The sequence below is a fragment of the Oceanispirochaeta sp. M1 genome, from assembly GCF_003346715.1.
Lineage (GTDB): Bacteria > Spirochaetota > Spirochaetia > DSM-2461 > DSM-2461 > Oceanispirochaeta.
The window spans coordinates 1-115,343 of sequence record NZ_QQPQ01000014.1; the positions used below are offsets into that span (position 1 = coordinate 1).

Below are 115,343 nucleotides of genomic sequence, written 5' to 3' on the forward strand. Positions count from 1 at the left end.
TTAAAAAAATGATTCCGGAAATTGCTTAAAAAGTGGCAACTTTAAACCGGAATGGGTGGCAACTTTCGTCCGGAATCACTGGCAACTTTGAACCGGAATGGGTGGCAACTTTCATCCGGATTTTCTAGACTGGGGAGATGTCCTTTCCATTTTATTGTAAACAAGTATCGAAAAATGGCTCCACGATCATGGTTTCGCAAACAAGCAGTTTACTTAAAACAGAAATAATAACTGGTTCTACCGGTATTACCAATAAGCAAGTTAGTTATCTTCAAGATACTTATTGATAACCGGTAAGAAAAGAGGACCATAAACCTCCATTTTCTTCTCTCCAACCCCTGAAACAAGTAGAAATTCATCATTGTTTCTGGGCTTTAAGAGGGACATATCTTTAAGCGTCTTATCTGAAAAAATGATATAGGGAGGAATATGATTCTCTTGAGCAATCTCGGTTCGTTTCTCTTTCAGCAGCTTTATTAGAGCTCTATCCTTGAATCCTCCACGGTCCAAGAGGTCGTCTCTGGAAGGCCCTTCTGGTTCTTTTGAAGCAGAGGTTTCGCTAATGAAGAAATCAACCCTGCCATAGAGGATGTTCTGTCCCAATTCTGTCATACAGAGAACATTGTATCGGTCACTATCCTGAAAAATTGCTTGTTGCCCGATTAGCTCATTGATGATACCACGCCACCATTTCTTGCTTTTGTCTTTACCTACACCAAAAGTCTTTAGCTCATTATGGTTTCTGGCACGGATCTTCTCTGTATCGGCTCCCCAGACAATGTCGATGATATGATTGATACCAAACCCCTGATTGGTTCGAGCAATGGCAGAGAGAACCTTTTGAGCGTCCACAGTAGCTTCTACTTTTTCAGTGATATCATTACAGACATCACAGTTTCCACATTCTCCATTATGAACCTCTCCAAAGTATTCCAGAATCTGTTTTCTACGACATACATTGACGGTTGAAAAACGGACAAGACTGTTAAGATTTTCTTTGCATTTAACCTGTTCTTGGGGGTCTTCAATCTGGTCAATGAAGTAGTTTTGTTTCGCAATATCTCCAGTTCCAAAAAAGAGAACACAGTTAGAATCCAGGCCATCCCGTCCAGCACGTCCCGTCTCCTGGTAATAGCCTTCCATGCTCTTGGGTAGATCACCATGGACAACGTATCGGATGTTGTTCTTATTTATGCCCATTCCAAATGCAGTAGTTGCGCATATGACATCCACTTCATCATTGTTGAATAGTTCCTGATTCCTGGTTCTTTCTTCTTTATTTAAACCTGCATGATAGTGGAGAGCTTTGATGCCACGCTTTTTCAAATGGGCTGCTGTTTTTTCTACATCCTTCCTGCTAATACGATATACAATACCTGATTCTTCTGGATGATTCTTGATGAATGCAGATATCTGGGAGAGAACTTCTGTCTTTGGTCTGACTTGGTAATTAAGTTCTTTACGGTCAAAAGATGCCCGAACCGTGAGTGGTTTTTTAAGCTTCAACAAGCGGATAATATCATCCTGTACTTTGTTGGTCGCAGTCGCTGTAAAAGCAGCCATAGGTACATCAGGGAAGTTGTCTCGAATCTGGGATAAAAATAGATAGTCAGGTCGAAAATCATGTCCCCATTCAGAAAGGCAATGAGCCTCATCGATGGCAAAGAAAGCTACTTTGAGCTCATGCAATCTGTCGATATAACCTTCAACAGCCAATCGTTCAGGAGATAGGTACAACAGCTTGATTTCATTTCTATAGAGTCGAGAGTAGATCTCGGATATGTCATCCTTTTTCAGGGTACTGTTGAGGAAAGCTGCTGGAATACCTTTGGAAATGGCATCATCAACCTGGTCCTTCATTAAAGCGATAAGCGGACTGATGACGACTGTTAGTCCATCAAACATCAATCCGGGAATCTGATAACAGAGACTCTTTCCTCCACCTGTCGGCATGGAAGTAAAAACATCCTTCCCGGACATAATGGCGGTGATAACATCTATCTGGTTATCCCTGAATGAACTGTAACCGAATACAGATTTGAGTATCTTTTTTGCTTCTTTCTTCGTTTGAATATTACTTAACAATGACCTCATGTCTCCAATTAAATAGGGATGAAGGGCCATCCCAAAGTACATCTAAACACTGTATTATATCATCATAAAAACTAAACCTGACTATGTTTTGACCGTGTGCCGAATCAAGCTGTAGGGTCAGTCTTTTATGTTTTACATAACTTTCTACCCCATGCCGAATGCGATTGTGGCACAAATTACCTGGGCATCATCGTTGTTGAACTTCTCCTGGTTCTCTGCCCGAAGGGCCTGAGATAGGCCTGCGTGGTAGGGGAGGGCTTTGATCCCCTTCCCGCTGAGATGGGCTGCTGTCTTTTCCACATCCTTCCGACTTGTTCTGTATACGATTCCCGCCTGACCCTCATGGTCTTTGATAAAGCTGTATATCTGGGGAAGAGCCTTTACTTTCCGGTCCACCCGGTAGAAGAGTTCTTTCCTGTTAAAGGAGGCACGGACCTGGAACGGTGAGTTCAGTTTGAGAATTCGGACTATATCATCTTGTACTTTTTTCGTAGCCGTAGCGGTGAATGCGGCAATGGGAATATCCGGAAAGGCATCCCTCAGACGGGCCAGGCTAAGGTAGTCAGGGCGGAAGTCATGACCCCATTCGGAAAGACAATGAGCCTCATCCACAGCAAAAAAATGGATAGGGAGTTCCTTCAGCTTCTCCATGTATCCATCCAGAGCCAGTCGCTCGGGGGAAATATACAGAAGCTTGAGTTCTCCGGCATAGAGCCTGGCATAGATAGCCGCTGCCTCTTTAGCCTTTAATGTACTGTTTATAAAGGCCGCTGGAATTCCTGACTCCACAGCAGCATCCACCTGATCTTTCATAAGGGCGATAAGGGGACTGACAACAAGGGTGAGCCCTTCCATGCATAGAGCAGGTACCTGATAACAGATAGATTTACCGCCACCTGTGGGCATGGAGGCAAATACATCTTTACCATCCAGTACAGCCTCAATGATCTCTGCCTGATTCGGTCTGAAGCTGTCGTAGCCGAAGCGGCTCTGTAATATGCTGAGGGGAGTATTCATCGTTACTGATACTACCTGAATATCCGGCTTCCTGCATCAAGGATACATAAGGTTTTTGAAATTTTCAGATCAAATAATCTTCTATGGTTTCAGACAAATATTGCAGTCTCTCTGCAATGTGGCTGCTGACTGATTTAAAACGTTCTTTTTTTGATTGATTCCTATCAAAAGAGTTAAAATCAATTGGATCTCCAGGGAGAAGAAGGGCACGACGCATCTCAGGGGTATAGCGTGTTCCGATATTACCACCTCTAAAGCGATTGACCACATCCATAATATTCAGTGCATACTCACAATGCCTGTTGTTCAGGGGAGTATCAGAAATGTATGAAGTATGGATATATTCAAGGACATCAACAATTTGAGAGCAGCGGACATAGAGTGCGGCCTTCAGACTGTTATAGTCGGATCTGCTTTTATCCCATGGAGAATATACTGCAGGATTGCTATTTTCAGGGTACCAGGCATCCACTCCTTTGTAACGGAGCTTGAATATCCTATCCAGAACTGATCCCGATCTCCTGATATTGGCAATCTTTTCTGCTTCTTTAAGAATGGTTTCATTTAATGTGGCTATCCTCATATCCAGATTATCAGCTTCTGCCCTGGATGGTGGAAAACTTTCTTCTAGGAGGGTCAGAGTTTTTTCTGTCATCTCTATAAGGAGGTCATAAGGATTCTGATTTCTACCGAATTCAGGCAGTGTCAGGCCGGTCTCTTTTATCCAGCGAAGCCGAACCTTTTGTATAAGGCTCTCTTTCCTTTCTCCATAGTCATAAGCCATTGCTACCGGAAGAAGCTGAACAGATCCATGCTCAGAAGCCCATTCGGCCATATGAATAATTCCCGGCTCCAGTTCTGCAGTCTTATGAGAGTGATAAGTCACCTGTCCTTCCGGAGCTAAAGCCATGGGGAATCGGTTCTCCTCCAGAGCCTTGCGGATATCATTGATAGATTCCCGGCAGAGTCCTCTGTTTATAACCGGAATATGACCCAGCCTTGGAAATATCCAGGCCGCCAGTGCTCCGGCCCAGTTGGGGACATCCTTACCATAGAGAAAGAGGGCATGGGGTCTCTTCTGGAATTTAATGCCAAGCTTGTGACCCTCAATTTCAGCTGTTTTATTCACTGCATACATCAGACTCGGTGCATCGGCCTTTTCGGAGTGACGGAAGAGTATTATCAGCCTGTTCTTCCCTTTCTGCTGGTCTTTAAGGGCTCTGCAGAAGGGGTCAGGATTGAATAGTTTTACTCCAGATATTTTTTCTCCCGTTTTCATATAAGCTTCTCTGCTAAGGTTCATTATCCCCAATGCAATGGGGCTGAAGCGGGGAGATATATATCCTTTGCTGAGGCGGGCGCTCTTTAGTTTCAGTTTCCTCAAGCCCCTTCGGGCTCCGGGTTAAGCATATTTTCATAATACTCTCTGTTGATGGGGAAGTTCATCAAAATCAGAATTCCGGCTATGTAGAAGAGGGCCGGGAAGGGCCCGCATATCAGTTTGATTCCAAGGATGGACCTGGATGACTGTACTGCATCGGGAACATAGTCAAAAATGCTGAGGAGCCAGCCGTTTAGTGCCAGAGCCATAGCCTGTCCTATCTTACTGCCGAAGGTCCATAGACTGGAAAATACTCCTTCTCTTCTTAAACCTCCGCTGTGAACAGAATCGTATTCGACTACATCCGGAAGGATTGAATGGGGCATCACATAGTGAGTGGAGAGTCCGATGCCTGTAGCTGTTATGATAAGAATTGCTGTTAATGCAGACCAGTTTCCTCCACTGTATGAGAAGAGGAGAACTCCCGCTGTCACTATGAGCATTCCGATATTGTAACAGTTCTTTTTTCCCAGTCGATGTGAAAGCTTTACCCAGAGAGGAATGAAGATAAGGCTTGTTGAAAGAAGTCCTATGAGCGCCAACTGAAAGAGAGCTTCATTGTTGAAAATGTATTTAAAGTAGTAGACCAGTGCTCCCTGTATCATGCTGGTTCCGGCAATAAACAGTGTCCATGGTATCAATGCCTGAAGGAAGACCTTCATGCCCAGTGCTTCCACATAGGTTTTTATAAAACCCTTACCCTGAACATCCTCTTTTTTATGAACGGGTTCACGGATTGTCCAGACAGTTATGAGAGCTGTAGCCATCATAACTGCTCCCAGAGCGGAGGCAATAATACTCCATCCTTTTTGGGGGTCTGGAAAGAGTCCCAGCAGAGGCATGACTGCTCCGGCACCGACAAAGGTTCCTAATACGGCAAAGCTCATTCTATACGCTGTAAGAAGGGTCCTGTCATCATAACTTCGGCTCAATTCCGGGAGGAGGGCCGTATAGGGAATATTTACCAGAGTATAGGCAGTACTGAGAAGACAGAAGTACAGAGTTGCAAGAACAAAGAGTTTTGTCTGACTGCTTTCTCCGTCCATGGAAAAAAGCAGGTACATGCTGATAAGGGAAAGGATTGATCCTACAACCATATAGGGGCGCCGTCTTCCCCAGGGGCTGATGGTTCTGTCTGAAGCATAGCCTGTGACAGGGTCGGTAACGGCATCCCAAATCTTTCCGATCATAAGAGTTGTCCCTGCAAGAGCTGCAGAGAGTCCCAGTACATCGGTTAGAAAATAGAGTAGATAGAATCCGATAAAGGTGAAGAAAAGGTTTCCTCCGAGATCACCAACCCCGAAGCCCAGTTTAGTTTTCATTGACAGCTTTGACATAGATGTCATTGTAAATGATAAATCCGAATATTCATAATATTCTTTTTAACTGAGCCTCTTTTTGAGGAGGAGAATCCTAAGAGTCTATCTCCTCTTCCATCCAACCCTGCTCTTCGGCAAATTGAACGAGATCTCTCATGAGTTCAGGATGTTCTTCAATATATTCATTCACTATCAGCTCCAGTTCTTCCTGTTCTTCAGGAGTCAGAGAGAGAAAGAAATCAGCATAGATGGTAAAAAGCTTCAGTAGAGGAGGGGCCGAATTGTAGCCAAGAAGGCTGTCCACAGTTGCAGGGTCTGTGAAGATCTGAGTCTGTTTCAGCAGCTTTTCACGTGCCTTGTCACTAAGGGATTCAGGTTCTGGTTTTTTATTCTCTTTTGCCGATACTGTCTGGTTCTCTTTGACCAATGCCATGGATTCTTTGTTTTCAATTGCCACTGCACCTTCAAGGACTGTGAGTTCTACGACTCCATCATAGCTGACAATGAAGTCCGTTCCCCGGACTTCCATGGTTGTAAGACCAGCCTGTACGGAGAACTCATCATCCTCACTATCAAGACTGGCAACCACAGCTCTGATCTTACCGGAGGCAAGTTCAATTCTATTCTCTTCTATCATTCCTTCCTGAGCGGCAGAATGAATAATTACTTCTGAATTTTCAATAATCTTCAGTATGGATGAACCGGGAAGTACAATCTCTGCATAGGATTTTTTTGCTGTTGATAAGATGGTTCCTTCATCGAGAATGTCTCCGAAATTAAGGAGACGATCATTTCCGTTTGATGAGGCATTCACTTCACCTTCCACATAACTCAATGTTGCTCTGGATTCTCTCTTATCCTGTGCTGCCAGCTCCTGGTAAATGATAGATGCCTGTTCAAGGCTTCCTGTTTTAGGGGATGGCATTTTTTCAATGATAGCACTGTGTATGTCAGGAATTATGTCCTCTAACTCTGAGGCCAGCTTTTTTATTTCTGTATTGAGTTCAGAGCTGAGGCTGACGGACACACTTATTTTTTCATCAAGAAACTGAAAGTTCTGGATGTGGCTTCCAGGGCTGATGTCTTTCATTATGTCATCCAGGTTTACGGTGAAACTCATGGTTTCAAGATCAAATTCAGCCTCTTTTCCCTTAAGAAGGTTCTCCGTATTCAGGGATGATTTGACGGCCTGGATTTTTGTCAGCAATTTGACCGGTATGGGCATGCGTCCAATTTTTATTGACTCAAGCTGCAGTTTCAATTCTCTTGTATCGCTGAGGGATGCTGAGATTGATGCTTCAACTGCCGCTTTTATGGTTTTCCCTTTGGAGGAGAGGGGGTTAATCAGGGCGGCACCAATAAGAAATGATAACTCATTCTTTTCTAATGTCAGATCACTTCCTGCAATCTGGAAATCTGTACTCTCTTCATTAAACAGCTGAAAACCTTTGGCTATGTTTTTCTCAAGCCAGTCTTCATGAAATATTATACTGGTGCTGCTTATCTCAATCCCTTCGCTGGAGACTACCGTCTTTTCGCCGGTAATTCTATTCCATCGGGCAGTGCCGGGCTGCAGCATCATCACTATGGCTACAGGGATTCCAATAATAATAAGGAGAATGATCAGGACGACAAGTCCAGCTTTTGAACGTTTCTTTGTATTACTCATTTTTGTATTGTAATTCAATTATTAGAGTAATGGAAGTTCAGTAATATTAGAAGTGAAAGAACAGACCGAGAGAGGTCTGTCTATCTATCCTCGATAGGCAGATAAATACTGAAGGTGGTCCCCTGGTCTTTCTTCGTTGTGAACTCGACCCGGCCACCCAGAATCTTTTCTCCAAAGAGTTTCATACCGTAGGTTCCCAGTCCTCTGCCGGTTTCAGATTTTGTACTGAAATTCCTCTGAAAGACACGAAGAGCTACTTCCTCAGGGATATGCTGGCTGTTCCATACTGAAAAATTGATGCCGTCATCTTTCAACGCCGTCGATAGACATACTTTCTCTCCGGGAGCTGATGCCTCAAAGGCATTGGTCAGCATATTTGTCAGAACCCTCAGCAGGAGTGTACTGTTTGTAAATAGGGTCCGGTTTGTCCCTTGCCTGTCTATATGGAAAATCTTACCTCTGCTGCTGGGATGGGATTCAAATAAGCCTTCAAGTGAATCACATATTTCCCGAACCGTGTATTCATCACGTCGGGTAAGAGTTTCATAGCCCTTGTTTTCACAGAGTATTTTATGAACTGAGACCTCTTCCACCAGGCGCTTGATCACCTGATTTAAGAGCTGAGCCTCATGACTGCTGTCATTAACATTATTTTTAAGTTTCAGCATTTCCGAACTGCCCATTACCGAACCGATCACATTATTCAGGTCATGAAAGAAGGCCCGTTCCATCGCCTGCCAGCGTTCTTCAGCACTGATGTCCTGGAGAAAGAGGAGCAGAAAGCCCTTCCCTTCTATATCTATGGGGCAGGAACGGATAGAAAAACTGAGATCCAGTTTTTTTCCGTTATCATCTTTCTCTATATGGCACTTCTCTTCGGAAATATTTTTAGTTTCCAGACTGGAGATCATTGCGATTACTGCACCGCAGCTTGAGCAGTATTTACTTGTGCCGCAGCCGCCGGGCATCTCTCTCGCATGAGGACAGTCCAGGGCTTCACCAAGACGTTGGCCAAGAATGCACTGGATGTCAGGTACTCCCAGAGTTTTCAGGAGTGTCGCATTGGCAGTGATGATCTGTCTCTTGTTGTTGAGTACGGCCAGCAGTCCGCCCACTGACGTGAGTATGGAATCGATGACTGGATTATGGGTAATCACTTCAAGATCTGTCTGAACCTTCTCGTCACTGTCCCTCAAAGCCGGTGCGAAAAAACTAGGCAGTAATTCAGTCATTGAGGACTCCCTTTTTATATCCTTGTACTGTTTAAATAATAAGGAAAGTTATGACTATTGTAAAGAAATAATGAACAGTTAATCTCCAATATGAGCTTCTTTTTATTCAAAAGCTGACGTTTGGTTTTTTTGTGCTACAATTTATATAAGAGGTGTGCATATGCATAAAACAAAAACAGATGATCTAAGCAGTAATGCTCTGTCGATTATTTTCAGCAATCTGGCAAAGGCATCAGAAAAACAGCAGAAGTATGAACTTCAGACCGCTTATTCGGGACTCACAGATGAGTATAGAGAAAGTAAAAATGGGGCTGATCTTGCATCAATAAAAGAGGATCTGGCAAAAACTCTGGCAGAGGATTATCCAGATGTTCAGGCAGAGGCAAAAGCTCTTAATGACCGTGGTGTACAAAGAGCTTTAGTATGGGGACAGAAAGTGACAACCATACAGAAGAGTCTGATTGATCGTTATCTGTCCAAAGGGGAAGCCCTGACAGAGGGTAAGGATATTTATATATGTGAGGCCTGCGGATTTATCTATCTGGGCATAGATATACCAGCACTCTGTCCGGTCTGCAAGGCTCCGCCATCCCGGTTTTCAAAGATTTAGTGTCCCAGTCATATAAGGAAAAAAAAATGTATGCATCAAGAAATATAAGCTTATGTACCAAGGACTGTCTCTGTCTCTTTATCTGTCCCACTGGGGCCACGGATACAGAAAATGGTCAGATTGATAAAACACAATGCATTGACGGCTGCCGTATGTGTGTAGATGCCTGTCCGTCTCATGCTATTTCTCTTGTTTTTGAGGAGTACCCTGAACCAAAAGCTAAAGATACACAGCTTGTGGGTTCCATGCTCTCTTTTCTGGAGAAGAAGAGTTCTCTGGAAGCTCTTGCCGCCGGGCTTGCCGAAAGCAGCTCAGATCCGGGTGCTCAGAAACTGGCAAAGGCTCTTCAGCGTTCTTTCCGTATTCTGGGTGAGGACTGTGCAAGAGAGGGCGGATTTATGCTGCCTCAGTGTAATCCGGTTCGTGATCTGAAAAAGGATCTGGATATTATTGATATTGAAGAATAATTCAGTAAAGAATCAAGAGTGCAGCAACATTATCTCAGACCAGAGAACCGATCGGTTTCGACCGGTTTCTTTGGCTTCATATAGAGCAGAGTCTGCATTCTGAAGTAGTACTTCTGTATTCAATCCAGTAATGTCTGGAGTTGAGTGTACACCAAAGCTGGCGGTTACTTTTATTTTATCACCGCCGATATCAATCACCAGTCTTTCAATGGATGTCCTGAGACGCTCGGCAATGGAATAAGTCTCTGCTCCGTTAGACTGAGGACAAATAATACAGAACTCCTCCCCGCCATATCTACCTGAGATTTCGCTTGTACGAAGATTCTCTCTGATACAGGCCGCAACACTTATGAGTACTTTATCACCTGCAAGATGACCATATCTGTCATTCACAAGTTTGAAATAATCGAGATCAAGAATGATGATTCCTATGTCAGTGGCATTTCGCTGTGCAATCTCAATTTCCCGGTTCGCCAGGTTTATCAGTTGACGCCTATTGAACATTGATGTCAATTCATCATATATCGCCTGCCGCTCCAACTCATTCATCAATTTAACAACTTCGGTGTTTTCGTTGATTAAAAAGGCGTAACCGTGTATTTCCTCGTTTCTGTTGAGGACGTGGGATACTGTGAACTTATAGGATTTATTATTCCAGTCAAAATGATGTGTTCTTTTATGAATATCAATATCATCAAAGATAGTTTTTGACATTATAAATTGTGAAAACTCTGATTTACAGCAGAAAGGGAATCCTATTTTCAAGTCACTGAGAAGTTCACTTTTTTTCCCTGCGTTGTTTATATCCTGTACATTTTTATCCTTATCCAGGATGAGGAGAATATCATGAATACTGTCAACAGCCATCCAACGGGCAGCACGGACAAGATCCAGCATCTGAAATCTGAACAGAGCAATACTGAGAAGAATCCCCATTAAAAGCATCACAAAAGGCTGCAGATCCAGATAGGAGTTAACCGATCGTTCCGGCTGTAGTATGGCGTTGACTGTGGGCATTACGCTGGCGATAAATATCAGAATAGCCTGTTTCTGAACAGTCCCTCTGGTTCTCAGCAGGTACACCAGAAGCAATATCTCTGCTGCCAGTGATGTCCCTATAAGATAAATTTGCTGAACCGCATACCAGCTCCCACCCTCATATCTGATGAGAGGGAAATGATCGCCCTCTACCAGATAATAACTTCGATAAAGAAGTGTGTGAGAATCTATGGTCAGACCTAAGGCCGCAATAATTACAGGGATGATAAAAAGGAGGAAATAGTAAATACTTTTAATTGGTTTCTGTCTGATAAAGCGCAGTACAAACAGTAGAAATATGGGAGCCGTAAAAGTGGTCCATAAAAATTGGAAGCGTATAAAATTAAGAATCCGTTCAATTGTGACAGCATTGATTTCGAAGGCATATCCAAGGCTGTACATAGCAATGGTAAACATGAAAATACTAAACTCAATTGCTCCCGATACCTGTCTTCGAAAGAAAGAATATGCAGACAAATATAACGCAAGTACAGAAGAGGAGATGATTAGGATTGCCCAGAGAACAGATATTTCAGTAAAAAACAAAAGCCCTCTCTTTTATGAATTTTTTCGAATCAGCATCGACGTACAAATTGTAACCCATTAGGAAACGGTTGTTAATCCTTTTTTTTGGTCAGAAGTGAATTTATATTATTTATAGTAGAATTATACTATACACCTTTTTAAGTAGATCCATATAAAGATTTTAACTATATTCATTTTTCTTTTTGCCGTGTTTATTGTTTTTGCTCAGAAAAATAAAACTGCTGAGGCTGCTCCTGCCGTCAGCTGAGTCTTGAGCTTGTGTGTTTAATTTGCCGGAGGCCTTCAGGGGCTTCCGGATTTTTCATTTATAAAATTGGTATTAATTTCGAAAATCGGCCTTTTTGAATTTGACAATACTGTGCATGACACAGTATTGTGTAGGTATGAATACCGTTAGCAACGCATTACAGGGTCGATTTAAACAGGATATGAAGAGAGGAGTACTCTCTTTAGCCGTTATGAGCCGTCTGGGAGAGGAGCATTACGGATATTCCCTTATCCGTGAGCTTGAGGCAGAAGGTTTTTCCCTCTCTCAGGATACCCTCTATCCTCTGCTGCGCCGCTGGGAAGACCAGGGCATTGTGGAGAGTGAATGGAAGATGGAGGAGTCCCGCCCCCGGCGCTACTATAAGCTCAGTTCGAAGGGATTCGAGCTGTATGAAACCCTGAAGCTTGAATGGAGAGGTCTCGATTCAACCATAAGGAGTTTGATCAAATGACTATGACTGCAAAGGCCGAAGCATGGCTGTACCGTTACGAAAGAGTTCTGTCCCGCCACCTCCCCCTGAAAGGGAGACAGGATATTCAGAAAGAATTTCATTCCAATCTACTGGATGAACTTGAAGATCGTTATGAGGGCGGTGAAGTGGATGAGGAGTTGATGAAGGAATACCTTCAGTCCTTAGGTGCTCCCCGCTGCAAGGCTGCAAGCTACAAGTCTGAACCCTTTCTTTTCAATCCCGGGCTGTATCCCTTTTTCAAGATGGTCAGCAGCATTGTTCTTCTGGTTCTGGTTCTGGTCCTTGTCGTGACCAATGCAATAGATCTCGGAATGAACGGGGTCTCCTTTATGGCTGTCCTGAAAGTATTCGGGGAGTTATTCAGCGCTCTGACTTCCGCCCTTGGATCTCTTCTTATTGTCTTTTTTATTATAGGGCACTGTGTTCCCGATGAAAAATGGACGGATCCTCTGGATGAAGAGAGCTGGACCGTAGATCTCCTTCCGGAGAAGGAGTTTCCCGTTCAGATAAAACTTGCTGACCATATTGTTGAGATTGTAATGACGCTTATCGCTATAGTCCTTTTCACTTTTTTCAGGGATATCATCGGCATTCATATTTTCAGTGACGGAACCCACCGTTTTATTCCTGTTCTGGCTGAGGCCTTCTGGAGTCTGGTTCCACTTATGATGATTCGCTGGTTTCTGGGACTTATTTTTAATGGATTGATGGTTTGGAAGAGGAGCTGGTCTCTTCCTCTCAGACTTAGTGATCTACTGCTGCGGGCCTATTCCCTGGCAGTGACTATTCTTTTGTTTAAGATAGGGTTTGCCAATCTCTTCCTTATAGACGAACTTCAGGCGCAGGGATGGGATAAGATTGTGGGTGTATTCAGGGTTCTTTTCCCGATTCTCATGATCCTGGCAATATTCGGTACGGTAGTAGAGATTATTCAGAAGGTGGTTGCCCTCTATCAGGAACCAATAGAGAAGAAGGACTGAATTATGGAGAGGCTCAGAGGAGAGTATAGAATCACAGACAGCCAGGGTGAGATGAATATGGATGTCAGTACTGTAATTCCAGGAGACTGAGACAAAATTAATATATTCATGATTAAATTAATCATGGAATGAAAGAATTGCCTGACACAAGGATTTATCTGTAATATCTTCCACATTTTTGTAATTTTTTGATCCTCCTCAATCCTTTCAATCACCCTTTATGATGAATTAACTAATCGTAAAGGGAGTTCTTATGAGAAAATTATTACCTGTTCTATTACTGCTGGCTGTCATCTTTTCAGGATGTCAAAAGGCTGAATCTACATCTGCAGCCGAATCTTCAGCTGAGTCCGTTTCTACTGCCGATCAGCTTTATATTGAAGTATCTGCTTTGGGAAATCTTGACTATTTCTATGACCATAAAATGGGAATGAAAATGGTGGGAGAAGAGCTGGGTGTCCGTACTGAATATATCGGACCTGCAGAATACGATATGAATGCCATGGTTGCTGCATTTGAATCCGCAATTGCAAAAAAACCTAATGGTATTGTTGTGGTCGGTTTTGAACCTGCATTGAATTCGATTGTAAACAAAGCTATTGCAGAAGGTATCCCTGTTGTTACAGTTGATGCTGACCTGCCCGATTCTGACAGACTCGCTTTTATCGGTACCGGAAACTTCGGCGCCGGAAAACAGGGTGGCGACAAGATGGCGGAAATGATTGGTGAGAAAGGTAAAGTTGCAATCATGCTGAAACCCGGTCAGTCAAACCTGGAAGAAAGAGTTGCCGGATATAAGGCTGCCTTTGACTCTTACCCCGGAATTGAACTTGTACAGCTTGTAGATACACAGAGTGACCCTGTTATTGCTGCTCAGGCGGCTTCTGCTCTTCTTCAAAAATATCCTGACCTTGCCGGTATTGCCTGTGTTGAAGCTGCAGGAGGTTCAGGTGCAGCCACTGCTATCCGTGAAGCAGGTAAAGCAGGAGAAGTCAAAATTATTGCCATGGACAGAGGAAATGAAGTTCTTGAAGGAATTGCAGAAGGTGTTATCTCTGCAACAGTTGCACAGCAGACAGCTCTGATGCCCTACTATGCAACACAAATCCTTTTTAACTTGAATAACAGCAAGGTTGCAATTACAACTGATAACAAGGCTGCCGGAGTCCTCGGTATCCCTGCAGCAGTTGATACTGGAACCATTATCGTTGATGCATCCAATTACAAATATTTTATGAGATAAACAATTCATTTTAACAGTTGATGTAAAAAAAAGTGCAGTCCTGTTGCCTGTTGCGGGAGGACTGCTTTTTTTGAATTATGGGAGAAATTATGTCTGAATGGATATTGGAAGCACGGGGAATAGAGAAATTTTTCCCTGGTGTTCGTGCTCTTGATGGTGTGGATCTTCAAATTCGAGAAGGTGAAGTCCATGCTCTTGTGGGTGAAAACGGGGCAGGGAAGTCCACTCTGATGCTGACTTTAAGCGGAATCTATCAACCCGATGGCGGAGTGATATATATGGAAGGGGAAAAAGTTCATTTTGCATCCCCTCATGATGCCAACCATAAGGGGATCAGTATTGTCTTTCAGGAATTGAGCCTGATCTCCAGTCTCAGTATTGCTGAAAATATATTTGCCAACAGGCAGCCTGTGGGGCGGATGAATATGATTGACTGGGAGACTCTTTACAGTCAGACCACTGAGCTGCTTGCTCTTTTTGATCTTGAAGAATTACACCCGTCAACCCCTGTTCATGAGCTGTCGGTAGCTAATCAGCAGGTAATCGAGATTATAAAAGCTATTTCGTTTAATCCAAAGGTTCTTATTCTTGATGAACCTACTTCATCTCTTACGGAGCATGAAGTAAATCAGTTATTTGCCAATATCAGGAAGCTCAAAAAACAGGGGCTCTCCTTTATCTATATTTCGCACCATCTCAGTGAAATTTTTGAGATAGCCGATCGGGTTTCCATTTTGAGAGATGGAAAATATGTCTGCAGTGAGGATGTAAAAGATATTGATGAGGAATATCTGGTGACCAATATGGTGGGAAGAGCTATTTCAAATATGTATGGTCATAGAGAAGATCATCAGAAGATAGGTAATGACTTGCTTACAGTTGAGAATCTTACCAGGAAAGGTCAGTTTGAAAATGTGAGTTTTAATGTTAAAGCCGGAGAGATTGTTGGAATGGCTGGATTGGTCGGAGCCGGGCGGACTGAGTTGGGCCGTGCTATTTTCGGAGCGGAACCTGCGGACTCTGGAAACATCAGTCTTGACGGACGTTCCCTTGAAATTCGTAATCCAAAGGATGCGATTGTTCATGGAATCGGGTATCTGAGTGAAGACAGGAAATCCCAGGGGCTTATCCTTGATTTCACTGTTACTGAGAATCTTGTGGGGAACCACCTTGAAGATTTTTCATCTGCCTACGGTTTCCTAAATGATGGAAAGATCAGGAATTTTGCTCAGGAATGTAAAGATGATTTTGGTATTGCTACACCTTCTCTGAACCAGAAGGTGGCCAAACTTTCAGGTGGAAACCAGCAGAAGGTTCTAGTTGGTGCCTGGATGGGGATCAAACCCCGTCTTCTGATAGTTGATGAACCAACGAGAGGGGTTGATGTAGGTGCTAAGGCTGAAATCTATAGCCTCCTCCGTGACCTGGCGGCTAAGGGTGTCGGGATCTTGATGATCTCTTCCGACCTGTCGGAGATCCTTGGGATGAGTGATCGGATTCTGGTTATGCAGACTGGAACTTTGGTGGGAACTATCCCCGGTAATGAAGCTACTGAAGAAAATGTAATGACCCTCGCTGCAGGGACTGTGCAAGGAGAACGTATAATATGAACTGGTTGAAATCTATGATTAAACAGAGGGAATTCATGATCTTTTTGATTGTGACCCTCCTTTTTGTGGTGATGATATTTGCATCCCCTTATTTTTTAAGTACCGGCAATATTCTAGCTGTGCTGCTTGGTTTATCCCTGGAGGCAATTATTGCTGTAGCTATGGCTCATCTGATGGTGTCAGGCGGGTTTGATATGTCTGTCGGATCTATTGTTGCTTTTACCGGTGCCATCACAGCAATGACGTTGAAAGCTGGTCTGCCTATTCCTCTGGCTGTAATTATCGGTCTGCTTCTTGGAGCAGCAATCGGCCTCTTTAACGGATTTGTAATTGCAAAAATAGGAATCAATCCCTTTGTAACTACTCTTTCATCTCTGAGCCTCTTCAGGGGGCTGACTCTTATTGTTACTAGAGGACAGAATATTACAGGTCTTCCCAAGGCTTTTAAAGCTATTGGTCAGGCAAAAATAGTTGGTATACAGACTCCTATTATTATTGCAGCTGTACTGATAATTCTGGGAGATGTCTTTTTGAGAAAATCCAGATTTTTCAGGCAGAGTTATTATATTGGTGGAAATGAAAAATCCGCCCGTCTGTCCGGGATTCCTGTGGATAAAATGAAAATTCTTGCTTATGTACTGACCGGTCTGTTTGCCGCCATTTCAGGAATTGTTATGACTGCCAGGCTAGGGTCTGCGTCTGTAACAGCCGGTTCCGGGATGGAATTGAGAGTCATTACCGCAGTAATTATCGGGGGAGCAAGTCTACAGGGTGGAGAAGGATCTGTTCTTGGTGCTTTTCTGGGAACTTTTCTGATGGCTTTGATCACCAATGCACTTACCCTGCTGGGTGTGGATGTCTATTGGCAGACATTTGTAATCGGGGGAACTCTGCTAACAGCTGTTCTTATCGATACTCTGACAAAAAAATATAAAGCCCTGGGCTAGAGGAAATTATTATGACAGGTAAAGAAATACTGCTGAACTCATTAAATCATAATGACGGACCTGTGCCGCTGGACTTTGGAGCTACAAGTGTTACTGGTCTGCACTGTTCTGTTGTTGAAGGACTCAGAGAGTACTATGGGATGAAGAAAATGCCCGTTAAAATACATGAACCCTATCAAATGCTCGGCCTGGTTGAAGAAGATCTTCAGGAGGTTATAGGAGCAGATGTCACTGGTGTTTTTCCCAGAAATACTATGTTTGGATTCCCTAATGAAAACTGGAAGGAATGGAAAACTCCCTGGGGACAGGATGTACTTGTTCCGGGAGACTATCGGGTCTCCATGGAAGGTAAGGATGTTTATATCTACCCTGAAGGTGATACTTCTGTGCCACCCAGCGGCAGAATGCCTGAAAGCGGTTATTTCTACGATACAATCGTACGGCAGGGGGAGATTGATGATGATAATCTGAACCCTGAAGATAACCTGGAGGAATTCGGACCAGTTAAGGAAGAGGATCTTGCCTATTTCAAGTCTGCTTGTGATGAAGCCGAAAAAACAGGTCGGGGGATTATAGCGACCTTTGGTGGAACAGCTTTTGGTGATATTGCTATGGTTCCAGGACCATTTCTCAAGTATCCAAAAGGTATCCGCGATGTTACTGAATGGTATGTCTCCACCATGATCCGTGCAGATTATATCCATGAAGTCTTTGAAAAACAGAGTGAAATTGCCTTAGCTAATCTGGAAAAAATCTTTGCTGCTGTGGGTAATGCTCCTGATGCTGTTTTTATCTGTGGTACAGATTTCGGTACACAGAATTCTCAATTCTGTTCTGTCGATTCTTACGAGGAGATGTATGCTCCCTATTATAGAAAAATTAATAATTGGATTCATGAGAATACAAGCTGGAAAACATTTAAGCACTCCTGTGGTGCGGTTGAACCCTTTATGTCTCATTTTATAGACAGTGGCTTTGATATTATCAATCCAGTTCAATGTTCTGCAGATGGTATGGATCCTCAGCAGCTGAAGGACAACTATGGAAATTCCTTGACTTTCTGGGGAGGCGGAGTAGATACTCAAAAGACCTTGCCCTTCGGGACTCCTGCTGAGGTGAGGAAAGAGGTACGCGAGCGTCTTGAAATATTCAGCAGACAGGGCGGTTTTGTATTTGATGCCATCCATAATGTACAGGCTTTGACTCCTGTAGAAAACATGGCGGCTCTTATAGAAACCGTGAAGGAATTTAATGCTGAACGCTCATAGAGGGCTGATGAATAAAGAATACAGCATTCTCGTTATTGATGATGAACCCCTGGCCCGTTTATCTTTCAGGAAACTGATAGATACAAGGTTTCCGGGGTTCTCTGTCTGCGGAGAAGCAGGAACCGGTCCGGAAGGACTGGAATCATTCCGGAGACTGCAACCAGATATTATTATGATGGATATTCAGATTCCCGATTTGAATGGGCTTGAGACATCCCGTCTTATCCTTGAACGCCATCCCGGAGCTCAGATAATAGTTTTATCGGCCTATGATCAGTTTGAATATGTTCAGGATGCTCTTAATTCAGGAATCCTGGGCTATCTGTTAAAACCTGTTAATGAGAAAAAACTGAGTCAGCTTCTTGATAAAGCAGTACAGAGAATTTGCAGCCTTGAAGATTATAACAGAGAATCCATTCAGTTGCAGACCTTTAAAGAGATAGCTGCCGGAGACATGGTTACTTCCTTTATCTATGGCAGCTGCGGAGGACTTGATGCGGATTTTTATGCTTCCCATCAGGAGCCTCCTGTTAAGTCTGGATATTTTTCATTATTCCGAATTGATGACTTCTCAGTTGATGAAAAGATTGCTACAGAGATTAATGAATATCTTAAGCACCTTCCTGGAGTTTTACCCGGACGATGGATTGGAACTATCCTTCCGGTCTTCATTATAAAAGATGATACTGCATTGCCAAACATGGTTCTGGTGGAAGGTATTGCTCATCGAATTAAGATTCTGACATCCCTCAGTGTTCGAACAGCTGTGGGATCAGTACAGAGTCAACCTTCCGATTTCCCACTCTCTTTTTCACAGGCTCTGGATACACTGGAATCCGGTTCCATCATTGGAAGTTCTGTTCTTTTAGAATATCCCCGTGATCTTGAACTTCGTTTTTTAAGAGCAGCAGAAGAAGAGCGATGGGACAGTGCTGAAGATTCAGTCAACATGTTTTTTAAGATCCTCAGTATGCCCGAATACAGTCTAGGTGATTCACAGATGGCATTGAATGAGTTTTTAATTATGTTCCGGCGATTTCTGAATGATAAAGGAGACGTAAACAGCAGCCGTCTTATTTTCAACCTACTGCGTAATATTCATTTACATACTGATCGGCTTTCCATGTTGGAATGGATTGCAGCTTCTCTGATTGATCTTTTATCAATTCTTAAAAAGAGTGAGTCCTCTGAAGATCTGCAAATCAGGAAAGTTCTGAAATATATAGATCTGAATGATTTTCAGGAAATCAGTCTGGAGACAGCCGCTATTTCTGTAGGACTTACTCCTCAGTATCTGAGTCGTATATTCAAAGACAGGTATAAGATGAATTTTCTGGAGTATCTGATCAGTAGAAGAATGGAACTGGCCAGCCGTCTTTTGAAGGAAACAGATCTCAGTATTAAAGAAATAGCTGTAAGATCCGGCTATACCGATGTTAATTATTTCGGCAGAGTATTTAAGAAACAGATAAAGATATCTCCCCGTGATTACAGGCTGAAATACTAAGCCGGTATCAAAATCCTGCAGATGGTCCCGGAGTTGTCTGAAGCACTGAGACTCAGGCATGGTTTTCCGTATTTCAATTCCAGTCTTCTTATAACATTTCTGATACCCATAGATTTTGTTTCAAAATCAGTATCCATGATTTCATCGATTCTTTCAGCTGTAATTCCACAGCCGTTATCAATGATTTCTATGAGTATCTCATTATCTCTTTTAACTGCCTTTAAACTTATTAATCCTGGTCGGGAAATGGGTTCCAGGCCATGCTTAATGGCATTTTCAACCAGAGGCTGCAGGATCAATGCAGGGACAGTGGTCTTGAGTACTTCAGGATCGATCTCTTCACTGTAAGCTAATTTTTCACCAAAGCGGGTTTTCTGTATATGAATATAGCTGTTGATCAACTCAATTTCTTCTTCCAGAGGAACGGCTCTTTTCTGCATAACCAGATTATAGCGAAGTAAATCAGATAGACTTCTGATCATTTTTCCGGTACGGGGAGCCTCTTCCAGGCTGCTTAAAGAATCAATTATATTCAGAGTATTGAATAGAAAGTGAGGGTTTATCTGGGATTGAAGAAGAGCCAATTCCGATTCTTTCAGGAGATGTTCTGTCTGGTGATGCTGAATCTCCCTGTCCTTCAATCGCTGTTCCAGTTCAGCCTTCTCCTGAATTCCTTCGATCTGTCCGGTAATATGTTTTGACATCTCATTGAATGACCGGAACAGAACAGCGATCTCATCTTTTCGCTGAGGTATAATGAGATCAACATGTTCTGTCTCTTTACCGAAGCGGATCAGTTCCAGAGCAAGTTGATGAATCGGTCTTGAAACTGAGATACTGAAATTCCATGCCAGGACATAGCAGAAAAGAATCATCAGAATAACGAAACTAATATTGATTTTCAAACTTCTGCTCATTTGCATTTTGAAAGTGAGGAAAAAGGATTGGAGATTATCCAGGAAGAGAGAGTTGAGTTCTTCAAGTTCTTCCCTGATGTATCCCGAAAGGTTTAATAAATCAAGCTCTGATTCCCAGACATAAATTGTCTCTGCTCCATCATTGTACAAGTTGATAAGAGCTGATGCTCTCTCTCTGTAGGTTTCAATCATGGCTGTCAGATCCCGGAAAGAGTCTTTCATCTCTTTTTCATCGGCAATGAGTCCCAATACCCCCAAACGTTTTGTGACTGCGGCGAATTCCTGTCTGAAGGATATGATGTACTCCTCATTTCCGCTTCGGATATAGTTGCTTATATGGCTGTTCATTCCTTGAAGACTGCTATGAATACTGTGAAGTTCAATCTGATGATCCACCCGTTTTGAAAGGACTCTGTCCTGTGATGTGATTCTAATCAGGGTGTATCCATTGAGACCTGCTAAAGAGATAATTATAATAAAGAATGAGCCGAGAAGCTTGAGTCTTAATCCATATGGAAGAGCTTCGGGTACGCTGTCCATAATATGTATTTTAGCCTTTTACTGATAGAAAAGTATATCCATTGTAAAAACTCTATAGGAATTCTAACCGGAAATATTGTATACAGAGCAAAGGCTGTTCATAATAGGCCCATGTCAGAAGATCAGAAAACCGTAAAGAAGAAAATAGCCTGCAGCTATAACACAATCCTCACTGCAAAGTTCAGAAATTTTAAAAAAAGAAGTTTCAGAAATTATACTTTTTCCTGCCTGCTTTACAGCATCGGGATCACAGTTATCAGAGGCGGAGTGCTCCTGTCTCTGAATACCCTGATGGTCTTTTTTACCTTTTTTCTGATTGTCATGAGTCTTGCCATGATTATGATCTTCGGTTCCACCCGGCTCCTTGCCCGCAAGCATGGTGAGAACAGCAGTATATATACTTTTTCAGCCGATGGGATTCATATCCATAATGAGATCAACGGAGAGGAAGAAGATCTGGGCTGGGACTGGATTCGATCCTATGAGTTAACGAACAAAGCACTCTTTCTTCAAATCAATACAAAGAAAACCTTTGAGATTATTCTGGAAAAAGAGAAAATCAGCAAAGAAGAGACAGATCTGCTGGTCTCCTGGTTTGACTCATCCCGCTGATTCATAGTTAGTCCATTTAAAAACATAATTTCTCCAGACGACAGAATTTATTTATGACATTTATACTGTTATTAGAGTTTTGGTCAGTATGGGGAGGACAAAGTGGGAAAGGCAGACATAGATTTTGAAACAAGAGATGAAAAAGGGCATTGGAGCCCTCCTGCCATGGAGTATTCTCCCTTGTTTCAATGGCCCTGGAAAATTGGAGCAGTCTTAAAATGGCTTTTCGCCTGGGGCGGTTATCTCTGGCCCCGACATCTGGCTTATGCCTTGCTGGCAGTCTGTACCTGGTTTTATCTTCAAGCAGATTTCTCAGTGACATCTGAACTCAGTGCACCCTGGATCGGTGGAATGCTCCTTCGAAACTATATCTTTGTTATATTGGTTTTCGGCTTTTACCATCTGACACTCTATATCCTGAAATTTCAGGGTACCCGGGGAAAGTATCATCCCGGGTGGCAGGCTGAGAATTCAAAGAAATTTATGTTTAAAGATCAGGTGAAGGATAATATGTTCAGGTCTCTTATTTTTGGTGTCCCAATCTGGACGGCCTGGGAAGTTTTATATTACCTGCTGGGTGCTAAGGGATTTATGCCTCTGATGGAACTCTCTGATAATCCTGTCTGGTTTGTCGCATTCTTTCTTATTATACCCCTCTGGAGGGAGACTCATTTCTATTTCATTCATAGACTGATTCACTGGAAACCTCTTCTCAGATCCATACACAGTGTTCATCATAAAAATCCGAATTGCGGTCCCTGGTCCGGGCTGGCTATGCATCCTATTGAACATTTTCTCTATTTTTCAGTGGTGCTTATCCATTTTGTTGTGCCCAGTCATCCGGTTCATTTCTTTTTCAATTCCCAGTTGACTGCTCTAACACCGGCTCCCGGGCACACCGGCTTTGAAGGACCACTGTTTAAAGGAGTCTGGCCTGCCGGTGATTATTTCCATTATCTCCATCATCGCTATGTTTCCTGTAATTTCGGAGGTGGAACTATCCCCTGGGATAAATGGCTGGGACGTTTCTATAACGGGGAAGGACCATATAAAACCAGGAAATAGTACGAGTTTTAATTCTCCGTCTTGAAACGGGCTACCAGCTCGTTAAGCACCAATGCCTGGGAACTGAACTCTTCTGCCATGGATGCCAATTCCTCGGAGGAAGCGGCATTCTGCTGAACAACAGAATCCAGTTGTCTCAGAGCAGTATTGATCTGTTCAGACTCAATTCGCTGTTCCTCTGTGGCGGCTTTTACTTCGCTTACCAGTTCGGCTGTATTTCTTATTTCCGGAATAACCTCTTCCAGAAGAATCTGTCCCGCAGATGTGGCAACTTTCAATGACTCTGTTGTTTCCGATATTATTTCGGTTGCCGATTTCTGGCTGTTTACTGCCAGCTTTCTAACCTCACCTGCTACAACGGCAAACCCGCTTCCGGCTTCTCCTGCCCTTGCCGCTTCAATGGCCGCATTCAGAGCAAGCATATTTGTCTGTCTTGCTATTTCACTGATGACCTTGATCTTCTCTGAGATATTTTTAGAATACGTTATTGTTTCATCAACCGCTTTTCCGCCCTCACCGGCACTGAGAGCAACTTTGTTTGCAATGGACTCGGTCATATTGGTGTTGTCGGAGTTTGCATTTATAGAATCGGTCATTTTATCCATGGAAGCCGAAACTTCCTGAGATGTTGCTGCCTGTTCTGTGGCTCCCTCTGACATAAGCTGGCTTGTGGAACTGATACTTTCACTGCCCTGGGTAATCTGATCTGCAATGCTTTGTATTTCAATAAAATTTTCTCTCAGTTCTGTGGTCATCTGATTCAGTGCCCGTGCCAGGTCCCCGACTTCATCTGACTGTTTGAGAACTTTGTCATCGATCCGGGCTGTAAGGTCTCCCCCGGATATCTGCACCGCAAGCAGTGCAGCAGCCTTTATTGTTTTACTGAAGCTTTGTGCAAACTGGAATACCGCTGCAACAAGGATGGTAATTGCAATTATTGTCATCAGGATAATGAGCCTGATTGTCTCTGTTATGGTTGCAAGATATTCTTTTCTGCTAATTGTTATTCCCAGGGTCCAGCCGGGAGTCATTTTCACCGAATGGAGGAATGTGACCAGGCGCTCTCCTGATTTGTTCCTGATTTCCCCCTGGGTACCTTGTACTTCTTTTGTCAGCTGAGAAAGGAGGCTGTCCAAGCCGACCAGATTCAACTGATATTCTTCAGTATCCATGGTCTGCATAATCAGATCCTGGTCAGGATGAGCTAATACCGAGCCAATACCGTCAACGATAAAACCAAAGCCTGTCTTGCCCATCTTAACAGAAGTCGCAATCTGGGAGAGGGTTTCCAGCTTTACAGTTGCTGCAATAATACCCTTGAAATTTCCATTACTGTCTGTAACTTTATGAGCAATTACAAAGATGGGAATGCCCATGGATTGGGAAACAACGGGATTGCTTATGGCAGTATCCAAACCACCGTCCTTCAATTCCCTGAAATAATCTCTGGATGATATATTGCCATCAGCGCCAAGGCTTGAGCGATAGTTTCCCTGATCATCGGAGATAAATATCATGGCAAATTCTTTGTTCATTGAATTATGCCGGCCCTCCAGATAGGCTCCCGCATCCTCCAGACTTCCTGCCTTGATAATTGTCAGATCAGAAAAGCTCTTCACTATATTGATATGTCCCTCCAGCCAGCGGGAAATCTCATCTCCCCGGGAGGCTGCCAGCTGCAGATTCATACTTTCTGTCAGTTCTGTGAATGATTTATTCGTTACATATAAAAGGGAACCGCCGAAGAGGAGGAATAGAATGAGTGAGAGACCTCCAAAAGTGAAAAGCAACTTTTTCAAAATAGTTGATTTTTGTTTTTGTTTCTCTGTATTCATACCTTAATTTTAATCTCTGATACTCCTTAAATCAAATTGTCATCAGCTTCTGTTTCGGAATTCCCGTACCAGTTGATTCCTCTGGTCAGATACATAGTCAGAGTCAGAGCTCCAAAGAGTCCTGCGGTTCCCATGATCAGTGCATAGTCTTCAGACTTCAGAACAAAGAAGAGGTAGGAATAGCCCGCAGTCATAACAGGCAGGAGGTACAGACCTTTTCTCCCGATTCCTTTTATGGAGAGAGTGTAGAGAGAGAGCATTACAGTGACCGCCGATGAGGCAATCAGATAGGATTGATTAAAATTCAGGTGCTCTGATACGGAGAGGAGTATGAGGTAGAACAGAACATTTCCAAAGCCGGCCAGAAGGTACTGCACGGGATGAATCTTTACTTTTCTGATCAGTTCAAAAAGGAAAAATGTAAGAAAGGGAATCAGAATAAATAGAATGCCGTACTCTACGGTCCGTCTTGTTTTCTGATAGGAATCAAACTCGGGATAATAATTAAGACCGAAGGCAGATTCCAGAAGATCCTGAAAAAATTGATCCTGTGAAGCGCTCCAGCACTCGGGGACACTTCTGCTGAGTGAGTTAATCATCCATTCGGCTGTAAATCCTTCATCTGTGATGTTCTGTTCTGTCGGCAGGTAATAACCCTGGAAGGAGGGGGCCGCCCAGTCGGATTCCATATGTATTTTTGTGCTGCCTGCCAGGGGAAGGAACTCAAGAGAACGACCGCCGCGGATCTCCTGCTGGAAATGAAAGGGGATAACCCTGCTTATATCCTGAATATTTCCGTGTCCCGCATCCACATCAACCTTCAGGGTGGCTCCGTATAAGGATCGGCTGCTGTCACCTGCTTCAAAATCAAGTTCTTTCCCTTCCCAGAGGAGAGGCTCGGTTCTTTTCATCCCTTTTAAACTGGGATAACTGAACTGCACATAGGCATCTTCCCAGACAAGGGTCTCACGGTCATAGTTTTTATAAAGCGCCTCAAGGGCAAAATTACCGGAGCCTTCAACGTTTAAAGTAAATACAGGAACTTCGAAGATACCCCTGAATTTGCTTTCACTGCTGCTTTGGGCAAAAATATCCATGCTCTCAGGGAGGAGATAAACATTTTCCAAATATTCTTCTGTTCTCAGGTATTTTCCATCTTCATCGGTAACTTCATATTTAATCTTCCGGGGAATGACCAGCAGCGGACCGCCCACGGCTGTGTCTGCACCCCAGGAGGAGAGGATACTCTCTTCGGCCACCCATTTTCTCTGCTCCCTTTCCCATACCAGATTTTTAATCATTCCCAGGGGGATTAGAAAAAGAAGTATCATTGCCAGTACGATAATGATCTTCAAGCCGTAGCCGGGTTTTCCTGAGTTCATCCATCCGGGCCTCTTTACTTTGATGTTTTTAATGTCTTTCATTTCCAGGTGTTCTTTCATTTGTATCTCCTTGTGGGTTGTTGCTTATGGGAAGTATGAGAGAATGTTCAGGCAGAATAAGGGCTGAAATGAGGCAGAAATAAGGCAATTACTGATTCTGCCTGCCTGGATTTTAAAGCTGTGATACACTCATCAGTATGGCCGTAATTGCAGTTGTGGATGATGAAGAATCTTTGAGAGAAACCCTCAGTTATGCTCTTGAAAAAGAGGGGCACAGGGTTTCCTGTTTTGAGAATGGGGAGGATGCCTGGCGTTCCTTTCAGAAGGAAGCTCCCGAGTTGATGATTCTGGATATTATGATGCCCCGGATGGATGGCCTGGAGCTGTGCCGGCGTGTGAGGGGAGTAGATCAGCAGATTCCTCTGATGTTTCTCTCATCCAGGGATGAAGAGTTTGATCGTATTCTGGGACTTGAGATCGGAGCCGATGATTATCTGTGTAAGCCTTTTTCTTTGAGAGAACTCTGTACCAGGGTCAAGGTATTGCTTCGGCGCTCCCGTTCTGCGGTCCTTCCCGAGTCCAGTTCTGATCAGACAGAGCTGAGGCTTTGTGAGGAGAGTTTCAGAGCCTGGTGGAAAGGTGAGCTTCTTACTCTCTCAATTTCAGAATTCCGTATACTTCAGGATCTGAGTGCCTGCCCCGATTCAGTACGATCCCGGGAGCAGCTGATTCAGGCGGCATTCCCTCTAGACCATTATGTTTCGGACCGTTCAATTGACAGTCATATAAAAAGACTCAGAAAGAAGATAAGTTCTATTGATTCCGGATTTGACAGAATTGAGGCCGTCTACGGTCTGGGTTATCGCTTCAGGACACTATCATGATCTCAAAACTCACACTGCGCTTACTTGTATTTAATCTGCTTCTGGTATTTTTCCCTTTGGGTGCCGTGCTCTATCTGGATACCTATGAGAGACAGCTTCTGGATAGTATGGAACATTCCATGGTTCAGCAGGGCCGTCTGGTTTCGGCATCATTGAATGGTAAAGATAATCTACAGGAAGAGGGATTGCGGCTGCTGAAGAATCTTGAGGGACATCAGAATGCCCGTATAAGAATTGTAGATAAAGATGGAGCACTGCTGGCGGATTCAAGTTCTCCTGATCTGCAGCTCCCTGTAGAGGAGATTCTCAACAGTTATGTAAAACCCAGTAGAATCGATTCAGTTTATGAAGAGATTCCAGAGGATCTGAGGGAAAACTGGCTCTACAAAGCGGCAGTATACCCCCTTAATATAATAAAGCGCTTATTTGTTCCCCCTACGGCTCCTCTGGGGTCCGCCGAATTTTACAGTGGTAGTTTTCTGCTTCTGGGGCCGGAAATTCAGTTGGCTCTTGCCGGGAAATATGGTGCCTTTACAAGATATTCCAGCGGGGGACAGCGTTCGGTTAACCTCTATTCGGCGCTGCCGATTTTTTATGGAGAAGAGGTGATCGGTGTAGTGCTGGTCTCAAGATCCACCTATAAAATCCTGAGTGATCTCTACAGTCTCAGACTGGATATGGTCAGGATCTTTATCTACTCAATTATTGCTGCTGCTATCCTGTCCATGCTCTTAGCCAGAACGATTACAATCCCTGTTAAAAAACTTAGAGATCAGGCAGAGAGTTTTCTTGATCACCGGGGGAGGGTACGGGGGCAGTTCCGATCACTGAAAAACCGGGATGAGATAGGTGACCTCTCCAGAGTTCTGGATGGCCTCTCCTCCAGTCTTGTTGAATATACCCGCTTTATGGACGGATTTTCTTCAGATCTTTCTCATGAGCTGAAGAACCCTGTTGCTGCAATTCTTAATGCAGCTGAGCTGAGTCTGGATGCAGATGCCCTTGATCAGAAACGCTTTACCCAGATTATTCAAAAAGAGGGGCTCAGGATACAGAGACTGATTGATGATCTGAGAGAGATCAGCCATGTGGATATTAAACTGGCCGAAGAGTCACTGGATACTGTGGATCTGAAAGCCCTTGTTACCTCCCTTGTAGAGCAGAGAACCATGACTGAGGGATCAGATCTATTTCAGCTTGATATTCAGTCTGCCGGCCCATATTACCTGAGAGGCTCAGCAGACCGCCTGATACAGTGTTTTAGCAATCTGATGGATAATGCATTAAGCTTTTCTCCTGAAGGAGAGCATCCTTTACTTGTTCTGAAAAAGAGTGGCGGGAAGGTTGAGGTCACGGTTCTGGACCGTGGGCCGGGAATCCCTGAGGGAAATATGGACAAGCTATTTGACCGTTTCTTTTCAGACCGCCCCGGGAGTGAGAAGAAAAAACATTCAGGATTGGGACTTTCAATCTCCTATGCCGTAGTGCATGCATACAGAGGTGAGATTCTTGTTGAGAACAGAGATGGTGGGGGTGCCTGTTTCAAGGTCATACTCCCATTGAGTCCGCTGTGAGCATAAGCCCCGGATTAAGGAGTTATTATGGAATTTTTCAAATCAGAAAAAAATGTAGAGGAATATATATCCATGGCTGCAGGCTCTGACGGTCAGGAGCTTATTGACATATTAAAAAATTATCTGCCTTCAGGGGCTTCTGTTCTGGAGATAGGGATGGGGCCGGGAGTGGATCTGGATATCCTGAAGAAGGACTATAAGGCGGCTGGATCTGATTACTCACAGATCTTTCTGGATAAATATCTGAAGCGTTCTCCTGATTCCGATCTTTTCCTGCTGGATGCGGTGACACTGGATTTGGACCGCAGCTTTGATGCCCTGTATTCCAACAAGGTTCTTCATCATCTTAAAAGGGATGAGCTTATCCTGTCATTTGAGAGACAGGCAGAGCTTTTAAACAGTGAAGGCATACTCTGTCATTCATTCTGGAGGGGTGAAAAGCAGGAGGAATTCAGGGGCCTTTTCTTCCAGTATTATCTTGAAGAGGAGATTCAGGCCCTTCTTCAGCCTTCCTATACAATCCTTAAGACTGAGATCTATACTGAGTTTGAGGATGATGATTCTTTTCTTGTGATTGCCCGGAAAAAGGGGTAATCTCCCGGAAACTGTTCCTCAATGCCCACTGCGTTGACCCCAATGACTATTAGAGCTCCCAATACCAGCGGTCTGTATCTCTGAACAGGTTGAACAAGCTGTTGAAGCAGTTGGCAGGGATATTGTTTTACAGATATTGTAATATGGTATAGCTGAATAAACAGTTCCCGGAGTATTCAACATGAAAAGGGTTATTCTTTTTGTCTCCATTTTGTTCTTTCCAATCTCATTCACATTTGCAGGGGGAGCTCAGGAATCTCCTGAGACTATGGATTCTGTTGTAGTATTTGCCGCGGCCAGTACAATAGATGTCATGCAGACTCTGGCGGATCTGTTCGAAGAGGAGACTGGACATACAGTCCTGCTCAATCCGGCATCCAGTGGAACTCTTGCCAGGCAGCTCTCCCAGGGAGCCGAGGCAGATGTCTACATTTCGGCTTCAAAGAAGTGGATGGACTCTGTTGTTGATGATGGCCTGGTGGAAGAAACACAACCCTTTGCCCGTAACAGAATGGTTCTGATTGCTCCTTCTGACAGCCCTGATTCTGCGCTTGAACTGGGAGCTGATTATGATTTTCCCGGCAGTTTTGAAGGGCGGTTATCCATGGGAGATCCGGCTCATGTTCCTGCGGGAGCCTATGCTCAAAAGGCTCTGGAATTTTACGGTTGGTATGAAGAACTTTCCCCTAGAATCCTGCCGGCAGCCAATGTCCGAGCTGCTTTATCTGTTGTTGAACTGGCTGAGACTGACCGAGGCGTTGTTTACCGCACAGATGCCCTGAAGTCTGATAAAGTAAAGATACTTGCAGTATTCCCTGAGGAATCCCATAACCCTGTATCCTATTATTCTGCGCTGCTGAAAGACTGCAGTGATGGGGGAAGGGACTTTTACGACTTTGCTGTTAACGGCGGAAAAACTGACTCTGTTCTTAAAGAATTCGGTTTTGATATGAAGCTCTGATTGACGGTTGACAGTCCGGAGAACAAATGAATTATTCAGATGTCCTGACAACCCTGTTTCTCTCTGTGAGGATAGCCCTCCTGGCTACGGCGCTTAATCTGCCCGCAGCCCTGCTGATGGTCTACTATACACGTCATGAATTCAGAGGGAAAAACCTGCTGGACGGGTTTATTAATCTTCCCCTTGTGATGCCTCCTGTTACAACAGGATACCTGCTTCTGCTTCTTCTGGGACGCCGGGGATTTCTGGGATCTTTCTTTGATAACTTTTTCGGAATAAGAATTGCATTTACATCGGCGGCGGCGGTTATTGCAGCCATGGTTGTCTCTTATCCTCTGATTGTAAGAAGTATCCGGATCTCCATGGATATGGTAGATCCACGGTATGAGAGAGCTGCCTTAACTCTCGGGGCCGATAAAAAGGCTGTTTTTTTCAGAATCACACTTCCCCTGATTCTACCGGGAGTCATCAGCGGTGTTGTTCTGGGATTTGCCAGAAGCCTGGGAGAGTTCGGAGCCACCGTCACATTTGCGGGCAATATAGAAGGGATCAGCAGAACCATACCCCTCTCTGTCTATTCTCTGCTGCAGGTTCCGGGAAAGGAGAAGGAGGCGGGATTTCTAGTCCTGTTATCCGTGCTGATATCTTTTGCTGCCATGTTCACATCTTCATCACTGAATCAGAAACTGCTGAAAAGGAGGCTGTACCGTAATGAGTCTTCAATTTGATCTGCAGCTGCCCCGCCGCGATTTTACACTTGATATTGATGGAGAGTTCGGAGACCAGACCATCGGTATCTTCGGACCTTCTGGTGCAGGGAAAACCTCTTTTTTCACCCTTCTTACAGGGCTTGAGAAGCCTGTAAGTGGAAAGATCGTCCTCAATGGAAGAGTTCTTACTGACACTGATAAAGGAATTTTTGTGCCGGTTCATAAGAGAAAAATCGGGGTGGTCTTTCAGGATAAGCTCCTTTTTCCCCACATGACCATAAGAGAGAATATCCTTTTTGGCGAAAGGTATGCTTCAAACAGAAGTATCTGTCTGGAAGAGGTCGCAGAACTTCTTGGACTGACACCCCTTCTGAATACAATGCCCAGTGAAGCTTCGGGAGGAGAACAGCAGCGTGCCGCCATCGGCCGGGCTCTGCTTACATCACCGGATATGCTGCTCCTGGATGAACCGTTCAACGCCATGGATAACTCACTGAGGGCGACCATTCTTCCCTATCTGCGGAACCTGCGAGATGAGCTCCATATTCCCTTTCTGGTAATCAGTCACGACCTGCCGGATATTCAGCGGCTTACCGATAAAATTTACTTTATGGATCAGGGACGCTGTGCGGGTTTTGGAGAATCTCTGGATTATTACGGCGACCGTGTGACCAGGGATTCGGGATTTGTAAACTGCTTCCGTCTCAGTGATTCTGAAGAACTGGCTCCGGGATTGTATTCATGTGCCGTGGAAGGTAATGCCTCATTGCGTCTGATTGTGCCTAAATCCCCGGGCCGCACTTTTTCTCTAGTTGTATCACCCAGGGCTGTTGCTCTCTCCCGTACCAAAGTGGAAGGCCTTTCTGTCCGGAATCAGATCCGGGGAAAGATCAGCCGAATAATACGGACCGAAACCCACATTCTCTGCATTATAGATGCGGGAATCCGTATCGCCTCTCAGGTCACTGTTCCGGGAGCCGAAGAACTGGAGTTGGAAGAGGGTGTCGAGGTATATTGCCTGATCAAAGCCCTGGCATTCCGCTCCTGATCTCTGGTATTTCTTAATTATCTATGACTCCGGTCAAAGCCTTCAGTCTGTAATAGGACACTGCCAGTGAAATCTGTTCCTGCTTCTTATAAATCAGATCTGAATACCAGGAAATCATCTGAAGAAGATAATCCTGCTCCATACCGTATCCGGCCTCCCAGTACTCTTTTCTCTGTTGGGCCATTGACATGTCATCTTCTGCACGGGATTTATAATATTCTATGTTTTCTCTGCTGAGGTTCTGATTGAACAGCTCCTCCCCAATATCTCTTTTTATCTGTTCCTGATAATCTCTATACTGATGTTCACTTTCGGATAAACTGTTTTTAGCTGACTTAATATCCGCGGCGGATTTTCCAGAATCTCCCAGAAGCGCCCGAATTCCCAAAGTGCTTGTAATATTGGTTGCATCGTAACCCCATTCGTCTGTTGTGAATGGGAAACTGTCCCCTCCATAGTCCAGTTCTACTCTCAATCCAAAATCAGGCCGGCCATAACTGCTTCCCTGAACCACTTTGACATTCTGTCTGGAGACTTCTATTTTCTGACGAAGCATAAGCAGAGCAGGGCTGTACTGTACCGCATCTGCAAGCAATGCTTCCGAGTCTGTTTCATTACCCAGGGGCGGGAGGTCCACTGTACTGATATTTTCCTGACTCAGTTTTTCAATGCCGCATAGATATTCCAGATGAAGTAAAGCAGAGTTCAGCTGCCTTCTTACCTGGTTCTCTGTCAGAGTGATCTCTCGTGCCTTTACCTGGGCTCCCAGGAAATCGGAGTAAGAGGCCATCCCCGAATCATAGGAGTTTCGTGTCAGACTCACAAAACGGCTGGCGGAATTCTTTTGTTCTTCTATCAGGTCAATAATCTCCTGCAGGAAGTTGAGGGAGTGGACAATACTCAGAATTTCAGCTTTGATAATCAACTCACTCAGCTGTTGATCAAGGATTGAACTCTCCCAGAGAGCTCTATATATATTCTGCTGTCCCAGAAGTTTTCCTGATGTGATAAGAGGCTGATCCAGTACAAGACGAAAGCTGTACCTTTGGTTCCCATAAAGTGGAAGGGTCATATCTGTTTCAGGAAGTGCCGGGAATTCCATCCCCGGTGCAATGGGTCCTCCTTTATAGAGGCTGCCGGCTTCCAGATGAACTTCCTGAGGATTGGTCAGATAGGACATATCGCTCTCAAAGGACAGCTCAGGTCCTCTTGATCGTTTAGCCGATTTCCACTTGTATTCTGCAGCAGATGCGGCATCCTGTTTTTCTGCCAGTGAGGCATTCAGACGCAGTGCATTTCCATAAAGATCTTTCCAGCCGTATAACTCCTGAGAACCTAAAGGAAGTGCCGGCAGAACTAGACAGAGTAAAAAAATATAAACCTTTCTCATAAAAGTCCCTCCTCGGCGATACGACCTTTTTCAGTTAAGAGTCCCGTAAAGACTATGGTCTGAATAAAGTAAAGCATATCCTTCAGGCTTGCTTTGACTCCAAAACGGGATTCCATCTTAAGGAATGTTTCAATTATCCCCAGATGTATATAAGGAAGAGTTTCTACGGGTATATCTGCTCTTATATAACCTTCTTCTATACCTTCGTCCACAAGCTTTCTGACCAGAAGAAGTATATGGTCCTGGAGCCGGGGGAAGACGGCATCCACAAGGTCATCCGGCAGACCGGAGTCAGTTGTGAAGGCATCGGTAAAAGATAAGGCCGTGCCGGCAGAGTGGAGAACTTCTTTCAACCTGGGGATAAAGGCCAGACTCATATCGTCACTGATCTCCACCAGCATACTGAGGCTGGCATCAACTCTTTTCTGCAGGGCGGCTGTCAGTAGAGATTCTTTGCTCTCAAAGTGATTGTAGAGGGTCTTTTTGCTGATGCACAGGTATTCCGCCAGATCATCCATCCGGACATTTCTATAGCCTTTTTCTGCGAAAAGCTGGAGTGCTGCCTCGGTGATTCTCTCTTTTTTAATCATCTGAACCTCTATTTAATACGATACAAATTACACTTTGAAGGTTTACAAAGTTTCCTTTCGAGTATAGATTGAGTATGAACATAGGTCAACTCCGGAGGTTGCATCATGGCGAAAATGACAAAGGGAATGTCTGTTATTGTTCTCATTCTGATTCTTTCTGCCATTGGACTTTTTTTTCTGAATAACAGACGGCAGAAGGAAGACCTGAAGATGATGCCTGCCCCGGTGGTACTCCAGAAACCTGTTATGGGAACACTGAGCCGGAATATCCGGCTGACGGGGATCACTGAGAGCCGTTCGACTGTAACCGTCCTTCCCCGCATAAACGGTCTGCTTAACAAGATTACTGTCTCTATGGGGGATGAAGTAAAGACTGGTCAGGTCCTGGCTCTGGTTGATGATGAGGTTTATCGCCTGACCCTGAATCAGGCTCAGGCTGCCTTGTCGGGGGCCGAAGCTACATATAAAAGAATAGAAACTCTTTATAAATCAAATTCAGCACCACCTCAGAGTTATGATGAGGCACTGGCATCCTATGAGGCTGCCCGGGCTCAGTTCTCCATGGCAGCACTGCATCTGAAATGGTGTGAGATCCGTTCTCCCATTGACGGAACTGTGCTGGATACACATAGAGAAGAAGGAGCTTTGATCTCTCCTGAAGTTCCTCTCCTGACCATAGCTGATCTGAATAATCCTGAATTGAATATAGATGTTCCCGAAGAATATTATGGACGTTTCAGAGATCATGGCTTATCCATGCATATAGTCACAAGAATTCCAGCCCTGGAAAATGAAGAATTTTCAAGCCGGGTAAGACAGGTGGCACCCTGGATAGCCCCGAAATCTAAGACTTTTCAGCTTCAACTGGATGTGGATGACCCGGAGAAGCTTATCCGGCCGGGAATGTTTGCAGCAGTTCTCATTGAATTGGAACTCCTTGAGGAAACAGCCATTCTTGAATGGAAAACTCTGGATGCCGATGGAGGTCTCTGGTACCTGGACAATGATAATCTTCCCCGGAGAATGGAGTATGAACCATTGATCCAGGGGGAGGAGGGATTTCAGGCTCCTGAAGGAATGGAGGATCTTTCTTTTATATTGGAAGGACAGCATTTTCTGACCGAAGGACATGAGCTGAGGATACTCGAAAAATGAGAATATCAGACTATTCGGTCAAACATCCTGTGGTTATAGGAATATTGCTGATTGCCTTGATTCTCTTCGGCATCCTCTCATTGCAGGGAATCAGACAGGACTTTATACCGGGGATAGAATTGCCCACAGCTGTTGTTATTACAACCTGGCCCGGTGGTTCTCCTCTGGATGTTGAAGCAGAAGTGACAGATCCGCTTGAAAAAAACCTTAGTACAATGGACGGTGTAAAGGCTTTATCCTCCACAAGCATGAATAGTATTTCCCTCATTACCATCGAGTTTAACTGGGGAGAAAATCTTGATCTGAGGATTCCTGAGGTCAGAGAGAAAATATCCACGGCCATGGAAGAATTACCCCCGGGTATCAGTGGGCAGCCTCAGATATTCCGATATAATTCCAATGCCATGCCTGTTTATCTGGCTGCAGTCGAAGGACCTGCCTCCCTTTCATTTAAGTCCGAGTTCCTTGAGGATAGGGTCGTTCCCGGCCTATCCAGGATTGATGGAGTCGCCGAAGTCGTCCTTAAAGGAGTTCGGAATGAAGAGCTGAGAATTACAGTTGATCCCGACCTGCTTGCTTCCAGAAAACTCTCATTGCTGGATGTTTATGTTGCTCTGGATCGAGGGAGTGTTTCATTTCCTGGTGGTGATGTTCTAATGAGGGCAACCCGTATGAATGTCAGAACAGAAGGTAAGTTCAAGAGTATACAGGATGTTGAACGCCTGACCCTGGGATATCGGGAGGGTGTCGCCGTCCTGTTAAAAGATGTTGCCGATGTTGAAATCCTGGCTGAGAAGGCCAATTCCTATGCCCTGAGCAGGCAGGAAGAAACCCTCTCGGTAGGTCTGGTCAGAAGAAATACCGCAGATACAAATCAGATCATATTGGAAGGCAGAAAGGTTCTGGATGATCTGGAACAAGAGGCCCCCGGAATCAGGTTCAGAACCGTGAATGATGATGCCTTCAATATCTCCCTGTCCATGAAGTCTGTACGGAATTCAGCCATCGGAGGAGCCATACTGGCTGTCCTGGTCCTCCTCCTCTTCCTGCATAATCTACGTATGACATTTATCATCGCACTGGCCATTCCTTTATCAGTTCTTTTTGCTTTTATCGGTATGAAAATGAGGAATCAGTCCTTGAATTTAATGACCCTGGGAGGCCTCACTGTTGCCATCGGTATGATGGTGGATTCTTCTATTGTTGTTCTTGAGAATATTCATAATCACTTCAGCAGAGGGAAATCCGCTGTTCAGGCTGCACTTGATGGTACATCGGAGGTGGGGGGGGCCGTACTGGCATCGACCACAACATCCCTGGCTGTATTTATACCCCTTCTTTTTCTTAAGGATTATACAGGCATCATTTTGAAGGATGTGGCTCTCACCATTGTTTATTCCATCTTCGGAGCCATGGTGGTTTCACTTGTTATTGTGCCCTGGCTCTCCTCGCTTATACTTGTCCCGGTGAAGGTGGATAGTCATTCCATCACCGGCAGAGGGATGAGAAAGATTGAATCAGCTCTGGCTGCTGTTCAGGGCAGATATAGAAGGGCCCTTTCGGGGATTCTGGATCATCCCCGTTTTACTATTTTTACCGCCGCTTCTATTCTCGGCCTCAGTCTTCTGATATTCAATCTCCTGGGATTTTCCTTTCTGGGACCTACTGACATGGGAGAAATCCATGTGTATATGGATATGCCCGCCTCCTTTACACTGGAACAAACCAGGGATAAGACTCTTAAAGTCATGGAGCTGATATCTGAAACAGTTCCTGAACTGGAGAGTGAACTCTCCTATCCCGGACAGAGCGGCTCTATCAGTCTTGCCAGCTCTCCGGATACCTCATTTGTAATTCTACGTCTATTGCCGCGTTCACAGAGGGATCGTTCTGTCTTTGATATTATGGATATGCTTCAGAGGGAAATCCCCAGCCGCATTCCCGATGTTGATATCACAGTTCGAAATGGCGGTTTGAATGCTAAAGTAGATCTGAGTTTCGGGGGGACGGGGTACAGTATTGAACTTTCTGCACCGGAGATGGATGTCCTTATCCCGGCGGCCAGGAGACTTGAATACTGGATGTCCATGGACCCTGATACCGATGAAACAGGAATGAATATCTCCCTGGGAAAAAAGGAAGGCCTTATCAGCCTGGATTCTGAACAGGCAGCCCGCCTGGGAGTCAGTCTGAGGGATGCCGCCTGGCTCATGCGTTTTTATCTGAATGGGGAAAAAGCCGGAACCTTCAATAAAGAGGGTAAGGATCTTGATATTTTCCTCACAAGTAATCATGCCGGACAGATGGTAAGACAGGATATGCTGAATACAATTTACCTCCCTTCAGCATCGGGTGAGTACATCAATATGGCCAACCTCGCTGAATTTGAAATCAATGAGAGTTATTCCTCCATAAAGCACAGTAACAGGCTCCCTTCTGTGATTATCACATCCTATCTGAAAGGAAATGATATCAGAGGAATCAACAGCAGAATCCAATCTCTAATAGAACTGGAAGGCCTTCCTCCTTCTGTACAATGGAAGCTTGTGGGGGGAGCATCGGAAACCTTCAGTGCCTTCAATTCTCTTCTAAGGGTTGTTGTTATTGCCATTTTTCTAGTGTACATGGTTATGGTTATACAGTTTGAACGCTTCAGGCAACCTCTTATTGTTATGGTTTCTGTCCCTTTTGTACTGGCAGGAATGTCTCTGGCTCTGCTTCTGATGGGCTCTACTCTTACAATCGTCGGATTCCTGGGGGGGATTACCCTGGGGGGAATTGTCGTTAATAATGCCATTGTTATGATTGATTACATCAATATGCTGCGCTTCAGAGATAAGGTTGTATTAAGAGATGCCGTTCTTTCAGGTGCTTCAAGCCGGCTGAAACCCATACTTATGGCAACTCTGACAACAGTTCTGGGAATTGTACCCATGGCTCTGGGAATCGGGGAGGGGTCTGAAATTTATGCTCCTTTAGGGCAGACCATAGCCGGTGGACTTCTCAGTTCCACACTCATAACCCTCTTTCTGGTACCTCTTCTTTACTACAAGGTGGAACAGAGCTTTGTTAAACCCTTCGAGTCAGTCGATTCGTCTCTCGAAGCGTCTGAGAAGGAGTAATACGGCTAAAGATGTCAGAAGAAGAGCCGGCATTAAAAGGGTCACAGTTTTTAGAAAGCTCATCTCTTCAAAACCTGCAAGTGAGATCCATAAGCCCGGAAGAACTCCTCCCAGATATTTCCAGTTTCCCGGAGCAAACCAGGCAATAAAGGGAGCAATAAAGAGTATACCCGTCATCTTTCCTACGGCCATGGCCTCTATTTTGTTGTGGGCTGTAACCGCGATAATCAGAGCTTCCAGGGGTGCTCCCAGGGAGACAATCAGTACAAGAACTAAAAGTCTGGCAAAGGAGAACTCTACTTCCAGACCCGAGAGCAGGGGGACCGGGAGAAGTACAAGGGCGGTCCAGAAATAGGGTGCCCCAAGTCTGTGGAGTAAAAAACCACGGCGTCCCGGAGGAGTCACCGCCAGTGCGGGCATCACATGATCATCTGCTTCATCCACCAGCAGGAGTCCTCCGATCATCCCAATCAGCAGAGGACCCATATTCAGGATAAACATCAGAATGAGGGGAGAGTATGTCTCAAGATCAATCCATATCCGGAGCAGGTCGGCCAGGGCTGAAAATCCCAGCCGCAATATCAGCGCCAGAAGGAGGGGGACAGGGAGGAGGACAAGAAGTATGAAGTCCCGAGAAATGTTTTTAATATCCAGAAGAATAAAGGCCTTTTCGCTCATGCAATTCCTCCTGATTCAATAAGGTTTTTTCGAAAATGTTTCTCCGAGATCGGGAGGATGATAAGTATTCCACCACAGAGACTGATGAGGGAGAGAACCAATGTCAGGATGCTCCCTTCCTTTGTTCCAATTGCAATAGACATCATATCAAGAGTCCCTTTGCTGGGCAGAAGGTATTGATGATATCCTCCTAGAACTCCGAAATAGTCGAGTATGGAGAATGTAAACAGGGAGCCATAAATTCCAATTCTAAAAAGAAGTCCCATTATGTCTCTGGATGCGGAAGCCGGGATAAATGTGAGGAGTACAAAGAAGATCGTAGTCAGTATGATTCCAGGAGGAATAAGGAGAAGAGACCATGCGGGGCCGCTGAGTACTGCTGCAATGGCTGTGGTGCAGATACAGGCCGGCAGGCTGAGGGCCAATGCCTTGGACAGCATATACTGTCTGATGCTCATGGGAGTGATAAACAGATTTTCCAGAAGCCCTTCATCTCTCTCTAAAAGGAGTATGGCTCCGGTAAAAATCATGGCGAAGGTAGAGGGTTCGGACAGCAGTATCAGAGGGAGAATCTTCATTTTTATATTCTCCGGAATAAAATAGAGGCCCAGAATATAGAACCCTGAGATTACTGCCCAGGCCGCAGTGAAACCCTGCCTGTACTGGAGTTTTATATTACATAGAAGGAGGCTGATAAATGTTCCTGTCCTGCCTTTCATGACAATCCCCGGCCGGTTGTCTGTATGAAGATCTCTTCCAGTGTGGCTTCCTTGCTGTGTATGGTCTCTATCTCTTTATTTTTCAGCAGATTGAGAAAGTCAACGTTCTCTCCCAACCCTTTGAGAGAGAACTCTCTGCTCACAATCTGACCATCCTCTGAATAATCAAGGCGAAGCTTTTTTTCCCCTTTCTCTAATTTCAGCTGTCTTGGAGAATCAATAAGAGCCAGGACTCCTTCATTGATAAAGGCGACTCTGTCACAGAGCTCATCGGCAACAGCCATATTGTGAGTTGTCAGAAATATGGTTTTCCCCCTGGATTTCAGTTTGAGTATAATATCCTTCACCTTTTTTGCATTTACAGGGTCGAGACCGGCGGTCGGTTCATCAAGAAATACAATGTCCGGATCATGAACCAGGGCTCTGCAGAAATTAAGGCGCATTTTCATCCCCTTGGAATAATCACTCACCTTTTTATCAGCAGCATCTTCAAGACCCAGCATATTGAGAAGTTCCATAGAAGGAGTCGTTTGGCTTTTATAGAGAGATGCAAAGAAATCAAGGTTTTCTTTTCCTGTGAGCTTGCTGTAGAGATTGGGAAGTTCAAATGAGACACCGATCTTATTATAGAACTCTCCAGTAACCTCGGAGATGTTTTTACCGGCCACTTTCACCTTACCCTTATAGTCCTTAAGAATCCCGATCAGTGTTTTCTGAGTCGTGCTTTTACCAGCTCCCGAGGGTCCGAGAAACCCGAATATTTCTCCCTTTTCAATGCTGAAGGAGATCCCTTTCAGAACCAGCTCACTCTTTCCCGGATAACTGTATCTTAAATCTTCTACATGGATCATTGCTCTCTCCCGGTACTGATAATTTTTTCTGCCAATGCATCAAAAAGGAAATCCAGGGATTCCCTGAAGTAATTCTCTCCAATTATTTTTTTCTGTGTGAATAGAACAAACACGCATCTCATCAATGCCGCAAAAACATCTTCTCTCATGTCCGGCAAATATCCCGATTCCTGCCATCCCCTGATAACAGCGGCGGACCAGTCTTCATCATTACTCATATGTTCCTGTACTTTTTCTGCGGGTAATTTAAGCATCAGCTGTTCAATTGCATTTTCACTGAACATCTTCAGGAAGAGAGGTTCTTCATCCATAAAGGAGATAAAGCTCATAAAGAAGGTCTTTATTTTTTCTGTATTGAGGGTTTCTCCTTCAAGGTACTGCTGATGAAGACGGAGTCTCAGTTCTGACTCCTCCTGTTCGATAATCTCCATATACAGAACTTCCTTGGATGGAAAGAACTTATAGAAAGATCCTTTGGCAATTCCCGAAGCTTGTACCAGATCATCCAGGGTAGTCTTTTTCAGCCCCAGGGTTGAGAAAAGATTCTTTCCCTCTTTCATCAGTGATGATTTTATCTTTTGGGTCTCTTCTTCATTGAATGAACGGGGCATTTTGACTCCTTGATACTTTTTATGACTATATGACTATAAAGTGAAATATAGTCATATATTGCTCCTGAAATAGGAATCTGTCAATCGGGAAAAGAGGGGTTGGTGGAATTTATGTAAATTAAAGACTCCCATCCTGGAGTAACTATAAGAAGAATATGGCTGAGAAGGGCTGACCTGGTCTAAAAGTGGTCCTTGTTTAAAACCTGATCAATAAGTAAATCTACAGCCTCTTTGCCCTGTACGGGCAGGGCTTTTTTAACTAGAAGGATGGTCAGTCCATGAATGAGGCACCAGGGCTGCAGGGCCTCACCCGGTATGGTCTGCATCTGCTCAATACAGGTCGGATCTTCGGGGATATCTAAATCAATGTCTTTCTCTTTTGTTATGGGAAGCACAGCCATAAGATATGTCATAAAGGAAGACTCATCATCCGGCCCATGCTCATGCTCTCCAGTAACCATTTCCTGTAGTTCGGGACTGAGAAAAAGAAGATCAAGATAATCAGGATTCTCCAGAAAAAAATAGACATAGGCTTTTCCCATGGCATTCAACTTTTCTTCAGCTGAGCCTTCGGTAGAAGCAAGCCCTTCCTTCAGTGCAGTATTGAACTTATTCTGTATCTCCCCGGCGATGGCCAGGATCAGTTCTTCTTTACTGGAAAAATGTCTATAGGGTGATGTATGTGAGACATTGCAGCGCCTTGCCAGTTTCCTCAGGGAAAAGTTCTTAATACCCTCTTCACTCAGAAGTTTTAATCCTTCATCAAGAAGTTGTTGTTTCAGGTTTCCATGATGGTATTCGCTCATAATGAATCAAAATATAACAAATTTATGTTGACAGTGTAAACATGATAGGATATGTTTTCTATGTTGACACTGTAAACATTGGCTTATGACCAAGAAGTATTAAGGTAGGAATAATGAAACTTACAATAATTCATGACAGCCCTGATAAACAGGGACAGCATATTCTCAGCTATCTGGAAGAGAAGAGCAGAGGGAATGAGCAGGTCCATTTTATTGATCTTCAAAAGGCCGATATGGAACCCTGTATCGGCTGCTTCAACTGCTGGCTCAAGACACCGGGACTCTGTATTTTTAAAGATGATGCAGTGGACATTCTGAAAGAGGAGATCAACAGTGATCGTGTGATGTATCTCGGACCTGTTACATGGGGCAGCTATAGTCCCGCTCTCAAAATACTGCAGGATCGTTCCCTTGGCAGAGTGCTTCCTTTTTTTGTTACCCATAAAGGAGAGACTCATCATCCCCACCGTTATGAAAAGAGTGCTATCCCATACATAGCCGGATATGGTGAGAGTATCGATTCGGATGAAGAGGACATATTCAGAATTACCGGCGCGAATTTGAACGACAATATCCACAAAGGGGATATGAATACTCTGATTATCAGATCAGAAGAAGACTATTCTCTCTTTGATAATTTTTTTGGAGACCCATCATGAAAAAAATCCTCTATATAAACGGAAGTCCCCGGGGTGAGAAGGGAAGTTCTTCCCCCCTCATTCTCAAAGATATCGCCGCCTACCTTAAAGATGAAGGGATCAGAAAAGAGGATGCAAAGGTCTTTACGATTCCACGGAGCATCAAGGAAAATACAAAATCTATTCTGGAAACCATGGATGATGCTGATATCTGGATCATTGCATTACCCCTTTATGTAGATGTACTTCCCGGGCATCTTACCTGGTGGCTTCGGGAGTATCAGAACCATAGAATGTCTCAGGAAAATAGAAAGAATATCAGAGTTTACGGCATTGTTAACTGTGGATTCCCCGAGGCAATTCAGAATGCTGATGCTCTGAGAGTCCTGGAGATCTTCTGCAGAAAGAGTGAGCTGGAATGGCGCTTCGGTATAGGAATCGGGATGGGTGAACCTTATAAAGAGATGCGCGCCATTCCTCTCCGATCCTGGATGAAAAGTGAAATCCTTGCTTCCTACAAGGCACTTGGTAATGATATACACCGGGACGAAGCAGCTCCGGACAGCAACTATTTTGTCCAGGTAAAATATCCCCGTTTTCTCTATCGGCTTCAGGGTGCTTTTGGATGGATCATCAGATCCAGAAGAAACGGGGTGAGCCGGAAGGCGATGTATGCCCGGCCTCTGCTGGAGAGTTGAACTGTGAAGACAGGAGTTAGCTAATCTGACCCCTGTTAATCAAATTCCGCCCGAGGTTAAGACATTCTTTTGCTGCTTCCTCTTCCAGAATATAGCTGATGCCGTCATCAGCAAAAAATGTTGACGGCTCCCTTGGCTCTCCTATTTTCTGAATCTCCACGGCAACAGACCAGCGCCCCTGCCTGGTCACACGGGGCTTTGCCGTGAGTCTGAACAGTCTGTACTCTTCAGTAATCATGAAAGAGCAAACTCCACAGCACTGCGGGCATGAACTTCTGTGGTGTCGTACAATTTGATATCCGTATCTTCCTGAGAAACGAGTGTCCCGATTTCTGTACAACCCAGGATGACAGCCTCTGCACCGCGGTTCCTGAGCTCTTCCATTATTCTGTAATACTCAGTTGCCGAGCTGCTCCGGATGTCTCCCAGACAAAGCTCCTGATAGATCACATCATGCACCAGATTTCTATCATTCTCTTCAGGAACAAGTACATCCAGTCCGAACTTCTCGGTCAGACGTCCCTTGTAGAATTCCTGCTCCATTGTAAAGGCTGTTCCCAGGAGTCCGACCCTCTGTACACCATCTTTCAACAGGGCTTGTGCAGTGGCATCGGCAATATGCAGGAGGGGTATGGAGAGGGCTTCTTCAATACCGGGAGCAACCTTATGCATTGTATTTGTACAGATTAGAATTCCCTCTGCTCCGGCTTTCTCCAGACTGAGGGACGCTTCTTTCAGGATCTTTTCGCAGCCATCCCAATCTCCCTGATGCTGTAGTTTTTCAATGGGATCAAAATCGACACTGTAGAGGATCAGTTCTGCGGAGTGCAGGCCGCCCAGTTCCTTTCTGATACCCTCATTGATGAGTCGGTAATAATGTTGTGTACTCTCCCAGCTCATGCCGCCAAGGAGCCCTATTTTTTTCATTTGCTTTCCTTTAGCTCTCTGCTGCTATTTTCTCTTATGATGAAAATGAAGTTAATCGAATCCTGGAGAAGAGAGATATTTCCTGACCCCAATCCAAAGCAGGCCTCGGGCACATTGTTCCAGAGGCTGAATTTCGATCCCTTTCATCCTTTGTTCCAATGCATTAAGGTCAAATCCTTCTTTGAGGATAAAACTGCTGTTTGACACAATGGCTTTTTCCGGACAGTTGTAGATACAGCGCATACATAGAATGCAGCTTCTGTTAAATACAGCCCTGGCATTCTCTATCTTAATATTTTCTCCTGGACAGTTCATGGCGCAGAGACCACAGCCGCTGCATCCTTCGTCTGCTATCAATCTACTACCGGCATACCGGGCCCCCTTCTTTTCAGCAGCGGAAATCATCTTTTGTAAAAGTCCCAGTCTTGATTTTGAACGATGATAGTGTTCTTTCTGAATATCTCTGATCAGAACTTCAATTTTTTGTGGAAGAATATTGAGGAGCCGCATATTCATATGGTCACTCCCCGGGACTAAGAAGTTGCAGGGCATGATCAACATGGCCTCATGAAGTACCGCCCCGCCTTTATTTTCTATCTTCTTTATCAGAGGACTGCGGCAGCCTGTATTAGGCCACATCTCTCCTCCGCCTGATACTGAAACAACAACAATATTACAGTCCTTGAAGGAAGTTTTTTCTACCCATTCTTTCAGGACCGCAGGAGCCTCAAACGCATAGACCGGGAAGAGAATAATGATATTCTTTCCTGTGGGAACAGGCATTGCCGGAATATCCCTTTGTTTCCTTCCGGGAGCTATTCCCAGACAGTCTACATCCATTCTGTTTTCTTTCATCTGTCTTAGAATCTCAAGTGCTGCTCTGCGTGTTCCGCCGGTGCCGCTGAAAAAAACAATTGTCCACTGATTCTCTGAATTATCATTCCCCATAATTTAGATTCTACTATACACTGGATGGGAGGTCTAATTGAAAATTACCGATCATGCAGCCCATACAGAAAAACTCTACAATCTGAGAGCCGAAGATATCCATAAATGGATAGACGGTTATTTTGATAGAGAAGGCTTTGATGATTTTCTCAGGTCCGGAAATAGGGATGGCTACAATCCCTATGAACACAGACAGTTCCGGCATTGCCGGGAAGCCCTCCCCGAATTGCTGCGGGAGTTTTCTCATCTCTACACTGTAGATCAGATTACTAAGGTCTTTGAATGTCATATTAAAGATGATTATGACAACTATATTCCCTCCCGTGAGGATTTTACCAGCGGTACATTTTCAGAGAAATATCATGAGTCGGAAGCTAAAGAAACAATCCTCACAGCCCGAGAGCTGAGCCGTTACTTCAAGGGACTCTACTACGGCAGAAACAGACAGGAGAAATCCGGGACTGGATTCCGTTTTCGAATAGTTCTGCCCGCGGTTGTATCACTCCTTCTTTTCATATTAACAGTTTTCCTGCTTATTCTTCCCCTGTTCCATGACAGTTTGATGAAAGAGAAAAAACTGATGATCAGAGAGATCTCATCCGTAGCCGTCAGTGTGCTGGATTATTATATCTCCCTGGAGAAAAGCGGGGAGATGGATATGGAAACTGCCCAGCTGGCAGCCGCCGCTGAAATCAGGAAGCTGCGCTATGGAGCGGAACATGACAACTATTTCTGGATAAGCGATGAAACACCTGTGATGATTGTCCATCCATGGCGCTCTGACCTGGAGGGACAGAACCTCTCTGACTACAGGGATACAATGAATAAGAGCGGCAAGAAACTCTTTGTCCGCTCTGTGGCCCTTGTCAAGGACGAGGGGGGAGGATTTCTTGAATACCTCTGGCAGCTGGAGGAGGGGAGCCAGCAGGTTGTATCCAAACTCTCATTCGTTCAGGGAGTCCCTCATTGGAACTGGATTATCGGTACGGGTATCTATGTTCATGATGTGGAGCTGGAGATAGCCCGACTTTCCCGCAAGCTCATTCTGGTCATAGCTGTGATCTCTGCTCTTATGGTTCTTATCGTCCTATACATGGTTATGCAGAGCCGCTCTATTGAGCAGAACAGAAAAGAGGCTGAATCAGGTCTTGTGGAAGCCAAAGAGCGTTACCGGGCTCTCGTGGAAGCCTCTAACGAGGGGTACATCCTGATACTCCATGGAGAGAAAGTGTTCACCAATCCCACCTTCCAGAGAATGACGGGCTATGGCGATAAAGATCTGCAGGATAATGATTTTTTCATTGGACTCTTCCCCTCTTCCCCGGGAAATGAACAACTGCAGAATCATCTTGATAATCTTCTTCTGGAGAATCCTGATAATGATGAATTTGAAGCCACCCTCCGCTGCCGGTCGGGCTCTCTTCTTGATGTCGTCATTCGGATCTCCCGCATCTTCTTAAGCGAAGAAAACGGCCATATTATCTCCTTCACAACTGTCAGCCGTGATCCCATTTCGCTGTTTACAGAATCCAGGCCCCTGGAAGATCCTGTCTTATTCCTTCAGGAAGTCCGCAGCAGTGAGAATCCAGCCACTGTCATCCGCATACTCAATCAGCTGCCTCAGATTATCCGCTCTCTTCTGGCCTCAAAAACCTCATCCTCCCATATCCGCCGCTTTATTACTGATCTTTATGACTGTTCAGTTTCCAGAATCATTGAACTCTCTATGGATGATTCTCCCCCTGTCCCCTTTGCATTTCTGTCTCTGGGAAGCAGCGGTCGTCAGGAGATGACTCTCTTCTCGGATCAGGACAATGCCCTTGTCTTCGATTCTAATTCCACAGGAGATCAGCTTGAAAAAGAGCGGCTCTATTTTCTTAAACTGGCAGACAGAATCTGCAGCCGCCTCAATCAGGCCGGCTTTCCCTACTGCCCCGGAGGCATCATGGCTGTTAACCCTGCCCATTGCCTCAGTCTCAAGGAGTGGAATGAGCGTTATAAAATCTGGTTTTCCCAGGCCGACAGTATCTCTCTGCTGGATCTCCATGTCTTCTTTGACATGTCCTGCGCCTGGGGAGAAGAACGCCTTGTAAACGAGCTAAAGGACAGCATCGAATCCTTTTCGGAGGGGCAGGAGGAATTTTTTGCCCACTTTGCCCGTAACTGCCTACAGTACAAATCACCTCTCAATACTCTGGGACAGCTCCGCAGCAGTGAAAGGGATGGAAGGGTGGTCATCAATATCAAGGATTGTCTTATCCCCCTCATCAACTTTGCCCGGCTTTATGCTTTGAAAAATGGAATTCGTGAAGTTTCGACAATCAGACGTCTGGCCATCCTCAATGAAAAAGGCATTCTTAATTCAAAGAGCCATGAAGAGATGATAGCAGCCTTTGAGCATCTGTGGCAGTTCCGATTTTCCAATCAGATTCTATCTCACGGTGAACTTCGCAAGGTAAACGATGACATGGCCTTAAAGAGTGTTTCTCCGGAAAATAGAAAGGCATTGCACAAAGCCCTTACGGTCATCAGTGCGGCCCAGTCCCGCCTCAGCTATGACTTTCTTGGAATGGATATAAGGTAGTTCCCTCATTCAGCAAAACCCCGGACAAGGCGGGACCGTGCTGCTCCGACCGGATACTCGGCCCAAAAATGCTCATGATTGCATTCTGTATTGTCCGATATGCTCAATTCTTGATAATAGATTATTGTAATGGCTGCCCTTCCAATAGAGCTTATTACAGGTAGTGCAGTAATTATATTCTTTACACCATTCCTTCACCCCGGGAGGGATTCGGGATTCCAATTGCTTATATTCCAGGCTGTCTGTGGGAAGCTTCTCAATAGTACCGTTGCAGGAGATACATCTGGAAAAAGGCTGTATCTCATCCCATAAATCCAGACGTACCAGTACTTCCAGAAGCTGAAGAACGGGTTGATCACTTCGAATAATCATCCCCCACTGTACTATTTTTCTCATAAAGAGCTGCCTGTCACGGCTTAAGAGTATTCTATGTTCATTGGATGATATTTCAGCCAGCTCAGGATCATCTCTCCGGGTAGAGTAATCTGTATCAAAACCCAGTAAGCGGAGATCCCTGGCCAGTTTTCCCAGATGGACATCCAGAACAAAGCGATTATTTCTCAGAGAATAATCTCTCAGGAGGGATGTATGACTGATATTGAATCTTTCAAACATAGGATAAACACTGATCCTGTCTCTATCCTTCACATCATAGTCAAAGGAGACGGGTTCACTGTTGACTAGAATCATATCCACTTCCACATGGGGGACACCAAAGCTTTCGATCAGATCTTTAATGGATCTCTTTCCTTTGAAAGAGAATAGGAGATCCTCTTTCAGGGGGATCTTTTTTAGAAAATAATTCAGCTCTTCATAAAAGCGGATTGTGATTGTTTTCTTCTCTGCCATCTCACTGATAAATAATAAGGAAAGAATAACTCTGTTGCCAGGAAGCAAATAAAAATTCTGTAAAACAGATTGACCAGGCATTGCTCCAGAACTAAATCTTAATTAAAGTAATATCAGGAGGTGTAATCTGCATGACCTCTTTAGACCGTCTTCTCAACCATCTGAAGATTCAGGGTGTGCTCAATAATCCCTCAATAGAAAATGCCTTCTCAGTGGTGGACAGGGCCGATTTTGTCCTGCCGGATCAAGCCGGCAGTGCCTATGAGGACAACCCTCTACCCATAGGATTTTCTCAGACTATCAGTCAGCCCTACACCGTAGCCATAATGCTCGATCTCCTGGACCTTCAACCCGGTCAATCTGTTCTGGATATCGGATCGGGCTCCGGATGGACTACGGCACTGCTTGCCAAGCTGACTGGATCTGAGGGAAGGGTTCTGGGGTTGGAACGTCATCCGGAACTGGTTGATTTCGGCAGCAGAAATCTCAAGGGCTACTCCTTTCCCTGGGCTCATATTAGATGTGCATCTATGGCTTTAGGTGATCCATACCGGACATATGACCGGATACTGGTATCTGCTTCGGCCACCCATTTTCCAGTAGAATTGGTGGAGCAGATGAATCCCCTGGGAATCCTTGTTCTCCCCATTGGGCATTCCATATGGAAAATTACACGTTGTGATGAGGGGCTTGTGAAAGAAGAACTGTATGGTTTTTCATTTGTTCCCCTTATTAGTGATTAAAAATGCTTCTTAAAAAATACCGGCCTATTTAAAAAATGATCCACAGAGAAAGATACACAACTGTATCAGACCCTGTTTATATCAGTTATCTTTTCTACCGTCGGGATATTGGGTCCCTTTTACGGCTCCCGGCTCTCCTGTAATAAAATCGCTCTTTATATAGCTGAGTACTTCATCCGTTGACAGCACTTTTGCCATGGTACTGCCTACTATCTTAAGGGCAATCTCATGATTTGATGTTGCCGTTGCTACAGAATCTTCAACAACTACTACATCATAACCTCGTGAATTACCTGCATAAGCTGTGCTGAGTATACACTCATCTGTCCAGAGACCGACTAGAACTATCGTATCTACACCGGCCTGTTTCAGTTTTTCATCTAGATAGGAATTGCCGTTCTCATCAAAAGTCCAAAACATATCCAAATGCTTTCCGTGGTAGAACCATCCGTCGGAAACCTCTTTTTCTGTCGGGGCTATTTCTGATAGAGGTTTCATTCCGGGGGCCCCGTTGAAAATATATACAGCGTTCTCCGGATCTTCAGGACGAAAACCCTTAGAACCATACCATCGATCCATTGAATTTCTGATCCCGTCATCAAATGTGCGTGTCCAGGCACTCCACATTATACGGACTCCGTCACTTTTCGATTGAGCTTCTCTAAAAGCATCCACCAGTTTCTTGAGATTTGGAAGAATCTCACCAGCGTAAGGCCTGTACTCTTCCTGACAATCATCTAGTAGCAGTGCAATTCTCCTGGGCCTGTCTTTCAGGTTCCAGGAAGCCCAAAAGCTAAGGGGCTGATCATTCGGTCCCCCGGGTGTCGAGCTGTAATTTTCCATCCCTTGAACTGCCTGATCCATGTCACGATTCTTACATGGTTTCTGAAGAGCTTCTTCCAGAGTTTTTATATTTTTATCCCTGTCATACATCATTGAGTCCTTCCTCTATTATGAAGTTTAAAAAGATAGTTATTCCATTGCCCGTTGACAATCATGAATAACTCGAATTTCGGCCTAAATACTTAATTGAACAATTCTTTTTCCAGAATATCGATGCTTTCAATGCATCTCTTTATTCTTTCGGGACACCAGTCTTTGTTCATATCAAAAAAGCGCTTTTTCATATCTTCCATGAAGCCTTCTACTTTCCGGGTCCCTTTTTTTGTGAGAGATAATTCAGTTTTTCTTTTATCATCGGGGGAGCTTTCTTTTTGGATAAAACCAAGGCTTGTCAGCTTTTTAACTTCTCTACTGCTGTTGGGAAGGTTGATATTCATACAGTGACTGAGGGCACTGAGGTTTTTAGGACCTGAATAATAAAGAATCTGCAGCAGATCAAACTGAAGTGAAGTTACTTCAGCATCGCCGCCCTGTCCCTTTAAGGAGGCCTCCAGGTCATGAATCTTTGAAATGAGATTTGCTGTCCTGTTGAATAAGTCATCTTTAGTCATCATTTACTATTATTACATGAAACTTATCAAAAAACAATTATCATGAGATAATTATCAATTGACAAGTAAGTGATTTGTTATTATATTATTATCAAATGATAAGTAAAATTGTTGGAGGGAATTGAATGAATGTTCTGGTCATATATACACATCCCCATAGAAAGAGTCTCAATGGAGCTTTTCTTGAGAGAACGCTTCAGGGATTAGACCGAAATGAAAAGGTCAATGATGTGGAGGTTCTAGATTTATATAAAGAGCAATTTGATCCTCTTCTTAAATTCAATGAAGAAATGAAAAGAAGGGATATGTACAAAGACCCTTCAATGGATAAATACAGAGCACAGATTGATAAAGCCGATGTCATTGTATTTATATATCCTATCTGGTGGGGAAGACCTCCTGCCATGCTCTTAGGATATATAGACAAACTTTTTGCTTCGGGATTTGCCTATAAACAGGAACCTGGAAAGATGTTACCCGAAGGTTTATTAAGCGGGAAGAAAACTATATGCATCTCAACAATGAAGGGCCCTACTGCCTATCCCAGGTTCTTCCTTGCAAATGCTCATAAAGTACTTATGAAAAAAGCTCTTTTTAATTTTGTCGGTATAAAGAATGTGAAATTTTTTGAGTTTGGTTCTATGGAGAAAAAAGAAGGAAATCAGATAAAACATCTTGATAAGATAGAAAAATACATGTCCTCTATGGCTTCATAATTTAACAGCCTCGTGATCGTTCAAAATCCGAGGCTGTTTATCATTTGTCTATTTTAATCCATTCAAAGGATAGATGGCTGTTGTCATAATTAAATTCCAGTACTTTGATTCTTCCATAATGAGAGGCATCTGCAGTCATTATCTGGTAGGTATGGCCGGGGATTATTTCATCAGGAATCAGGTAGGGACTGTAATCGGCTTCTAAAATCTCAGCACTCTCATCCAGCTCAATCTCACCGAGATCCAGGATCATGGCATTACCTTTAAACCAGTCACCCAGTGCAGCATTGTTCATTCCTAGACCATTGGGGATGTCAAAGATAAAGTCAATTTCCATGGGAAGGCTCTCGTCATCTGCATTTGCAGAAACAAGTTCTCCTAAGCTGAAACTGAATCCCATCATTGAAGCATCAAAGTCATCCATTGTCATTATCTGTGCCGATTCTTCTGCTATCAGGGGAGAGCTCAGTATCAGGAGAACAAAAAGCATATTCAAGTATTTCATATATGTCCTTTTTTGTGAAATATTCACAAAGCATAAGAGACTGTTTATTAATAAACAAGTTTTTTATAACTTTGATTTCAACTTAAGACTTCTCTCTTATTTGAAGAAGGGACACAGGGCCTTCCGGGAAGAGTCCAGATGACTGCAGGAGCATTGTGGTTACCATATTCAGCTCCCCCGGTTCTTTGAGTCCCAGAGCCAGAAGATTCTCTGCAAATGCTAAATAAATTTTGCGGTAGGCATCAATTGAAAAAGAAGAGAGTTCCTTCTCTTTGGGGATAAAGAGGATACTGAATACTCCATCGGGGTTCAGACTTCCTGTCAGAAAGAATTCCGGATTACCATGCAGCTCTATATTGTAGTGGTAATTTCTATCTCCCTGGTTGAATTCCGGCAGTATTCCCAGATAGAGGGTCGTTTCATCTGAGGCGGCCTTGAACAGATAGCCGCCTTTTTCGGTACGTATCTTCTTGTTGTTCAATCCTTTGATCATGGATTTTGTAAGGGATCGCCCCGCCTTCTGACCATTTAGATTGATCTCTAAAAGTTTCATACCAAAAGTATAAGACTTTTTTCAGAAGGCAGGGGTAATCGGTTTATTCTTCCTTTCGAATCCTGGCATCAAGACTGAGTTTGAAGGGGATAAATACCATCAGACAGAGTATTGTTGCATAGAGCAATGTGACAAGTGAAACGGCCAGATTTGGACCTATGGATGCTCTATCTTCGAGGCTCGCAAGGACCGCCATCAGTCCTATCAGAAATCCCAGGATTCCTACTCCCATGGTATAGAGGGTGAAGCTGTGGAAATAGAGGCTGGCAGCTTTCATCAGTGATATCTCTGCCTCCGGATCAAAGACCGATTTGTAGTATCCCATACAGCGTTTGTACCTTGTTGTGAATACACTGAGAATCAACAGGAACAGTGCAATAATCAGAATACTGGGAAGATTAATAAAGAGAAATATTGAGGAACCTGAAAAAAGAACGACAAGGGTCAGTATCCCTGCAAAGAAAAGAAGATAAAAAGCATAAAGTACCTTGTTCATAATTTTACTCCTATGGTCTCCCAAAGCCTGTTTAAAGCTTCGGGGATAAAATTTCCCTGATAAGAGGGATGGATTGCTGAATTCGGGGGATATCCAGGTTTATATTACTGAAGCGCGGGTCTCCCCATGTCTGTCCCAGGAGAGTCGTCATCAAAATTATCAGAACAACACCCACACAGCGCAGTAGTGATTCAGATGGTGTATGAGTCTTCTTGAAACTTGTCTCAGAAACTATCGGGTACTCCTCTTCAAAAGGGAATGACTTGGAACGGGGGAGCGCATCGGGCCATGAATCTTTAATCGTTAATTTAAATTTTTTCATATTGAAAGCTCCTTTTTCAGTTTCTGCTTTAGAATCTTCAGGCGGTATCGGACAGTTTCGGGAGGCAGGTTCATGACCTTTGCTATCCCCCGGCCTGAGAGATTCTCATAACAGAACAGGTATAGGATCTCCCTGTCTCTGCTGTCCCGGCTTTTAATAAAATCCTGTACCGCATTCCTTGATTCATTTTGGATAAAATTGTTTTCAGGATCGGGATAGCTGCTCCTTAAATTTGTAATTTCATTATCCCCTTCAGGGAAGGTCCAGGGTTGTCTGGCCGAGCGGCGCAGCCAGTCAGTTCTGCTGCGGGATGCAATTGTATAAATCCATGTAGAAGGTGAGTACGCCGGATTGTATGTGCTTAGGGAGCGGAAGACTTTCAGCATGGTTTCCTGAACAAGATCTTCTACATCTTCTGCAGACAGGGTTCCCCTGAAATAGAGGCTGAGCCTGGGAGACCAGATTTTCCAGAGTTCCCGGACAGCTGTGTTGTCTTGGTCGGCGGCCCTCAGCATTAGACCCCGGTCTTTAATCTTCATTATTCCTCACATTAATAGTATACGAAGAGAATGAAGATTCGGGCTAAAAAAAACTGCCCCTGAGTTGTCAGGGGCAGTTCTTAATAAATCCTTAGTTCGACTTAAGTTCAGAGAGATTCGCATTGTCTTTCTGGGTCAGTAGAGAAACAACCACTAGAGTAATGAAACTCAGGGGGATGGAGATAATCCCGGGGTTATCCAGAGGGATAAACGCCTGATCGGGGTTCAGTCCGTATTTCTCAAACATACTGGGAGACATCAGTATTATACCAATGGCTGAAACCATACCAACCCCAACAGAGGAAGCAATTCCTTTGGCAGTTGTCTTCTTCCAGAACAGTAACATAATTATGGCGGGAAAGTTGGCAGACGCCGCAATGGCAAAGGCCCAACCCACGAGGAAAGATACATTCATACCCTTAAAGAGAATCCCCAGAACTATCGCCAGAGCACCCACGCCGACTGCTGCCGTTTTTCCGATGATTACTTTTTTGGTATCCGACATTTCCACATTCATATACTGACTGATAAGGTCATGGGCAACCGCACCGGAGGCCGCGACAATCAGTCCGCTCACTGTCCCCAGTACCGTTGCAAATGCAATGGCCGAGATAATGGCAAACAGAACTGTACCGAACTGCTTTGCCAGCAATGGCGCTGCCATATTGGAACTCTCAACATCCAATACACCATTAACCATGGCTCCCAGGCCGATGTAGAGGGTCAGGATATAGAAGAAACCAATAGCAACAATGGCCAGAATTGTAGACTTTCGGGCATCCCGTGGACTGGGTACTGTGTAATACCTGATAAGAACATGGGGCAGGGCTGAGGTTCCGAAGAACAGTGCCAGCATGAGTGAAACAAAATTAAGTTTGGACAGGGGAGTTGATCCCTTATCTACTTTAAATTTGAGACCGGGTCTCATTATTTCACGACCCGATGTTATTTCCTGATACCAGATGGAGACTGCATCGCCTTCAAAGTTGAAGGCGTGTTTAACAAAACGGACAATTTCACTGTTCTCTATTGTAGATAGGTATGTAAAGGGATTGAGGGGCCCGGAGGCATCTACTTCCTTGCCGTCTACTACAATTTTACTGGCATGACCTACGGGGTAGAATCTCTGCTCTTCAATGGGAGCACCATTATAGAGTTTTACACCTTCAGCAGGTTTTATAATGGTCAGAGCTTCGTAGGCTTTGCCGTCTTTTACCTTATACCAGTTGTCATAGCCGTCTTTTTCCAAACGGACAAAGTGGCCCTTATTGTCTTTGAAGTTTCCGCTGATGCTGTAGCCGGCATCCTTAACGGCGGTCACCTCATCACCGCTGACTGTCACCGACAGTTCTATAAAATCATGATAATCATCAGTGGGTTTTGTATCCAGTCCCTTTGTCAAAAGGAGAACGACCAGAACTGTAGAAAAGACAATCAGGAGTCCTCCCTTGATAAACTGCACATAGGTTGTTGATTTCATTCCTGCTGTGGCAACAATGAAGATAACAATGGAACCTACCATGATTACACCAACATAGTGGGGCAGACCCAATAAAGGAGTTACCAGAGCACCGGCTCCCACCATCTGGGGAATCAGATAGAATATAGAAACCACGAGGGTACTGATACCAGCCATAAGCTGAATACCCTTTGAGTTGAACTTGGAGTCCAGAGCATCGGTAAAGGTGTATTTTCCAAGTTTTTTCATGGGTTCGGCAACAACAAAGAGTGCCATGACCCATCCCGCCAGGTATCCTATGGAATAGAGAAACCCGTCATATCCGGAGAAGGCGATCATTCCGCAGATTCCTAAAAATGATGCAGCAGAGAGATAGTCACCCGCAAAGGCTATGCCGTTTATTTGCCACGGAATAGAACCGCCTGCAGCAAAATATCCACTGACAGAGCTGGCCTTCCTGGCCGATAGAATCGAAATTGTCAGAACAGACAATACAATGGTGAGAAAAAGAATGATGGGAAGGATCGAGGCGTTATATATCATGCGTCACCTTCCTCTTCCAGAGCAGCCAATTCATCTTCTTTTTTAGTACAAATACTGTTGTAGATCAATCCGGATATGATAGCCAGAAGGATCAGGCTGAAGCCGTAAGTCACGGCTAGATTGAGGCCGAACGCAACGGGTAAGCCCATAAGTCTAGGAACAAACGTGTTTATCAGGACGAATCCGGCATAGACGATTCCGTAGGCGATAAACATACGTACGCCTATTCTTTTTTTGAATTCCGAAGCAGGATCTTTCCCGGCTGGAGCGGCTGGTTCATGTAGCATCTAGTCTCCTTGTGATTCAAGAACATTTTTGTGCATTAATAATGATTTTGGATTTTGAAAAGAAAATAATAGTTCTCTTCTCGGGTTTGATAATAGCATGCCCTATCAGTAAATGCGAGAAAAATAAGAAGGGTGGGGAAGGAATCCGGGGAGGACTCCCCGGAATCAATTAGCAGTTTACTCTCTTATTTCAGAGCTCTTACAGGTTCATAGATATCAACAATGTGTTTCCCTTCGGGATGATCCTCGGGGTTGTTGATCATCATTTCAAAGCAGGGTCTGTCATCAGGTTCATAGCCGCTTGTGGAGAGCCATTCACCGCAGAGGAAACTCCAGGCCTCACCATATTCCGTGACATCAAGTTCAAAATGCCCTATGGCATACTTACCACCAGGGACAGTCATTATATTGATATCTCCTTCGGCTTCTGTTCCTTCAGGAACGGTAACACACACACTCAGACGCAGTTTGGTTTCATCGGTGATTTCGGGATTATCATGGTAGATACTTATACATTTTGTAGTTTCCGGATCGATTACTCCCCGTGGACCGGCCCATTGATACAGCTGGCCAAAGAGTCTTCCAAAGAGATCTGAATCTCCGGCATAAGGACCCACATGACGTATATAAGCTACTGTCATTGGCTCCACCTCTTTTACTTCTACCTTTACTTCACTCTTGTTCATTTCATACCTCCATACAGTACTGTTCTTTCTGTATTCAGTATCTCTGTAAATGAACTTGCTTTCTTTGCCGGCCTTGCTCTTCCCTTTTCTCAGGTTGCTCTGTACTTGTCTCAGATTGCTACGCCACCCGGAAGGGGATACCCCAAAATGAGACTTGAAACTCTTGGAGAAGGAGGATGCATTGGCAAAACCACATTCCAGGGCAATATTAATCACAGCTTCTCTGGGGTCAGCAGCAAGTCGGGTTGCGGCCTTTTCCAGCCTGACCCTCTGGATAAACTGAAAGAGGGTCTCTCCCATCAGGGATGCAAAGATCCTGGCAAAGTGAAAGCGGGAGAAGCATGAGACGTCTGCCAGCTCTTCCAGTGTGAGATTCTTATCCATATTATTCTCTATATAATCCAGAACCCTGTTGATCCTCTTCTGATACTCGTTCACTTAGAATCCTTTTCCATTTTGATTGACTCCAGCTGTAATTTTTTGGCATAGCAGATGCTCTCTTGAATATCACGGTAATGACCATAATTATTGATTCTTTCAAATCCTGATGAACTGTAGAGTCCTATTGCTTCTTTCAGCATGTCTCCTGTCTCCAGGATAATTCTTTCTCTTCCTAATTCCAGGGCCCATCTTTCAAGATCAGCCAGAATCCGCCGAGAGAGTCCTTTTCCCCTATGTCCCGGTAAAACATACATCCGTTTTAACTCGAAGTCTTTTTCTTCATAGGCTCTAAGGCAGGCACAGGCAAGAGCCTGATCATCATGCAATATCAGACTGACATAAACACTCTCTGGTACTATGTTCTGAGTTATATAAACATCGTCGTGATCCGATTCATAGGATCGGAGTTCTCTGTCCAGTTCTTTTATAAGAGTTAGAAATCCGTGGTGACTTCCATCTGTTCTTATCAGTTCATATTCCATGATTTACTTTAAACTCCGGTTGAATAACATTGTAATTGAAGTTTCCCACTCCCCGCATATATTAAAACCGAACTTTTTATATAGATGGAGGGCAGGGTTTCCCGGGTCCACACTTAGTGAAATACTTTGTATCTCCTGAGGCAGATCCTTCAGCAGTCTTCTCAGTAACTCAGTTCCATAGCCCTGGCCTCTGTATTCGGGTAAAAGAGCCATACTCAACTCCGGAATATTATCGGCTACATATCCGTATCCCTGTTCCTCTTTCCTGAAGAAGCGCAGCCAGACGGCTCCAGCAGGATTTTCCTCCAGGCTGAGGAGTATGCCCCGGTCACCTTTCAGGTCTCCCCAGGAGGCTGCATATTTTTTGATTTCCGGCAATTCAAGAATACTTCTTTCTACTTCAGGGGAACCGGGAGGAACATAGATGGCCTCAAAAAGCATATCAAAGAGGAAGTCCTGGTCTCTGGATTCCAGAGCTCTATATTCAGCTGTATTTTTCAATGGCTTCTTTCACCATGGGAATGGATAGATAAGTTGTCTTGCTGATTTCCGGAATCTCAAGACCCTCCTGACTCAATCGATACGCCACATGATCCATGGATTCTCCCACTTCAATAAGATTACCGTCATAGTCGTAGAATCTCATGACTTTCTGCCGCCAGGGCTGCTCCATTATGCTGTGAAGAAATTGTATTCCTTCATCCTGCAGAACTGTGTGGAGGTTTTCAAGTTCATCATGCTCAAAATATAGCTCGCAGTTATTATGTCTGCCCTGATTTACTGCACCTTGAATTATACCCTGAAAGTGTTCTTTCAGATGAATCGAAAAATCACCATGGAAGGTGATATTTTCACCGAAATCCATTTTAAGTTTCTGCTCGAGGATTGTTTCGTAGAAATAGCGGGATTTCTGAATATCATCAACAACAATTAATACGGCCATATACTTCATTAAAGTCCTCCAGATTCATCCATTGTAAAACAGAGCCCGAGAGGAAACAAGTGTTTAGTTCTCTGTTGGATCTTAGAGCAGTTTGCTGCCTGGAGCGACCTCTTTATCAGGACAACAGAGTATGACATCTCCGTTCTCATCATAAAAACCTGTAATCAGGCATTCTGAGCGCATAGGCCCAATCTGCTTAACCGGAAAATTGATAACCCCGATGACCTGTTTTCCGATTAGTTCTTCACAATTGTAATGAGCTGTGATCTGGGCGCTGGACTTTTTAACACCTATCTCTTCTCCAAAATCAACAAGCAATTTATAGGCCGGTTTTCTTGCCTCTTTAAATACCTCTGCTTCTTTTATGGTTCCGACTCTCATTTCTATCTGTGTGAAATCATCCCAGCTTATTTCTTTCATAGGGATTCTTACAGACATCCCAGGGATCTAAGTTCTTCTTCACACTGAGAGACTGATTTAAAGTGAATAGGATGGATACCCTCGCGTGCGGCAGCTTCAACATTCTCTTTCATATCATCAATGAAAATGGTTTCTTCGGGAATCAGATTGTTTTCAGTCAGAAGGTACTGGTAGATAGCAGCTTCCGGTTTAACAAGATTTACACGGCAGGAGGCTACTTTTCCTTCAAAAAGTTCAAAGAAATCATGAGTCTCATCCAGATAGTCCATGGAGTCGTGATGCATGTTTGAAAGAATATAGAGATGATGACCTTTTTCCTTCAGTTTCAGGATCAGATCTATGGTCTCCTCCTTGGGAGTCAGACTGGCGGGAGTTGAATCAAGCATCTCTTTGATCCTTGAATATTCAAGGCCCGTTCTTTCTGCCGCATTTTTTACAGCGGCCTCTTTTTCAATGGTTCCTCTATCAAGAGATTCCCATTCAGGATGTGCAAAAAAGTTATCTTTTATATTTTTCCCATCTTTTTTTTCTGGGAAGTAATTATTGATAAGATCCTCAGGACTCCAATGCAGGACAACACCACCCAGGTCAAAAACTATATTCATAAATCATCTCCTCAGTATAAAAAACTTACATCTGAATAATCCTCCATCTTTAAATAACTGACAACACTGGTTCGTGAAATAAACTTAAAAATCTATGCTTCTTATATAGACCTCATGAAATATATATGAATAATGAAGTCACTAAATTTATAGCTGAGGAGGGCTCCTTGATTGAAGGACTTTCTGGTTTTCGAGGGTATAAGTAAATCCTTCGGATCTGTTCAAGTTGTTAAAGATTTGAACCTGTCTATTACCAAGGGTGAAGTATTCAGTCTCCTTGGACCATCTGGTTGTGGAAAAACAACACTTTTAAGAATGTGCGGCGGTTTTGAAGAACCTGATACTGGCCGTATATTGCTTAATGGGGTGGATATAACATCTCTGCCGCCAAACAGGCGTCCTGTTAATACTGTTTTTCAGAATTATGCATTATTTCCTCATATGTCAGTTGGTGACAATATTGCTTTTGGACTCAAAGTGGGCAAACCTTCTCTTTCTTTGAAAGAGATAGGAATGAAGGTCGAATGGGCTTTGGATCTTATTCAGATGGCAGAGTATGCTCATAGGAAGCCCTCAGAAATTTCCGGGGGACAAAAGCAGAGAGTCGCCATTGCCAGGGCTATCGTCAATAAGCCCCAGCTTCTTCTGCTGGATGAGCCTCTGGCTGCTCTGGATCTTAAACTCCGTCAGAAAATGCTTTTGGAACTGGATCAGATTCATGATGAAGTAGGTATCACTTTTCTTTTTGTTACCCATGACCAAAGTGAGGCTATGAGTCTTTCTGACAGGATTGCAGTTATGAATCTCGGGATGATTGAACAGGTGGGGTCTCCTGTTGAGATTTATGAGAGCCCTAAATCCAGTTTTACCGCAGCTTTTATCGGAGATACAAACTTTTTTGATGGAAATATTAAATCTCTTGATCTCGTAGGTGAATACTCAATTTTGGAAATCAATGGTCTTCCCGATGCAAACTGCTATAACGATCGATCTCACAAAGTTGGTGACCACATCAACCTCTCCGTCAGACCGGAGAAAATCAGAATTCATAAATCTGAACCAGAGGTGGATGATCATATTAATGTCCTCAAGGGAACAGTTGAAGAGAAGGTCTATCTGGGGGCTTTCACAAAGTACTGGGTTCGCTGTGATGAATGGCTGATTGTCGTTTTGGATGCTCACCGTCATTACCTGCTGGACCGGAATCCTCCTGAATGGGATGATGAAGTCTGGCTAAGCTGGCAACGGGATGATGGTTTCATGCTCCACAGCTACAGGGAAAAGGATGAAGCTCTTCTTACTAATCCAGACGATGAGTATTCAGAATTGACTCCTGATACACAGCCGGGATCTCTGGTTCAGAATCCACAGGATGATTCATGAAAAAAAGAGAAATTATCCTGAGTGCTCCTTCACTTCTCTGGCTGGGTTTCTTTTTTATCATTCCTACAGTATTTGTTCTAATAAACAGTTTCAGAGGAACTGATTCATATGGGATTCTTACACGTGAATGGACATTAGAAGCCTATAGGTCTCTGTCTGGAACTAATCTTTTTCCGATAATTCTGAGAACCCTCAGACTCAGTCTGTATACAACAATACTCTGTCTCCTTATTGCGACTCCCTCTGCCTATGCCATGGCCCGGATGAGCCGTAGAGCTCAGAACACTTTTCTCATGCTTCTTATCATTCCCTTCTGGACCAATTTCCTGATCCGAATATATGCCTGGAAGGTTCTATTGCATCCGGAAGGTTTCATTAAGCAATTCCTTGTATTACTGGGATTGGTGGATCAGGGCTCATCTCTCCTTTATACAGAAGGAGCTGTTCTACTGGTTCTTATATATACTTATCTTCCCTTTGCTCTCCTTCCCCTCTACAGCGCCGCTGAGAAATTTGACTTTACACTCCTTGATGCAGCCAGGGATCTGGGTGCAAACACTTTTCAGCTTGTTCTTCGTGTTTTTCTTCCAGGTATCCGTGGAGGCATTATCAGTGCTGTATTGGTTGTTTTTATCCCCGCATTGGGTAGTTATATCATTCCGGAAATTGTGGGAGGAACCAATTCTGAAATGCTTGGCAACAAGATTGCCCAGTATGTTTTCATTGATAGGAATATTCCCCGGGCAGGAGCACTTTCCGGGTTTCTAATCCTCATTATTCTCCTGCCTTCACTCGCTTCGCTACTTAAAAGAGATTCTGTAGGCAGCGGACGCCAAGGGCTGGTGGAGGCATGAAGAAGAAATCACTACTTCCCAGGATCATTCTGATTCTCACATTAATTTTTATCTACCTCCCTCTCCTGGTTCTGCTTGTGAACTCTTTCAATGCATCAAGAGTCTCCTCGGTCTGGGGGGGATTCTCTTTCAAATGGTACACAAAATTATTCAATGATAAGAATCTGCTCAGGTCAATTAAAAACACAGTAATCGTTACAGCAAGTTCTGTCTTTATTTCAACCATAATGGGAACTCTTGCTGGTGTGACCCTGGGGCGATATAAAAGCCGTCTACAGAAAGCCCATATGACAATTGTTTCGCTGCCTTTGATCATGCCCGATATTCTTATCGGAATCAGTCTTCTACTCTTTTTTCTATCTCTTAAAATCAGACTCTCTCTTTTTACAATCATTCTAGGTCATATAACATTCAGTATCAGTTATGTGACTTCCACTGTACAAGCTCGGTTTGAAGACTTTGATTTTTCTGTCATTGAGGCCGCTCAGGATTTGGGGGCTGGAACCATGCAAATTTTATGGAGTATTTATCTGCCTCTTCTGGCACCAGGGATTCTGTCAGGAGCCATGCTGGCCATGACTCTGTCACTGGATGATTTTATCATCACTTTTTTTACTGCGGGACCGGGAGCCTCAACCCTTCCTATACAGATCTACAGCATGATCCGTCATGGTTCTCCTCCCGTTATTAATGCGCTTTCAACACTGTTTTTAGTGTTTACTTTTTTAATTGTGCTGATATATCAGCGTGTCACAAGGAGATTAAATTAATGAAGAAAAACCTGTTTTTTATGGTGATAAGCCTTTTGGTTATTATCGCTGTGTTCAGTGGGTGTTCCTCGGGAGAAAAGAAAAGTCTTTATCTCTACAATTGGTCGGATTATATCGATGAAGAGCTTGTTACGGCCTTCACTGAAGAGACCGGAATTAAGGTCATAACTGATTATTTCGATTCAAATGAATCCATGTATGCCAAACTTCGCTCTGGTGCCGATGGCTACGACATTGTATTTCCTACCAGCTATATGGTGGAGATCATGCGTTTAGGAGATCTGCTTCAGGATATTGAACATTCAAAGCTTCCTAATCTTAAAAATCTAGATCCTAAGTTTACGGCTCTGTCGGTGGATGATGAGATGGAGTATTCAGTCCCTTATATGGTGAGTACAACTGGAATCGGTTATCTGGGATCAGAGCTTGGAGAGCTTGATAGTATTTCCTGGGATATCTTTTCCAACCCTGCTTATGCCGGGAAAATGACCATGCTTAACGATGTGAGAGAGACCCTTGGAGCTGCATTGAAGTACCTGGGTTACTCCTATAATTCGAGATCTGCGACAGAGCTTGAGGAGGCTGGAGATCTTCTTATCAAGTGGAAGAACAACCTGGCCAAGTTTGAGAATGATCAGTATAAAAACGGTCTGGTAAGCAGTGAATTTACAGTAAGCCAGGGATACTCAGGAGATATACTTCAGGTACAGGAAGAGCGGGAAGATCTTCACTTTATTATCCCCCGGGAAGGAACCTCTATTTCCATAGACAATATGGTTATACTCAAGAATGCTAAGAACAAGGATGAGGCATATGCATTCATAGATTATATGCTTCGCCCCGAGGTTGCCGCTCAGAATATCGAGTATGTTTACTATCTGGCACCCAATAAGGAAGCATATAAACTTCTTGATGAGGTGATTTTGGAAGATCCGGCAGTTTTTATCTCGGATGAAGTCATTGAGAACTCTGAAATTCTCCTGGATCTGGGGGATGATAATGATCTTTATAACCGCGTCTGGGATAGAGTGAAGTCGGCCAGATAGACTTGAGATAATGGTCCGGACATCTGTGGTTTCTCTTAATATTTCTTTAATATATATTGACAAACCACATTTTCTACACCATTTATATAGATAGAAAATGTCCCATTGTTGATGGGATTTCAAAACAGACTAAGGACCCTTTAAGCTAACAAACGTCTGTTATCATCTTCATTGTAGTGCCCTTGTGTATTGGAGTTGGTTTCAGTTTGAGTCTTGATGGGGATACCCCTCTTTCATCCCGAGATCTCTCTTTTCACAATGGTGTGGGGAGTAAGTCCATGGCTTCTACATTATGGTTTTTAGTTCATGACGACGAATTGGTCGATGTTTTCGACGACAGGGATATTGCCCTGGAAGAAAGAGTTTTTTTAAAAGAAGACAATCCCCTTGATGTAATTGTCATCCGCAGCATCGGAATGGCAGAACTGCAGAATTATCCTGATGAATATGATTTTGCTCAGGAAAGGGAGATGCTCAATGAAAATTAATGATAGTGATGATAAACTGTTTTTTGGTAATCTTAATTATGATGTAACAGAAGAGGATCTGCGTGAAATGCTTCTTCATTTTGGTGATATTGTTTCTATTAATCACAAACAAATGAAGGGTTCTGCCATTATTCACTTTGCCGAACCTGCTGATGCAGAGCTGGCCATGAAGTCTTTAGAGGATATGGATTTTTTTGGGAGAAAACTGCGTATCGAATGGCCGGATGAAATTATTTCTGTAGAATCTAATTGAAAGTTGCCATCATTTATAATAAAGAATTCTCAAATGTAATTAATACTTTCGGAATGCAGAATAAAGAGAAATACAATCCTGCTACAGTTCGTTCAGTATCAGATTCTCTTGAATCCGGCGGTCACAATGTCACTATTATTGATGGTGATATGCATGTTATAGACTCTCTACAGGAATTTATGCCCCGAGTTCTTGAAGGAGAGCGCATGGGGATTGTGTTCAATATGGCCTATGGTATTCAGGGTGAGAGTCGTTATACTCATATTCCATCCATGCTGGAAATGCTGGGTATTCCCTATGTCGGTTCCACTCCGGCAGGACATGCTCTGGCTTTGGATAAGGTCATTACTAAGATCATTATGCAAAAGCATGGAATTCCAACACCTCAATTCTGGGTCTTCAATAATGGGGATGAGAATCTGGATGATGTTATTTTTCCTGTAATTGTCAAACCCAAGATGGAAGCGGTCTCATTTGGTCTTAAAGTGGTGAACAGCCGGGATGATCTAAGGGATGCTATTACCTTCATTGTAAACGAATTTCAGCAGCAGGCTCTGGTTGAAGAATTTATCAGAGGACGTGAATTTTGTATTGGACTTCTGGGTAACACTCCTGTGGAGGCATTTCCTGTATTGGAAATTGATCTTGAAAATGATCCGGATGCAATTCAGACAGTGGATGATAAAAAATCCAGACCCCGCAGGAAAATCTGTCCCGCAGCTCTTTCAGAAGACATTGCCTCAGAAATGACTCGATTGAGTATTGATGCCTTCAAGGCACTTGGACTCAGGGACTTTGCCCGTGTTGATATAAGGCTGGATGAGAATAATAATATTTATCTTCTGGAAATCAACTCCATGGCAAGTCTTGGAAAAACTGGTTCCTATTATCATGGGGCAATCGCATCCGGTTATGATTATAACTCTCTGGTTAACAAGATGCTGGAAGTCTCTGCTCTGCGCTATTTTGCGGAGTCACACACTTTCGAGAATAAAAATGACAATAGATTACCGGCTCATGTCCGGATACGGGGATTCCTGAGAAGCCGTCAAGAGAGCCTCGAAAAGACATTAAAGACCATTGTTAATCTAAACAGCTATGTAAGAAACTGTGAAGGTGTAAATACTCTGGGTAGTGTTATGGTTAAGGAGCTCTCGGCACTGCGTTTTTCTCATAAGAGTTTTCCAAATGTGGAAACTGGAAACAGTCTTTATTTTTCGAATACCGGAGATGATAATATCGATATTCTTCTCCTTGGCAATCTGGACAATGATGTAAAGGTATCCAGGCAGGAATACTTTCAGCTGCAGGGACATAAACTTTACGGAACAGGAATCTGGGAGCATAAAGGGGGACTGGTAGTTCTTCTTGGAGCCCTTCAGGCGTTACGATTTATCCGACGTCTTAAGCAGATGAAAATCGGAATCCTTCTGACAAGTGACGATGTTCTGCATGGCCGGGTATCAAAAGAACTTGTGAGAGAGTACTCAAGGAGAAGCCGCTGCGTTCTTGGTCTTCATGGTGCATTTCTTAATGGGGGAGTTGTGACATCAAGATCCGGTGCTGCGTCCTATTCCCTCTCTTCCAATCTGCTTGACAAGAGTGATGCTTCCCATGTGGCTGCGTCCAGCCGGGTATTTAACAAGGTCGTTGGTGATATTCTTGCTTTAAGTGATCATTCTTCAAGTCTTGTCATAGCACCAGGCACAATGCAATTTGAATCTAATATCACAGAACCCTATGCCCACGGTGATGTTAAAATGAGAATCAGGTTCAGTTCATTGGATCAGTTTAAGGACGTGGATAGTAAAATCAGAAAAATAATCAGTTCCAGAAAGAGTAAAAATCTTGTAGATTTTCATCTTGAGGGTGGTTTGGGAAGACCCCAGATGGATAAGAGTTTGGAGGTGGAAGAAGTTTACCTGAAGCTCAAAAATATAGCTGACAGACTGGATATCAGGCTGAAAGAAGAGCACCGTTGGAGCTCTGCGGATATCTGTACTGCAGAGAACCGCTTCCGTATAGATGGCCTTGGGCCAGTAGGGATTAAACCACAGGATCAGGCTGAGTATATATTGAAACACAGCCTGGTAGAGAGGATGACTCTCCTGGCCATGGGGATGATGGAATTAAGTTCAAAATAAGGAGGAGTGTTCCCTTTAATCCTCATATAGCAGAATATCCCGGGATCTTTTCTTTAATGCTGCAGGATCAAGTATTCTTATCTTGCGCCCCTTCTTCTCTATCAGGCCATCCTTCTTAAAGCTCTCCAGGGTTCTTGTGAGGTGGCGGTAACTGCATCCAAGAAAGTCTGCCATCTCACTGAGGTTTTCAGTCTCCATCTCCTCCCTGCTTTCCTTATATTCATCTCCTTCCAGATAGATCATGGATAGATAGGCCGCCAGGCGGATATCCATTGTGTAGTGCTGATTCACAGCGGCCGTGGTATTGAAGCTGGCCAGCTTTTCTGCAAGACCCCGGGCCAGATGATTGAGGAGTGGAATATTGTGTTTCATCTCTTCTTTAACAAGTTCGACCGGTAGTCTGAGGCAGCACACTTTGCTTATTGCTTTGACAGAACTGATGTTGTGGGATTCCAGAAAGAGTTCCAAATCTCCCAGCAGCTGAAAAGGCCTGTAGAAACGGACTAGCATAATTTCTCCGTTTTCCATGACCCTATAAACCTTTGATCTCCCCTCAACATACAGGAAAAACCATTTTCGTCTCTCTCCCCCTCTGAAGATATATTCTCCAGCTTCATATCGACAGAGCTGGATGGAGTCTGCAGTCTCCTGAGTGAACATTTTATCCCAGCGGTATTGGGTGAGATATTTGTTAATTTCTGCCTTGTCCTGACTTATATTCATAATTTTCCTGAAAAGTTATCAGATTTGGGACATCTGTCCTAACTTAATAATAGTTACCGGAGCACAATAGGGCAATATTCTTAGACTATACACCCTTTGAGTTATTTAAGAAGAAATCGCGATGTTCAGTTTCAGCATTGCCAGAGGTAGAACCATGTTTCATATATTATCCATAGTACTTGGTGTCTTGATCGCTGTAATGCTTACAATCAATTCACAGTTTTCTCTCATCCTGGGGAATTTTCAGTCTGCTCTGATCATTCATCTTGTAGGGCTGGGTATCCTTATTCCTGTGCTTTTACTGGCAGGTAAAAGAGCAAAAAGAGAGCGGGTTCCTTTTTACCTTCTCACCGCAGGAGTTATAGGTGTTGCTTTAATTTTCCTGAACAACATATGTTTCAATACTATAGGTGCTTCACTTTCTGTTTCTCTTATTATTCTGGGACAGACTCTGGCAGGCCAGATTATCGATGTTACCGGATTCCTGGGTATGGAAAAACATCCATTTCACAAAGGGAAACTTTTCGGTTGGATACTTGTTATAGCCGGAGCTGCTGTTATGACAGGCGGTAGTTCGGGGAATGCAATTTATCTGTTTCTCGCACTTATTTCGGGAGCTCTTGTGATGCTGTCGACTGTCATTAATGCTCAGCTTGCCAAGAGGGTAGGTCTCCTGCGGGGGACAAGCGTCAATTATGCAGCCGGTCTTGTTACTGCCATTGTTATTCTATTGATAATGGGAAGCCGTCCCAGTGAATTTGCTGTTATTCCTTCTATTCATCCCCTTCTTATCTTCGGAGGAGGAGTCCTGGGAGTCATCATTGTTTCCGGACTCAGTACCGTTGTACCCCGAATCCCGGCTGTATACAGTACCATTCTGATCTTTATCGGTCAGGTCGGAGCAGGACTTGTTCTCGACTACTATATTCTGGACAGTTTTGCCTGGCTGCAGGCTGCAGGTGCTGTCGTTATTGCTCTGGGGCTTCTTAGCAAGATCCTTGTAGATGTCAAAGAGCAAAAAAAAGCAGCAGCCCTTTTGGAAGCTGCTGCCTGATATTGTACGAAATCTTTTAGGGCTTATGTAAGTTCTGCTGATCTCTCTTCAAGGTGTTTGATATGCAGTTTTAAATGGGAGATGTAATCACGGACCAGAAATTCCAACGTCAGCTTTCCTTTCTCTGTGTTCCAGGTATTCTGAAGATCTGATTCATCCAGATTTTCAAAGATATGGCACAGAAGCAGATTATACTCCTTCCATAGTGTCAGGAGGGAGGCATAAGGGTAGCTGTTATAAGGGACTTTTTTTATCCAGTCCGTTCCGTAGCCGGGGAAACTGAGCTCCTTATCCTCCTGGAGACGGATAAATCTCTGGTAGTTATTTGCCGCCGAATCAATGAGATGGCCGAAGATCTCCTTTACAGACCACTTGTCTTCGGATAACTGTATAGAAGTGAAATCTTCAGTAAGATCTTTATTCTTTTCATACAAATCCTGAACCAGTTTATTCAGCTCAATACTCTCATTCTTCATCATTATCCTTCCTCCTGAATCGCCGGTGACAGTTCTCTTTTTGCGTCTGTTCCTCTTCGAAGGTAGATCAGAAGGAGGATGCTCAAAGCCAGAGGTATGGTAAAGAGAATGAGTGCCGGTTTTAAACCTGCAAGATCAATTGTCAGACCAAAGAGGGCAGGGCTCAGTGAGGATGTGACTGTCATCACTCCCATAAGTATCCCGAATATTTCACCGGTACCCAGGTGTCTGCCCATATGTCTCATCAGGAGATTCTGATTGATGATACATCCGGAGCCGAAGGCACCGAAGAATCCTACCACTATCGGGTACAGCACTCCCGGCATATCCATGGAAAAGAGCAGAAGACTGGGGATAATAAGCAGGGTCCCCCATAAAAGGATGCTGAAAGAGTTCAGTCTGTCGGCCATTCTTCCTGCAATAATTGAACCGATGAGTCCCCCTCCGAAGAAGAAGGCGGAGGCATAGGCCGCGGATGATTCGCTATAATTAAGAAAGTTTACAAAAATGGTAGGCAGGAAATTCAGGACCGCTGTAACAGAGAAAACACGGAGAATAACGGAAAGGAGAAAAAGGACAAAGCGGATAATATCTTTCTTTGAGGCCCGTTTATCTTCCTCCTGATTCTTCTTCTCTTTATCTACTTCAGGTATTGAGTCTGAAAACAGGTATACAAATCCCATAATAAGGGCCGGAGCTGCTGTCAGTATCAGAATACCCCTGACTCCGATAATCCCGAGAAGGTATCCATTAATCAGAAACATCAGAAGTATGGCACCGGTGCCGAAGCTCTCGTAAAGCCCCATTAACTTTCCCTTGCTCTCATGATACTGATCATCAATAACAGCATACATAACCGGGTGAAAGGTACTGACTCCCACAGCGGTCACAGAGATAAGAGCCAGGAATATCCCCAGGTTCGGTGCAAACCCTGAAGAAGCCAGACCTGCAGCGGATAGTATAAAACCATAACTGAGTAATTTTTTCCTTGAGAAGCGGTCGGCAAGTTTTCCTACAGCAAATGAGCAGAGTGCAGTGACCATCAGATAGGTTGTCAGAATGCCTCCAGCCTCGGCAAAACTCAGATCATAACGGATCAGGAGAGCCGGTAATACCAGAGGAAAAATAAACCAGAAAAGGTCGTTGGCACTGTGGCCCAATAATTTTGATTTCATACTTACTTTTATCTTAAAGGCTCAGAATTGTCAAAAGACTCCACCCACTGTTGTCTCCACCCGGGAGCATCATAGTCATCCGGCCAGAATTCTGTCTGCTTTATTATTTTACTATTCATTATCTGGTGGAATGTAATGGCCCTTGCCTTCACATCTCCATCGCTGATTGATACATCACTGACAACTCTGTCACCTTCTGCAATCACCGAGTTTATAGAAAAGACCCATCTGCCCTGAGCCGGGTAATAGCTGTTGATTGCTATGAAATTTTCCTTCCCCCGTATCAATTCCGATGATTGAGGCCATATGCAGATATAATTGTCTGAAAAGAGCTCGGCAGCCTTTGAAAAATCATTGCTGTTCATCCCGTTCCAGTAGGCAAGTACAGTCTCTTTCGGGCTGAGAAGTTCATATAGAACCTCATCCTCCACAGATTCCATAACCGTTTTCTGAAATGATTTAATGAACTGCATTCCGTTCTTTTCGGCAACCCTGATTGAAGGGCCGTTGTCTTTTGCCGTGTATGTATAGATTTTCTTCAATTTTAGAGTGTCGAAGGCATAGCGAATACAGAGAGAAGACGCCTCTGTGGCGTATCCTTTATTCCAGCGGTCTTTATGGATATGGTATCCCAGCTCCGGAAGCAGTTCTCCCTCTATTTCCTGTAACGTGATGCCGCAGTCTCCTATAAAACAGTCACCCTCTTTCATTATGACCGCCCACAGCCCATGACCATTCTGACGATAGCTTTCGATATTCCGTTCAATCCAGGACTTAACTTCCTTTTTGCTGAAGGGCGCCGGGTAGTGGTGCATGGTTTCCTTGTCACAGAGTATTGTGGCAAGCGAATACAGGTCATCGGCTCTCAACTCCCTGAGGTATAGTCGGTCACTTATTCCAACAGGTCGGATCATTCAACTATTCCCATTCATTGTGCAGCCGGTAAATCATGTTTTCAGATTCCTCAGAGCTGTTTTCCTGGACTGTAAAATCAAAACGTTCCAGTAATCTGGATGACCTTTCATTATCTCTATGGGTGTAAGCCTTAAGGTCTTTTAAATGGAGTGTGAGAAAGGCATAATCAATGACTGCTTCAAGGGCCTCTGTCATCAGCCCTTTTTTCTGAAAATCCGGTAGGAGTTCATATCCAAGTTCTGCAGAAGTTTTATCTTCAGAGAAATTCCAGAGGCAAATAGTCCCTATGAGTTCTGAGCTCTCTTTGTGACCTATTCCCCAATAGATCCATTTATCATTTTCAATCCCCGCATCAATCTTTGTAATAAGGGCTTGGGACTCTTTTTCACTCTTAAGGGGAGGACGGTCTATATAGTGATTAATATCCTGATCCTGACGAATCCGGAACATCTGTTCTCTGTCTTGTTCCGAGATCTTTCTGAGAATAAGTCGGCTGCTCTGCAACAGGGGAAATTGTTTCATTTTAACTCCATGCTTAATCTTATCATATCCCGGCATTCCAGTCCGTTTTCATAAATCCTCTCGGAATAATTTCTTCGGAAGAAATCCTGATCCACAGCGCTGATTCTGAATCCGCATTTCTGGTAGAGATAGAGTTGTCCGAATCCCGGATTCCCCGTACCGATTTCAAGAACTTTTGTCCCTGTTTTCCCGGCTTCTTCCACAGCCTTATTGATTAATGCTTTTCCAATACCCAGGTTCTGCAAGTTCTCTGTTACTGACACATTCATGATTTCCATCTTTTCATATTCTCTGGGCATCAGGATAAGTGCTCCTGCGATTTCATTCTGAAGTTCTGCAATGAAACAGATCCCTCTGGTCAGATAGTCCTTTACAAGCTTTTCCGAGGGATCTGCATTGAGTAGAAGTTCCATCGGGGCTTGTTCGGTGGGGGCAAGAGGCCGGATGTTCAGAGTCTTTATGTCAGGAGCTGGCTTTCCGGTTTTCATAGTTTTATCGACCCAGAGAGTCTCAGAAATACTAAAGCCCTTTTTTCGGTAGAGAGTCTGAGCCGGAGCATTCAAAGAAGATGTAATACAGGCCATATAAGGCATATTCTTCCCAACTGCCCATTTCTCAATGAACTCCAGAAGCTCTTCTGCCAGTCCGTTATGCCTGAAATCTTTGTCTATATGCAGTTCATTGATCCAAAGATAATCGGCTCCGGATTCAAGACCTGAGCAGATATTGGCAAAGGCAAAGCCCTGCAGTTTTTCGTCCTCTGAAATGCTTAGATAAAGCCGAACTCTGGACTCAGCCTTTAAGGCATTCTTCAGTGCCGATTTGAGGCGCTCAATGTCAGCAGAAGAACCGATATGGGACATCTGATCTCCCATCATTTTTAATAACTGATCTTCAGAAGGAATTTCTGAATAGTTTCTGATAACTCTGATCATATTCAAGCTCCAATTGCTATCCTGATATCCCTGCTGAGAATACGCAATGATTCAAGATGGATTTAATTCAGGAACATTATTTCTCTTTGAAGTAAAAATATGTGAAGCCGGCAGCAAAGAAAAACATAAGCCCCGTGTTCATCCACCCGATTACCGGAAGGCCTGCAAACAGCATCCCCCACAGCATCACCAGACCTGCCAGTCCAGTCCATATAATTTCACTCAGCACAATGACTTCGGCTCTCTCCCATACAGGGTTTTTCAGTACAAAACCCGAACTGCAGCCGAATGCTACTAAGGCTGCACCTATCAGTTTGAAAGCTGCCGGGTCCAGAACCGGCCAGTTGACCAATTCCCCATAGATCTCAGCTGCAAACAGATAGACGAGTCCGAAAAGAACGCCTGTGATAAAGTGTATACGAAATAAGCCCCTCAGGCCGGATGAAATATATTTTTCCATATTTTTCCTCCAGAGATTTAAATAGAACCAGCCATTAATTCTAATTGTTCTGTACTTATGGAATCAAGTTTTTATCAATTTAATTTGTTTGCAGGTAAATATATAAGAATAGTTATTGTTCTTTTTTGTCGGAAATGTACTCTCTCGGTGAACATCCCATTATCTGCTTGAATAATCTTGAGAAATGGAAGGGATTTTCAAAGCCGAATATGGCGGAAGTCTCTTTGATACTCAGTTTTTCACTTAGAAGGTGTTCGGCGGCTTTGTGTATCCGATAATCTGTAAACGCTCTGGAGGGGCTGAGGCCCATCAGTTCGTTGCAGCGGGTTGCCAGTGTTCTTTCTGATATACAAAGTTTCTCTGCCATCTCGGCTACCCTCATATTTTCATGCCGGTTCAAGGCAAATATCTGATTCAGTCTTGAATGAAAATCCTGTTGTTCCGAGAGCTGCCTGAACCTTGAGGACAGGGCTCTGGCTGGTAACTCCCTTACAAGCTGCCAGAAAAAGGTTTCAAACATTGAGTCTTGTGTATAGCTTGAGTAGAGGTCCTCTTTTTTCAATTCTTCTTCCAGTTTTATAAAAAATCCGGCAGCTTGTAATTCCGACCGGCGGCTGCACTGAAGATCCGGAGGAATCCCTTCTTTAAAAAGATCCAGACTTTGATTGCCCGAACGGCCTGTAAGACTGAGTGAAAAATGGAGGACATAATGTTTCTGGTCTCTGTGAAAATGATCTATATGTGAATCACCGGGCTTGATAATTAGAAATTCTCCCTGATTCAGGGTGAGATGAAAACCATTCAGGGTGCATTGATAGTTGCCGGTGTCGGAAATGATCAATTCATAGCTCAGGTGTTTATGTTTCGGGTAATCACAGTCTTCCTTGACTGTCAGGCGGTGAAAATCATCAAAAACCGGACGGATTCGGAGTTCCAATCCTACAGAACTGTGGCGTAGAATTCGTTCTTTTGTTATTTGCAGATCTCTACCCATAATAGAGGAAGGATAGATCTGTATGTCTATTAAATCAATATAGAAACAATGTCCAATTGCAGAATTAGATATGTTTATTGCAGTTTGAGTCATGTACTTCTGAGGGGGGAGTGAGTAATCTTAGGTTCTGATCAGGAAAAATACCGAAGTGATCATATCGCTCCGGAAGTGAAATTTATTTAGGAGTTTCTTATGGCTATAAGCGTTAAAGACCTGGCAAAGATGATAGATCACTCTCTGCTTCATCCCACAATGACCGATGACATTATCCGAGAGGGATGTGAGCTGGCAAAAAAATATGATACTGCTTCGGTCTGCCTGAAGCCCTATTCTGTAAAGGAAGCTGCAGCTTTTCTGAAAGGAACGGATGTGAAGGTCGGTTCTGTTATCGGATTTCCCCATGGAAACAGTACAACCGCCATCAAAGTTGCAGAGACTGAGCAGGCCTGCCGGGATGGAGCCGTGGAAATCGATATGGTTATCAATATTGGCAAGGCTCTGGGCGGGGACTTTGACTTTGTTCAGGATGAGATGCATCAGGTGAAGGACGCTGCAGACAGAGGCGGAGCCATACTCAAGGTCATTTTTGAAAATGATTATCTGGAAGAAGATACAATCGCACGGTTATGCGAGATATGTAATGCGGTGGATGTTGCCTTTGTTAAGACCTCATCAGGCTATGGATTTGTGAAACAGGAAAACGGAATGTACTCCTATAAGGGAGCCACAGCCCCGCATCTAAAACTCATGCGCAAAGTAACCGCCCATCATATAGAGGTCAAAGCAGCGGGAGGAGTGAGAACTCTTCGTGACCTTCTCTATGTCCGGTCTCTCGGTGTAAGCAGGATCGGAGCGACCGCAACTGCGGCCATTCTCGATGAGGCAGCCGCAGTACTTGCCAGTGGAAAGACTCTTGAGGAAATCACCCCGACGGATGCCGAGATCGGCGGAGGCTACTAAGGCCTGAGGGAAGAGACTATCAGGGAAGCTCTTCGATTACGAAATCAGGATCAAAATCCTGTTCCAGAATATCCATATGGACCTCATCAAAGTAGCGTCCGTTGATTCTGAATGCTTCCCGGCGTCGGCCGAACTCTTTAAAACCGCATTTTTCATAACAGGATATTCCTCTCTCATTGAATGAGAAGACTCCCAGCTTGATATTGTGAAGATTCAGCATTTTAAATCCATAGTTCAGGAGCAGTTCAATGGCCTCAGATCCGTAGCCCTTACCTCTGCTTTCGGCAGCACCCAGAAAAATTCCCAACTCCGCAGTCCCATGTATCTGGTTCAGGTTGAACAGGGAGCAGTTGCCGATGGCTTCATTGCTTGCTGTATCGATGATGGCAAACATGTTCTCTTCCCTGGATATTTTTTCCAAAAGTTCCTTCTCTTTCATCAGGGAGTAGGTCATGGTCGCTCCACCCAGGGGGATGGAGGTGCTGAGATCGTTGATCCACTTTGTGTACAGTTCATAGTCATCAGGGTTGATAGGTGAAAGATATAGGTTTTTGCCTTTTATTTTTGGAAAATACTTCATGTCCGCCTCTCGTTTAAACAAATATTAGTCTTCTATATTGATTATCACATTGCCCTTTTTATGTCCAATCTCGACATAGCTGTGAGCCTCCGCCATCTGCTCAAGCGGATATTCTCTGTCAATTACAGTTCTTAATAAACCATCTTCAATAAGTTGCTTCAAAAACAGATAATCTTCTTTTTTGTCTGCAGCTTTTCTCAATCCTGTAGCCTCAAAGCGGGCTCTTCTTTTACTTTTTTTGGATGTAAAGATCATTGATATCAAAATATTCAGGTCGGGTACGGTGGTCAGGTAAATCCCGCCTTCTCTCAAGGCTTTTCTGCATATTGAAAAGCTGCTCTTACCCACAGCATCAAAGATGATGTCATAGGAATCTTTGTTATTACAGAAATCCTCTTTCCGGTAGTCGATTACATGATCTGCTCCAAGGGATTTGACCATCTCAGCATTGGATTCACTGCAGGTTCCAGTCACTTCTGCACCGTAATATTTCGCCAGCTGTACGGCATAGGTTCCCACAGAACCGGAGGCTCCGTTTATCAGAATCTTCTGACCCTCTCTTATTTCGGCGGCATCCCGTAGGAAGGGGAGAGCTGTGATGGCTCCGTCACATATGGCTGCAGCTTCGCCAAATGACATATTTTCCGGTATTGAAGCCAGCGCTTCCTGAGCACTCAAAACATTATACTGGGCATAGGCTCCCATAGAGAGGCCGGTGCTTCCGAAGATTTTATCACCCTTTTTGAATCCTGTAACATCCTTACCGATCTCTACAACTTCCCCAGCCATGGAATCTCCCAAAATCGGAGTTTTAGGCTTTAAGAAACCTGTAAATAGACGGATCATCCGGGGAATACCTGAACGGCTGGCACAGTCAGGAGGTGATGCCACGGTGGCATAGGTTCTTATAAGTATCTCTCCGTTGCCGGGTTTGGCGGTCTCAACATTTTTTAATTTGAGGACTTCAGGTCCTCCGTATTTTGTACATATAATGGCTTTCATAGTTTAATCTCCATAATTTGAATTGAATCCTTTAACAAGCAGAAATACCGCTAATGTAATCTCAAAAAAGGCTGCCGGCATATTAAAAGCAAAATACATCACGCTGGTAATTTTTACTAAATCCATGATAAATAAAAATGTTATTATCATTGTCAGGAAAGAACTGATAATTCCCCATATTGATAACCATTCAGGAATGATTTTTATCTTATAGAGTGAATGATAAAGTATCAGCCCACCAATACTCCAGGGCAAAATCAATCCGGCATGATTCAGCCAGTCTCTAACTAATCTGATCAATTCAGATGTAGTATGATAAAATGCTGCTTCCGTTTGACCCGCAGAAATAAAACTTTTACTGAAGAAGAGTAGTGATAAAAGAGTGACTATCCCTATATAAAGAAACCCTGCTCCAATTATTCTAAAACTGAAGTATCCAATGGCTGCATTTTCACTGTATTTTTTTACAATCGGGTAGAGCAATGCAGCAATAAATGTATATGAAACAGCCATAATGCTCTGAAAAAATACTGCTATTAATACCTGCACATTTTTCGATCCCAATGTGATAAGAAAGTCCGGCTTTTCTAATGCGGGTACTGAGCTAAGTATTCCGGCAATAAGACTGGTAATTATCAAGCAGCCAATTGCTATTGAAAGCTTCCTGCTGTTTTTCACTTTTTTTCCTCGTCGTAATAAAACAGCTCTTCCAGAGGTACTTCGAAAGCCCTGGCAATTCGGAATGCCAGCTCCAGAGAAGGGGAGTAATTTCCTTTCTCCAGGGCTACTATGGTCTGTCTTGTTATCCCAACCAGATCTGCCAGCTGCTGTTGTGTCATTTCATCATTGTTAAAGCGGAATTTCCTGATCAGATTTCCAACCTTGGATTTTGCCATATCAGACCCCCTTTCTGTAGAAGTACAGCTGGGAAATCTCATTGACTATACCGGCAAGCACTAAGGTTGTTATCAGGATGATAAACATTACATGAATTTCCATCCTCAGATACTGGGAACCAAGAGCCAGCATGAATCCGACCATAAATGTATGGTAAAAATTCCGGGTGGCTTTGAGCTCAATCAGCTTGTCCATCTCATCCACAATATCCTTAGGCTCTTCCTGAGTTGCAATTGCCTGGATTATGTTGACCATTATCATCATTAGAATATTGGCAGCAATATAGATAGGGATGGATAGGAGAATAATAGCGGCCCACATCCGTGTATCTCCAAGGCTTCCCAGTTCTCCTGCCTGGAACTTATTGTAAACAATTAAATAATAGATGGCTGAAACAGCTACATTGCTGATGAGTAAACCTAAACTTCTCTTTTCCTGAAAGGTCATAATTGTCCTCCATAGACTTTATAGTCATATATTTGTGACTATTTGTATGTTCTGATAACCATAATGTAAAGCATACTATACATTATGTCAAATTAATTATGCTTAAAATATGAATGTTTCAATTTTTTTAGGTCTTTGGTACTGTTTAAGGGGGTAATATTCATGAATAAAATTTTAATTAGTGCCTGCCTCCTTGGGTGGGAAGTCAGATATAACGGCAGTTCTCTTGCTCTCAGCTCTCAGATATTGGACAGATGGCTTTTGGAAGACCGCATTTTGCCCAGCTGTCCTGAGGTGGATGGCGGGATGGTTATTCCCCGAGCTCCCGCGGAGATCACAGAAGGAGAGGGTCTTGATGTTCTTGAGGGGCGCAGCTGTGTTGCAGATATTAATGGATTGGATGTTACAGAGTATTTTGTCAGAGGAGCCGAAACGGCTTTAAAACTCTGCCGGGAGCATAATATAAAAGTTGCGGTACTGGCTGACGGAAGCCCCTCCTGCGGCAGCAGTCTGATATACAACGGCCGCTTTGAGGCTGTTAAAAATGCCGGTGCAGGTGTTACAGCAGCTCTGCTCAGACAACACGGCATTCAGGTATTTACACAGCACTCTATAAAAGAAGCGGATTCAGCTCTTCATTCGATAGACTCATAGGCGGCTGCCAGCTGCTCGTATGCCGTCTGCAGTTCTAATTCCTATTGCTGAATTGGGACTGATGTTTTAAGCTGAATTCTATGAATCGTTTTACAAAAGTTCTCGTCATTCTCCTCTCCATCGGCTTTCCGGCGTTAAGCGCCGGAGAGGGATCTTCCGAATCCATCTCTGCAGACAGGCCCGTCAGCTCACAGCAGATAAAAAGTGATATGCCTGTGAAGGCGGTCACTCTGTACAGTGCCGGCCTGGCTCAGATTGTACAAGAGACTGAGGTTACGGGTAATGAGGTCCTCTTGTTCCCTGTTGAACACAAGGACGTTAATGATATTTTAAAGTCTCTCAGGGTGGAGGACCTGGACGGCGGAAGAGTGGACTCCGTTAATTTTGCCAGTGAGAATCCACTCAATGCTGTTCTATCGGATATGAGGGTCAATCCTTCGGGATCACCCGGTATCAGGCAGTTCCTTTCCGGCACCCAGGGCGAGCAGGTTACTGTAGCTAATTCTGAGGGTGATTACTCGGGCTATATTTTCTCTGTGGAAGATCAGCGGGATGCTGATGGTAATTCAAGGACAATCCTGAACCTGATGAATGCAGATGGTCTCAGGAGTATTGATATTTCAACTCTGGTAAATCTGAAATTCTCTGATGAAACCCTTCAGGAAGAACTCCTTGAAGCTCTGGGTGAGATAGCCCGCTCCAGGATAAAGTCCTCCCGTCTATTGAAAATATCATTAAAGGGAGAGGGTACAAGAACAGTCAGGCTCAGCTATATCCGTGCCGTTCCACTGTGGAAGACTAGTTATAGAATCGTTATTGATCAGGAAGGAACTCCCCGTCTTGAAGGATGGGCTCTTGTCCAGAATACAGGAAGCGAAGCCTGGGAGGATGTAAACCTCAGCTTTGTGGCCGGTCAACCCAACGCTTTTATTATGGACCTGGCATCGCCCCGCTATGTACACAGGGATACTGTTGATATCCCCACAGCCGGACCTCTGGGTGCTGTTGAGTATGACAGAGGTATTGCTCCCTCCCCCAATGCGGGATCTGCCTATAAGTCCATGGCAGCTCCTTCAGTCATGTACGAAGAATCAGAAATGATGATGGATGATTATTACGGCTACGAAGAGTCCTATGAACCTGCTCCTATGCAATCCAGGGCAACGGCTGTGAGAAGCGGAAATTACTACCGCTATACAGTGGACTCTCCTGTGACAGTTGAATCAAGATCTTCTGCCATGATCCCCATAATCAGCACGGAAAATGTGGGGACAACCCTGGGGATCTATGATCCCTCCTCGGGTGGACTGGTTTTCAAGTCGATCCGACTGGAAAATGATGGAGATGCCCACTGGGCGGCTGGTCCTGTCTCTGTATCAGAGGGTCGGTCCTATGCCGGGGATGCCCTTATTCCCGATATGATCCCCGGAAGTAAACGCTTTCTCAGCTATGCGGTTCATGGAAATCTGGAGGTTCAGAAATCTGTAGAGAGTCTGCCCCAGAGAATTATATCCCTCAAGATCAGCGACGGTCTGCTGGAGAGAGTTGATAAGATGGAGAGGGAGAGTCATTACACTGTCAGCGGAGAGGAGAAAGAGCTTATTCTGATCCATCCTAAAGAGAGCGGTTGGTCTTTAACCGAGAATCCTGAAATTGATGAAGAAACTCCCACTGCTTACCGCTTTACTCTGGAAAGCTGGGACGATCCCATACTCGTGAAGGAAGAGTATATTATCTCCAGAGACTACGGTCTTAGAAATCTTTCAATCAATGATTTTTCCTACTATCTGGAATGGGGTAATCTATCCAAACAGATGAAAGAGGCTTTTCAGAAGATGTCTTCATTAAAGAGGCAGTCTGAGCAGCTGAGGTCAGAATCCTCTTCTCTCACTGCTCAGATCAGCAGGCTGGAGAGAGATCAGAACCGAGTCCGTGAAAATATGAAAGTTCTGGATCAGGAGTCTGATCTGTTTGCCAAATATGCGGCACAGCTGGAAAAGCAGGAAGAAGATATACAGAATCTGAATTCACGGGTTGAGGAGAAACAGGCTGCCATTCTCAAGGCAGACAGAGAGCTGATAAATTATATAGCCTCAGTCGAACTGGACTAATCTCCAGTACTCGTCGGCCTGTTGTCTTTTTGTATCAGTTTCAGCAATCCAGGCCCGGCGTCCCCTTCGGCTGTAGAAGAAAAACAGCTCTCCTTCCTGAAGCAGCCAGATTTCAGGATTTCCGTACACCTTATGTCTATCTGATAGGCCGTTTGCACAATGTCCCCCGTAGAGGGGGGCATATTCTTCTGGATTCTCCTTAAACAGCTCCTTGTATTCACTGCTGCTGAAGTACCAGACAGCACCTTTCCATTCAATGCTGAACTTACTGACTCCCTTCACTGCCTTATTCTGCAGATGATAGGCAAGGGCATCATACCCATCTATGGCGATATTCTTCCGGTCAGTGTTTATCTCTCCCGCCATCAGTACGGATGGCAGAAAGAACAGTGAAAACAGCATTATATTTATTCTCATATATACTCCAAAACCTATAGTCTAAGGTATTCGGGATGCAAAAACCATTTCAACTGATATGGACAGACCAAGAAAAAATATTTCCTGTTTACAGGGATTAATCCAGACCCTATACTTGTCGAACCATGAACGAATTTATCAATGAATTTCAGCAATTATGGCAGTATCTGCACCTTCATCCTCTCTTCGCAGCCGGGATGATTCTTATTGCGGGTTACTACCTGGGCCGTCTTGCCGGCTTTATTAAACTTCCCGAGATCACGGGTTATATCTTTGCCGGTCTTATTATCGGGAAATCCTTTCTCCATATTGTTCCTCATGAAGTGGAAGAGAGCCTTGGAATCTTTACACATATAGCACTGGGACTTATTGCTCTCACAATCGGTGGAGAATTTTCATTATCAAAGCTGAAGCGTCTTGGTAAGGATGTTTCAATAATAACTCTGGTTCAGATTCTAGCCACTTTTACCATGGTTACCCTGGCACTTACATTTTTGAAGCTGCCCTTTCCTGTAGCCATGCTGGCCGGTGCCATTGCATCTGCCACGGCTCCTGCTGCAACAGTCCATATTGTGCAGAATCTTAAAGCCCACGGTAAATTTGTCGACATGCTCTACGGTGTGGTCGCCCTGGATGATGCGGGATGTGTGATTCTGTTTTCAGTGGTGTTTTCATTTGCCGGTTCCATGCTGGGTATCACAGGCGGGAATCATGGTGCCATGGCTGCCATAGCCCATATTTTGCTGGAGATCGGAATCGGTGCCCTGGGTGGTTATCTGATACATAGAGCCACCTGTAAAAGACACAATGATAATGAAACCCTCATTGTAACTTTGGGATTCTTTTTTACCATGACCGTGTTGGTAATGGGACTGGGAATGTCTCCTCTTCTCACAAATATGGCGGCAGGAACTGTTCTTATCAACCTGTCACCCCGTAATCATAGAATCTTTAATATCCTGATGCCCCTGACTCCTCCCTTATATGCCATGTTCTTTGTTCTGGCGGGGATGGAGCTGGATCCCACTCAGTTTCTGAACCCTGTGATTCTTCTGATGGGATCTGTCTATATTCTTTTCAGAGCCGTGGGGAAATACGGTGGAGTCTATGCAGGTTGTGCAATCGTCAAATCGGAACCCAGGATAAAAAAATATCTTGGATTTTGTATGCTGCCTCAGGCTGGTGTGGCCATCGGTTTGATGGATATTGTATCGGGAATGCATATGGGACCCGAAGTGGCTCCAGAAGTTGTAATTGCTATCACATCGCTCAACAGCATCATTCTGATGTCGGTTTTTGTTAATGAAATTTTCGGACCGCCCATTTCAAAGTTCGCTTTGATCCGCGGCAATAATATGGAGGTATAAGATGGACCTGCAAAGCATGTTTCACCCAGAAAGCTGTAAAGCAAATATCAGCGATGTACGTAAGCAGGATGTCCTGGAAACTCTGGCCGATCTGGCCATGAAGCATCCAGCAGCCTCAGGAGTTGACCGCACTATACTTTTGCAGAGGCTGAATGAAAGAGAAGAAAAAGGTTCTACTGGGATCGGAAGCCAGCTGGCAATACCCCATGCTCAGGTTCCCGGTCTGGAACAGTTTGTAATCTCTATGGCCACAAGCCAGAAAGGTATTGATTATGAATCCATTGATGGTAAGAAAGCCCGTCTCTTTTTTATGATCCTTGCTCCCGAAGGGGAGGCCGCCAGTCATCTAAAAGTTCTGGCTAATATCTCAAGAACCCTCTCTCTTCCCGGTGTGAGACCTGAAATTCTGGCTGCACCCACAGAGCTGGCACTGTATGAGGCATTTATCTCAAGGGCTAATCCCGAAGGGACCAGTACTCTGAAACAGAAAGAGGATATGAGTCTTCTGACTCTTATCCTTTTTGATAAAGAATTGATTTATGACATTCTGGAAATGTTCCTGCAGAAGGGTATTGAAGGTGCCAATATTGCAGATTCCTATGGTATGGGAGAGTACATTTCCAATGTACCCCTCTTCGCCGGTTTCCTTGGATTTATGAATGACAGAACCAACAGCAGTAAAACCCTGCAGGCTCTCATTCCCAAGTCCTCCATCGACAGCATTGTAGAGGGGATCGAATCCATCACCGGAGATCTGGATAAGAAGCAGGGAGCCGCCCTGTTTGTCACTCCTGTCCAGCTGTGGAAAGGCACCATGAAGATGATGTAAGTCTCCTATGCAGATACTATTTTCTCCTACCAAACAGATGAACTTTGAATCCCGCGGTCTGCCTGTCTCAGCAGATCTCCCGAACACAACTCCCCGCTTTTTTAATGAAGCCCGTATGCTCAACAACATATTGAAAGACTTCAGCAGCCAGGAACTGGGGACGCTGATGAAGATGAGTGAGCCTCTCTCTGATCAGACTTACATTGCAGTCAGAGATTTTGACGGACATTCCGGGAAGCCTGCACTGTTTACCTACTCGGGAACATCCTTTCTGGCACTTGATGCGGGAACCCTGGATAAGGAAAGTCTGGCTTTTGCCGGGAATCATCTCTGCATCCTTTCGGGCATGTACGGGCTGCTGTCTCCAATGGACCTGATCTCCCCCTATAGGCTGGAGATGAAAACTGCACTTTCCATAGGGGATGCAAAGAATCTTAGCGCATTCTGGAAGCCCCGTATTACTGAATCTCTTGCTGAGAATATGAAAAATCAGGGAGATGAAGTTGTTATCAACCTGGCTTCAGCTGAGTATTCAAAAACTATCAACCAAAAGAGCCTGAACTGCAGAATTATTAATTTCCATTTCAAGGATAAATCCGCATCGGGATACAGAACTGTAGGCATGTATGCAAAAACAGCCCGAGGCGAGATGCTGCGACGAATACTGAGTGAAAAGATACTTAATCCTGATGTTTTAAAGAATACTCCTACCTATAATTATGAATTCCGTAATGATCTGAGTGATGGTGGAAACTGGATTTTTACCAGAGACTGAAACCGTTAATCAAATATTCAAAAAAACAGTTAAATAGCTCTGGGTTTGTTTGATTTCAGGATTTGGAAAGTTGAGAAATTCCTTCTGTGGTAGTATGTTATAAAATAATATTGCACAAGAATAGGAATGATTATGAAGAAAGTATTATTCTTTACCCTTCTCATGTGTTTTCTATCAGTTTTCTTTGTTCAGGCTGAAAGTCCTTTTACTATTCTGACACAGCCAACGATGATGGTTCCATTAGGACCCGCCACTGATGGCGTACAGAACTTTTCTCTCGGTGGTGGAGTGCTGCTGGAGGGTGAATTTAATCTCAAGACTGATAATTTCCTTAAATATCTCCATTTTGGTCCTCAACTTGAGTATGGAGTTCTTCCCATTAATGCGGGAAGTACCATTTTCAGTATGTTCAATTTTGGGGCCAATGCGGGTGTGAAGATCAGTCCATTACCTCGGACCATACTAAGAGCCTGGGGAGGGGGCGGCGCCTCTTTAGGAATGTATCAGGATGAATCCGGTTTATTCCCCTATTATACCGCGGGAACAGATGTGAAATTCCGTTTATCTCCCACTGTAGATCTGGGAGTAGGTGCTCGTTATCTTCAGGGACAATCATCCATCGGGACAATTTATCAGGGAGTCGCCATCTCTTTGGGACTGGGATATAAATTTCAGAGCGGTTCCAGGGGTGCGGATCTCCATTTTACCCCGAATACCACTGAGATCTATCCCCTGTATTACACCTGGTATGATGAAAATCCACTGGGCGATGTTCTGCTGACAAACAATTCTTCAGAGAAGATCAGAAATATCAGAACCAGTTTTTATGTTCCCCAATATATGGATCAGCCAAAGTATTCAGATACAGTAATTCACACCATGGCCAAGGGAGACTCAGAAACTATTCCTCTCCAGGGGCTGTTTACAACGAGAATCTTTGAGATTAATGAAGGCTTGAAGGTCGCCGGAGAAATTACTGTGGAGTATGAATACTACGGTAAAACATATTCCGAGTCGGTTCCTCTGACTGTTTATATTAACAATAAGAATGCCATGACCTGGGATGATGACAGAAAGGCTGCCTGCTTTGTTACAGCCAATAATCCCCTTGTTTACAGTTATGCAAGAAGTGTCTCCGGTAAGGTGAGACGCGATGCTGTGGGTGCTCTGGATAAGAATTTCCAGATAGGAATGGGGCTCTTTGAGGCCATGACCCTTTATGGTCTAGGTTATGTCGTTGATCCCTCATCAGCCTACACCGAACTGTCAGCCAATGAGCTGGTTGTGGATTACATTCAGTTCCCTCAGCAGACTCTGATTTCCCAGGGTGGAGACTGTGACGACCTTTCGGTCCTGTATGCCTCCATGCTCGAAGCCTCCGGTATCCCTGCTGCATTTATAACAATTCCAGGGCATATCTACGTTGCCTATCAGCTGGGCCTCAGTGAACAGCAGGCAAAGAGAAAATTCCCAAGTGCAGATAACCTTCTGTATGTGGATGGAAAACCATGGCTGCCGGTTGAAGTAACCCTTGTTGATGACGGATTTCTTTATTCATGGCAGATTGGCGCCCGTCAGATCAGAGAGAATAATGGAGAGTATGGATTCTTCCCGGTAAGAGAAGCCTGGGAGTACTACCCTCCGGCCGAATATGAATCTGTAGGAATCGCCTATCTCCCGAATCCCAATGAAGTATTGGAGCAGCATGAAAAAGAACTGAACCGTTTCCTTAAGCTGGAAATAAACGGACAGGTCGCCTCTATCAACCGTCAGATTCAGGAAGATGGTAAATCACACATCCTCTACAACAAGATGGGTGTTACATACGCCCGTTATGGTTTCTATGACGATGCTTTGACCTGGTTTAATAAAGTAATACGGGAAAAGGATTTTTATCCCAGTCTGATGAATATGGGTAATATCTATTACCTGTTGGAAGATCCGGATCAGGCATCCCGTTATTACAGCAAGGCTCTTGCAGTTAAACCGGACAGTGAAAATGCACTTGTCGGTCTGGCCCGAGTCAGCTCAGAACTTGAAGATTATGATACTGCCAACGCCGCACTGGCCACATTGGCTGCTATTAATCCTGATTCAGCAAAAAATATCTCCCATCTGGGAACATCAGGTATCGGCCGGGCTTCATCTGCCCAGAACCGTGAAATTGATGAATGGAGCGAAGAATGAAAAAAATGATAATCCCATTAATTATTCTATTGCTTGCAGCCTCGTGTAAGGCACCCACCGCTCTGCTTGATAAGCTCGAAGACGATGTAAAAGCCGCCAATGATCTCTATCTTGAAATCGTGAGTATCTCTCCCGATGAGAATCAGCTTTTTACGAACCCCGGAGAAGAGGTGAGGATAGAGTTTGACAGAACCATTGATATGGAAAGTATTGCTGAGCTTGTAAAAATCCTTGATGCAGAGGGGGATGTCTTTGGTGCTGCCTCAGACAGAAAAACACTGGAATATGATTTTGATGAATCTTCAAATATTCTGACAATTGCCGCGAATCCATATCTTGATGGTCTGGAACAGTACACGGTTGAGATTATTGAGGGATTGAAAGGGACAGATGGCAGTCTGCTCAGAGAAAGTATGTCCTGGAGTTTTACGACCAATGATGATCCTCGTGGTTATGTTGAGATAGAAGATGAGTATTCTAGTGGAACGGTAACGGTGAACCTCTTTTCTGAGGGGGCTACTTTTTATGCGATCGCCACTTCCAGTGATGCTGTGAATGCGAGTACGGACTGGATTGCAATAACAAGTAATCCCATGGAAGTTATAGGTGTGCCTATCGAGGCTGTTAATGGAGAGACTTCACTGTATGTTAAATTCCGTGACGGAATGATCAATGAAGCCCGCTCAGCCAATGTTTCGAGGATTGAGAGTGCATCAACGATTCATGATAGCATAGGACCGGTTATTTCAATAAACTGGGATATCCTTTATGGAAATATTGCTAATGGTGGAAATCCTACAATCTCAGCGACAGTAACTGATTCTTCATCAGGTGTAGCTAGTATCAGTTGGTCTGAGTATGAAGGCAGCGATGTCTCGGATGAGCAATTGAATTTTACTAATGGGGATACACTCAGTGCTACAGTTACTACTCCTCTAACAGAGGGAGAAGAATATGAAATTATTCTTACTGCTATTGATAACGTAGGGAATGAGACTTCATCTAGCCCCAGAACCATTCATAGAGATACTGTTGCCCCGGCTACTCCAGTGCATACAGGTCCATCAATAACTGATGTTGCAGAAGAGAACCCTACTTCCGATACTCTACCCAATTATACATTCTCAACTAACTCAGATATTGTCACTTACCAATACAGCATTAATGGTTCCAGCACATGGCGAACTTACCCTGGTACGACAGTAATGAGTTATGGAAATGATCAGACTATTAGGTTTAGAGGTATTGATAGTGCAGGTAATGCATCCAGTGCAACAGTTCCAGATGCTGATGATACGTATTTTATTTACCCATCATCAATTTATCCTTCCAGTGGGTCTTATCTTACTGGAGATTTAACATGGGCATATTCATCAAAGGCATACACTTCAAGAAGCTATTTTAAGGCCTATATAGGTTTAACCAGTAGAAGTCAAATAGAAATATATCTTAATCCGGTATATGATAAATTTGGCAATCTTACAGGTGCAGATACAAGACTCCTTTCTTATATCGATAAATCTGAATTTCCAACTCTAACATTTGGAAGAACTTATTATTGGAGGTTTGAAGTATATGATTCTGGAGATGAAGTTATATTTTCAAGCCCTGTATATACATTTACGGGTTCTAAATTTTTTCTTTGAAATCAGGTGAATTATTAATATCACCTGATTTTATAATAATCAAAAACTACCGGCACTGGACGCAAATTCCACATCCAGATTTCCCATGGTAAATGTGCCTCTATATCTAAGCTCTGATGCTCCATGCACTGAACCGGAGAGGGTCCCTGTCAGGTTGACCCATGCATCACTCGCGCCGTCTATTTCTACAACAACATTGTTGGCTGTGAAGTCTCTCATATCTATTTCACTGGCACCATCACAGTTTACATCTGCATTACTGCTTCCATTTGCTGCGCTGAACTCAAGATTGCTTGCACCATTGCAGTCAAGGTTAACACCTCCGGTGATGGTCTGGGTACTGAAAATCAGATCACTGGCTCCATCAACAGATGCGCTGATTGCCGCAGTACTGGTATATGCCATATCTACTTCACTGGCACCATTCACTGACACTGTGATTGTTTCGGTGCTGCTGAATCCGGAAGCATCGGCTTCGGAGGCTCCGTTTGCACTCAGTCCATTTAGTACAGGCATTGTGATATAAGCTTCAAAAATTATATTGTTATAGGAGTTTCCGGACTTCAGAGCAATGGATACAGTACCGGCTGATTCTGTGACTTCCAGGTAGTCGGCGATATTATCATCGGTGGTGATTATTACAGAGAATGTGTCTCCCTGAACTACTGTCAGATCACAGGTCTCATTAATGGAAACGGCTGTGAAGCTGTTGAAATCGTAATTTGTATCAACTGCATCACCTGAACCTGTGATCAGGTTGAACATGGAACATCCGGCAAGGGTGCTCACTGTTATTGCTATTATTAAGAGTCTGTTTATCTTTTTCAAAATATTCCCCTATTTTAAGTGATATAACATACAACAATACTATACATTAAATTTGTTTCTTTTTTATTATTAAAAGAACATTTATTCAGTTATGCCTTTAAGGGTCTTCACGATTTCCCTATAATTTGTGTATCACTAAAAGTATATGAGGAAATTTATGACAATAAATTCGCAGACAATGAAACGGTTAATCTCTGAACAGCAGGACGAGTGCGATGCTCATGTCCTTTACAATAAAATTGCCAATCTTGTAAAAGATGAAAACAATGAAAAAACCCTTCGGCTTATGGCTAAAGATGAGCTGAAACATTACAGCCGCCTGAAAACGGTGACCGGGAAGGATCTCAAGCCAAGAGTATTCAGGGTTCTTCTGAATCTCTGGTTTATCCGTATTTTCGGGATCACCTTCGGTATAAAGCTTCTTGAAAAGAGTGAGAATCAGGCTGTTAAAGCCTATGGAGCAGAAGATAAATCTCTGGCCTTTATGGATGAGATTGTAGAAGATGAACAGCGCCATGAAAAAGAGCTTATGGACATGCTTGATGAAGAGCGTCTTAAATATATTGGTTCTATTGTTCTTGGTTTAAATGATGCTCTTGTTGAACTGACCGGCGCTTTAACTGGTTATACAATTGCCTTTCAGAATACTGATCTGATCGGAATTACAGGATTGATCACCGGAATCAGTGCTTCTTTTTCAATGGCGGCCAGTGAGTATCTTGCCACCCGTCATGAGGGTGGTGACAATGCCCTCAAATCTGCTTTTTACACAGGTGTGGCATATATCTTTACTGTCATTCTTCTGGTGGCGCCATTCTTTATCTTTTCCAATCACTTTGTCTGCCTGGGGGTGACTCTGGCTGTTGCTGTTCTTATTATTTTTGCATTTAACTTTTATATCTCTGTTGCCAAAGATTATGTGTTCAGTAAACGCTTTTTTGAGATGGCTGGAATTTCTTTGGGTATTGCAGGAATCTCATTCCTGATCGGTATTCTGGTAAAGAAGTTTATCGGAGTGGAGATCTAAATCTGCCGCCCCGGAAGGGGCGGTTTATTCTTATTCTAGATCCATCCCAATGGGACAAATATCAGCATCATTATCAGATTCAGAGCATATAGTGAGCCCAGAAATATTTTGTTGGTCTTTGGTTTTGCGTCATAGCAGAGAAAGGCTGCCAGAAAGAAGGGAATATAGATGAAGATCCAGACCGTGATCATGCCCCACCATGGGTAAACCCAGTGGAAGATCGGAGATGCCGCAAGGGGAACCTCAATGAGGGCAACCAGGAATGCATTAGCCACGGCAAATACTATCCTGTTATTTATACCCAGAATCTTCATATTCTTATCTTCAGGAAGTACTTTTGACAGAATCAGTCCGGCAACACAAAACATAAAACTGATTTCGATTCCCACACCCACGAGGATCAGAAAGCTTGTTCCCCCTGTAGCTGTCCACAGAGCATGGCCCCATATATGCTGGATAAGTGCATTCACTATTTCTACAAACCAGTGGACTCCATAAAGTGCCAGTCCTGCAGCTATCTGATTCCATTTTTTGTGCTCAATAGCAGTCATGTACACATAGAGCACGAAGGCCAGACAGACAACCATAATCCAGTTGAAATTATCCAGTTTGCGTAGATTCGCCAATGCCTGAGCTGTGACTTCCGGTTGATTCAGCATATATACCTCCAGGATATTGTTCCAAGATCACTATAGAACTGAATTCCCGAATCCGCTACATAAAAATATACATGTTCATGTTTTTATCTGCTGCAGGTCAGGGATTCTTGCTGCAGAGCTGATCGTAATAATCAATTTTGAAGCTGATCCGTTTTAATGAGTCCTGAAGTGTTGTGATTTCCTCAAGCAAAGATTCTTTCTGCTCAAGGAGGAGGTCTTTTCTCTCTTCTGCGGTGGAATCGCCCTGTTCCATCAGTTCTCTGTACTTGCGGATAGTAGAAAGGGGCATCCCTGTTGATCTCAGGCAGATCACAAAATCCAGCCAGTCCAGATCCTGTTTCTCATAACGTCTGTGCCCATTTTTCTGTCTTCTGATCTCTGCCAGGATGCCGTCTTTTTCATAGTATCTCAGTGTGTGGTCTGATAGTCCTGTCAGATCTTTCACTTCTTTCATGGAATATGCATTTGATTCTGTATTTGTCATTTGTCTATCTTAGGGATGGAAATATAAAAAAACAAGATTGTATATTGACTTAGAGCTGACTCGAGGTTCTAGAATGGTTAATAATGATACTCCTATGCACTGAGGCGGGAGATCAATGAGATCCTTCAAGGTCCATAGTATAATCATTTCCAGGAGATTCATATGAATAATTTCAGCTACTATATTCCCACCAGAGTTCATTTCGGTGCGGGATCAATCAATAAACTGGGAACTGACAGTCTTCCCGGTAAGAAAGCTCTTATCGTAATATCATCGGGAACGTCCATGCGGAAGTTCGGTTATCTGCAGAAGGTTGAAGAGCTTCTGAAACAGAACGGTGTCGAATCTGCTGTGTTTGACAAGATTCTCCCCAATCCCATTAAGTCTCATGTAATGGAAGGAGCTGCCATGGCTCGGGAAGAGGGCTGTGACTTTATCCTTGGACTGGGTGGTGGAAGCAGTATTGATGCCGCCAAGAGTATTGCCATGATGGTTAATAATCCCGGAGATTATTGGGACTATGTGAGTGATGGAAGCGGTAAGGGTCAGTCTTTTACAAAAGAGATTCTCCCTATTGTGGCTGTAACCACAACTGCAGGTACAGGTACAGAAGCAGACCCATGGACTGTTATTACTCATGAAGAACTGAAGGAAAAGGTCGGATTCGGTGTTGAGGCTACCTTTCCTGTTCTCTCCATTGTCGATCCTGAGATGATGCTCTCTATCCCCCCCCACCTTACAGCGTATCAGGGATTTGATGCCTTTTTTCACGCTACTGAAGGGTATATTGCCAATATTGTCACTCCCGTGAGTGATGCTTTTGCTCTGAAGAGTATAGAGCTTCTGTATAAGAGTCTCGCCAAAGCCGTCAAAAATGGTGATGATCTGGATGCCCGCACTGATGTGGCTCTGGCTAATACACTGTCTGGAATGGTTGAATCCACATCCTCCTGTACTTCAGAACACTCCATGGAACATGCCATGAGTGCCTTCTATCCTAAACTGGCTCATGGTGCAGGTCTGATCATGCTTTCGGAGTCCTATTTCACATATTTTAGTAAAATCTGTCCTGAAAGACTGATGGATATGGCAAAGGTTATGGGTGAGCCTGGAGATCGGTCGGAAGACTTCATCACTGCCCTGAAAAAGATGCAGAAAGCCTGTGGTGTGTCTGCCCTCAAGATGTCTGATTATGGTATTATGGAAGACGAAATCCCGGCCCTTGCTAAGAATGCTCATCACGCAATGGGCGGACTCTATGAGATGGACCGGAAAACCCTGGCAGTCGAAGATACAATCGAGATCATGAAGGCTGCCTATTCCTGAGGATATAAATGATTTCTGTCTCTGTATTTAAAGAACCCCTGGTGAAAGCCCTTGCAATCTCCCTGCTGCTGCATGGTGTATTGTTTGGGGTTCTGAATAATTACAATGTCAGAAAACCTGTGTCAGCAGCTCAGGAATTTAAATCTGTACAGATCGAATTCCGGAATGTCATAAGTCATCTGGTGGAGAGTGGCGGACCTTCGATTCAAGAGCTTCCTGTCGTTGAAGAGACTCCTGAGCCTGTTGCGGTTGAGCCGGTGGTGGTTGAGCCGGTGGTGGACGCCCCGTTGGTCTCTGAGTCTGAATCTCCAATAGTTGATGACGTTTCGCAGGTTGCTCCTCAGGTTGTTTCTCAGGTTGAGGAGGGGACTCCTGGTCTTGAGTCAGTTTTGACTGACTCAGAACGCAATGCCGCAAGTCCGATTTCTCCAGTCTCTCAACCGGGAGACGAATATTCTGATCTAGAAAGTATGTCCCTGAGTAATATCAGAATTCCAGCACCTGTTTATCCTGCAAGAGCAAAGCAGATGGGATGGGAAGGTGATGTTCAGATCCATTTTACTGTGAACAGTAAGGGCCGACCTGATGTTATAGAGATAAATCAGAGTTCGGGTTATGAGGTTCTGGATCAGGCTGTACTTGATACGGTGAAGAAACGCTGGCGGTTCAGCAAAGAAAATGCCGGTCTGAAACTTAAGAAGACTTTCTCATTCCGGCTCATTTAAAACTTCTTTATTTAGTGTAGAAGGCTAATGCGCCCGGTCCACCGCTGGAGCTTTTTGAATCCAGTAAATTGTAAGTTCCATCATTTAATACCTGAATCCTGTTCAGGCTGTTGTTAGTGAAATTGGAAATATACAGGATGTCATCCTCAAACAGAATATATGAGTAATAATCCTTTGATGGATCACTACCCGCCAATATCGGATCTGATGAGCCATGGAGAATCTGTTCTGTTGAATAATTGTAAGATTGAATTCCTCCCACTCCGGCCAGATAGAGTACATTTCTGCTGCTGTCCCGGGATGAGCGGAATCCAACAGGTGAACCTCCGATACTTATCACACTTTCTAAAACAGGATTTTGAGCATCAGAAATATCCATAACAAGAATGAGTCCGTCATCAGGATCTGTTCCAGGGATAGGATCACCCAGGTCATAACCTTCAGGACGATATTCTCCACTTGTGTAGCGTCTCTCCTCTCCTCCGTTTGTTCCAGTGCAGACAACATGCAGTTTTCCATTGAGAACAAACAGTGACTGAGGGTTCAGGCCATTTCCGGGGAAGTAATCTGTACCGCTTAATTGAGTATAAAGATCATCCAGGTTCAGCTCCCGGACCAATGTTGTGGTCTGATTTGATGTATCCGTTGAAAATATCGAAAGAGTTGCTTCCCTGAATGATCCGGCGGCTCTTACATTTGCTCCATCATAGCTGATCAGATCTCCCGAACCGTTGGTTAGCAGTATGGAGCTGTCATAACGGACATTGCTGACATAAACAGTGTCAGCTGTTGCTGCTATGCCGCTGGGAGAACGGAAATGATTATCACCAACAGCATTTTTTGTTGTAGGGGCAGTTTTACTCTCTCTATGACTACCATCAGCTAAAGTCACTTCTTCATACACAGATGAAAAACTGCCTGTCATTGTAAGATCCTCAAGGCTGACCATAACAATTTCATCACTTGCAAATCCGCTGACAACAGCCTGACCTTCATCACCGACAGGGTTGAGAAGGAGAGGGTTGAATCCGTTTTTCAGGTAGATCTTTCCAAGGTAATCAAGAGAGAGGGCATCATATTTTTCAACTACATTCTGCCCGGAACATATGGTATAAATGCTGCTGTCCCTGATAAAAAGGTCACTTGGCCAGGCTTCGCTGCCGCTGTTATGCCCCACTGTCTGAAGATTGGTATATACCCTGTCGTCATCAGGGCTGAAGGCATCAAGACATTCTGCAGTTCCGCTCAGAATAAAGAGAACATGGCTGTAATTTTGATTGTAGAATTCCTGATATTCGGATTCAATTTCCGGTTTACAGGAGATAATCACAAAGAGAAAGGGGAGCATTATTAAGAATGTTTTCCGGAAAGCTTTCATCAGTATTTATATCCTCCGCCGATGGTCCATTCACGTCCTGGAACGGGGTATCCAAGTTTATCTGTATATTGGATATCGGTTATGTTTAATATGCCTGCATTGAAATAAAGACCGTTCTTCAATCCAGTCTTAAAAACTGTATCAAAGGTTAATACGTCATCAAGGTATTTTATATTTGCCATATTGGTAAAACGATATCCCATATACCTGGAAGAGAGAGTCAGGCTTGTCTGTTTAAGGCTGTATGAGAGAGAAAGGTCTGCTGTATGCATCGGTCTGTAGGGCAGTTGATTCCCCTGATGAACCGAACCGTCCATATCTTCTACAGCCTGCATCCATGTATAGCTTCCTCTCAGTTCTGTAAAACCGAGTGAACCTTTTTTGATGGGTATAAGCCAGCTCAGCATATTCTCCAGACCCTGTATTTTAGCTTTTCCGATATTTACGGGCCGCCAGGTTCCACCGGGAGAGGGGAGCCATTGAATAAGGTTTGTACTGAAGTTCTGATAAAAAACAGAAGATACAGTGAAACCGGCAGCCGGGCCGAAGTATACTCCCAGATCCCAGTTGAAGCTCTCTTCGGGAAGAAGATCAGGGTTGCCGCTGGCAAAGGAGCCACTGCTCCAGAAAAGATCATCAAACCCGGGGTTATGGTAGGATGTTCCGGTGTTTCCTTTGAATTTAATTATGTCGGAAGTTCCGGGAGAATAGGAGGTCGTTACAGACCAGGTTCCCTTATTATCATCCTGTTTTTCCCAGCCCACATATTCGCTTTCGGAAAAGTCCCAACGCAGGGCCGGGGTAACAGACCAGTTTTTATAGCTGCTCTCAATTCTTGAGAATAATGACATTGAATTCTGAGATGCAGTACCCGGCAGACTTGTTCCATTACTGCTGCGGAGACTTGAAGATTCGAGCTTGTCACCTGTGAGTTTTATTCCAAGAACAGGAGTGAATTTCCAGTTCCCTTTTTCAATCAGACCGGAGAGCTCCGAGCTCCCGCTTATTCCGATATTTTCATGTTCTTCATCCACAGAGGCTGCCGGGTTTTCATAATGGCTCTCCTGGTTCAGAAACGAAAATGAGGTATTCAGTTTCAGATGACTGAGAAATCCGGGGTATGCTGTGAGTCTGTAACTGACAGAAGCATCCTTTCTTGATTCTTCAAGTTCGGCTTCGGGAGTCAGAAACTCCATTATCCCCGGGACTCCTCTTTCGCTGAAATAGAGGCTTCCGTCCAAAGAGAGGAGATGCTCTTCAGAGCCGCCGGGATTCCATTCCAGACCGCTGCGTCCGTTTGCTGCCCAGCCTTTGCTGTTGGTCCGGACAAGATCTCCTTCAGAACCGGGATAATCATACTCCCCGCCTGTGTATCTTCCTTCGGCTGCAAGAGAGCCTCTCAGGGAACCACTCCGGCTTAAGGGACCAAAGACCCGTCCGCCTCCTCTCCAGGTCTGAAAGGCTCCTGCAGAGAGGAACAGCTCAGCTTCCGGGACATAGGCCGGTTCGTCTTTCGTCACAATGTTGATTACACCAGCCATGGCCCCCTCGCCATAGACCGCAGAGTTACCACCTCTGATAACTTCTATTTTTTCAATATTGGTCAGAGAATAAGAATTGAGGTTTACGGGATCTCCCTTTCCGTTGTTCTGGGGAATCCCGTTAACAAGAATCAGAACCTGTTTCCCATTTGAACCTCTGATACTTACAGCCGCAGGTTCAAGTGTCGTACCGGATCGGGTTATGGTGACTCCGGGAGAAAGATTTATGGCCTCAGCTACAGTTCTGGCACCACGGCGTTCCCATAATTCTCTTTCAATACTTGTTTTCTGCCCGGCTTCATTATCGGTTTCTGTTTTCTCTTCTTCTATTACGATTATGTCTTCGGAGAAGAGCGCAGTAGTATGAGTATGTATGAGGATCAATATAATAAATATATTTTTTAATCTGCCATTGAGTATCACCTGTCAGCTACCTCCGGCAGGGGCTGTGTTGATTCCCATGGCTGCCATTAAATTAGCTCCCAGGCTCCAGTCCTTGGCATAGTCCTGGCCATCGAGGATGTTCTCATCATCTATGATTTTGAGATATCTCATCTCTCCCTCAGAAGGCCATGAGACAGTGGAATCTGTTGTGAGTACAAAGTCTGAGAGATCAAAACGGACACCGCCCAAATTTTCATCATCTGATGAGAAATATCTGCTGATTTTTTTGCCGTTAATCTCTACCCACTTCTCAACTCCATCCACCATAGTCAATTCTTCTGCCTGAATGTCTTTTCTAAAATTGGCCCAGGAAGGTTCATTGCCATGGAGTCCTGATACATTTCTGTAAACATAGTTCTCATTACTTGTGTCCGGGTGAGGATTTATATCATAAGTTTCAAAAGCCGGTTTATACCAGGTTGTTCCATCTTCTGAAACTTCCACAAAGGCAAGCTCGCAGCAGAGACCATCGGCTGTACTGCCCCAGGCAAATGTTTTGGTAAAGGTTATAAAATCATCACCCGAGCCATCTTTGATGACATAGCCGGGATCGAATTGCCATATCCCCCATCCGTTTATTCCCAGGGGACAGCTGCTTCCATCTCCGCTGGTGTTTGAACCTGATCCTTCAGGAGGACCAAGGGCATCCTGTGTGAATTGTACTAATGGGCGTCCTTCGCTGTCAGTATATTCTCCGTTTTGCCGGGAGGAACCTACGACTCCGGGTGACCATTCAATAAACGCTGTCAGGTAAACATTGTCAGGATATGATGGATCTTCAGACAGGACTTCCTGCCATGATTTTAAATCTTCGTCATTTGTTTCCGGAGTGTAGGGTGAGGTAGGTCCGTCATTTGAACCGCAGCTGAGTATGGATAAAAACAGCCCTGCTGCCAGGACTGCTCTATAAAAGAATCTTATCACTTAGAGCTGAGTTGCTGTTGAGAAATATCCAAAGAAGCCGGCAGCTCCTGTGGCACCGCTCATTGCCTCATTATAAGTATCAAAGTATGTATTTGCCGGGTAGTCGGAACCTTCAGCGAATTCCATTGTACTTGTCTCTCCGCTTTCAAGATTCTGCCAGCGGACTACCATGAATTTATCTTTTGCTTCAGGGGTGTAAATTGAAGGGGTGGTACACTTAACTACAATAAAACCGTAGCTGCCTTCACCGCTCTCTGATGCATTCCAGTCATCGTTATCAATAACAACAATATCATAAGAGAAAAATACAGAGTCATCGAAACTTGTGTTTGTGAACTTTGTAGCTGTAACAGTTAGTGTACTGCCGTAACCTATGTCCCAATTACCGATAATTGCCAGGGGTTCATCAACCAGATCATTACCACAAGACATGAAGCCTGCAACAACAAAGAGAACCATAAAGAGAAGAGCCAGTTTACCAAGATTTTTTTTCATTTTTCCTTCCTTAGCGGCCGGAAAAAAAGACAGGAATAGCATAAAGATCAAAGTTCTATTATTAAAACAATTTGTCCTGGAGCATATATCCCGGCTTATTCCACGAAGCCTGAAATAAAATATTATGCAGTACCAGAGTTTCCTGACTCGGGGCCTGCTGTACTGCCCTTCCCGGTGTTAACCAGTGGTTTTGCAGTCAGCGTTGCTCCCTTACAGTGGCGGGTCCGTGAAGGCTTTTCACCTTACTTCCTCTGAAATATTGCTTGTTTAATTAAAGACTTGATCAGTAATATCATATATAAAAAATCGGACAATCTTTTGTATAATTTTATTTAAGACAACCCTGGAAGGCATAATCCTGATTACAAATAAAGGTTTACGCCATATGGTTCAATTGATTATTGCCTTGAGTTTGATAAATAGCCTGTTTGTATTAAAATCTCATTATGATTGAACTGCAAAATAATGCCTCCATTGATTCTCTACTGAATAAATACAGCGCCGATTTTCCAGAAGAGCTGGCTTCTGTAAATTTGTTCAGGGCTTTCCTGGCTGAGGGTGATTCCCTTACAAGAGCTCAGGAAATTGGACACTTCACAGCATCCGCCTGGATCATTAATCATAATAGGGATATGGCTCTCCTGACCCATCATGCCAAGTTGGACCTATGGCTGCAGCTTGGCGGTCATATTGAAGAGGGTGAGACTGTTTTTACTGCCGCTATCAGGGAAGCCTCTGAAGAGTCGGGTCTGAAATCTGTCAGACTTCTTTCTTCTGATTTATATGATATTGATGCACATCTGATTCCTGAGCGTAAGGGTCTCGAGGAGCATTTTCATTTTGATCTCCGCTTTCTGATAGAGGCGGATTCTGATGAAGCTCTGCAGATAAGCTCTGAGTCCAAAGATCTGAAGTGGATGATAATTGAAGATATCAGGACCTTGAATGACGGCCCTTCTGTTATGAGGATGGTAAAAAAATGTCCGGAAGTTTTTTGAAGCGAATATAAATAGGAACCCCTTGTCTATGAGTCAGCCTTTGGTGTATGTATCTAACATGCACCAAATGAAAAGTCTTCTATTGTTCATCTTTTTTTGCGCGGCACAGCTGCTGACTGCTCATCCCCATATGTCAATTACAAACCGCTGTATCGTTCACTGGGATGGTGACAGCCTCTCTGGTATTCAGCTGGAATGGGATTTTGATAAGTACTTCAGTGCAGATATTATTCAGGGATATGATCTGAATGCAGATGGGGAATTTGATAAGGAAGAGCTGAAAGAGATATATCAGTTTGCCTTCAGTAATCTGGAGAAATACCACTATTTTGCTTTCTTCCGAGAAGGGGAGGATCGTTTTATCCCTGAGGGTGTAGAAGATTTCACTGCACGATACAGGGACAGAGTATTAACCTACAGCTTCTTTATTCCCCTTGATGATTATCAGGGCCGGGATCTTTATATCGCAGTATATGATTACTCCTTTTTCTGTCAGGTCCGATACGATGAAAAAGCACCGGTTGCCCTGCAGTATGATCCGGAACTGCTGAATCCGGAATTTTCAATAAAAGAGAATCGGGATTACCCGGTATATTACGATCCCTATGCCTCGACTTCAGATATGACTACCTATGATAAATGGTTTCCCGGACTGCAAACCTTCATTCCCAGTGAGATTCATATTGAATTCTGAAAGAGAGAGAAGGGTCATACTGCATATATTATTTCTTGGCCTCTTGTTGATCCCGATTACAGCCTCTGCCAACCCATTCCTGGGGAGTCCCGATGAAAAAAAGCCTGTAATGACCAGTCCCGGTCCCGGTTATGGTTTTCTGATTGACTGGCAGTTGACGCTAAGAGAGCGGATGGCTGATCTGTTTATTGCCGGTGAGTCCGGAGACTCTTCCACTGTGATGTGGCTTCTGTACGGTCTCTCTTTCTTATATGGGCTGCTCCATGCAGCCGGTCCCGGGCATAGAAAAACAGTTGTGTTTTCCATCTTTCTCAGCCGGAGGGCTCAGTGGTATGAACCTCTTGGCGTAGGAGTTCTATTGTCCATACTCCATGGAGGCTGTGCCGTTCTGCTTATTCTTATCTTTCGTAATACCGCAGGTCCCCTCTTATCCAGACAACTGGATTCCGCGGCTATTCTGCTTGAAGGCTGGACTTTTGTTTTTCTGGCACTATTCTCTCTGTTTCTTCTGCTCAATACTATTTACCATCATAGAAAGGGGCATGATGATGCAAAGGGGGGTAAAGTTTCTCTTCTGTCAGTAATCATTTCCGGTTTTTTCCCCTGTCCGGGTGCCATAATGATTCTTATTTTTTCTCTGACCCTGAATATGCTGAGCCAGGGGATTATTGCAGTTCTGATTATGTCTGTGGGGATGGCCTTTCCTGTCAGTCTGGCCGGTTATCTGGCTTACTGGGGTAAAAAAGGATTGTTCTTAGGTCTGAAAGAGAATAGTAGAGCCTTGAACTCTGTTTCTCTTGTTGCAGAGCTGGGAGGCTATACTATTCTTCTGCTCTTTTCCCTGTTAATGTCTTATCCATTTCTGCTGTCTTATCTGAGATAAAAAAGATTTTCAGGAATTGAAATTCATATAAATAGCTCGCTGCTGCATAAATGCTTCCAGGGTCGGAAGATATTTCTGGTTTTTCCGGACAAGCTGTTATATGCTCATGTTATGACTAAACTGGATGAATTAGCAGCCCTTCTTAAACAAGCTCCGGATGAGGTATTTATTCAGCCTCATAATGTTCCAGACCCCGATGCCATTGCAGCATCCTTCGGCCTTCAGTATCTTCTCAAGGTACGAGGGATTGATTCTGTCATCGTATATGAAAACGAGGTAGAGAAGGCCAATTCTCTGAAGATGCTTGAACTTTTCGGAATTGAGATTAGACCTGCCTCATCAGTAGAGACCCTGGGTGAAGAGGATTGGACCGTACTTGTTGATGTTCAGAAGCATAATTCCAATGTGACCGACCTGGTGACAGATGAAGTGGCCTGTATCGACCATCATGAGATTAATGAGAAAGATGGCGGATACCGCTTCAGTGACCTGAGACCTGAAATAGGTGCCTGTTCCAGTATTATTGCCGATTATTTTATTGAAAATAAGATTGAGATACCCAGGAATGTCGCCACGGCACTTCTGTACGGAATATTTATGGATACCAGTGATCTCTCAAGAGGAGTTTCTGAGCTGGATATCAATATGTTCTACCATATCTATCGCCTGTCTGATATCTCCCTGATCACCCAGTTGAAGGGGAACCAGATCTCCAAGAATGATCTCAATGATTATGCCAAAGCATTTCAGTCTGTAGAGATTTATGATGAGATAGGTTTTCTCTATCTGGATAACTGTAATGATTCACTCCTGGGAGCTGCCGGAGATATCGTTCTCTCCATTGCAGGGGTAAATATGGTCGTTGCCTACTCTCCCAGAAATGAGGGAATCAAGTTCTCTCTTCGCAGTATGGATCCTCGCCATAGTGCGGAAGCCATGGTGAAATCGATTCTGAAGGATAAGGGATTCGGAGGCGGTCATAAATCAATGGCCGGAGGCTTTCTCCTCAATAGCAAGCTGGAGGAGAACAGAAGCATCCATACCTTTATTCGGCACCGGGCAATCTCTTTTCTGGAGAATTGATCACTCCCTGCTTAAGGCCTGAATAGGATCCAGTCTGGAAGCCTTTATTGCAGGATATAGACCGAAAAATAATCCAACAGTAACCGAAAAACCCATAGCCAGCATGTACACCGGAACCGAGGCGGTAAATGGCCATTTCAGGAAATGCGTAATAGTCCAGCCAATCAGAGCCCCTGCCATAATTCCAAGAATACCTCCTGTAAATGTCAGACAGACGGCTTCAATAAGAAACTGTGATCTTATATCCCGGGGAGAGGCACCCAGGGCCATACGGATTCCTATCTCCTTAATCCTTTCAGTCACAGAGACAAGCATTATATTCATAATCCCGATACCCCCAACAAGCAGGGATATTCCTGCAATGCTCCCAAGTACCATTTTCAGAGTTTTTGTGATTGATTTAAACATGTTGGAGACAGAGGATGCAGACATGATGAAAAATGCATCCTGCTCATTTCCATACCTTCGAAACCATTGTTCCAGATTCTTTGAAACGGCTAGACTCTCCTTGGGAGAGCGGACCTGGAATATCCAACTGCTTACCTCCTTGATCTGTCCGACTTTCCGGGAATAGTTTTCATAAGGCATGTAGATGGTATTATCAAAATCTTCCATCATTCCACCACCCCTGCTTGTAAGAACAGCTCCAACCTCATATTGGCGGATAATGCCGTTGTCAAAGTTGATATTCACCTTTTTTCCTATACTGTTTCCATAAGGAAATAGAGCTCTGGCAGCACCGTTCCCCAGTATTACAATATCCTTTTCAAAGTAAGGTTCAGAGAGAGGAAACAGGTCTCCCGATGCAGCCGACAGTCTGTTCATTTCAAAGAAAGCAGGATACACAACCTTTATATCGCTTCCAGCTTCTTTGAAGAGGGATGAGGTTATCGCATTTGTCGAGAAAACTGGAGACACTTTTTTGATTCCACTTACCTGTTTGGCTGCCAGTGTACCTACCTCCGGGGCATACATGTCAGGAAGAGGCTGTTCCACCCATCCTCTATATGCAGTAATAAGATCCATTCCCTCTTTTGCAATATCTTTTTGTATATTGGCAGTCGCACTCTCTCCCAGTGTCGTGATCAGTATCACAGATGTCACACCTATCAGTATTCCCAGCAGGGATAGAAAGGTGCGCATCTTGCTGCCATAGAAATTCGTAAAAGCCAGTTTGATGTTTTCAATCAGCATTCCTGTAATACCTCACCGTCTTTCAGCCGGATTGTCCGGCCGCATTGCTCTGCGACTTTTGGATCATGTGTAACGATTATGACTGTTCTTCCTTTACTGTTTATCTCTTTAAAAAGAGATAGAATCTTTTCTCCGGTATGGGAGTCCAGGGCTCCGGTTGGCTCATCAGCCAGAATAATAGCAGGGTCATTGATCAGTGCCCTGGCTACAGCAACCCGCTGTTTCTGTCCCCCCGAAAGTTCTGTGGGTTTATGAGAGAGACGATTACCCAGTCCCACTTCACCCAGAGCCTTTATTGCCTTCTTTTGCCTTTCCGCAGATGAAACTCCCGCATAAAGCAGGGGGGTGGCAACATTCTCAATAAGTGAGAGTTTTGGCAAAAGATTAAATTGCTGGAATATAAAACCGACCTCTTTATTACGCAAAACTGCCAATTGAGCTGGATTCAAATCGGCTGTACAACGTCCGTTTATACTTATCTGCCCTGAACTTGGTTTATCCAGACAACCCAGCAGGTTCATCATTGTCGACTTTCCAGAACCTGAAGGCCCCATAATGGCAGTCAGTTCTCCTTTCATTATGGAAAGGGATACACCATTGAGAGCCATTACCTTATTCTCTCCCATGGTGTAGCAGCGGGAGACGTTATTGATTGAAATAATTTCATTTGAATCTTTTTCCATTCCTATCTCCTTTAAAACAGCATTCCCATGTCGGATTCCTGAGTCGTTATCGGTAGAGTCACCATATCTCCCTCCTTCAGGCCGGAATTGATCATTACCTGATTACGGTTAAGTGGACTTGCTTCAATTTCCCGTCTTTCAATTATATTTCCCGGCTCATCACATAGTGATACAAAAATCTGGTCATCCTTCCACTCGATAACATTCCGGGGCAGAACAAGCATCTCCTTTGCTTCTGATACTGCTATAAGAGCAGAAAATGAGTACCCGGGGTATATTCTGGGATCAGGGTTTTCCATTATCAGCTCAGTTTCCATTTGCGCGTATCCATTGATGACTTTTCCCACTGGTGAGAGGGAAGACACTCTGCCTGTAAATACCTCCGCCGGGATAGTGTCAAAACTGAACTCAACTGCCTGACCAACAGCAATTCTGGGAATATCCCGTTCCTGAATATTTACGAGGGCCTTCATTCTTTCCCTATTGATAAGGCTGATCAGCCATGTCTCATTTTCGTTCTGGAAGTTCTCTCCTTCAACAGCCTTAATATTGACGATCCGTCCATTGAAGGGAGCAAAAATTTTCTTTTTCTCCAGATCTTCATTTAAAGCTAAAAGTTCCTGTTTAATAATCTCCGCCTGTCTGGGAGATCCCGAATACAGCTCTTTTTCAAGTTCAGCCTTTTTCAGTTTGATGTTAAGCAGATCCCGTTCCGATTCAAGTTCGGCCAGGAGTTCTTCTTTTTTTACATCCTGTCCTTGTTTAACATGAATTTTACGGATCTTCCCTCCGGTCAGAAAGCCCATTTCGGAATATCTGTCGGCTTCAATATTTCCTATTATCTGGATAGTTCCAGGTTCCTTGATTTTCATTACCCTATAGGTCCTGGTGGTATTGTCAGGTTCAGTTAAATTTCCACTCTTTTTTGAACATCCAATGGTCAGGAGCGGTAAGGCAGTTAACAGGACTGCAATCAGCCTTCTTTCTCTGGAGTTTTTCTTCCTTCTCATTTTCTAATAGTCCTTCCTTTCATCTGTAAAATAGTACTTATCGATATCCAGCTGCAGATTTTCACTTTCCAGAGTTAGAAGCAGTTGTTCATATTTTAGAATATCCAGTGCTATCCGGCTCTCCTCAAGCTCCATATCGGATATGAATCCTTTGTCATGGGAGTAGCTCTGTTCCTTCAAAGCCTGTTCTGCAATCTGGAAATCTTCGGCAGTATTATTCTTCCTTAACCGGAGATTATTGATCCTTGTGATAACTGCCTGCTCTTTCTCAAAATGGTCAGGATAGAGATCTTCCAGGATCATGGTCTGCTGTTTTACTTCTGAATCTTTGATTTTTTCTTCCAGACGGTCTTTTCGCCGGTCTTTTGTTTTCCATGAAAAACTACCGTTGATACCAAACTCATTTTCTCCGAATTTAGCACCACCTCGGATATCTACTGTTTCACCAATACTTTCCAAGCCGAAGCTGCCCTTTTGGTCATTGACTGAGAAAGCTGTTCCATCCTTCTGATCTCCTTTGGCCTCAATCCCGCCGGTAAGTGCAATCTGAGGAAGTTCTCTCCATTTTGTTTCACGTAATTCATTCTGTTTTATCACTACTTCCCATCGTTGGAGTTTGAGTTGTGCCGCATCCATTCTCTTCTCATCCATCGGGAGGACGGGCAGTGAGAAATCAGGAAGTTCCGGTAGATCTGTCAGGTAGACTCCTGTCAGATATTCAAGTGATTGTTTAGCTTCATTTATTGTCTGCTGAAGCTGAAGTTTATCCCTGGATATCTTATTCAACTCCATTTTCAGAGTGAGTTCAGCCTTGGTTCCTGAGGCAATCGTCCCGAACCTGACAGCGGTCTCCCAAACCAGAGATTTCCGCAATTCCTGGGTCCGCAGGTCCAGCAGCTCCTTCTCTTTGTTGTAGATTGTAATTAGATGATTCACCACCGACTGCTCCCGGTTTCTTAAATGCCGGAAACGGTTCAGGTCTGACTCAAATGATTCTTTATCTCTCTGTTCCATCTTCAGTCTTTCATCACGCTCTATTCCGAATATTCCATTGAGAGGCTGTTTTACTTTTAATTCTCCTGTTACTGAGTAATCCGTACCTTCAGACATGTCCAGGATAAAGGGAGATCCCAGGGTAATATTCGTCTCCAGGGGATAGGGTAGGGTCAGTGAAGTAGAAGGTGCAGCCGAAAGTTTTAATGTATTGTCATCATTCCTCGACTGTTCATGGGCAATCTCTCCAGAGGAGAGCCCGTACTGCCATCCCTGTTCCAGATCTTCCAGTTTATATCGATTCAGTCTTTGAATATCTTCTTCGTTCATAGCTTCCAGAGACTGATCTTTAGTCCGGGCATTCTGGAAAAGTTCTTCTAAAGTAACCGCAGTCAGACTGTGGGGAATTAGAAGCCATAAAGGTAGTAAGTATCTTATTTTCATCTGTAACCTCCTAAGTTTTTCCATGTTGCAGTTGTTTGAAATAAAAGGGATTAAGGAGTTGTAAAGAAGATGTTAAGGATGTTAAATCACTAACTCCCCGGTTTTCCTGTTCATTTTCTAGCTCTATAATGAAACCATGAGCAGACTTAAATCAGTCCTGAATTCCAGGGGAACCTCTATTCTTTATCTTGTACTCATTTTAACGGTAATGGTATTGCTGGGGATGTGGCAGGATGGTGAACGCAGAAATCGAGAGATCGAATACAGGCAGTTTTATGAAGAGTATACCTATAACTGGTATAACAGGCTTGATATCAATCTGGGAGTATTATCTGAGCTCTTCGATGTCTCTTCTAATTTGCCTGAAGCAGAACAGGACCTGCTGCTGAAAAAAAGAATGAAATACTGGGCTGATAAATCTCCATTTCCCGAAGTTCTGGATGCATTAATCCGAATTGATATGTCGGAGAATAAGTCCGTTTATACCCAGTTTGATCAAAGCAGGTTCAAACTTCTGGAAAATGATGAATGGAGAGAAACGGCCTCTTCTATTATTACTAATCCGGCTTTCCCTGAATACGGATCTTTTACTATCAGTATTGAAAATGATATACCCGCTCTGACTCTCTATTCAGAGGACCATGATGTTTTTACTGTATTAATCCTGAATAAGGAAGTTTTGATCAATGATGTTTTCCCTCACATAACCGAAGCCATATTCGGGGATACAATACTGCCTGAAGATATAATGAGCCCGGCTATAGTACAGTTCGGTAAAGAAGAAAAAATTATCTACAGTCTACTGCCTCGTTTTGATATTGGTGAAAACAGTCTTCCTATGGGACCGGTGACAGTTTTTGATTCCCTATTCATGGAGGATTCTACGGTTACAGAAGAATTGAAATCTGAATTGAAGGAACTCAAAATTGAGAACTCCTACTATCTTAACTATTGGCAGATTAAGGGGAGTAAGGAATTAAGATTTGAGGATATGACACTCAATTTCTGGAAGGAAAATATTCCCGAGGGTCAAAATGTCTGGTTTTTTGTTTATCTGCCCGGAAGGCGGTCATTGGAGACACAGGTCATAGTTGAAATTCTACCCTATGTTATTCTGGGTTATTTATCTCTGATTCTTCTGGGGCTGGCCCTGATGATATTAACTAAATTTAATAGAGAAAATCTCAGTCTGCTGATAAAGCAGGAGGAGTTTGTGTCTACCCTGACCCATGAACTTCGTACACCTCTGCATATCATTATTAATGGGGCGGGGAACCTGGTCGATGGTGTCATCAGTGAAAAGGAAGACATTGTCCGCTACGGTGAAATGATCAGGAAAGAGGGGCACCGACTGACTGACATGATTGAAAGCATTCTGAGCTATTCGGGAGTTACACAGAGGAAAATGGAACGTCAGCAATTTCCTTTAAGAGATGTATTGGATGAAGGGCTGCATCCTTTTCGTATTCTTTGTAAGGAACGGGGAATCAGTTTAATAGAAGAAATATCGACTGATTCAGAGTACTATGGAGACCGGGAAGCTGTTAAATTGATTCTTTCTAATCTCCTTTCCAATGCCCTGACTCATGGGGCTGCGGGTAAATGGATACGAGTGAGTGCTACCCTTTGGGAGGATCTGGTTTTGACCGTTGAGGACAAAGGCCGAGGAATTCCTAAATCTGAGCTTGAGAAGATAAGAGAACCTTTCTATAGAGGAGAAAGGACTCGGAAAGAACAAATTCACAGTAGTGGTCTGGGACTTAGTATTGTGGAAAGGGTCATTCATAGAGAACGGGGAACATTGATAATTCAGAGTAGAGAGGAGAAAGGCAGTATTTTTACTGTCTATCTACCTGTGTCTTCCAATGAGGAGACTGAGCATGTCTAAAAGAATTCTGATGATTGAAGATGAACCCGGAGCCGCCATGGCGGTGGGTGACCGGCTGGTTTCGGAAGGATATAAAGTAGATCTTGCTTCGGATGGAGAGGAAGGATTCAGGATGGCCTGCCGAGGTGAATATGATTTAATCCTGCTGGATCTGATGCTGCCCGGTAAAGACGGGATCACTATCTGTCGAGATCTCAGGGATCAAGGATTTTTGACTCCAGTGATTATGGTGACAGCCAGGGGGGAGGTCTTTGACCGGATTCTGGGCTTGAAAATCGGTGCTGATGACTATCTTGCAAAACCCTTTGATCCCATGGAACTGATTGCACGGATTGAAGCTGTATTACGTCGTAGTCCGAGTACTGGGAAAAGGGATAATTTTCTGGAAACAGTGTATGAATTCGGTGCGTTCTCCTTAAACAGTGAAGAGAAGGAGCTGTACAGAGATGGAGCTGTCATTGCTTTATCCAGCCGTGAATATCAGTTGTTACTGTTCCTTGTAAGCAACAAAGATAAGGTTCTTTCACGGGATGAGCTTCTGGACAATGTCTGGGGTTACGACTCTATTCCCTCAACCCGGACAGTAGATGTCCACATCTCATGGCTGCGGCAGAAGCTGGAAGATACAGGCCGAAAGCCGCGGTATATTCAGACAGTTACCAAGAGGGGATATAAGTTTATCGGGTGATACATGTTTTGTCAGACTTCAAGATGAAAGGGGCTGCTCAATGATGTATGAAGCAGTCCCTTTCAGTATATCGAGATAAGAGTTATTACTCTTCTTTCAGTGAATCCAACCATTTAACGAAGGCTTTGTGCGCTTCGGTGGAGGCTGCAGTAACTTCTTCCATCCAGGTTGTCTTGTCTTCTTCAACCATCTCCTGTGTATAGATCCCTTTTCTGAAAAGAGGATTTTCTTCAGCATTTTCCAGTAGGTGCCTGTTTCCTGATTCTGCTACAAATGTCTGTGCATACAGAACCTGGTTCATAGTTTTGGGCTGAATAAGGTAATATGTATTCTTTGTGGCCACAGTATAATAGGGTGTGCATTTGGTCATGAATTCCTTTACCAAACCGTGGTTATTATGAACCCTCAGGTAAGGGCGTTCGGCAACGATGACACCAAAATCCGCACCGCTCTCTTCGAGGCTGGCTTTGAAAGAGTTCACAACTGTCTCTGTATTGTTCATCAAGTCAGGGAATCTGAAGGTGGTATTATACCCTTCGGCTACATTTACCGAAGCCAACCCTGATTCGGCAAACTCTTCATCCCGGATGGGTTTGCTTACTTTCTGATAGGCTTTGGTAGACAGTAGAGTGTCCTTATCGATAAGTGTAAATTTTGCATTCTCCAGTTCTGAGAGCAGAGTGCTTTCATATCCGTTTATTTTTTCTCCGATAGGATATGGCAGATCCTCTGCAAATTCGACTTTCACATCATTGGACAGCAGGAAATCGTTGGTGTCACTGAGGCCAAGTTTACTGCCTCCCATATATTCATCCAGGTCTTCTGTTTCCATCCCCATGGTGGAATTGTACCCCAATACGACAACAGAATTGTAATCTGCAACTTTTTTAGTTACCGATTTCGGTCCCTCTTCGAAAAAAACTGTCTGTCCTTCATTGGCGGGACAGATCGTTGTGCATGAGCTGAGACCTACGGCCATAAGCGCCGCCAGCATCAGGACATATGTTCTAAGTTTCATATAAACCTCCGGGTCTAGTAATATTTTTAACTGAGCAGGACCCTTTCGGGATGCCGTCAATAAACCCTGATGAATATATAACACGAGGATTAATTGAACCTTAAATCTCTGATATTATTGAAATCCGAATTTAAAATATGACAGGAAGAGGTCGTCATCTATGCGGTTTTCAATCAAAAAAAAATTCCGACTCCTGGTAATCCTGCTGGTATTCCTTCCCATGATAATTACCAGTTTTCTTTTAGTGTCTCTGTTTAAAGAGAAAATTCTTGAACAATTCTGGAACGAGCAGACCGATCTCCTAAAGTCCATCGGTTATAATACCATTGAGAAAAGGATCGAGATCATAGAAAAGCTGCTTCTTGAATATGAAGGGGACAGACGGTTAAGGGAACTTTCTTCCAATTCCATATCGACACTCGGGGCCGAGTGGAACTATCTGTCCCGGATACTATCCTTGAATACCCGGATCTATTATGGCAATGAGGATAAACAGTTTTTTATAAGTCCTGATCAGGGAATGAGTCTGCTCTATGATCCGACATTAACCCTCTGGTACAGGCAGGGACAGGAATCAAAGGGCATTTTCTGGACGATTCCCTACAGATCAGAAAAGAACTCAGAAGTCACCCTGACTGCTGCTATTCCGATCAGGGATATGGATGGGGAATTTCTTGGAGTTCTGGGAGTGGATACTCTATTGAAAGACTTTTTCATCGGTATTAAAGATGAGGCTCTGAAGGAGAATTCCCGGATTCTGGCATTGCAGGAGGGTAATCGGGTCATCAATTTTTACAGAAAAACTTTCGAACCTGTAGAGTACGGATCTCTCTACAATTGGCAGGAACTTCTGGATGCCCCCATGGGACGGAAGCTTATTCATTTGGAGGGAACGGGATATTACGCTTTTTCTGTTTCTCTCGACCGGCTTGATATTTCCCTGATATCCCTGATTCCGGAATCTGACATTAATAAGGAGATAATTCCATTTCTTCTCATAGCTGGTTGTGTCGTGCTCATCTGTACTCTTCTTATGATGGGGGGAATCTATATTGTATCACTGCAGGTTGTTCGGAATATTGAAAGTATGAACCGCTATATGAGTGATGTTGCAGGAGGTAAGTACGAGCTGCAAAACTGTATAAGAAGCAAGGATGAGTTTTCCATAATGAACGGTAATATGAACCTTATGGTAGATTCCCTGGCTCGTAATATCATACATCTGGAGGATATGAACAGGCAGAAGGAGGATCTTATCAACCTGCGGACTACCCTGATTCATATCATCAGTCACAATGCCTCAACGCCCATTACGGTTTTATTCAATTGCAGTATGGAACTTCTGGAGGAGAATTCCAGGGAGGACTTCAGGCAGATGGTTACCGCCGCGGGAAACCTTAAAACATTGATGGAGAACACAATGGCATATCTCAAGCTGGAAGAGGGGGTGGCTCTCAGCCAGAACCAATTGGTTAATCTCAATGATATAACTGAACTGACCTGCCGCATGTACCTACCCCTGGCTCTAAATAAGCGCCTGTTTATAGACGTTGACATGGAAGAGGAACTGACTGTGGAGGGGAACTATTTTCTGATAAAAACAGTTCTTGAAAATTTGTTTGATAATGCAATCAAATACTCTTTGCCCGACGGAATTATCCGTATATGGAGCCGTCATGAGGGGGATTCTCTTGTCTGGTGTATCACTGATAATGGACCGGGGTTTTCTGAAAAGGACCGGGAAAATCTTTATAGTAAGTTCCGGAAACTCTCCGCCCGTCCTACGGGGGGAGAGAACTCTACCGGGCTGGGACTTTATCTGGTCAAAGAACTAATGAGCTCATTTGGTGGTGAGGTCATTCTGGAGGAGAATGCCGGAGAGGTGGGAGCCTGTTTTACTCTGCGCTTTCCTCTTTATGGCGGCCCGAAAACTTACGGAGAGCCAGATAAAGAAAGGCGTTCACTACTATCAGTGAAAGTATGATAATGGGTAGTAAGGCATAAGTGCCTTGGAACCACCGGCGCAGGCTGCTGATGTTCTGCTCCACAACCAGGTAACTGTTCAGGGACTCAAAATAGAAAATCGAGCTGTCCCCGTCATTACTGCCGGATTCGATCATCTCGGTTGATCCCCCGAGTTCCTTTGCCCTCTGGAGAAGCCCGTAATAGTCGTAGATTGCCACATTGCCGATCTGTCGCTGATCCGAATGGATGATGATTTCGCCGCTTTTATCGGTAAAGTAGGCCTCTATCCCTTCGTCGCTGAACAGAGAAAGGAGCTCTGAGACCTGATCATAGCGGATCAGAATCCCCATGACCCCGACAATCTGATGGGAGGTTTCGTACAGTTTAATATTGTGGTAAAGGTACAGGATACCTTCGAGGGAGTCGTAGAAGAATTCATTGCTCCGGTCGGTTTCAGATTCCATAAAATCGTAGAACCAGAGATCCCGCTCGTTTCCCTTTTCCATTCGGACTGTTGTTCCTGCGGATTGGTATACAATTTCGCTTTCCACCGAAGCCAGGTCGATGGCTTCACAGCCTATCAGTTCTATTTGTGTGCTAAGATATTTATCCAGAGTTGTGCGGTCACCCTCATTCTTAAGCCAATCAATCAGAAAATCCTGACTGGCGGCTACTTCGGCTCCCCGTAAAATTGGTTCCAGGTAAGCCTCCAGAGCGAGATTGATTCTGTTGGCTCTATCCCTTAGCATCCAGCTTTCCCGGCAGAGTTTTGAAGAGTTGTGATGTAGATAGAGGAATCCATAAATCAGGATGGAAACGACAGCGATATGTATCACCATCACCTGGGCAATTTTTTTATCCACGACGGAAAAAATACACTATCAGCATAATTTTGACAATGACTTATTGGGAAGCAGTCTCCCTTTCCGGAATGTTCATCAGATACCCCTGTCCCCTTCTGTTCAAAAGGTATTCGGGACTCCGTGGGTTGGCTTCAATCTGATCCCGCAGCATATGAATATGTACAAGTAAACTGTTCTCCGAAGGGGCATCCTGATCATCCCAGAAGCGGGTGAGAAGCTGTTCTTTGCTGATAATCTGGTTTCTGTTGCTGATGAAGTAGGAGAGCAGTTCGAAAAGTTTTCGATTCAGTTTGAGGGAGGAGCCGTCTTTTCGGACACTGCAGTCCCTGTAATCAAGATGAAAGGAATCTATGATCAGATCTTCTCTTACATTATCCAAGGGCATGGTCCGATTTATACGTATCCGTTTCTGCATCCTGCGAATTCGGGCCAGCAGCTCCTCTTTGTAGAATGGTTTTGTTATATAGTCATCACAGCCAAGGTCAAAGGCATTCACCTTAGTGTCGATCTGCTCAAAATTGGAAATTACGATAACAGGTGTTTCATTGTTCTGACGTCTAAGTATTCGTATGATATCCGCTCCGTCCATGTCTCCCAGGTTCAGATCCAGGAGGATCATATCAAAATCCTCCCTGTTCAGAGCGGCCAGGGCATCCTTCCCACAACTGACATCCTGAACCTCGTAATCATTCTGGAGGAGAATTTTCTTTGTATATGTTCTGAGGAAATCATGATCTTCGACTATCAATATACTGTATTTCATATCATCAGAATTTATTAACATATGATACATAGTCTATATTGGCAATATTAAATGGACCTTAAATATCCATAGTAGATAGTACTCTATTATGGGGCTGATTCATTCATTCAGATTGAAAATTCCATTTGCACTTATATAGGAGTTCCGATCGGGACCGTACACCCATTTTTTTGAAGATGTTGTTAAAGTGATGCTTAACTGTTCCCAGTCCCATGTTCAAATTAGAAGCAATTTCTTTAGTTTTTAATTGTGGATTATTACAAAACTCCCTGATTACATCCTCTTCTCTAGCTGTGATCAGATAATCTTCTTTTAGATCCAGGGGCTTTGTCGAAAATCCAATTTCTGAGATCCGTTCTTCCAAACCAGACAACTGTTTTTCTTTTTCATTTATCTCATTTCTATGATTACTTATCTCTTCAATGAGCTTAATCTTTTCTTCCTCCATGGAAGAGATCCTTTTATAATATGATTTCTCAATCTTAAGGAGATGGTTAATTTCACTCATGTATATCAGATAAATTATGGATAAGAAAAAAATCAGGAAAAGAATCATATTGAGGCTTGATCCAATTTGATCATAGCCTGAAAGATGAATTGAAAACTCTAAAAAGAACAGTGTGAAAACTGCCAATGAAATAAGCTTTATTTTAGTATGATTTTTTAACATGTCATAACGATAAGCCAGGAGTAATGTCAGAATTATAAAACCCATCCCATGAAATGCATCATATTCATCTATTAATGATAATGCAGCATTGGCTAGAAAAATTAATATCTGGAGGTATTGAACGGCAGCTTTTGTTGACTTTCTGCTTAAAAGGAGAATAAGAGAAAAAAGAAAAACCAGTGAAATAGAAGGATCATCCAATATAAGATTGAAAAAATCTTTCTCTCTGAAATATAGGTTCCGTATTATGTTTGTGAATGTAACTAAAAAACCTATTACAGCAATGGTAGTCGAAATCCGTTGCTGTATCAGTATATTCTCTTTTTTTCTCATATTCATTGAACTATCCATTTTTAACTATCCCAATATCCTGGCAAATCTTTAGTGACATCCAGTATTAAATCAAGGGCCTGGCAAGGTATGGCAACGATTTCATCTATTAGTTTCTTAGAAATGTTTTCATAATTCCAGACACCCATGTTGATGGGATTGTACTTATTCATCTGCATATCTTCTATAGCATCTGCCTTATGATCATTCAGCATTGAAAGTGCAAGCATTTTCATACCTCGGTTGATGATTATTTCATCACCACCATCAAAGTGGCTGATCCGCTCCAGTCTCATTAAAAGATTATCATTGTCACAAAAACTGTGTTTGAAAATATCTTTGCCACCAGCTGTGGCGGCGACAAGGTAGATCGATAAATGTGAAAGAGCTATTCTCATGGGATTAGAACAATTAGCAATAAAGGGAATTGCTGCTGTCAACTTCATCACTTTGTTATTAAGTATTCGGATTTTTCTTTCTGGTGATATTGAAAAAATCATTGAAAGTCTATCTACAAGTTCTGTCCATTGTTCTTCTTTAAAATGGCCTTCATTATTTAATTCAATAGAGTACAGTTCCGCATTCAACATTAGATTGCTCCTTACATGGGTTAATTATTTAATAAATTGTACATCTCAAAGTAAATATTGCATAGAATTATTCGTGATACAATTAGGAGTTCACTCTTTTTCAACTTACAGATTTTGTGATCCTAACCCATGACGCAGTATCCAAAAGAATTGGGATAGCACTTTCAGAAGAGCCGGGATTGAAGCCGAAAGTTCCTGCCCAACCCTCTTACCATTGTGCGGGATAAAATTGATCAGCATTCTGTTTTGTAACACAAAGGAAGGGTAGATACTTAATAGGCTCAACAACAAGTCCACTGAACCAGTTACAGCCCGTCTCCAGAGCGACAGCACCATCTGCTTCGGCTGATTCCCAGCGAATCCCATGGCATTTACCAGCTTTGGCCATATCCAGAGAGTATTGATTGGTACCAGTCGTGTAGACGGTTATATCATCCCGTTGTACCTCAGAGAGTACGGATATCACTCCTTTCAGAGGATTAAGGCTGTCTGCAACAAAAATCCCATTCAACTCAGATCCGTATTGAGTCAGCCAATTTTTAACTACAGCCCTGGTCTTCTGTTCATCCAGGTCGGTAGATTTAACATCCAGAAGCTTCATTTCAGGTGCATACTCTGCCAATTCTGATGCAAATCCATAACATCTGGCATTATGCTGACCCGATCCGGGAATATGACCAATGATGGCATAATTACCTTTTTTCTCAAGACGATCGGCAAAATGACGGGCAAAAAGCCGATGATTGCCCCAGTCATCAAATCCTGTATAACTGATGATATATTTAAATGACTCCATGGAAGGAGTTGCCTGAGAAACGATCATGGGAATATTTTTATTATGTGCTGCAATAATCTGACTTTCAAAACTATCCAGGTCTGCCGGTATGGGAATGACCATGTCATGAGACGACTTCATTATTTTTTCAAAAAAAGCTTTTTGAGGAGCCGCTGTCCAGTCACCCTGAGTAATATCAAGATTGACAGCCATGAGCTTTGCAATTTTTTCCATGCCCAGCTTGTATGCGTCGTAGTAGGGATGTTCTCCCGGAATAAATAGGGCCACATTTTTCCCTCGGGGACCGTCGCAGGGAGAGGGTGGTAGAACCTTCTTCTTTACTCCGAATCCGGCATACTCCAGATC

At 43.8% G+C, this 115,343-nt stretch carries 117 protein-coding genes and 1 riboswitch (1 of these 118 running past the window's edge); of the genes, 50 read left to right on the top strand and 67 right to left on the bottom strand.

The features are described 5' to 3' along the window. Nucleotides 1–261 precede the first annotated feature (261 nt). From recQ to DV872_RS11525, 6 genes are all read right to left on the bottom strand, one after another. A complete protein-coding gene (gene recQ / locus DV872_RS11500) occupies nt 262–2,094 on the bottom strand; it encodes a DNA helicase RecQ (protein ID WP_114630211.1) in 1,833 nt (610 codons plus the stop codon). Nucleotides 2,095–2,238: 144 nt separating this feature from the next. Further along, nucleotides 2,239–3,111 (bottom strand): ATP-dependent DNA helicase RecQ, encoded by an 873-nt coding sequence (locus DV872_RS11505; protein ID WP_114630081.1) that lies wholly within the window; start codon nt 3,109–3,111, stop codon nt 2,239–2,241. Between the two features lie 64 nt (nt 3,112–3,175). Then, entirely contained in the window at nt 3,176–4,495 is a 1,320-nt protein-coding gene (locus DV872_RS11510; protein WP_114630082.1) for a 1-acyl-sn-glycerol-3-phosphate acyltransferase, read from the bottom strand. Then, on the bottom strand, nt 4,492–5,829 hold the full coding sequence (locus DV872_RS11515) for an MFS transporter (RefSeq protein ID WP_230391541.1): 1,338 nt from the start codon (nt 5,827–5,829) through the stop codon (nt 4,492–4,494). Before DV872_RS11515 ends, DV872_RS11510 begins: the two co-directional genes overlap by 4 nt. A gap of 76 nt (nt 5,830–5,905) precedes the next feature. Then, a complete protein-coding gene (locus DV872_RS11520; RefSeq protein ID WP_114630083.1) occupies nt 5,906–7,480 on the bottom strand; it encodes a FecR domain-containing protein in 1,575 nt (524 codons plus the stop codon). An 80-nt stretch (nt 7,481–7,560) separates the two neighbouring features. Continuing rightward, entirely contained in the window at nt 7,561–8,712 is a 1,152-nt protein-coding gene (locus tag DV872_RS11525; protein WP_114630084.1) for a sensor histidine kinase, read from the bottom strand. Nucleotides 8,713–8,872: 160 nt separating this feature from the next. Between DV872_RS11525 and DV872_RS11530 the strand changes: the two genes are divergently transcribed. Then, complete coding sequence (locus DV872_RS11530) at nt 8,873–9,322, top strand: rubredoxin-like domain-containing protein (RefSeq protein ID WP_114630085.1); 450 nt, start codon at nt 8,873–8,875, stop codon at nt 9,320–9,322. 26 nt (nt 9,323–9,348) lie between these two features. Then, on the top strand, nt 9,349–9,789 hold the full coding sequence (locus DV872_RS11535; protein ID WP_114630086.1) for a 4Fe-4S ferredoxin: 441 nt from the start codon (nt 9,349–9,351) through the stop codon (nt 9,787–9,789). Nucleotides 9,790–9,801: 12 nt separating this feature from the next. On the opposite strand, the gene DV872_RS11540 is transcribed toward DV872_RS11535, so the two are convergent. Continuing rightward, entirely contained in the window at nt 9,802–11,373 is a 1,572-nt protein-coding gene (locus tag DV872_RS11540) for a diguanylate cyclase (RefSeq protein WP_114630087.1), read from the bottom strand. Between the two features lie 383 nt (nt 11,374–11,756). Between DV872_RS11540 and DV872_RS11545 the strand changes: the two genes are divergently transcribed. The 7 genes from DV872_RS11545 to DV872_RS11575 all read left to right on the top strand — a co-directional run bounded on the left by DV872_RS11545 (nt 11,757) and on the right by DV872_RS11575 (nt 19,668). Next, a complete protein-coding gene (locus DV872_RS11545; RefSeq protein WP_114630088.1) occupies nt 11,757–12,092 on the top strand; it encodes a PadR family transcriptional regulator in 336 nt (111 codons plus the stop codon). Then, the gene (locus DV872_RS11550; protein WP_114630089.1) at nt 12,089–13,093 is read left to right on the top strand and encodes a hypothetical protein; all 1,005 of its coding nucleotides are present in this window, start codon (nt 12,089–12,091) and stop codon (nt 13,091–13,093) included. The genes DV872_RS11545 and DV872_RS11550 overlap by 4 nt, the downstream gene beginning before the upstream one ends. 253 nt (nt 13,094–13,346) lie before the next feature. Continuing rightward, nucleotides 13,347–14,336, top strand: coding sequence for a substrate-binding domain-containing protein (locus DV872_RS11555; RefSeq protein ID WP_114630090.1), 990 nt, complete (start codon nt 13,347–13,349; stop codon nt 14,334–14,336). 89 nt (nt 14,337–14,425) lie between these two features. Continuing rightward, complete coding sequence (locus DV872_RS11560) at nt 14,426–15,946, top strand: sugar ABC transporter ATP-binding protein (RefSeq protein WP_199563464.1); 1,521 nt, start codon at nt 14,426–14,428, stop codon at nt 15,944–15,946. Beyond that, nucleotides 15,943–16,893: an ABC transporter permease gene (locus DV872_RS11565; protein WP_114630092.1), complete on the top strand. Its 951-nt coding sequence runs from the start codon at nt 15,943–15,945 to the stop codon at nt 16,891–16,893. The genes DV872_RS11560 and DV872_RS11565 overlap by 4 nt, the downstream gene beginning before the upstream one ends. Nucleotides 16,894–16,904: 11 nt before the next feature. Beyond that, nucleotides 16,905–18,161, top strand: coding sequence for a uroporphyrinogen decarboxylase family protein (locus tag DV872_RS11570; protein ID WP_114630093.1), 1,257 nt, complete (start codon nt 16,905–16,907; stop codon nt 18,159–18,161). A gap of 7 nt (nt 18,162–18,168) precedes the next feature. Then, on the top strand, nt 18,169–19,668 hold the full coding sequence (locus tag DV872_RS11575; protein WP_158546932.1) for a response regulator: 1,500 nt from the start codon (nt 18,169–18,171) through the stop codon (nt 19,666–19,668). On the opposite strand, the gene DV872_RS11580 is transcribed toward DV872_RS11575, so the two are convergent. Further along, nucleotides 19,665–21,125 carry a sensor histidine kinase gene (locus tag DV872_RS11580; protein ID WP_114630095.1) on the bottom strand — a complete coding sequence of 487 codons (1,461 nt, stop codon included), beginning with the start codon at nt 21,123–21,125 and terminating at the stop codon, nt 19,665–19,667. The genes DV872_RS11575 and DV872_RS11580 overlap by 4 nt on opposite strands. Nucleotides 21,126–21,236: 111 nt before the next feature. Here DV872_RS11580 and DV872_RS11585 point away from each other — a divergent pair, with 111 nt between their 5' ends. After that, complete coding sequence (locus DV872_RS11585) at nt 21,237–21,737, top strand: hypothetical protein (RefSeq protein ID WP_147283156.1); 501 nt, start codon at nt 21,237–21,239, stop codon at nt 21,735–21,737. Nucleotides 21,738–21,839: 102 nt separating this feature from the next. After that, nucleotides 21,840–22,802 carry a sterol desaturase family protein gene (locus tag DV872_RS11590; protein WP_114630097.1) on the top strand — a complete coding sequence of 321 codons (963 nt, stop codon included), beginning with the start codon at nt 21,840–21,842 and terminating at the stop codon, nt 22,800–22,802. Between the two features lie 8 nt (nt 22,803–22,810). On the opposite strand, the gene DV872_RS11595 is transcribed toward DV872_RS11590, so the two are convergent. Further along, nucleotides 22,811–24,637, bottom strand: a complete 1,827-nt coding sequence (locus DV872_RS11595; RefSeq protein ID WP_114630098.1) for a methyl-accepting chemotaxis protein — start codon at nt 24,635–24,637, stop codon at nt 22,811–22,813. Nucleotides 24,638–24,663: 26 nt separating this feature from the next. Next, complete coding sequence (gene creD / locus DV872_RS11600) at nt 24,664–26,079, bottom strand: cell envelope integrity protein CreD (protein ID WP_114630099.1); 1,416 nt, start codon at nt 26,077–26,079, stop codon at nt 24,664–24,666. Between the two features lie 137 nt (nt 26,080–26,216). On the opposite strand from creD, the gene DV872_RS11605 reads away from it, so the two are divergent. From DV872_RS11605 to modC, 6 genes are all read left to right on the top strand, one after another. Continuing rightward, nucleotides 26,217–26,903, top strand: a complete 687-nt coding sequence (locus tag DV872_RS11605; protein WP_114630100.1) for a response regulator transcription factor — start codon at nt 26,217–26,219, stop codon at nt 26,901–26,903. After that, nucleotides 26,900–28,477 carry an ATP-binding protein gene (locus DV872_RS11610; RefSeq protein ID WP_114630101.1) on the top strand — a complete coding sequence of 526 codons (1,578 nt, stop codon included), beginning with the start codon at nt 26,900–26,902 and terminating at the stop codon, nt 28,475–28,477. The genes DV872_RS11605 and DV872_RS11610 overlap by 4 nt, the downstream gene beginning before the upstream one ends. Before the next feature lie 27 nt (nt 28,478–28,504). Further along, nucleotides 28,505–29,071 carry a trans-aconitate 2-methyltransferase gene (locus tag DV872_RS11615; RefSeq protein ID WP_114630102.1) on the top strand — a complete coding sequence of 189 codons (567 nt, stop codon included), beginning with the start codon at nt 28,505–28,507 and terminating at the stop codon, nt 29,069–29,071. 181 nt (nt 29,072–29,252) lie between these two features. Continuing rightward, nucleotides 29,253–30,032: a molybdate ABC transporter substrate-binding protein gene (gene modA / locus DV872_RS11620; RefSeq protein WP_114630103.1), complete on the top strand. Its 780-nt coding sequence runs from the start codon at nt 29,253–29,255 to the stop codon at nt 30,030–30,032. 26 nt (nt 30,033–30,058) lie between these two features. Further along, the gene (gene modB / locus DV872_RS11625; RefSeq protein WP_114630104.1) at nt 30,059–30,760 is read left to right on the top strand and encodes a molybdate ABC transporter permease subunit; all 702 of its coding nucleotides are present in this window, start codon (nt 30,059–30,061) and stop codon (nt 30,758–30,760) included. After that, a complete protein-coding gene (gene modC / locus DV872_RS11630) occupies nt 30,744–31,790 on the top strand; it encodes a molybdenum ABC transporter ATP-binding protein (RefSeq protein ID WP_114630105.1) in 1,047 nt (348 codons plus the stop codon). The genes modB and modC overlap by 17 nt, the downstream gene beginning before the upstream one ends. A gap of 13 nt (nt 31,791–31,803) precedes the next feature. On the opposite strand, the gene DV872_RS11635 is transcribed toward modC, so the two are convergent. Then, entirely contained in the window at nt 31,804–33,180 is a 1,377-nt protein-coding gene (locus tag DV872_RS11635) for a TolC family protein (protein WP_114630106.1), read from the bottom strand. After that, the gene (locus tag DV872_RS11640; RefSeq protein WP_114630107.1) at nt 33,177–33,770 is read right to left on the bottom strand and encodes a TetR/AcrR family transcriptional regulator; all 594 of its coding nucleotides are present in this window, start codon (nt 33,768–33,770) and stop codon (nt 33,177–33,179) included. The genes DV872_RS11635 and DV872_RS11640 overlap by 4 nt, the downstream gene beginning before the upstream one ends. A gap of 105 nt (nt 33,771–33,875) precedes the next feature. Between DV872_RS11640 and DV872_RS11645 the strand changes: the two genes are divergently transcribed. Next, nucleotides 33,876–34,925, top strand: a complete 1,050-nt coding sequence (locus DV872_RS11645; RefSeq protein ID WP_114630108.1) for an efflux RND transporter periplasmic adaptor subunit — start codon at nt 33,876–33,878, stop codon at nt 34,923–34,925. After that, nucleotides 34,922–38,047, top strand: a complete 3,126-nt coding sequence (locus tag DV872_RS11650) for an efflux RND transporter permease subunit (protein ID WP_114630109.1) — start codon at nt 34,922–34,924, stop codon at nt 38,045–38,047. The genes DV872_RS11645 and DV872_RS11650 overlap by 4 nt, the downstream gene beginning before the upstream one ends. Here DV872_RS11650 and DV872_RS11655 read toward each other — a convergent pair. The 5 genes from DV872_RS11655 to DV872_RS11675 all read right to left on the bottom strand — a co-directional run bounded on the left by DV872_RS11655 (nt 38,009) and on the right by DV872_RS11675 (nt 41,712). After that, on the bottom strand, nt 38,009–38,725 hold the full coding sequence (locus DV872_RS11655; protein ID WP_114630110.1) for a hypothetical protein: 717 nt from the start codon (nt 38,723–38,725) through the stop codon (nt 38,009–38,011). The two genes, DV872_RS11650 and DV872_RS11655, sit on opposite strands and share 39 nt — an antisense overlap. Then, nucleotides 38,722–39,444 carry a hypothetical protein gene (locus DV872_RS11660; protein WP_114630111.1) on the bottom strand — a complete coding sequence of 241 codons (723 nt, stop codon included), beginning with the start codon at nt 39,442–39,444 and terminating at the stop codon, nt 38,722–38,724. Before DV872_RS11660 ends, DV872_RS11655 begins: the two co-directional genes overlap by 4 nt. Then, nucleotides 39,441–40,295, bottom strand: coding sequence for an ABC transporter ATP-binding protein (locus DV872_RS11665; protein ID WP_114630112.1), 855 nt, complete (start codon nt 40,293–40,295; stop codon nt 39,441–39,443). Before DV872_RS11665 ends, DV872_RS11660 begins: the two co-directional genes overlap by 4 nt. Next, nucleotides 40,292–40,906, bottom strand: coding sequence for a TetR/AcrR family transcriptional regulator (locus tag DV872_RS11670; protein ID WP_114630113.1), 615 nt, complete (start codon nt 40,904–40,906; stop codon nt 40,292–40,294). Before DV872_RS11670 ends, DV872_RS11665 begins: the two co-directional genes overlap by 4 nt. Before the next feature lie 179 nt (nt 40,907–41,085). Beyond that, on the bottom strand, nt 41,086–41,712 hold the full coding sequence (locus DV872_RS11675; RefSeq protein WP_114630114.1) for a TetR/AcrR family transcriptional regulator: 627 nt from the start codon (nt 41,710–41,712) through the stop codon (nt 41,086–41,088). A gap of 113 nt (nt 41,713–41,825) precedes the next feature. Here DV872_RS11675 and DV872_RS11680 point away from each other — a divergent pair, with 113 nt between their 5' ends. Next, nucleotides 41,826–42,371: a flavodoxin family protein gene (locus DV872_RS11680; protein ID WP_114630115.1), complete on the top strand. Its 546-nt coding sequence runs from the start codon at nt 41,826–41,828 to the stop codon at nt 42,369–42,371. Beyond that, on the top strand, nt 42,368–43,048 hold the full coding sequence (locus tag DV872_RS11685) for an NAD(P)H-dependent oxidoreductase (RefSeq protein WP_114630116.1): 681 nt from the start codon (nt 42,368–42,370) through the stop codon (nt 43,046–43,048). The genes DV872_RS11680 and DV872_RS11685 overlap by 4 nt, the downstream gene beginning before the upstream one ends. Nucleotides 43,049–43,064: 16 nt before the next feature. Here the strand turns inward: DV872_RS11685 and DV872_RS11690 are convergent, their stop codons facing one another. From DV872_RS11690 to DV872_RS11700, 3 genes are read right to left on the bottom strand one after another with little or no spacing between them, the layout of a single operon-like run. After that, nucleotides 43,065–43,286, bottom strand: coding sequence for a hypothetical protein (locus tag DV872_RS11690; protein WP_114630117.1), 222 nt, complete (start codon nt 43,284–43,286; stop codon nt 43,065–43,067). Further along, entirely contained in the window at nt 43,283–43,975 is a 693-nt protein-coding gene (locus DV872_RS11695; protein WP_114630118.1) for an aspartate/glutamate racemase family protein, read from the bottom strand. Before DV872_RS11695 ends, DV872_RS11690 begins: the two co-directional genes overlap by 4 nt. Before the next feature lie 51 nt (nt 43,976–44,026). Continuing rightward, a complete protein-coding gene (locus tag DV872_RS11700; protein ID WP_114630119.1) occupies nt 44,027–44,923 on the bottom strand; it encodes an EFR1 family ferrodoxin in 897 nt (298 codons plus the stop codon). 37 nt (nt 44,924–44,960) lie between these two features. On the opposite strand from DV872_RS11700, the gene DV872_RS11705 reads away from it, so the two are divergent. Next, nucleotides 44,961–47,507: a DUF294 nucleotidyltransferase-like domain-containing protein gene (locus tag DV872_RS11705; RefSeq protein ID WP_114630120.1), complete on the top strand. Its 2,547-nt coding sequence runs from the start codon at nt 44,961–44,963 to the stop codon at nt 47,505–47,507. A gap of 72 nt (nt 47,508–47,579) precedes the next feature. Here the strand turns inward: DV872_RS11705 and DV872_RS11710 are convergent, their stop codons facing one another. Then, nucleotides 47,580–48,356: a Mut7-C RNAse domain-containing protein gene (locus DV872_RS11710; protein ID WP_114630213.1), complete on the bottom strand. Its 777-nt coding sequence runs from the start codon at nt 48,354–48,356 to the stop codon at nt 47,580–47,582. A gap of 131 nt (nt 48,357–48,487) precedes the next feature. Between DV872_RS11710 and DV872_RS11715 the strand changes: the two genes are divergently transcribed. After that, nucleotides 48,488–49,099 carry a protein-L-isoaspartate O-methyltransferase gene (locus tag DV872_RS11715; protein ID WP_114630121.1) on the top strand — a complete coding sequence of 204 codons (612 nt, stop codon included), beginning with the start codon at nt 48,488–48,490 and terminating at the stop codon, nt 49,097–49,099. Between the two features lie 81 nt (nt 49,100–49,180). Here DV872_RS11715 and DV872_RS11720 read toward each other — a convergent pair whose 3' ends face one another. Continuing rightward, complete coding sequence (locus DV872_RS11720) at nt 49,181–50,035, bottom strand: cysteine hydrolase (protein ID WP_114630122.1); 855 nt, start codon at nt 50,033–50,035, stop codon at nt 49,181–49,183. Between the two features lie 89 nt (nt 50,036–50,124). Continuing rightward, on the bottom strand, nt 50,125–50,553 hold the full coding sequence (locus DV872_RS11725) for a MarR family winged helix-turn-helix transcriptional regulator (protein WP_158546933.1): 429 nt from the start codon (nt 50,551–50,553) through the stop codon (nt 50,125–50,127). Nucleotides 50,554–50,678: 125 nt separating this feature from the next. Here DV872_RS11725 and DV872_RS11730 point away from each other — a divergent pair, with 125 nt between their 5' ends. Further along, complete coding sequence (locus tag DV872_RS11730; RefSeq protein WP_114630124.1) at nt 50,679–51,269, top strand: NAD(P)H-dependent oxidoreductase; 591 nt, start codon at nt 50,679–50,681, stop codon at nt 51,267–51,269. A 40-nt stretch (nt 51,270–51,309) separates the two neighbouring features. On the opposite strand, the gene DV872_RS11735 is transcribed toward DV872_RS11730, so the two are convergent. The 13 genes from DV872_RS11735 to DV872_RS11795 all read right to left on the bottom strand — a co-directional run bounded on the left by DV872_RS11735 (nt 51,310) and on the right by DV872_RS11795 (nt 59,550). Next, a complete protein-coding gene (locus DV872_RS11735; protein WP_114630125.1) occupies nt 51,310–51,774 on the bottom strand; it encodes a hypothetical protein in 465 nt (154 codons plus the stop codon). Nucleotides 51,775–51,856: 82 nt separating this feature from the next. Further along, a complete protein-coding gene (locus tag DV872_RS11740) occupies nt 51,857–52,327 on the bottom strand; it encodes a hypothetical protein (protein ID WP_114630126.1) in 471 nt (156 codons plus the stop codon). Between the two features lie 43 nt (nt 52,328–52,370). Further along, entirely contained in the window at nt 52,371–52,823 is a 453-nt protein-coding gene (locus DV872_RS11745; protein WP_114630127.1) for a MotA/TolQ/ExbB proton channel family protein, read from the bottom strand. Nucleotides 52,824–52,854: 31 nt separating this feature from the next. Further along, nucleotides 52,855–53,145: a hypothetical protein gene (locus DV872_RS11750; protein ID WP_114630128.1), complete on the bottom strand. Its 291-nt coding sequence runs from the start codon at nt 53,143–53,145 to the stop codon at nt 52,855–52,857. After that, a complete protein-coding gene (locus DV872_RS11755) occupies nt 53,142–53,684 on the bottom strand; it encodes an RNA polymerase sigma factor (protein WP_114630129.1) in 543 nt (180 codons plus the stop codon). The genes DV872_RS11750 and DV872_RS11755 overlap by 4 nt, the downstream gene beginning before the upstream one ends. Nucleotides 53,685–53,775: 91 nt before the next feature. Then, nucleotides 53,776–55,686, bottom strand: a complete 1,911-nt coding sequence (locus DV872_RS11760; RefSeq protein WP_114630130.1) for a cation acetate symporter — start codon at nt 55,684–55,686, stop codon at nt 53,776–53,778. After that, complete coding sequence (locus DV872_RS11765) at nt 55,683–55,973, bottom strand: DUF485 domain-containing protein (protein WP_114630131.1); 291 nt, start codon at nt 55,971–55,973, stop codon at nt 55,683–55,685. The genes DV872_RS11760 and DV872_RS11765 overlap by 4 nt, the downstream gene beginning before the upstream one ends. A gap of 185 nt (nt 55,974–56,158) precedes the next feature. Then, the gene (locus DV872_RS11770; protein ID WP_114630132.1) at nt 56,159–57,097 is read right to left on the bottom strand and encodes a GyrI-like domain-containing protein; all 939 of its coding nucleotides are present in this window, start codon (nt 57,095–57,097) and stop codon (nt 56,159–56,161) included. Beyond that, a complete protein-coding gene (locus tag DV872_RS11775) occupies nt 57,094–57,582 on the bottom strand; it encodes a GNAT family N-acetyltransferase (RefSeq protein ID WP_114630133.1) in 489 nt (162 codons plus the stop codon). The genes DV872_RS11770 and DV872_RS11775 overlap by 4 nt, the downstream gene beginning before the upstream one ends. 3 nt (nt 57,583–57,585) lie before the next feature. Then, complete coding sequence (locus DV872_RS11780; protein ID WP_114630134.1) at nt 57,586–58,083, bottom strand: GNAT family N-acetyltransferase; 498 nt, start codon at nt 58,081–58,083, stop codon at nt 57,586–57,588. After that, entirely contained in the window at nt 58,067–58,534 is a 468-nt protein-coding gene (locus DV872_RS11785; protein WP_114630135.1) for a VOC family protein, read from the bottom strand. The genes DV872_RS11780 and DV872_RS11785 overlap by 17 nt, the downstream gene beginning before the upstream one ends. 72 nt (nt 58,535–58,606) lie before the next feature. Further along, complete coding sequence (locus DV872_RS11790; protein WP_114630214.1) at nt 58,607–58,945, bottom strand: tRNA-binding protein; 339 nt, start codon at nt 58,943–58,945, stop codon at nt 58,607–58,609. An 8-nt stretch (nt 58,946–58,953) separates the two neighbouring features. After that, nucleotides 58,954–59,550 carry an HAD family phosphatase gene (locus tag DV872_RS11795; protein ID WP_114630136.1) on the bottom strand — a complete coding sequence of 199 codons (597 nt, stop codon included), beginning with the start codon at nt 59,548–59,550 and terminating at the stop codon, nt 58,954–58,956. Nucleotides 59,551–59,721: 171 nt separating this feature from the next. Between DV872_RS11795 and DV872_RS11800 the strand changes: the two genes are divergently transcribed. The 7 genes from DV872_RS11800 to DV872_RS11830 all read left to right on the top strand — a co-directional run bounded on the left by DV872_RS11800 (nt 59,722) and on the right by DV872_RS11830 (nt 66,488). Continuing rightward, complete coding sequence (locus tag DV872_RS11800; protein ID WP_114630137.1) at nt 59,722–60,933, top strand: ABC transporter ATP-binding protein; 1,212 nt, start codon at nt 59,722–59,724, stop codon at nt 60,931–60,933. Beyond that, a complete protein-coding gene (locus tag DV872_RS11805; RefSeq protein WP_114630138.1) occupies nt 60,930–61,787 on the top strand; it encodes an ABC transporter permease in 858 nt (285 codons plus the stop codon). The genes DV872_RS11800 and DV872_RS11805 overlap by 4 nt, the downstream gene beginning before the upstream one ends. Beyond that, nucleotides 61,784–62,557 carry an ABC transporter permease gene (locus DV872_RS11810; protein WP_114630139.1) on the top strand — a complete coding sequence of 258 codons (774 nt, stop codon included), beginning with the start codon at nt 61,784–61,786 and terminating at the stop codon, nt 62,555–62,557. The genes DV872_RS11805 and DV872_RS11810 overlap by 4 nt, the downstream gene beginning before the upstream one ends. Next, nucleotides 62,557–63,603, top strand: a complete 1,047-nt coding sequence (locus DV872_RS11815) for a PotD/PotF family extracellular solute-binding protein (RefSeq protein ID WP_114630140.1) — start codon at nt 62,557–62,559, stop codon at nt 63,601–63,603. Before DV872_RS11810 ends, DV872_RS11815 begins: the two co-directional genes overlap by 1 nt. A gap of 206 nt (nt 63,604–63,809) precedes the next feature. Further along, complete coding sequence (locus tag DV872_RS11820) at nt 63,810–64,091, top strand: hypothetical protein (RefSeq protein ID WP_114630141.1); 282 nt, start codon at nt 63,810–63,812, stop codon at nt 64,089–64,091. Further along, nucleotides 64,081–64,344: an RNA-binding protein gene (locus DV872_RS11825; RefSeq protein ID WP_158546934.1), complete on the top strand. Its 264-nt coding sequence runs from the start codon at nt 64,081–64,083 to the stop codon at nt 64,342–64,344. Before DV872_RS11820 ends, DV872_RS11825 begins: the two co-directional genes overlap by 11 nt. Before the next feature lie 53 nt (nt 64,345–64,397). Then, nucleotides 64,398–66,488, top strand: a complete 2,091-nt coding sequence (locus tag DV872_RS11830) for an ATP-grasp domain-containing protein (RefSeq protein WP_147283157.1) — start codon at nt 64,398–64,400, stop codon at nt 66,486–66,488. 15 nt (nt 66,489–66,503) lie between these two features. Here the strand turns inward: DV872_RS11830 and DV872_RS11835 are convergent, their stop codons facing one another. Beyond that, nucleotides 66,504–67,211 carry a Crp/Fnr family transcriptional regulator gene (locus tag DV872_RS11835; protein WP_114630144.1) on the bottom strand — a complete coding sequence of 236 codons (708 nt, stop codon included), beginning with the start codon at nt 67,209–67,211 and terminating at the stop codon, nt 66,504–66,506. Nucleotides 67,212–67,332: 121 nt separating this feature from the next. On the opposite strand from DV872_RS11835, the gene DV872_RS11840 reads away from it, so the two are divergent. Then, on the top strand, nt 67,333–68,265 hold the full coding sequence (locus DV872_RS11840) for a DMT family transporter (RefSeq protein WP_114630145.1): 933 nt from the start codon (nt 67,333–67,335) through the stop codon (nt 68,263–68,265). Between the two features lie 23 nt (nt 68,266–68,288). Here the strand turns inward: DV872_RS11840 and DV872_RS11845 are convergent, their stop codons facing one another. From DV872_RS11845 to DV872_RS11875, 7 genes are all read right to left on the bottom strand, one after another. Beyond that, nucleotides 68,289–68,744 (bottom strand): DinB family protein, encoded by a 456-nt coding sequence (locus DV872_RS11845; protein ID WP_114630146.1) that lies wholly within the window; start codon nt 68,742–68,744, stop codon nt 68,289–68,291. Next, on the bottom strand, nt 68,744–69,916 hold the full coding sequence (locus DV872_RS11850; RefSeq protein ID WP_114630147.1) for an MFS transporter: 1,173 nt from the start codon (nt 69,914–69,916) through the stop codon (nt 68,744–68,746). The genes DV872_RS11845 and DV872_RS11850 overlap by 1 nt, the downstream gene beginning before the upstream one ends. Nucleotides 69,917–69,924: 8 nt before the next feature. Beyond that, entirely contained in the window at nt 69,925–70,830 is a 906-nt protein-coding gene (locus tag DV872_RS26825) for a GNAT family N-acetyltransferase (RefSeq protein ID WP_199563465.1), read from the bottom strand. A gap of 4 nt (nt 70,831–70,834) precedes the next feature. Beyond that, on the bottom strand, nt 70,835–71,353 hold the full coding sequence (locus DV872_RS11860) for a GNAT family N-acetyltransferase (RefSeq protein WP_158546935.1): 519 nt from the start codon (nt 71,351–71,353) through the stop codon (nt 70,835–70,837). Beyond that, nucleotides 71,350–72,288, bottom strand: coding sequence for a GNAT family N-acetyltransferase (locus DV872_RS11865; RefSeq protein WP_114630149.1), 939 nt, complete (start codon nt 72,286–72,288; stop codon nt 71,350–71,352). The genes DV872_RS11860 and DV872_RS11865 overlap by 4 nt, the downstream gene beginning before the upstream one ends. Nucleotides 72,289–72,364: 76 nt before the next feature. Next, nucleotides 72,365–72,748, bottom strand: a complete 384-nt coding sequence (locus DV872_RS11870) for a hypothetical protein (RefSeq protein WP_114630150.1) — start codon at nt 72,746–72,748, stop codon at nt 72,365–72,367. Between the two features lie 112 nt (nt 72,749–72,860). Next, on the bottom strand, nt 72,861–73,742 hold the full coding sequence (locus DV872_RS11875) for an AraC family transcriptional regulator (RefSeq protein WP_158546936.1): 882 nt from the start codon (nt 73,740–73,742) through the stop codon (nt 72,861–72,863). A gap of 192 nt (nt 73,743–73,934) precedes the next feature. Between DV872_RS11875 and deoC the strand changes: the two genes are divergently transcribed. Next, nucleotides 73,935–74,702: a deoxyribose-phosphate aldolase gene (deoC, locus tag DV872_RS11880; RefSeq protein ID WP_114630152.1), complete on the top strand. Its 768-nt coding sequence runs from the start codon at nt 73,935–73,937 to the stop codon at nt 74,700–74,702. 19 nt (nt 74,703–74,721) lie between these two features. Here deoC and DV872_RS11885 read toward each other — a convergent pair whose 3' ends face one another. The 5 genes from DV872_RS11885 to DV872_RS11905 are packed head-to-tail and all read right to left on the bottom strand — an operon-like array spanning nt 74,722 to nt 77,628. Then, entirely contained in the window at nt 74,722–75,282 is a 561-nt protein-coding gene (locus tag DV872_RS11885) for a GNAT family N-acetyltransferase (RefSeq protein ID WP_114630153.1), read from the bottom strand. A gap of 24 nt (nt 75,283–75,306) precedes the next feature. Further along, nucleotides 75,307–76,284 (bottom strand): NAD(P)-dependent alcohol dehydrogenase, encoded by a 978-nt coding sequence (locus DV872_RS11890; protein ID WP_114630154.1) that lies wholly within the window; start codon nt 76,282–76,284, stop codon nt 75,307–75,309. 3 nt (nt 76,285–76,287) lie between these two features. Next, nucleotides 76,288–76,962, bottom strand: coding sequence for a DUF4386 domain-containing protein (locus DV872_RS11895; protein WP_158546937.1), 675 nt, complete (start codon nt 76,960–76,962; stop codon nt 76,288–76,290). Further along, a complete protein-coding gene (locus tag DV872_RS11900; RefSeq protein WP_114630156.1) occupies nt 76,959–77,180 on the bottom strand; it encodes a helix-turn-helix transcriptional regulator in 222 nt (73 codons plus the stop codon). The genes DV872_RS11895 and DV872_RS11900 overlap by 4 nt, the downstream gene beginning before the upstream one ends. Before the next feature lies 1 nt (nt 77,181). Then, complete coding sequence (locus tag DV872_RS11905) at nt 77,182–77,628, bottom strand: hypothetical protein (protein WP_114630157.1); 447 nt, start codon at nt 77,626–77,628, stop codon at nt 77,182–77,184. Between the two features lie 162 nt (nt 77,629–77,790). Here DV872_RS11905 and DV872_RS11910 point away from each other — a divergent pair, with 162 nt between their 5' ends. After that, entirely contained in the window at nt 77,791–78,282 is a 492-nt protein-coding gene (locus DV872_RS11910) for a DUF523 domain-containing protein (protein WP_114630158.1), read from the top strand. An 80-nt stretch (nt 78,283–78,362) separates the two neighbouring features. Continuing rightward, nucleotides 78,363–80,393, top strand: a complete 2,031-nt coding sequence (locus DV872_RS11915; protein ID WP_114630159.1) for a hypothetical protein — start codon at nt 78,363–78,365, stop codon at nt 80,391–80,393. Here DV872_RS11915 and DV872_RS11920 read toward each other — a convergent pair. After that, nucleotides 80,376–80,810, bottom strand: coding sequence for a YHS domain-containing (seleno)protein (locus DV872_RS11920; protein ID WP_114630160.1), 435 nt, complete (start codon nt 80,808–80,810; stop codon nt 80,376–80,378). The two genes, DV872_RS11915 and DV872_RS11920, sit on opposite strands and share 18 nt — an antisense overlap. A 125-nt stretch (nt 80,811–80,935) precedes the next feature. On the opposite strand from DV872_RS11920, the gene DV872_RS11925 reads away from it, so the two are divergent. From DV872_RS11925 to DV872_RS11945, 5 genes are all read left to right on the top strand, one after another. Next, complete coding sequence (locus tag DV872_RS11925; RefSeq protein WP_114630161.1) at nt 80,936–82,177, top strand: cation:proton antiporter; 1,242 nt, start codon at nt 80,936–80,938, stop codon at nt 82,175–82,177. Nucleotide 82,178: 1 nt separating this feature from the next. Beyond that, nucleotides 82,179–83,006, top strand: a complete 828-nt coding sequence (locus DV872_RS11930; protein WP_114630162.1) for a PTS sugar transporter subunit IIA — start codon at nt 82,179–82,181, stop codon at nt 83,004–83,006. A 7-nt stretch (nt 83,007–83,013) separates the two neighbouring features. Then, entirely contained in the window at nt 83,014–83,781 is a 768-nt protein-coding gene (locus DV872_RS11935) for a YaaA family protein (protein ID WP_114630163.1), read from the top strand. Between the two features lie 132 nt (nt 83,782–83,913). Next, on the top strand, nt 83,914–85,968 hold the full coding sequence (locus DV872_RS11940) for a tetratricopeptide repeat protein (RefSeq protein WP_158546938.1): 2,055 nt from the start codon (nt 83,914–83,916) through the stop codon (nt 85,966–85,968). After that, nucleotides 85,965–87,614, top strand: coding sequence for an Ig-like domain-containing protein (locus tag DV872_RS11945; protein ID WP_158546939.1), 1,650 nt, complete (start codon nt 85,965–85,967; stop codon nt 87,612–87,614). Before DV872_RS11940 ends, DV872_RS11945 begins: the two co-directional genes overlap by 4 nt. A 39-nt stretch (nt 87,615–87,653) precedes the next feature. Here DV872_RS11945 and DV872_RS11950 read toward each other — a convergent pair whose 3' ends face one another. Continuing rightward, nucleotides 87,654–88,442, bottom strand: coding sequence for a GIN domain-containing protein (locus tag DV872_RS11950; RefSeq protein WP_114630166.1), 789 nt, complete (start codon nt 88,440–88,442; stop codon nt 87,654–87,656). Nucleotides 88,443–88,620: 178 nt separating this feature from the next. Between DV872_RS11950 and DV872_RS11955 the strand changes: the two genes are divergently transcribed. After that, nucleotides 88,621–89,469, top strand: a complete 849-nt coding sequence (locus tag DV872_RS11955) for a VIT1/CCC1 transporter family protein (protein WP_199563466.1) — start codon at nt 88,621–88,623, stop codon at nt 89,467–89,469. A 35-nt stretch (nt 89,470–89,504) separates the two neighbouring features. Here DV872_RS11955 and DV872_RS11960 read toward each other — a convergent pair whose 3' ends face one another. Further along, a complete protein-coding gene (locus DV872_RS11960; protein ID WP_114630168.1) occupies nt 89,505–90,128 on the bottom strand; it encodes a hypothetical protein in 624 nt (207 codons plus the stop codon). Nucleotides 90,129–90,225: 97 nt separating this feature from the next. Further along, nucleotides 90,226–90,612, bottom strand: coding sequence for a MerR family transcriptional regulator (locus DV872_RS11965; RefSeq protein ID WP_114630169.1), 387 nt, complete (start codon nt 90,610–90,612; stop codon nt 90,226–90,228). A 162-nt stretch (nt 90,613–90,774) separates the two neighbouring features. Here DV872_RS11965 and DV872_RS11970 point away from each other — a divergent pair, with 162 nt between their 5' ends. Beyond that, nucleotides 90,775–91,938 carry an iron-containing alcohol dehydrogenase gene (locus DV872_RS11970; protein WP_114630170.1) on the top strand — a complete coding sequence of 388 codons (1,164 nt, stop codon included), beginning with the start codon at nt 90,775–90,777 and terminating at the stop codon, nt 91,936–91,938. Nucleotides 91,939–91,946: 8 nt separating this feature from the next. After that, nucleotides 91,947–92,663, top strand: a complete 717-nt coding sequence (locus DV872_RS11975) for an energy transducer TonB (RefSeq protein WP_114630171.1) — start codon at nt 91,947–91,949, stop codon at nt 92,661–92,663. A 7-nt stretch (nt 92,664–92,670) separates the two neighbouring features. Here the strand turns inward: DV872_RS11975 and DV872_RS11980 are convergent, their stop codons facing one another. The 4 genes from DV872_RS11980 to DV872_RS11995 are packed head-to-tail and all read right to left on the bottom strand — an operon-like array spanning nt 92,671 to nt 97,445. Then, the gene (locus tag DV872_RS11980) at nt 92,671–94,041 is read right to left on the bottom strand and encodes a beta-propeller domain-containing protein (protein WP_114630172.1); all 1,371 of its coding nucleotides are present in this window, start codon (nt 94,039–94,041) and stop codon (nt 92,671–92,673) included. Beyond that, the gene (locus tag DV872_RS11985) at nt 94,041–95,966 is read right to left on the bottom strand and encodes a TonB-dependent siderophore receptor (protein WP_158546940.1); all 1,926 of its coding nucleotides are present in this window, start codon (nt 95,964–95,966) and stop codon (nt 94,041–94,043) included. The genes DV872_RS11980 and DV872_RS11985 overlap by 1 nt, the downstream gene beginning before the upstream one ends. Nucleotides 95,967–96,008: 42 nt before the next feature. Continuing rightward, entirely contained in the window at nt 96,009–96,950 is a 942-nt protein-coding gene (locus DV872_RS11990; RefSeq protein ID WP_114630174.1) for a hypothetical protein, read from the bottom strand. Next, nucleotides 96,951–97,445 carry a hypothetical protein gene (locus tag DV872_RS11995; RefSeq protein ID WP_147283158.1) on the bottom strand — a complete coding sequence of 165 codons (495 nt, stop codon included), beginning with the start codon at nt 97,443–97,445 and terminating at the stop codon, nt 96,951–96,953. 113 nt (nt 97,446–97,558) lie between these two features. Further along, nucleotides 97,559–97,751, bottom strand: a riboswitch (cobalamin riboswitch). A 140-nt stretch (nt 97,752–97,891) separates the two neighbouring features. Between DV872_RS11995 and DV872_RS12000 the strand changes: the two genes are divergently transcribed. The 4 genes from DV872_RS12000 to DV872_RS12015 all read left to right on the top strand — a co-directional run bounded on the left by DV872_RS12000 (nt 97,892) and on the right by DV872_RS12015 (nt 101,103). Then, nucleotides 97,892–98,443: an NUDIX hydrolase gene (locus tag DV872_RS12000; RefSeq protein ID WP_114630176.1), complete on the top strand. Its 552-nt coding sequence runs from the start codon at nt 97,892–97,894 to the stop codon at nt 98,441–98,443. Between the two features lie 67 nt (nt 98,444–98,510). Then, nucleotides 98,511–99,137, top strand: a complete 627-nt coding sequence (locus DV872_RS12005; protein WP_158546941.1) for a DUF1007 family protein — start codon at nt 98,511–98,513, stop codon at nt 99,135–99,137. 46 nt (nt 99,138–99,183) lie between these two features. Continuing rightward, nucleotides 99,184–100,020, top strand: a complete 837-nt coding sequence (locus DV872_RS12010; RefSeq protein ID WP_158546942.1) for a nickel/cobalt transporter — start codon at nt 99,184–99,186, stop codon at nt 100,018–100,020. Between the two features lie 111 nt (nt 100,021–100,131). Beyond that, entirely contained in the window at nt 100,132–101,103 is a 972-nt protein-coding gene (locus DV872_RS12015) for a bifunctional oligoribonuclease/PAP phosphatase NrnA (RefSeq protein WP_114630179.1), read from the top strand. Here the strand turns inward: DV872_RS12015 and DV872_RS12020 are convergent, their stop codons facing one another. Genes DV872_RS12020 through DV872_RS12035 form a run of 4 tightly spaced genes read right to left on the bottom strand, consistent with a single transcriptional unit; the run spans nt 101,104 to nt 105,427 of the window. Further along, nucleotides 101,104–102,297, bottom strand: coding sequence for an ABC transporter permease (locus tag DV872_RS12020; protein ID WP_114630180.1), 1,194 nt, complete (start codon nt 102,295–102,297; stop codon nt 101,104–101,106). Continuing rightward, entirely contained in the window at nt 102,291–102,980 is a 690-nt protein-coding gene (locus tag DV872_RS12025) for an ABC transporter ATP-binding protein (protein ID WP_114630181.1), read from the bottom strand. The genes DV872_RS12020 and DV872_RS12025 overlap by 7 nt, the downstream gene beginning before the upstream one ends. 11 nt (nt 102,981–102,991) lie before the next feature. Continuing rightward, entirely contained in the window at nt 102,992–103,990 is a 999-nt protein-coding gene (locus tag DV872_RS12030; protein WP_114630182.1) for an efflux RND transporter periplasmic adaptor subunit, read from the bottom strand. Nucleotides 103,991–103,993: 3 nt separating this feature from the next. Further along, a complete protein-coding gene (locus tag DV872_RS12035; RefSeq protein ID WP_114630183.1) occupies nt 103,994–105,427 on the bottom strand; it encodes a hypothetical protein in 1,434 nt (477 codons plus the stop codon). Between the two features lie 136 nt (nt 105,428–105,563). Here DV872_RS12035 and DV872_RS12040 point away from each other — a divergent pair, with 136 nt between their 5' ends. Further along, a complete protein-coding gene (locus DV872_RS12040) occupies nt 105,564–107,315 on the top strand; it encodes a sensor histidine kinase KdpD (protein ID WP_114630184.1) in 1,752 nt (583 codons plus the stop codon). Beyond that, nucleotides 107,308–108,003, top strand: coding sequence for a response regulator transcription factor (locus tag DV872_RS12045; RefSeq protein WP_114630185.1), 696 nt, complete (start codon nt 107,308–107,310; stop codon nt 108,001–108,003). The genes DV872_RS12040 and DV872_RS12045 overlap by 8 nt, the downstream gene beginning before the upstream one ends. 85 nt (nt 108,004–108,088) lie before the next feature. Here DV872_RS12045 and DV872_RS12050 read toward each other — a convergent pair whose 3' ends face one another. Continuing rightward, a complete protein-coding gene (locus DV872_RS12050; protein WP_114630186.1) occupies nt 108,089–109,021 on the bottom strand; it encodes a hypothetical protein in 933 nt (310 codons plus the stop codon). Between the two features lie 160 nt (nt 109,022–109,181). Between DV872_RS12050 and DV872_RS12055 the strand changes: the two genes are divergently transcribed. Next, nucleotides 109,182–111,005 (top strand): ATP-binding protein, encoded by a 1,824-nt coding sequence (locus tag DV872_RS12055; RefSeq protein ID WP_114630187.1) that lies wholly within the window; start codon nt 109,182–109,184, stop codon nt 111,003–111,005. On the opposite strand, the gene DV872_RS12060 is transcribed toward DV872_RS12055, so the two are convergent. The 5 genes from DV872_RS12060 to DV872_RS12080 all read right to left on the bottom strand — a co-directional run. Further along, a complete protein-coding gene (locus DV872_RS12060) occupies nt 110,917–111,849 on the bottom strand; it encodes a cache domain-containing protein (protein WP_147283159.1) in 933 nt (310 codons plus the stop codon). The genes DV872_RS12055 and DV872_RS12060 overlap by 89 nt on opposite strands. A gap of 40 nt (nt 111,850–111,889) precedes the next feature. Then, nucleotides 111,890–112,612, bottom strand: coding sequence for a response regulator transcription factor (locus tag DV872_RS12065; RefSeq protein WP_158546943.1), 723 nt, complete (start codon nt 112,610–112,612; stop codon nt 111,890–111,892). Between the two features lie 103 nt (nt 112,613–112,715). Beyond that, the gene (locus tag DV872_RS12070) at nt 112,716–113,621 is read right to left on the bottom strand and encodes a response regulator transcription factor (protein WP_158546944.1); all 906 of its coding nucleotides are present in this window, start codon (nt 113,619–113,621) and stop codon (nt 112,716–112,718) included. Nucleotides 113,622–113,635: 14 nt separating this feature from the next. Further along, entirely contained in the window at nt 113,636–114,202 is a 567-nt protein-coding gene (locus tag DV872_RS12075; RefSeq protein ID WP_114630191.1) for a hypothetical protein, read from the bottom strand. Nucleotides 114,203–114,410: 208 nt separating this feature from the next. After that, on the bottom strand, nt 114,411–115,343 hold the end of the coding sequence (locus DV872_RS12080) for a methyl-accepting chemotaxis protein (protein WP_114630192.1). It continues 1,302 nt past the right edge of the window; the window shows 933 of its 2,235 coding nt (coding positions 1,303–2,235); its start codon lies beyond the right edge, outside the window; its stop codon occupies nt 114,411–114,413.

Excerpts from the sequence above, each read along its gene's own strand:
- recQ (WP_114630211.1), bottom strand. The coding sequence starts at position 2,094 with ATGAGGTCATTGTTAAGTAATATTCAAACGAAGAAAGAAGCAAAAAAG.
- DV872_RS11505 (WP_114630081.1), bottom strand. The coding sequence starts at position 3,111 with ATGAATACTCCCCTCAGCATATTACAGAGCCGCTTCGGCTACGACAGC.
- DV872_RS11515 (WP_230391541.1), bottom strand. The coding sequence starts at position 5,829 with ATGTCAAAGCTGTCAATGAAAACTAAACTGGGCTTCGGGGTTGGTGAT.
- DV872_RS11520 (WP_114630083.1), bottom strand. The coding sequence starts at position 7,480 with ATGAGTAATACAAAGAAACGTTCAAAAGCTGGACTTGTCGTCCTGATC.
- DV872_RS11525 (WP_114630084.1), bottom strand. The coding sequence starts at position 8,712 with ATGACTGAATTACTGCCTAGTTTTTTCGCACCGGCTTTGAGGGACAGT.
- DV872_RS11530 (WP_114630085.1), top strand. The coding sequence starts at position 8,873 with ATGCATAAAACAAAAACAGATGATCTAAGCAGTAATGCTCTGTCGATT.
- DV872_RS11535 (WP_114630086.1), top strand. The coding sequence starts at position 9,349 with ATGTATGCATCAAGAAATATAAGCTTATGTACCAAGGACTGTCTCTGT.
- DV872_RS11545 (WP_114630088.1), top strand. The coding sequence starts at position 11,757 with ATGAATACCGTTAGCAACGCATTACAGGGTCGATTTAAACAGGATATG.
- DV872_RS11550 (WP_114630089.1), top strand. The coding sequence starts at position 12,089 with ATGACTATGACTGCAAAGGCCGAAGCATGGCTGTACCGTTACGAAAGA.
- DV872_RS11555 (WP_114630090.1), top strand. The coding sequence starts at position 13,347 with ATGAGAAAATTATTACCTGTTCTATTACTGCTGGCTGTCATCTTTTCA.
- DV872_RS11560 (WP_199563464.1), top strand. The coding sequence starts at position 14,426 with ATGTCTGAATGGATATTGGAAGCACGGGGAATAGAGAAATTTTTCCCT.
- DV872_RS11565 (WP_114630092.1), top strand. The coding sequence starts at position 15,943 with ATGAACTGGTTGAAATCTATGATTAAACAGAGGGAATTCATGATCTTT.
- DV872_RS11570 (WP_114630093.1), top strand. The coding sequence starts at position 16,905 with ATGACAGGTAAAGAAATACTGCTGAACTCATTAAATCATAATGACGGA.
- DV872_RS11575 (WP_158546932.1), top strand. The coding sequence starts at position 18,169 with ATGAATAAAGAATACAGCATTCTCGTTATTGATGATGAACCCCTGGCC.
- DV872_RS11580 (WP_114630095.1), bottom strand. The coding sequence starts at position 21,125 with ATGGACAGCGTACCCGAAGCTCTTCCATATGGATTAAGACTCAAGCTT.
- DV872_RS11585 (WP_147283156.1), top strand. The coding sequence starts at position 21,237 with ATGTCAGAAGATCAGAAAACCGTAAAGAAGAAAATAGCCTGCAGCTAT.
- DV872_RS11595 (WP_114630098.1), bottom strand. The coding sequence starts at position 24,637 with ATGAATACAGAGAAACAAAAACAAAAATCAACTATTTTGAAAAAGTTG.
- creD (WP_114630099.1), bottom strand. The coding sequence starts at position 26,079 with ATGAAAGAACACCTGGAAATGAAAGACATTAAAAACATCAAAGTAAAG.
- DV872_RS11605 (WP_114630100.1), top strand. The coding sequence starts at position 26,217 with ATGGCCGTAATTGCAGTTGTGGATGATGAAGAATCTTTGAGAGAAACC.
- DV872_RS11610 (WP_114630101.1), top strand. The coding sequence starts at position 26,900 with ATGATCTCAAAACTCACACTGCGCTTACTTGTATTTAATCTGCTTCTG.
- DV872_RS11615 (WP_114630102.1), top strand. The coding sequence starts at position 28,505 with ATGGAATTTTTCAAATCAGAAAAAAATGTAGAGGAATATATATCCATG.
- modA (WP_114630103.1), top strand. The coding sequence starts at position 29,253 with ATGAAAAGGGTTATTCTTTTTGTCTCCATTTTGTTCTTTCCAATCTCA.
- modB (WP_114630104.1), top strand. The coding sequence starts at position 30,059 with ATGAATTATTCAGATGTCCTGACAACCCTGTTTCTCTCTGTGAGGATA.
- modC (WP_114630105.1), top strand. The coding sequence starts at position 30,744 with ATGAGTCTTCAATTTGATCTGCAGCTGCCCCGCCGCGATTTTACACTT.
- DV872_RS11635 (WP_114630106.1), bottom strand. The coding sequence starts at position 33,180 with ATGAGAAAGGTTTATATTTTTTTACTCTGTCTAGTTCTGCCGGCACTT.
- DV872_RS11640 (WP_114630107.1), bottom strand. The coding sequence starts at position 33,770 with ATGATTAAAAAAGAGAGAATCACCGAGGCAGCACTCCAGCTTTTCGCA.
- DV872_RS11645 (WP_114630108.1), top strand. The coding sequence starts at position 33,876 with ATGGCGAAAATGACAAAGGGAATGTCTGTTATTGTTCTCATTCTGATT.
- DV872_RS11650 (WP_114630109.1), top strand. The coding sequence starts at position 34,922 with ATGAGAATATCAGACTATTCGGTCAAACATCCTGTGGTTATAGGAATA.
- DV872_RS11655 (WP_114630110.1), bottom strand. The coding sequence starts at position 38,725 with ATGAGCGAAAAGGCCTTTATTCTTCTGGATATTAAAAACATTTCTCGG.
- DV872_RS11660 (WP_114630111.1), bottom strand. The coding sequence starts at position 39,444 with ATGAAAGGCAGGACAGGAACATTTATCAGCCTCCTTCTATGTAATATA.
- DV872_RS11665 (WP_114630112.1), bottom strand. The coding sequence starts at position 40,295 with ATGATCCATGTAGAAGATTTAAGATACAGTTATCCGGGAAAGAGTGAG.
- DV872_RS11670 (WP_114630113.1), bottom strand. The coding sequence starts at position 40,906 with ATGCCCCGTTCATTCAATGAAGAAGAGACCCAAAAGATAAAATCATCA.
- DV872_RS11675 (WP_114630114.1), bottom strand. The coding sequence starts at position 41,712 with ATGAGCGAATACCATCATGGAAACCTGAAACAACAACTTCTTGATGAA.
- DV872_RS11680 (WP_114630115.1), top strand. The coding sequence starts at position 41,826 with ATGAAACTTACAATAATTCATGACAGCCCTGATAAACAGGGACAGCAT.
- DV872_RS11685 (WP_114630116.1), top strand. The coding sequence starts at position 42,368 with ATGAAAAAAATCCTCTATATAAACGGAAGTCCCCGGGGTGAGAAGGGA.
- DV872_RS11690 (WP_114630117.1), bottom strand. The coding sequence starts at position 43,286 with ATGATTACTGAAGAGTACAGACTGTTCAGACTCACGGCAAAGCCCCGT.
- DV872_RS11695 (WP_114630118.1), bottom strand. The coding sequence starts at position 43,975 with ATGAAAAAAATAGGGCTCCTTGGCGGCATGAGCTGGGAGAGTACACAA.
- DV872_RS11700 (WP_114630119.1), bottom strand. The coding sequence starts at position 44,923 with ATGGGGAATGATAATTCAGAGAATCAGTGGACAATTGTTTTTTTCAGC.
- DV872_RS11710 (WP_114630213.1), bottom strand. The coding sequence starts at position 48,356 with ATGGCAGAGAAGAAAACAATCACAATCCGCTTTTATGAAGAGCTGAAT.
- DV872_RS11715 (WP_114630121.1), top strand. The coding sequence starts at position 48,488 with ATGACCTCTTTAGACCGTCTTCTCAACCATCTGAAGATTCAGGGTGTG.
- DV872_RS11720 (WP_114630122.1), bottom strand. The coding sequence starts at position 50,035 with ATGATGTATGACAGGGATAAAAATATAAAAACTCTGGAAGAAGCTCTT.
- DV872_RS11725 (WP_158546933.1), bottom strand. The coding sequence starts at position 50,553 with ATGACTAAAGATGACTTATTCAACAGGACAGCAAATCTCATTTCAAAG.
- DV872_RS11730 (WP_114630124.1), top strand. The coding sequence starts at position 50,679 with ATGAATGTTCTGGTCATATATACACATCCCCATAGAAAGAGTCTCAAT.
- DV872_RS11735 (WP_114630125.1), bottom strand. The coding sequence starts at position 51,774 with ATGAAATACTTGAATATGCTTTTTGTTCTCCTGATACTGAGCTCTCCC.
- DV872_RS11740 (WP_114630126.1), bottom strand. The coding sequence starts at position 52,327 with ATGAAACTTTTAGAGATCAATCTAAATGGTCAGAAGGCGGGGCGATCC.
- DV872_RS11745 (WP_114630127.1), bottom strand. The coding sequence starts at position 52,823 with ATGAACAAGGTACTTTATGCTTTTTATCTTCTTTTCTTTGCAGGGATA.
- DV872_RS11750 (WP_114630128.1), bottom strand. The coding sequence starts at position 53,145 with ATGAAAAAATTTAAATTAACGATTAAAGATTCATGGCCCGATGCGCTC.
- DV872_RS11755 (WP_114630129.1), bottom strand. The coding sequence starts at position 53,684 with ATGAAGATTAAAGACCGGGGTCTAATGCTGAGGGCCGCCGACCAAGAC.
- DV872_RS11760 (WP_114630130.1), bottom strand. The coding sequence starts at position 55,686 with ATGATATATAACGCCTCGATCCTTCCCATCATTCTTTTTCTCACCATT.
- DV872_RS11765 (WP_114630131.1), bottom strand. The coding sequence starts at position 55,973 with ATGCTACATGAACCAGCCGCTCCAGCCGGGAAAGATCCTGCTTCGGAA.
- DV872_RS11775 (WP_114630133.1), bottom strand. The coding sequence starts at position 57,582 with ATGGAATATGAACTGATAAGAACAGATGGAAGTCACCACGGATTTCTA.
- DV872_RS11785 (WP_114630135.1), bottom strand. The coding sequence starts at position 58,534 with ATGAAGTATATGGCCGTATTAATTGTTGTTGATGATATTCAGAAATCC.
- DV872_RS11790 (WP_114630214.1), bottom strand. The coding sequence starts at position 58,945 with ATGAAAGAAATAAGCTGGGATGATTTCACACAGATAGAAATGAGAGTC.
- DV872_RS11795 (WP_114630136.1), bottom strand. The coding sequence starts at position 59,550 with ATGAATATAGTTTTTGACCTGGGTGGTGTTGTCCTGCATTGGAGTCCT.
- DV872_RS11805 (WP_114630138.1), top strand. The coding sequence starts at position 60,930 with ATGAAAAAAAGAGAAATTATCCTGAGTGCTCCTTCACTTCTCTGGCTG.
- DV872_RS11810 (WP_114630139.1), top strand. The coding sequence starts at position 61,784 with ATGAAGAAGAAATCACTACTTCCCAGGATCATTCTGATTCTCACATTA.
- DV872_RS11815 (WP_114630140.1), top strand. The coding sequence starts at position 62,557 with ATGAAGAAAAACCTGTTTTTTATGGTGATAAGCCTTTTGGTTATTATC.
- DV872_RS11825 (WP_158546934.1), top strand. The coding sequence starts at position 64,081 with ATGAAAATTAATGATAGTGATGATAAACTGTTTTTTGGTAATCTTAAT.
- DV872_RS11830 (WP_147283157.1), top strand. The coding sequence starts at position 64,398 with ATGCAGAATAAAGAGAAATACAATCCTGCTACAGTTCGTTCAGTATCA.
- DV872_RS11835 (WP_114630144.1), bottom strand. The coding sequence starts at position 67,211 with ATGAATATAAGTCAGGACAAGGCAGAAATTAACAAATATCTCACCCAA.
- DV872_RS11840 (WP_114630145.1), top strand. The coding sequence starts at position 67,333 with ATGTTCAGTTTCAGCATTGCCAGAGGTAGAACCATGTTTCATATATTA.
- DV872_RS11845 (WP_114630146.1), bottom strand. The coding sequence starts at position 68,744 with ATGATGAAGAATGAGAGTATTGAGCTGAATAAACTGGTTCAGGATTTG.
- DV872_RS11850 (WP_114630147.1), bottom strand. The coding sequence starts at position 69,916 with ATGAAATCAAAATTATTGGGCCACAGTGCCAACGACCTTTTCTGGTTT.
- DV872_RS26825 (WP_199563465.1), bottom strand. The coding sequence starts at position 70,830 with ATGATCCGACCTGTTGGAATAAGTGACCGACTATACCTCAGGGAGTTG.
- DV872_RS11860 (WP_158546935.1), bottom strand. The coding sequence starts at position 71,353 with ATGAAACAATTTCCCCTGTTGCAGAGCAGCCGACTTATTCTCAGAAAG.
- DV872_RS11865 (WP_114630149.1), bottom strand. The coding sequence starts at position 72,288 with ATGATCAGAGTTATCAGAAACTATTCAGAAATTCCTTCTGAAGATCAG.
- DV872_RS11870 (WP_114630150.1), bottom strand. The coding sequence starts at position 72,748 with ATGGAAAAATATATTTCATCCGGCCTGAGGGGCTTATTTCGTATACAC.
- DV872_RS11875 (WP_158546936.1), bottom strand. The coding sequence starts at position 73,742 with ATGGGTAGAGATCTGCAAATAACAAAAGAACGAATTCTACGCCACAGT.
- deoC (WP_114630152.1), top strand. The coding sequence starts at position 73,935 with ATGGCTATAAGCGTTAAAGACCTGGCAAAGATGATAGATCACTCTCTG.
- DV872_RS11885 (WP_114630153.1), bottom strand. The coding sequence starts at position 75,282 with ATGAAGTATTTTCCAAAAATAAAAGGCAAAAACCTATATCTTTCACCT.
- DV872_RS11890 (WP_114630154.1), bottom strand. The coding sequence starts at position 76,284 with ATGAAAGCCATTATATGTACAAAATACGGAGGACCTGAAGTCCTCAAA.
- DV872_RS11900 (WP_114630156.1), bottom strand. The coding sequence starts at position 77,180 with ATGGCAAAATCCAAGGTTGGAAATCTGATCAGGAAATTCCGCTTTAAC.
- DV872_RS11905 (WP_114630157.1), bottom strand. The coding sequence starts at position 77,628 with ATGACCTTTCAGGAAAAGAGAAGTTTAGGTTTACTCATCAGCAATGTA.
- DV872_RS11910 (WP_114630158.1), top strand. The coding sequence starts at position 77,791 with ATGAATAAAATTTTAATTAGTGCCTGCCTCCTTGGGTGGGAAGTCAGA.
- DV872_RS11915 (WP_114630159.1), top strand. The coding sequence starts at position 78,363 with ATGAATCGTTTTACAAAAGTTCTCGTCATTCTCCTCTCCATCGGCTTT.
- DV872_RS11920 (WP_114630160.1), bottom strand. The coding sequence starts at position 80,810 with ATGAGAATAAATATAATGCTGTTTTCACTGTTCTTTCTGCCATCCGTA.
- DV872_RS11925 (WP_114630161.1), top strand. The coding sequence starts at position 80,936 with ATGAACGAATTTATCAATGAATTTCAGCAATTATGGCAGTATCTGCAC.
- DV872_RS11930 (WP_114630162.1), top strand. The coding sequence starts at position 82,179 with ATGGACCTGCAAAGCATGTTTCACCCAGAAAGCTGTAAAGCAAATATC.
- DV872_RS11935 (WP_114630163.1), top strand. The coding sequence starts at position 83,014 with ATGCAGATACTATTTTCTCCTACCAAACAGATGAACTTTGAATCCCGC.
- DV872_RS11940 (WP_158546938.1), top strand. The coding sequence starts at position 83,914 with ATGAAGAAAGTATTATTCTTTACCCTTCTCATGTGTTTTCTATCAGTT.
- DV872_RS11945 (WP_158546939.1), top strand. The coding sequence starts at position 85,965 with ATGAAAAAAATGATAATCCCATTAATTATTCTATTGCTTGCAGCCTCG.
- DV872_RS11955 (WP_199563466.1), top strand. The coding sequence starts at position 88,621 with ATGAAACGGTTAATCTCTGAACAGCAGGACGAGTGCGATGCTCATGTC.
- DV872_RS11960 (WP_114630168.1), bottom strand. The coding sequence starts at position 90,128 with ATGCTGAATCAACCGGAAGTCACAGCTCAGGCATTGGCGAATCTACGC.
- DV872_RS11965 (WP_114630169.1), bottom strand. The coding sequence starts at position 90,612 with ATGACAAATACAGAATCAAATGCATATTCCATGAAAGAAGTGAAAGAT.
- DV872_RS11970 (WP_114630170.1), top strand. The coding sequence starts at position 90,775 with ATGAATAATTTCAGCTACTATATTCCCACCAGAGTTCATTTCGGTGCG.
- DV872_RS11975 (WP_114630171.1), top strand. The coding sequence starts at position 91,947 with ATGATTTCTGTCTCTGTATTTAAAGAACCCCTGGTGAAAGCCCTTGCA.
- DV872_RS11980 (WP_114630172.1), bottom strand. The coding sequence starts at position 94,041 with ATGAAAGCTTTCCGGAAAACATTCTTAATAATGCTCCCCTTTCTCTTT.
- DV872_RS11995 (WP_147283158.1), bottom strand. The coding sequence starts at position 97,445 with ATGAAAAAAAATCTTGGTAAACTGGCTCTTCTCTTTATGGTTCTCTTT.
- DV872_RS12000 (WP_114630176.1), top strand. The coding sequence starts at position 97,892 with ATGATTGAACTGCAAAATAATGCCTCCATTGATTCTCTACTGAATAAA.
- DV872_RS12005 (WP_158546941.1), top strand. The coding sequence starts at position 98,511 with ATGAAAAGTCTTCTATTGTTCATCTTTTTTTGCGCGGCACAGCTGCTG.
- DV872_RS12015 (WP_114630179.1), top strand. The coding sequence starts at position 100,132 with ATGACTAAACTGGATGAATTAGCAGCCCTTCTTAAACAAGCTCCGGAT.
- DV872_RS12020 (WP_114630180.1), bottom strand. The coding sequence starts at position 102,297 with ATGCTGATTGAAAACATCAAACTGGCTTTTACGAATTTCTATGGCAGC.
- DV872_RS12025 (WP_114630181.1), bottom strand. The coding sequence starts at position 102,980 with ATGGAAAAAGATTCAAATGAAATTATTTCAATCAATAACGTCTCCCGC.
- DV872_RS12030 (WP_114630182.1), bottom strand. The coding sequence starts at position 103,990 with ATGAGAAGGAAGAAAAACTCCAGAGAAAGAAGGCTGATTGCAGTCCTG.
- DV872_RS12035 (WP_114630183.1), bottom strand. The coding sequence starts at position 105,427 with ATGAAAATAAGATACTTACTACCTTTATGGCTTCTAATTCCCCACAGT.
- DV872_RS12040 (WP_114630184.1), top strand. The coding sequence starts at position 105,564 with ATGAGCAGACTTAAATCAGTCCTGAATTCCAGGGGAACCTCTATTCTT.
- DV872_RS12045 (WP_114630185.1), top strand. The coding sequence starts at position 107,308 with ATGTCTAAAAGAATTCTGATGATTGAAGATGAACCCGGAGCCGCCATG.
- DV872_RS12050 (WP_114630186.1), bottom strand. The coding sequence starts at position 109,021 with ATGAAACTTAGAACATATGTCCTGATGCTGGCGGCGCTTATGGCCGTA.
- DV872_RS12055 (WP_114630187.1), top strand. The coding sequence starts at position 109,182 with ATGCGGTTTTCAATCAAAAAAAAATTCCGACTCCTGGTAATCCTGCTG.
- DV872_RS12065 (WP_158546943.1), bottom strand. The coding sequence starts at position 112,612 with ATGAAATACAGTATATTGATAGTCGAAGATCATGATTTCCTCAGAACA.
- DV872_RS12070 (WP_158546944.1), bottom strand. The coding sequence starts at position 113,621 with ATGAATATGAGAAAAAAAGAGAATATACTGATACAGCAACGGATTTCG.
- DV872_RS12075 (WP_114630191.1), bottom strand. The coding sequence starts at position 114,202 with ATGTTGAATGCGGAACTGTACTCTATTGAATTAAATAATGAAGGCCAT.